Raw genomic sequence first — 115,343 nt, forward strand, 5'->3', positions numbered from 1 at the left:
TAAAAAACAATTGTAGCTATAGTGTACCATGTGTTTCTTGTCTTTTCATTACCTTGAAACGAGTGCTAGTAAACAGTATAGGATAAAAGTGGAAAAAGCAAAAAGGGTTATGGATTTAATTGACAATAAACGTTTTTTATTTTAACATTTAGATAAATATCTAAATGTCTAATTAGTGAAAGGAAGAAAGACATTGAACCAAGCATTTAAAGCATTAGCAGATCCAACAAGGCGAAAAATATTAGATTTATTAAAAGAAGGCGATTTAACGGCTGGAGAAATCGCCGAACACTTCAATATGACAAAGCCAAGTATTTCACATCATTTAAGTGCACTTAAAAACGCGGAACTTATACAAGATGAAAAAAGAGGACAATTTGTTGTGTATTCCTTAAATACTACTGTTTTTCAAGATTTATTAACTTGGGTGTTTACGTTTACGAATAAAGGGGGAGAGGGGAAATGAAAAAGCATCTTTTGGCAATCATACTAATTCTTATAACATGTGTAGCATGGGCAATTTCTTGGCCATACTTGCCAGATACAATCGCAACCCATTGGAGCGGCGGGACCGCTGATGGATTTTCTTCGAAATTAACTGGAATGATGTCTATGGTTGGTATCATGATTGGTTGTTATGTATTTCTAAATGTTTTACAAAAGATTGATCCAAAGAAAGAAAACTATGAAAAATTTTCTAAAGCTTTAATGATGATAAATAATAGCCTGCTAGTTGTCTTATTTATCGGAAACATAGATATCATTACAAATGGCTTAGGGTATAAATTATTTATTAATCGGATCCCCGAATTACTTGTTGGAATTTTATTTTTAATTATTGGTAATTATTTACCGCAGTGTAAACCGAATTTCTTTGTGGGTATGCGTAACCCATGGACATTGAGTAATGAAGAAGTATGGCGCAAAACACACCGTTTTAGTGGGAAGGTATTTGTAATTTTAGGACTTATGATGATCGTAAGTATTGTTGTGCCAGCTAGTTGGAGGTCTTATATGATGCTTACAATGATACTAGTAGCTGTGGTGTTGACGAATGGATATTCTTATATTTTATATAAAAAGGAACAACTATAAATAGTAGATACGATTCTGTAAGGACGTTTGCAAGTAATGATATGTGGTGAGGATGAAGTCTTATTGCGTATCATTTTAATTATATAGGTCTGAATATTCAGTTTTGTTATATGTGAGTCTAAATCGTTTGGGGGAGAGAGTATGTTAGAAATCATAAATTTTAGCAAAACCTACAAAGGTGGCAAAAAAGCAGTAGATGATTTGAGTTTAACTGTTCAAGCGGGAGATATTTTTGGGTTTATTGGACATAATGGCGCTGGGAAAAGTACGACGATTAAGTCGCTAGTAGGTGTTATAGACTTTGAGGAGGGCGAAATTTTTGTTGATGGGCATTCAGTAAAAAAGGACCCGATTACGTGTAAGAAGGTCATGGCATACATTCCTGATAATCCAGATTTATATGAACAACTAACAGGGATTCAATATTTGAACTTTGTGGCGGATGTTTTTGGGGTGTCTGTAAAGGACAGAGAAGAACGGATACAAACATATGGAGATGCTTTTGAGATTACACCATATTTGGGGGATTTAATATCCTCCTACTCACACGGTATGAAACAAAAAGTAGCGATTATATCAGCAGTTGTGCATCATCCAAAATTATTAGTTTTAGATGAGCCTTTTGTTGGTCTCGATCCAAAGGCGGCTCTTGTACTTAAGGGGATGATGAAGGAACTTTGTGAATCAGGCAGTGCGATTTTCTTTTCTACTCATGTATTAGATGTAGCAGAGAAGTTATGCAATAAGATAGCGATGATTCACAAAGGGAAACTAGCAATCTCGGGGGAAGTAAAGTCTTTAATCAAGGGAAATTCATTAGAAGAGCTCTTTATGAAGGTGCTTGCCGATGAGAAGTAATATGCTGGCCCTTTTAAAAATTCGTTTCATCACGCAGCTCGGCCTCAATACGTTTAAATATGAAAAAGATAAGAAAAAGAAGCAGAATAAAATTTTAATTTCAGCAACCATTGCATTGGTTTTTGTCATGTTGATGCTATATTGTGGAAGCGGGGCATATGGATTAATCAAACTTGGGATAGGAGAAGTCATTCCGGTCTATGCATTTGTTATTAGCAGTATATTAGTTTTGTTTTTCACTATGTTTAAGGCGAATGGTGAAATTTTTGCCTTTAAGGATTATGATTTTGTTATGTCTTTACCGATTCGTGTAGATACGATTATTGCTAGTAGATTTTTGTATTTGTACGTATTAAATACTGTCTTTTCAATGGTCATCATGCTACCGATGGGGATTATTTATTGTATATATGAGAATCCGTCAATATCTTTCTATGTAATGTGGATCATAACTCTGTTTACAGTATCTTTAATTCCAACAACAATTGCGGCTGTTTTTGGTGCATGCATTACGGCGATAGCATCTAAGTTTAGACATGCGAATCGAGTCACTACCGTTTTAAGTTTTATGGCAATTATTATATTTGGCTACTTTATGTTCAAGCAGGGAAATACGAAATATAGCCTGACTGATTTGGAAGGGATTGGAGCAGTCCTTTCGGAACAATTGACTAAAGTGTATCCGCTAGCTAACATTTTTCAAAAAGCAATTGTCGATGCGAATATAGGAGCTTTTATTCTTTTTGTCAGCATATCAGTTATTTGGTATTATCTTTTTGTAAAAATACTCTCGCTTAAATATAAGCAAATCAATACAGGAGTTTCTACGTACCATACGCGTTCCGATTACAAGATTGATCATATGAAGAAAGAAAAAGTGTTGATTGCATTATATAAAAAAGAACGGAAGCGTTTCTTTTCTTCTACAGTATATGTGATTAATATCGGTATGGGAGTTGTCATGGCAGTCATATTCTCACTTGCAGTCATTATAGTAGGGCCAAGTCAATTCATTGGATATCCTGGAATCGAAACGCTTTTACAAAAGGTTGCTCCATTTGTTATTTCAGCAATGATTGCAATGACGTGTACAACGTGTGTGTCATTGTCGCTCGAGGGGAAAAACGTATGGATTATCAAGTCATTGCCTCTTACACCGAAAATGATTTATGACAGTAAGATTCTCATGAATCTTTCACTCAGCATACCTACATCAATTATTAGCGCTATCCTTATGATTATAGGTTTAAATCCAGGTATTTGGACTTCAATTTTAATCGTAATAACTCCAATCATATATTCATTTTTTTCAGCAGTATGGGGGATTTTTATTAATAACCGATTTGCTTATTATGATTGGGTGTCAGAAACGCAAGTAGTGAAACAGAGTATGGGAGCTTTTCTTGGTATGTTTGGCGGCATGATTCTGGCAGTCATTCCTGCCTTTCTTATAGGTACTGCTGTGATATCGAGCTATAGGATATTTACTTTTGTAGTTATTGCAATACTTTCTAGTATTACCGTGCTACTGTATAACAATGAATCTAGAGGAAGTATAAAATGAGTGGTTTTGGTTAAGGGATTTATAAGAGGTGCTACCCCATACCCATCAAGCTAATATTTTGAAGTTTTGTTTTTTGCGAAAATTCCTATTGATATAACGAGTGTATATTGATAGAATTCAATTCATAAAATATAGACAATTTCATAAATTTCAAATCGGATGAAAATTAAATCTGATTTCTCTTATCAAGAGAGGTGGAGGGACTGTGCCCTGTGAAACCCAGCAACCATCAACTTTTACGTTGAAATGGTGCTAATTCCTGCAAAGCAAATGCTTTGAGAGATGAGAGGAAGGGATAATGTTGATATATGCATATAAACCTTTCTGCTCATTCTAAAAGCAGAAGGGTTTTTTGTTGTTCGAATGAGAGTGAAGGATATTCTGTGAGAAAACAGAGCGATTTATACAGTCGATGGTAATATTTATCCTATAATACATTCGATATTTTGAATGTTTAGTTATTTTATCGATTCCGTTTACGAAGATTCTCCGTGGGGTAAGTGCAGAACTGCCAGCTTTAATTATTGGAGCTTTAAAAGCAATAGGAGCAAAACGAGCACGATTATTGGGAAGGTATTAATTCTAGAATCCTTACTAGCACCAGTAGTTGGTATTACCATAACGACTATACAGCAATGGCTGGTGTTATCAGTGCTGGTAGAAAAGGGAAACTTGATTATTTAGAAGGATTTCAGTGCAGGAATAACGATGTGACAATCATTGCAACAATTTGTGTAGTACTCGTTGTTTTCCTAATTCAATGGATTAGTGATTTTGTTACAACGTGAATTGATAAAAAATAAATACATAAAAAAGAAGAAGGGTGTTTACAACATGAAAAAACTATTACTATCAGCACTTATTACAACGGCAATTTTTGGTTTAGCTGCTTGTGGAGGAAAAAGTGAAAATAAGCTTGTTGTTGGTGCTTCTAATGTACCGCATGCAGTTATTTTAGAAAAAGCAAAACCGTTACTTGAGAAAAAAGGTGTAAAACTAGAAATTGAAAAATTCCAAGACTACGTATTACCAAATAAATCATTAGCGAATAAAGAAATAGATGCGAACTATTTCCAAGGCCTTCCATACTTAGAGAAAGAAATGAAAGATAAAAAATATGATTTTGAAGTAGCTGGGAAAATACACATAGAACCAATCGGTATATATTCTCAAAAATATAAAAACCTAAAAGAGCTTCCAGATGGAGCAACAATTATTATGAGTAATGCAATTACTGATCATGGACGTGGTTTAGCGATTTTACAAAAAGAAGGTATTTTGAAAATTAAAGATGGTATAGAACCTGTAAAAGCAACCGTAAAAGATATTGCAGAAAACCCGAAAAATTTGAAATTCAAAACAGACATTGAGCCTGGTTTATTAGCACAAATGTATAACAATAAAGAAGGCGATGCTATTTTAATTAACGCTAACTATGCAATTGATGCAAAATTAAATCCAAGGAAAGATGCAATCGCGATTGAAGGTAATGATTCTCCATATGTAAACGTAGTCGCCGTTCGCAAAGGCGATAAAGATAAAAAAGAAATTAAAGCACTTGTAGAAGTATTGCATTCGAAAGAAATTGAAGACTTTATTAATAAGGAATATAAAGGTGCAGTTATTCCTGTAAAAGAATAACTTTGGAAAGAATGGAGAATTTCGAGAGCGAGCTCTTCAAGATCAAGCACAGGAGTTAGTTGCTTTATGTGTATAGCTTAAGTACATCACTCATATTACTCTTTCATAAGGAATCCGGTGCTGAATCATCAGTACCGGATTTTTTAACCTTACAGAAATGTAATGTTCGTGTAAGGAGAATGAATAGATGGTATGTTAGCCGGGTGCTATAGTAACAAAGTAGTTATTTCATAAAGTTAAATGTGTGTTTTTCTACTAGTATATATATTCATTTTGATTTACCAACATATAAAACGCGGTTATGCATACACAAGCGAATCCCCACTCACTTTCTACCTTCGTTTTCACGTGGCATGGGGCTGAAAAAGGCACTAATCGCTTCTACGCATGGCCGAATGCTCTTTCCCACTTAAAGATTAGGTGTTATGTGGTTTTTCAATCTGTAGTTATATAAGCGCCCTTACATAACTGTCATGTTTGTGTAAGAAACATCGATAGTGGCAAGAGTAGGAGTTAGATATAGTGAAAATAGAGAATAGAAGAAGTGAGGGATATAGAGATGAAAACAGTGTTAGAAGCGAAAAATATTAAAAAAGTATATGATACAGGTGGAAATAAATTTGAAGCGTTAAAAGGTATTAACTTACAAGTGCAAGAAGGTGAATTCGTTGGAATTATGGGACCTTCTGGATCTGGTAAAACGACTCTTTTAAATGTTCTTTCTACAATTGATAATGCAACGAGCGGTGAGATTTTAATTGATGGGAAAGACATTGTGAAAATGAATGATGATAAATTAGCATTGTTCCGCCGTGATCATTTAGGATTCATTTTCCAAGATTATAACTTATTAGATACGCTAACGGTGAAAGAGAACATTGCATTACCACTTGCGTTATCAAAAGTGAAAGCAAATGAAATTGATCGCCGCGTTCTTGAAATTGCGAAGAAGTTTGGTATTGACCATATTTTAAGTCAATTCCCATACCAAGTATCGGGTGGACAGAAGCAGCGCTGCGCAGCATCACGTGCAATCGTTACAAATCCAAGTATGATTTTTGGGGACGAGCCAACAGGAGCTCTTGATTCAAAATCAGCAACAGACTTATTAGAAAGTATGAAGTCATTAAATGAATATGATAATTCAACAATTTTAATGGTAACGCATGATGCGTTTGCGGCAAGTTATTGTAAACGAGTTATCTTCATTAAGGATGGAGAGTTATATAAAGAATTGCACCGCGGGGAATTAACTCGTAAACAATTCTTCCAACAAGTAGTAGACGTAATGTCCGCAATTTCCGGAGGTGCAATGGATGACGTTATCTAGCATTGCCCTCCGCAATATACAGCGGAACTTTAAAGATTACTTTTTATATTTTGCATCGATGATCTTTAGCATCGTCATTTATTTTACATTTAAGGCACTTCAGTATAATTCACAAATGGAAAAGGCAGCGGAAGGTTCTAAGAAAATTAGTGGAGCATTCCAAGTTTCCAGTGTGATGCTAATTATTTTCGTAGCGGTATTTATTATATACTCTAACGGATTCTTTACACGGAAACGTAAAAAAGAAGTTGGACTCTATTCACTACTAGGAATTCGAAAAAGACAAATTGGTAAAATGTTATTTTATGAAAATATGCTGATGGGTTTGATGTCATTAGTAATCGGGATTGCAATTGGTAGTGTACTTTCGAAGTTATTCCTTGAGTTATTAGTAAGTATGATGGGACTAAACTTAAATGTTCACTTTGAAGTACCAATGGGAGCAATTATTGATACAGCAATTATCTTTTTTGTGATTATCCTTTATACATCACTGCAAGGATATCGTTTAATCTATCGCTTTAAATTAATTGAGCTTTTCCGTGCGGAGCGTGAAGGGGAAGCGATGCCAAAAGGATCAATGATTATGGCATTGATTTCAGTTTGTTTAATTGGTTCAGGTTATTTCTTATCACTGATGTATATTAAAGCTATTAAATATGCAGACTTTATGACAGTTGCGCTTTACATTCTACTTGCAACAGTACTTGGTACGTACTTACTATTTATGTTCTTTACAGTGTTTGTATTAAAACGAGCAAGACATAAGAAATCATCTTTCTATAACGGTATGAACATGGTAACGACGTCACAGTTACTGTACCGCATTAAAGGAAATGCAAAATCTCTAGCAACTATTGCAATATTAAGTGCGGTAACATTAACTGCAGTTGGTACGTCTGTTACGATGTATTACAACACGTTTAAACAAACGAAAGGTTATGCGCCGCACAGTTATTCTTACGAGAAAAAGGATGCGGCACTTGACAATAAAGTAAATGCGATTTTGGGTGAAGAGAAACAGAAGCATCCTGTAACGAACCAATTCGAAATAGAAATGGTTCCTGTTAAAGGGAAGTTTAAAGGCGAAAAAGCAGATATGGGTATGAATACAAATTATTTAGTTACCGAGAAATATCAGCTTGTATCGCAATCAGCATTTAATAACATAGCAAAGAATATGGATGTAGAGGCTGTAAGTTTGGCGGCTAACGAGGCATTCGTATTTGATGGTATGTATATTGAAGGGCAGGAGTTCAGCACTGTATATAAAGGGAATAAAGCGGTATTCCCGATTGGTAATGAAGCGAAAACATTAACGATTAAAGGTGCTGAAGGACGTAATATAACGAACTTAGGAGAACTATTCGTTGTTGTACCAGATGAAGTATATAAGAGTGCGAAGGCAGTAGCTGACACACGTATCGTTAAAAATATCGATGTAAAAGATGAGAAGAATAGTAAAGTGCTAACAGAGAAATTAAAGAAAGTGATGCCAGCTGGAGAATCAGAAGTTGCGCGACCTTTCAATGATTTCTACACTGGTTTCCATGGTATGCTGGAAGCAACAGGATTAATGATGTTTATCGGTCTATTCTTAGGACTTGTCTTCTTACTAGCAACAGGCTCTATCATTTACTTCAAACAGCTAACAGAAGCAAGTGCAGACCGCGATCGTTACGTTGTACTACGTAAAGTCGGGGTTACAAAACAAGAAATGAAAAAAGCAATTGCAAAACAAGTAAGCTTTATCTTTACAATTCCATTAGTAGTAGGGATTTGCCACAGTTTATTTGCATTAAAAGGCTTATCAAACTTGCTACCATTTGAAATATTAATCCCACTACTAATTAGTATCGGAGTATATAGTGTAATTTACATTGGATATTACTTCTTAACAGTTCGTTCTTACTATAAAATTGTGAGCGCGAAGTAATGAAGGAAGCAGCTATCGCTATAGGCGGTAGCTGTTTTTTATTTCTTCATAAAATCTTAAGAAATTTCCATGTTATTTTTTAAAAAATGATAGTTATACTTGGAGCTATATTAGACGATATTGAATGAACGGGAGAGGTTAGAGATGCAACTTATTACATTCTTAACCGAATTTGTGAAACATCCAAAGAATACTGGAGCAATTGCACCTAGTTCTAACATATTAGCCAAAAAGATGGTAGGCGCGATTAATTTCGAAGAAGCAAAGTATATTCTAGAATTGGGACCTGGAACAGGATCATTCACGAGAGAGATTATAAAGAGAAAAAAAGAACATACAATATTTATCTTGATTGAAATTAATGAAGTTTTTTTCAAAAAGTTACAGAAGCAGTTTAAGGACGATCCAAACGTTTTGGTTATACATGGATCAGCGGAGAACATAAAGAAATATATAAAGGAGTTACAAATAGAGAAGGTTGATTATGTATTATCAGGGTTACCTTTTACATCCTTACCAACGGAAGTATCATCTCGTATTTTATCCAGTGTAATGGAGTCATTAAGTGAGGACGGCGAGTTTATTACGTTTCAATATTCGCTTGCAAGGAAAGCATTTATCCAAACCTTTTTTCAGGAAATTTCACTAAAAAAGGTTTGGTTGAATCTTCCTCCAGCACATGTTCTTAGTTGTAGAAAAAGGCTAGGAGGTCATACGCCTAATGGAATTACATGAATTGTTATCCTATATTGAGCAGTATGGCTATGCGGCTTTATTCTTTTGTTTATGGTTTGGGATTGTAGGTATGCCAATTCCAGATGAAATGATTGTGATGAGTGGTGGGTTTGTATCGTCAGTAGGCATACTAAGTGTAATTCCAGCATTTTTATTAACCTATTTAGGTGTCGTATCCGGCCTCTCTTTAGGATATATACTTGGAAAGGTTTTTGGTGATAAAGTACTTGATAAATTGATGAAAAAGAAAAAGGCGAAGTATCTTTTACAATCACAAGAAATGATTGGTAAATATGGACATTATGCATTAGTAACAAGTTATTTTATACCTGTCGTTAGACATATTGTTCCTTATTTGGTTGGTATGAGTCGTATGTCATTTAAAATATATGCTTTGTATTCATACACGACGGGATTTATGTGGACGTTGCTTTATTTTATGCTTGGTTCTATGTTTGGTAAACACATCGAGGCGATTGTAGAACTTGCGACGAAGTATGGCCTCTATTTTGGTGGCACAATTGTCGTCATAGCAAGTGTTTTATATTTATATATACAAAAGAAAAATCAGGTAATAGGATAGATTACTTGTCTAAATATTCGTAGACAGTAAGGAAAAAAGCAGCTATTTTAAGTAATAGCTGCTTTTTTCAATCATTTATTTCAAATTCATAATTAGGAAGTAAACTTGCACTGTAGATAAGGAGAAAGAGGATCTTCTCTTTATTGGATTTCATAATTGAGGAATGTAGGGGAGATGGAACCTAATCTTTACAATTTTTGTAGTAGTCGTGTCCCGCTATTCATATCACCTTTACATAAAGGACATTTTGGTTCTTCTTCTAAAGAAAAGTTTTTACGCATCCATCCTAAACAATCTTCTGTTTGGCATTCCCATACAGCGATTTCTTCTGGATCTTCTACAGGCTTATTATTTCTTTTCCAATACATACAATCACTCCTCTAAAGTGAAAAATTTTTCTAAAAAAATAAAAAGGTTGTTAACGTTTTTTGTTAACAACCTTTTATATTTTTAATTATAATGTTTATTTTATAAAAATGCGAACTTTATAAATTACCAAAGTATAACAAGGACTCTATTATACTAATTCTGGGTTATAAATCATCGTAAAATGTCCTGGCAATAATTCAATTTGGCACGGTGTATGAAGAGAGAGCTCTCCTACCTAAAAAGAAAGGCTTTATGTTGGTTTTTCAATTTGTATTTATATAGTAGTGGATGATATGAATAAACTTCCATCAAAAATTGATGGAAGTTGTATGTGGTTTTATTTTTCTGTTACTACTGAAGCGATAAATGGTAAGTTACGATATTTTTCTGCACAGTCAATGCCATAGCCGACGATAAATTCATCTGGAATTTGGAAACCTACATACTCGGCTGTCAAATCAACTTTACGACGCTCTGGTTTATCAAGTAATGTACAGAACTTTAATGCTTTTGGTTTATGCATAAAGAAGTGGTCTTTTAAGAAGTGAAGTGTTAAGCCAGAATCGATAATGTCTTCTACAACAATTACATTTTTGCCTGTAATGTTGACATCGATATCTTTTAACAATTTAACTTTTCCTGTTGTTTCCGTTTGGTTGCCGTAACTAGATGCAGAGATAAAGTCGATTGTTACTTCATTTTTAATGTGACGAATTAAATCAGCAGCAAAGACGAAAGAACCTTTTAGTACTGCGATCACAACGATTTCTTCTCCTTCAAAATCGCGTTCAATTTGCAGTGCTAGTTCTTTTACCTTTGTTTGTAATGCTTCTTCAGAGATTAAAGTATCTTTTATTTCAATTTTCATTAGAATCCTCCTGCGTTGTAAAACTTGTGAACATTTTGACTGTAAAGGATTGAAGGGGAAAAGTCAAAAAAGAGAAATACATATTGGCTAAAGGTTTATATTAGGAAGGCCAGAATAAAATAAAATGAAAGTTCGATTTGAGGTTTTTATGATCCGTTCATGCTAGAGCCAAGAATTATTATAATCCCAGTTATGTTTTATATGATTCTTTTATATTGTATGACGAAAGTAGTGAACGGATATAAACATAATAGAATAGAGTAAGCAGAAGATTTATATAGAGTATTATTTTTCGTCCAACGTGGTTAGAGAGTAGAGGTGAGGAAATAAAAAAGAATTTGATTTATCTTAGAGGAATTCCTTTATTTTTATAATAGCATTCTTTTTACAAAAATCCCCACAAAATAGTCTGATGATATGATATACTGATCACATTAAGAAAACGCTTCCATTAAGGGGATAATCATGAAAAAGAAACAGTACACAAGTGTTACATTTATAAAAGCATTACTTTTAACAATCGTTCTTGGTATGTTGGCTTACTTAATTGATGTTCCTGCTATTCGCATTTCACTCATTGGGATGACTTTAGTTCTTGGAGCAATTTCTCATGGAATGATGTTGCAACTGTATGAAGCTGGATTAGATGATATGAAAAAATATATAGATGAAAAATGATTAAAAACCCTCCATTCGTTTAGATGAAGGGTTTTTTTCATTTCTTACAAAAATGTAAGGTGATTTGTAAGAAAAATCGATAGTTGAGTAGTCGTCTTTTGGATAAACTTATAGATGTAAGGTAAAAGGCAAGCACATTTTAGGTAAAATAAGCTTTAGGCACTATATGTGAAAAGGAGTAGGAGGGAATGGAGAAACGTTGGACGACCCTTGCTTTGTTATCAACTAGTAATACGATGGTACTAGATGAAGAGATGGGCCTTTTGCACTTGTTTGATCGAGAAAACGATCATTCTTCTTCACAGTTTACAATGAAATGGTGTAAATGGAGCGAGAGTTGTAATCTTAAAGAAGAGACCCCTAATGAAGAGCAAAGGATCATTCTCACAAACCCTATAGGGGCATGGGCCTTCCAACGTCGTAAGTGTAACGTCAAAAATCACTTAAAGAAAACTGAGCCGAGACAATTAGTTATCACTCCAGCCCCTTTTACTCTAAATTCACGCGAAAGTAACAATTAGACACTGAGACACAGAAAAAGCATTGTAGAGGGAATCTACAATGCTTTTTATCCCGCATGAATTTCCATTCATGCGGGATAAAAAGGAATTTAGTGAAAGCGAAACATCTATACTAATTGTAAGGATGTAACGGTAAAATGTTACTATTAAAATATAAAAGTAACAAAAATGATAAAAATATTACATTTATATTACAAAAGTGTTGTTTACACCTATAATTCGTAATATAATTTACTTGTAGGGTATAGAAACTAAAAAATAATTTATTATTTGGGAGACTGGGAAAAATGAAAAAAATTATTTTGCTAGTTTTAATGTCTGTAATGTTTTTAGTACCTGCCGTTTCTCATGCAGAAACAAGTGGAAATGTGAATCAGGCTGTCCCGAAAGAAGAACAAGCTATACAAAAAATGGAATGGGTAAAAGCTGGAGATTCATGGTATTACTTTGATAAAGATGGAAAAGCTCATGAAGGATGGTTAAGTTATAACGGAAATTGGTATTACTTTATAGATGGAATCATGGTGCAAAAAGATTATGTTAGGGAAAATGGAAGAGATTATTATTTAGGTAATGATGGTGTTATGCAGACTGGTTGGATACATGATGGTGAAGATCGTTGGGTATATGCAAATCCAGATGGATCACTGAAAACAGGTTGGGTAAAAGAAGGGAATAAGTGGTATTATATTCATCGTGGATTAATGGAAACTGGATGGGTAAGAACTAATGCAGGTTGGTATTATATGAATCCGAATGGTACGATGAAAACAGGTTGGTTGCAAGAATCTGGGAACTGGTATTATTTAAAATCTGACGGTGCAATGGCAATAGGCAAACACTTAATTAATGGTACTTGGTATTCATTTAAAGATAACGGTGTTATGCTCTAGATATTTAAAAAAAGAGGCTGCCGAAAGTAGTTGAATTAGCTACTTTCGGCAGCCTCTTTTTATTCCGTAAATAGAGAGGTGTGCAGAGGGAATTTTGATTTCTTGAAGGTAATTGAATCTTTAAGAAAAATCCATTTCATCTGCATCTCATATTTACATACCAGATATATTCTATGAATACATCCGATGCGATGTGAAAAAAGTATACTAAGGAGAGATATAAATGAAAAAGAAACTTGTACCAATCTGTGCGATGGCACTTTTATCAGTAGGATATTCTTCGGTAGCAAGTGCGTCTACTGGGACAATGACAAAGGAAGAAGTGGCACAAGTACAGCAAGATACAACGAAAAAAGAAGCAGCAATGCAGGAACAACAAAAACAAGATAAGATGAAAAAAGAAGCGGCAGTACAAGAGCAACAAAAACAAGATAAGATGAAAAAAGAAGGAATTCAAGAACAACAAAAACAAGATCAAATGAAAAAAGAAGCGGCAGTGCAAGCTACAAAAGGTGAGAAACTACCAAATACAGCATCAAATAGCATAATAATGATGACGTTAAGCGCGTGCCTTGTAGCATTAGGATCATTGTTTGGATTTACGCGCCGTAAAATTAAAGCGTAAAACAAAATATAAATTAGTCTATAAAGAATGGGATAATTTCATATATTAAAAATGGTAGGATATCCCTACCATTTTTTGCATGGAGGGATTAAAGTGAGACTTATAAATCGTATTGGACTTGCTTTCATGATAGTCGGTATTCTTATGGGGACGTATTATTTTTTTGAATGGTACAAAGGAAAAAGTTCCGCACAAGATTTAACGACAGAAGAGATAAAGAATTTTGAAAAAATAGAATTAAAAGGGCATTCCACTGAAACACCTGTGAATTCTCAAGTACCTTCTTCTCAAATGCCATATAAAGAAGGAGAGAAAGTCGCGATGTTAAATATCCCCAAAATAAAGAAGAAGTTCTCTATATATTGGGGAGCAAATGATAGCACATTGAAAAAAGGAGTTGGTATGTTTGTTAGTGATATGACAACAGCTCCATCTGAAGGAGGACACACTGTACTGAGTGGACATCGCGATACTGTATTTACAGAACTAGGAGAGCTTAAAGAAAAAGATAACCTCATTATGGAATACGATAATAAGATTTATAGTTATGAGATTCAAAAAATGTGGATTACACATGCGGATGATCGCACAGTCATAGTAAAGAAAGAAGAATCAACATTAACGCTGACGACGTGCTATCCATTTGATTATATAGGTGATGCACCAGATCGATATATTATTGAAGCGAAATTGATTGCTACTGATTCAAAATGAGAGTATAGTACTCTGTCTTTAGCTATTTAGAATGAGAGAAGGGGGAAGGGAATATGACAAAAACAATTTTAATTGTTGAGGATGAAGATATTTTACGCGAAATATTGAAAGATTATTTTCTAAATGAGCAATATAAAGTACTTGAGGCAAGAGATGGGAAAGAAGCTTTATCCTTGTTTGAAGAAGAAGAGGTTCATTTAGTTATTCTTGATATCATGTTACCGGAATTGGATGGTTGGTCTGTTTGCCGAAGAATCCGTAAAACGTCTCAAGTGCCGATTATTATGCTCACGGCACGTGTGGATGAAGATGATACGTTACTTGGATTTGAGTTAGGAGCGGATGATTATGTAACGAAGCCATATAGTCCGCCTATTTTACTAGCGAGGGCAAAGCGATTACTTGAAAGTCGAATACTTACAAGTAAATCTCCAAGTAATGAAAATGATACGCTATCTATTCATGGAATTTGTGTTCATTTCCCATCACGTATCGTTACGATAGAGGGAGTGGACATTAATTTAACACATACAGAGTTTGAGATATTGACCTATTTTATGCGGAATCAAGGAATTGTTTTGACAAGAGAGCAATTGATTTCAAGAATTTGGGGATATGAATTTGCTGGTGATGACCGGACAGTGAATAGTCATATCCGTAATTTACGAAATAAATTAGGAGATAAAGCAAAGTACATTACGACTGTTGTTCGGATGGGGTATAAATTTGAGGGGAATGTATGAGCAAAGGGATTGTACTCAAATTATTTATTCTTACAACAGCACTATGCATGTTGATTTTAGCGACGATTTTTATTGGACAAACGATATTTTTTAAACAATATTATGCCAACAGAAAAGTTAGTGATATTCAAACAAATATAAGCTCTTTTGAGAGAGAGTATTTGAATAGTGATGGTAACACAGAAGCAATTCAGAAACTGGAACAAGATTTTTATAGAGAAAATAATACATGGATTACAGCATTAGATAGTGATGGGAATTTAAAACATGCGACTGATTTTTATTTCGAAGTAAAGCTGGATCGGCTATCGCAGAAGGAACTTGGAAAAACAAACCTTACAATCCCTCTCTATTATCTTATGGGGATAGAAGAGGTTGAAAATGAAAAAATGCCGCATTTTTCAGGGTTGCAAATTTCAGTTTATGGAATGGTTAGAGATTCTACATTTGTTCCTGCTGTATTAAATTTAAGTAAGGGTATAAATTGGTCCAACAAGCCATTAGATAAGAAAATAAATGAAATAGCTCCTAAGGTGAAAGAGGAAAAGAAAAGTGCTGCTCAAGTTCCTAGTACTGGTTTTGGGGGAACTATTACAAAAGTGCAACTACCTGATAGTAAAGGGATAGTGAATCCACTTTATAAAAACACTTTGTTCTTGGAGAGTATAAAAGAATTTCAAGCGGACTTACTGTTAAATGAAAATAAAGATAACAATGATGCCTTAAGAATAAATGACTATGAAAAAAATGATATAAAATATAAATTATTAATTAAACCGATAAAGGAAAAGGATGGCTCTTTAACATATATATTCGCGATGGCGTCCTTGCAGCCCGTAGATGAAGCAGTACAAATGGTAAAGGATTATTATGTATATATTATTGCATTTGTGCTAGTACTTACCTTGTTGGCATCTTTTTATTACTCAAAACAAATTGCAAAACCGCTATTACGAATTAATGATACAACGAAAAAAATTGCACATTTAGATTTTTCGGAAAGAATCCCAATTACTTCAAAAGATGAGATTGGCGATTTATCTAACAACATTAATATATTATCAAATACATTGCACACACATATTGAACAATTAGAACAAGATATTGAAAAAGAAAGAAAGCTAGAAAATACGAGAAAAGAATTTATTTCAGGTGTCTCACATGAATTGAAAACACCGCTAAGTATTATGAAAAGCTGTATTTCGATTCTAAAAGATGGGGTAGCCGAACATAAGAAAGAATATTATTTTCAGGCAATGGAAAAAGAAGTGGATAAGATGGATATGTTAATTTTGGACATGCTGGAGTTAGCTAAATTTGAATCTGGCACGTATAAAATGCAGATGGATACTTTTCATATTGATGAGGTCATTGAGCATATATGTGGACAACTATCATTAGAAATAGAGAAGAAACAACTTCATATTCACAAACACATATCTCCAGCTCAAGTTGTTGCAAATCAACATCGCATTGAGCAAGTAATTGTCAATTTCATTACGAATGCAATCCGTTATACACCTGAAAAAGAGGATATTATTATTTCTACAATAGATGAGCTAAATCAAATAAAGATTTGTATAGAAAATAAAGGCACTCATATTGAAGAAGAACAATTAGATAAAATATGGGACCGTTTTTACCGTATAGATACAGCTCGTCAACGTTCAAACGGTGGAACGGGACTCGGACTTGCTATTTCCAAAAATATTTTGGAACTTCATGGCGTAGAGTATGGTGTAAATAATACAGCAGATGGTGTGTTGTTTTACTTCTATTTAAATAAAAAAGTGTAGTAGGGTTTGTCTAAATACACAGAATGAAAAAGGTCTTTCTCAGTAGAGAAAGGCCTTTTGGTTTTTATTAATAGTACATCTAATGGTCTCAAATCTCTATTTATCCCGTATTAACGGGCAGGAAGACCCCCATCCGGGGTCTTCTCGGTTAAAATAATAAAAAATAAGACTGCCATTTAGGCACTCTTATTTTTTAAATTCATATTATGTGCACCGATACTTTTAAATAAGCGTGGTGAAGTTGAAAACAGGAGTAGTAGTAATACTGTGCATAATGCAAATGAACCAAGCATTGTACTACCATTCACGATCAATGAATAAAGAACAGCTGACTGTCCTGGTGGTGCGTACTTCCCAAAGAAGATAACACCAGCAATAAAGTGACAGAAATAACGGGCAAAGCTACCAACAAATGTAGCAAGGATAATATAAAAAAGCGCCTTTTTCCCTTGACCGCTTTTTGATGAAGGTTTATCTTTGCGGCTACCAATGTCGGATTGTACGTTAGATGTATGTTGGTTGTTCGCAAGTGCCTTTTGAATTGGACGATAGAATAAACCAGCAAAACCGATAAAAGCAAATGCAACGAAGTACTCAATAAACGCTTGAACTGGCGTTAAAATGTAAGCATCGCCAACTACGATTTGTAGTAGACCCCAAATGAGTCCTCCTAAGAAAGCAGTTTTAAAGCCCCAGCGGTAAGCGATAATAAAAATAGGAATCATTGCAAATGAAACAGAACCGCCTGTTGGAAGTTTAATTGATAGTGGTAAAATGTCGATGATCAAGGCGAAGGCTGCAAGGATTGCAGATTCAATCATCGCTTGTAAATTGGTGTTACGCATGTTGTTAATCCCCCTAAATCCAAGTTGCACAAAAAAGAATACTTATCATAGGGAGATATGAAATACGTAAGTGGAAAAAGAATGAGGTATTTCAAGTTCAACGTTTGCACAATTCCTACGTTAGCATTAACTAACAGGTTCTAAGGGTCGGAACGAAGTGTTCCCTCTCAGCAGCAAAGCTCCCCCTGTGATAACGAGATTCTTTATTTGTTAGGTTTATTGTAATTGAAATGGATGAGAATGGCAAATGAATCTATTAGGAACAATCATTTAAATATGTAAATACAAATTGAAATAAAACCTTCCCTTTTAGATGGGAGAGAGGATCCGGCCATGGATAGAAGCGGTCAGACCCTCTTCCTGCCCCGTGCCAAGTGAAAATAAAGGGAGAAAACGAGTGCAGCTCACCTTTTGTTATCCATAGCAGTAACTTATATGTTGAAAAATTTAAATATATTTAAATAAAACCTTTCTTTTTAGGTGGGAGAGAGGATCCGGCCATGGATAGAAGCGGTCAGACCCTCTTCCTGCCCCGTGCCAAGTGAAAACAAAAGGAGAAAACGAGTGGAGATCTCCTTTTGTTTTTATAGCAGCGACTTATATGCCAGCAAATCAACATGGATATATATAATTCTCCCGAAATGTTAATAAATAGGAAGAAAAAATATATAGTACTTGATTCATAGAATGTGATATAATTTTCTTGAAAATAATTATCATTCTCTTTTGAGGGGGAAGATTATGAGCTTAGTTGACATTAAAATAGGTGAAAAAGTATTAGTTAAAAATTTACAAACGTTAGATAAATTATTAAAGCGGAGATTAGCTGCTTTTGGTCTTTCAGAAGGAAGTGAACTTCGTATGAAACAAAGAGCGATGTTTAAAGGGCCGTGTACATTAGAGTGCCGTGGACAATTAATTAGTATTCGTCATTGTGACGCGAAAATGATAAAGGTGGAATTAGCGTGAATAAGGTTGCGTTACTAGGGAACCCGAATACAGGGAAAACATCATTATTTAATGCGCTGACTGGTTCTTATGAATATGTAGGAAACTGGAGCGGAGTAACAGTAGAAAAGAAGGTTGGTAAGTTAAAGGGGAAGCAAGGGACATTAATTGATTTACCAGGTATATATGATTTAAATCCTGTTTCTCGTGATGAAGGTGTTGTTACAAAGTTTCTACTAACAGAAGAATTTCATCATATGCTAAATATTGTTGACTCTTCTCAATTTGAACGCAATATGCATTTAACATTGCAACTACTAGAGTTTGGTAAACCAGTTTCTATCGGTTTAAATATGATTGATGTTGCGAAGCAACGCGGAATTGTTATTAATGCGAACAGATTGTCAGAAATATTAGGAGTAACGGTCGTTCCTGTTGTTGCGAGAAGTGGTAAAGGTTGTGAAGAATTACTGGCTACTCTTCATGAGAACGAGAAGAAAGAGAAAAAGCCTTTCACTCTTTCTTATGGTAAAGAAGTAGATGCAGGTATTGAAGAAATCATGGATCTTTTAACTCAAGCAAATTATGAGCATCCTAGATGGCTTACACTTCAATTTTTAAGTAATAACGAAGTAGTAGAACAAGAAGTTAAAAGATTGCCTGTTTATGAAAAGCTTGTAGCAATTCGTTCTAAATTAGAAGCGAAACTTGATAGTACGCTAGAACAGCATATTTACCGGACACGTGCAGCGTATATTGAAAAGTTAAAAACAAATGTCATTCAGCATGAAAAGGAAGGAAAGATTCCCTTTTCAGAAAAAATTGATAAGTTAATTACACATAAAATTTTAGGACTTCCAATCTTTTTAGCAGTTATGTTTTTTATTTTTCAGGTTACGTTTACGTGGATTGGTACGCCTTTATCAGATATGCTTGATGAATTTCTTGGTGGGCAGTTTACGGATTGGGTAACGGCAGGTTTAACAAACATTGGTGCCTCTGAGTTTATTCAAGCGCTCGTTACAGAGGGAATTATTGCCGGCGTTGGTGCGGTATTAGTATTCGTTCCACAAATTTTTGCATTGTTCTTCTTTATTTCGTTATTAGAAGACTCAGGGTATATGGCCCGCATTGCAGTTGTAATGGACCGTATTATGGAATTCTTTGGTTTAAACGGAAAAGCATTTATTCCTATGATTATCGGTTTTGGTTGTAACGTTCCCGGGATTATGGCAGCGAGAACGATTGAGCAGGAAAAAGAAAGATTACTTACCGTTTTAGTAACACCATTTATGTCTTGTTCAGCGCGTTTACCTGTATATGCATTATTTGCGGGAGTCTTTTTCCCGAATAGTCAAGCGACTGTTGTGTTCTCTTTATACATTGCAGGTATTGTACTTGCTTTACTCGTTACAAAAGTAATGTCTCTTACTGTTTTAAAAGAAGAAAAATCTATTTTCGTTATTGAGCTTCCGCCTTATCGTGTACCACAAGCAAAAACATTGTGGCTTAGTACGTGGGAAAAAGGAAAAGGTTTCGTACGTAAAGCTGGTACATTTATCTTTGGTGGATCTGTTGTTATCTGGTTACTCAACTATGCTGGTCCATCTGGATTTGGCGTCGATATGGGAGAAAGTTACTTAGCGATTATTGGTGGCTTTATTGCACCAATCTTAGCACCGCTCGGTTTTGGAACATGGCAAGCAGCGGCATCATTATTAACAGGATTTTTAGCAAAAGAAGTTGTTGTTTCAACAATGGCCATTATTTATGCGGTGAAAGAGGATGTATTAGGAAATGTAATGGGAGCGCACTATACTGCATTATCAGCATATGCGTTTATGTTCTTCATTTTGTTATATGTTCCATGTTTGGCGACAGTAGCTGTTATTCGTCGTGAAACAGGATCTGTCAAGTGGACAATTTTCTCTGTTGTTTATCCACTTATAGTTGCTTATGTTTTAACGCTCGTTATATACCAAGTCGGATCCTTACTCGGATTCTAGAAGGAGATGTATCATAATGATGGTCAATATTGTAATTGGAGCTATCATTTTTGGTTATGCAGGATATACATTATTCAATTTTGTGAAGAGAAGTAAAAAAGGGAAATGCGCAGCATGTTCCTTAAATAAATCATGTCAGTCAAATAGTTGTAGTCCTGATATGGAGCGAGTCGTTAATAAGTAGAAAAAAGCTTTGCGGATTTCGCAAAGCTTTTTTTATGACTTGCTATTTTTATAGTGGTTTGAATGATTGATTTTGAGGATATCAAAGGATTTGATATGAGGTCAATGTTGAGAAGGGAATGTCATATTATAGTTTACATATTCAAGAAATAACATGTAAGGACATCTTAGTTTTGATATAATGTACACATAGGCTTTAAAAATGAATATTCTTACTGTAGAGGAAGAATTTTTAGTTTTCCAGGTATTGAATTTGAAATATGAAGCAGTTTATAGGAGGAGTTTAAATGTCTGTTTTTAAACGATTAAGAGATTTAACAATGTCAAATGTGTATGCATTAATTGAAAAGGCAGAAGATCCAGTTAAGATGACGGATCAATATTTACGCGATATGCAAGAGGATGTACAAGAAGCTGAGAAGAGTGTAGCAGCTCAAATTGCGCTTGAGAAAAAGTTTAAATTATTGTTTGAAGAACAAGAAGCACTTGTAAAGAAACGTGAAGAACAAGCACATATGGCTGTTCAAGCAAATAATATTGATCTTGCACGACGTGCTTTAGAAGAAAAACAAAATGTAGAGCAAAAGATGAATGAATATAAAGCGAGTTATGAGCAAAATAAAGCAGCTGCTGATAATCTTCGTGCGAAATTGGAAGAAATGCGTAAACAATTAACTGAACTGAGAAATAAACGTGAAACACTTGTGGCGCGTGTGAACGCAGCGAAAGCACAAAAGAATATTAATCAAGCAATGTCTGGATTTGATGCAAATACAGCAAAAGCTGGTTTAAGCCGTATGGAAGAAAAAGCTCTTCAATTAGAGGCTGAAGCAGAAGCAAGCGGTGAAATTTATAAAAAAGAAAAGTCGTTAGATGATGAATTTGCGGCTTTAAATAAAAACTCAGCTGTGGATGATGAACTAGCACGTATTATGAAGCAGTATGAGAAATAATATATAAATGAAAAGCTAAAACCCTTTCTTTTTAGGTTGGAGAGAGCGTCCGCCCATGTATAGGAGCGGTCAGTACCTTTTTTGGTCGCATTCCGCGTGAAAACAAAAGGAGGAAATGAGTGGAGGCCTGTTTTTGTTTTCATGACCGCAGTTTATATGTTGAAAAATCAAAGGGGATCTATAAAACGAAGAAACGATAAACCCCTTTCTTTTTAGGTTGGAGAGAGCATCCGATCATGCATAGGAGCGGTCAGAGCCTTTTTTTGCCCCATGCCGCGTGAAAACAAAAAGAGGAGACCTGTTTTTGTTTTCATAGCCGCGGTTTATGTGTTGGAAAATCAAAATGGATATATAGAAGATAAAGGAACCGACATGTCATGAAAATCAATCATGTCGGTTTTCTATTATTCTCTAGAGGAGGTTTCACCATGACATGGATGAATGTGTTAGCCATGCTTGTATGGACAGGAGCAAGCGCTGTTCTTTTATTTGTACTTATGTGGGTTGATTCTATCTTTACAAAATATAACGATTTGGTAGAAATTAAAAAAGGGAATATTGCTGTGACAACGCGCTTTATTATGAAGTTATTTGCGCAAGGATATATTTTGTCACAGTCGATTACGAAAGCAAATGATTTATGGCAAGCGCTGCTTGCATCGGCAGTTTCATTCGTTATTTTGTTAGTTGTAGAAATGTTTATCGAACTCATTTTGAAAAAAGTGGCTGGTTTAGATTTAGAAGGGGGAACGAAACAAGGGAATGTTGCACACGCTTTATTGGCTGGTTCGTTACATGTTGTCGGGGCCCTCATTTTAGCAGCTTGTCTATAACGAGAAAAGGAGGGGATAGATTATGAGTTTATTCAAACGAATTAAAAATATAATGAAAAGTCCAGAACCCGCTAAGCCAGAAAAAAGCCTATTAACGTTAACGCCTGGTGATATGATCGAAGTTTCATTAGTGATGTACGAAATGATTGGAAAAACAAGTATGCATTCTCGGAATGAAATTATTTTAACATTGCAGGACGGAAAGACCATTCGCTATTTAAAAATTGAAAATCGTGAAAGCACCTATTATAAACTATATACACCAATTGATGGTCGTTTAGATTCTATAAATGAGATTCCAACGACGATCGAAATGGATGATATCGAGTATCATATGGAAGAGCAATATAACGGACGTGCTGTTGTGATGGGGAAAACGCCATTTGCAATATCTGATGAACAACACGTATGGGAGTTCCAATCTGACAACCGGAAGCTACTTCGCATTGAGTGGCAAGATGGCCGTACAATGATGTATGAGGGAGAATCGATTCTTTCTGCTGATGTACAAATTATAAGGGCAACGTAAGGGGGCGGTAATCATGTCAAACCGATTGTTTACCATGATTAAATCATTCATAATCCCTATCTTTGCCATTGTTACGTTACTTGTAATTGCTGGTTTTGCTTTATCGGGGTGTCAAAATGAAAAATCGATTCAAGATCGTTACCCATTAGAATCAGTTGCAAAAGACGGCAAGCAAGAATCATATGTGTATAGGGCCGCCAATCAATCAGTTCCAGAGGTGGCAAAGGAGCTGATTGATGAAAGGGAACCAAAACAAGCGTCTAAAGAAGATGAAAATCAGATGTTCCTTGTGTATTCTGATAAAATATACAACATTCAGAAAGACAAAGAGAAACCATCGGATACATTAGTTGAGATAAGTAACAAAGAGTTTGTCCGTCAAAATTATCAGCCATCTTTCTTACAAGGTTATATTTTAGCAAGTATATTAGACGATATATTTGATTCGCGTAAATCGTATCATGGCGATTACCGTGGATATACAGATCGGAAAAATCATAAACCGGTTATTCCAGAAAGACCGCCTACAAAAGAAGAGAAGAAGACACCACCGCCTATTACAAAGCAAGGTAAGGGTTCTATTATTAAGAGAAGTGATAAAGTAGATCCAAAGACATCCGTAGGCGATAAAGGAAGCATTACAGAAAAAGAGACGAAAACTGTACCACCGTCTACTGAGAATAAAGGAAAGATTATTAAATCACCGGGCGGTTCTAGTGGTTCAGATGTGAAGCCGAAATCTTCGATTAAAAGCCCGCCGAAGAATACGTCTCCCCCTAAAACACGGGTTGGTGGATCTGGGAAGGTTACGAAGAGAAGATAAACATAAAAAAGCTCAAGAAGTGAAGGGAATGCTTCTTGGGCTTTTTTTACTACCACTTGCTTTCTTATCGTTTCCATGTTTTTAGGTGATGCAAAAGGCTTTGCCTCGAAAAGTTGTTTTATTACTTTTGCTTTGAGGATAGGTGTGAACCGATTAATAATAGATATAAGCACTGTAGGAATGACAATGGTCGAAACGGGTATAATCCATCGTTTTTTCTTATAAAAATTTTTTTGGCTCACTTTAACCAGCCTTTCTTAAGATTTATCGTAGTTCTGTATTTTATCATTCCTTGATGTTTCATTGTTATTATGTACCCTGCTATTTATGATTCCTACTCCTACTTTAACAATTCAGCGAAAGTAAAGAAATTAGTTGGGGAATCAAGGCCCCCACAATGATTAAAGTTTTACTTTATACCATTATCCCCTTATATCTTGTATATTCCTTTTCAATTTCAAGATCGAGTATCCATGTTTCATGAGTATGTGGAATGGATAAAGCATGGTGGAAAGTGGGGAAGACCATAAAAGGTTATGTTAGTAATAAGCCACTATCTTAAATGAAGAAGATAGTGGCTTATTGTTTTGAATCATAATTTAGTGAGATTTCCGTACTTTTACAATTTTTTTACCGATAAAAAGAATTTGTCCTCCTATAGCAAAAAGTAATATACCGGCTATTATATAAGGTAAAGTAACAGGTGCTATTCCTTTTTCTAAAAGTATTCCGTTTGTCATTGTCCCAATGGAACCAGAAAAATAATTAATAGAGCTAAGTAAAGCAATTGAAATGGTAGCATGATCTGGACTAATTTCTAAGAGTGTTTTTTGTTGGGTGACTAGTGCCGCCCACCCTGTACTTCCCCAAAGAATTAAACAGATGGCTAACAATAACGCAGTTTCATGGAAAACTCCCATGCATATAAATGAGAAAAACATGATTCCCATTAAGTACAGTAATATGATCTTTGGCTTTTTATAAAAATCCATTATAAACCCGATTATAAAACTTCCGGCAATTCCGCCGATTCCCCACATCCAAATAAATAGGATAGATTTTTGGAATCCATATGCAGTAATGATGGAATCTAAGTATGTGTACAAGCCCAAACTACAAAAGCTTAATATCATTGTAATAAGCATGACAAGAGAGATTTTTTTGTTTTTGAACATACTTAGCCGTGCTTTTAATGTTGGCAAAGGACTAGATTCTATCATAGGGAATTTAGCGAAGAGAGCAAATATCCCGATTGCCCCAATTGTGACGATAAACCACATCGCCATGCGCCATTCATAAATGGAAGCGATATATATACCAAATGGAACGCCAATTACGGTTCCAGCACTCATTCCGAGTAAAACAGTGCTTAAAGCTCTCCCCCTTCTTTTTTCAGAAACTAATGTAACAGCAGCAGATGATGCCAATGGTGAGTATAGACCAGCACCTATGCCAGCCAAGCCTCTAGAAATTAATAGAATAATAAAATGATGAGTCACAGCAGTCAGGAAGTTAGAGACTGTGAAAAGGAATAATGCTGCTAATAATGTATGTTTTGGATTCGTCTTTCTCATGCATGTAGCAAACAAAGGAGCTGCAATCGCATAGCAGATTGTGAAGATACTTACGGTTTGCCCAGCAGTCCCAATCGAAACATGAAAATCATCAGCGATTTGAGGTAATATTCCTGCCATTATATAAGCATCTACTCCTAATGCGAACATCCCGAGTGTTAATAAAAATATTTTATTCAATGTGAATCCTCCCTTGGATGAATTGTTCTATTTTTATCGTAACGGGTATAATGAAATTAATGAAATTCATATTTTAAATGAGAGGTATGAGTAAAATTCATGACGATAGCTAGATATGAAATTTTTCAAAAGGTAGTAGAGTTAGGTAATTTTACTAGAGCGGCAGAACAATTGAACATGACACAATCAGCCGTGAGTCATGCGATTGCTAGTTTAGAAAAAGAATTTGGTCATTCTTTGTTACATAGAAATAAGCAAGCTGAAATTAGAAGAACCGAGTTTGCAAATCGTATTTTTCCACATATTCAAAATGTGTTAAAGAGTGAAGCAGCGATTAAACAAGAAGTATCTATGCAAAATAAGAGATTGGAAGGTACGCTCAAAATCGGGGCATTTACGAGTGCAGCGGCACAAATACTACCGTCTATGTTGTTGCAGCTTAAAAAGAGTTACTCAGGTGTTAAAGTTTTATTATTTGAAGGTACATATGGAGAAGTAATGGAATGGATTGATAATGGTACAGTGGATATAGGGTTTGTATTGGAATCAAATGTAAATAAACAAATGAAATCAATACTCGTTAGTAAAGATGAGATTGTATTAGGACTACCAAAAAATCATCTGTTAGTGAATCAAAAAATAATTGATATTCAACAAATTGATGGGATGGACTTTATTATGCCGAAGGGACCGTATCAGCCATTAGTGATAAAAAATTTATCCGATTACCAAGTATGCCCAAATATCATATTAGAAGTGTTGAATTGTGAAACGATTGTTAATATGGTTTCACAAAATATTGGGATTACGATGGGGCCAGAGTTATTTTTTAAATCACATAAGAATATTGAAATGAAAAAATTAAAGCAGAAACAATATCGGCACATTCATTTAGCATGTAAAGAAAAGTCACCTATAATAGATGCTTTTTTTACATGTAATCAACTGTCGATTCATTCCTAGGATTGTATAAGAAGATAAAAAATGCGCAGAAGAAGAATATATGGAAAAAAACAGTAATAAAGAAATGCATCAGCAAAAATTTACATGTAATCATTTATAACAAGAATTACCAATGTGCCATGGAAGTGGTGCACCTTTTTACTATTATTCTATTCCTGAAAGAGAAAGGCAAAAATGTTTTGAATTAAATGCTGATCTTTGCATTATGGACGGGGAGCATTACTTTATTTGATGCTGTATTGAAATATCAGTGTTAAATAGTAATGAAACATTCATGTGGGATGTTTGGGTGTCTTTAAGTAAAGCAAATTTTGATAGAACAATGGAACTATGGGAAACTGAAGGGAGAGAGGGAGAAGAGCCTTATTTCGGTTGGCTTTCTACGTCGATTCCTGGTTATCCAGAAACATTAAATTTGAGGACCAATGTTCATACAAGAGCTATAGGTGTAAGACCTCTTATCGAATTAGAACCGACGAATCATCCTTTGGCATTTGAACAGAGGGAAGGAATTACAGTAGAACGAGTTAAGGAAATTAAAGAGATGATGATTCAGCATGACTAGAAGATAAGTGCAAATCAAAAAAGCCATCCACCTAGGCCACTGAAAAAGTCCACTTCATAAGAAAAAGGAGTTCATCACCTACTATATACAGGTAATGGACTCTTTTTTCTTTTCAACATATTGATAAAATTCGTGTTATTTTTTCAAAGCAAACACTTTTTCAGTGCCTTCTTTCGTAAGGATGGCTTTTCTTTGTAAATTAATTAATTAAAAAGCTTAGGGCAGATAATAAGACAGCGAACCCTAAAATAACACCTACAACCTTAATATGACGCTTACGCCCCATAACAACAATCGCAATATATTCTCGAATCATCGCATTTGGCCAATAGTAGAAAGCAGTTTTTGAACCAATTCCTTGGCTATTGAGTCCTGCTTGTCTTGCATATAAGCCAGCACGGAATAGGTGGAAGTTGTTCGTTGTAAAGATGCTTTTATGTTTATCTGGCTTTAATGAATCCATAATTTGTTTTGAAAAGAGCATGTTTTGATACGTATTTACGGAATGATTTTCTTGTATTGTATGCTCGATAGGAATACCTTTTTGAACAGCGTACTTTTGCATTGCTTCTGCTTCAGGAAGATTTTCATCGGGTCCTTGTCCACCTGAAAAAATAATTGTGGGCGGAGAAGCGACAGCTGCTTGTTTCCAGTAAAAATCAATTGCCTTATTAATTCTGCTTGCTAAAAGCGGTGGTACTTTATCATTAATTAATCCGCTACCAAGAACGATAATGAAATCTTGATTACGTCTTGGTCTGTTGAATTGATAAAGGAAATAGGCGGTTAAGAAATTTGATAAGTGTATAAAGAAATAGAAAATAATAAGAGAGATTGCACCGAAAATAGGATGGAAATGCGGAGAGAAAAAGCTAGCCGGATTAATGATAGGTATTATTAAAAATAGTAAAATAAATATACCTAAAATTAAAGTTAAGCAATTAGAAAAGCGTCGTCCTTCTTTTCTCATTAGTGTTTTTGCATTGAGAAACAGCCCGACAATTAAGGCGATTATACCAAAGGGAAGCATAAAGAGAAGTACTAATAATGGTATCGCAACAAATGGTTGGATATTCGGGTTATTTGCTTTGACAAGTAAATAAAGGCAAAAAACTAGAAGTGAGCAGAAAAACATATTAAATAAAAATCCGTTTATTATTCTTCTAGGATCTTTTATATAAAAGAATAGAAAAATAATGAGTAGAGTAAGCGTAATAAATCCAAAAAACATGACTTTTGTATACACCTCAGTTTTTATATGATTGTTATAAAGTTCCACTTATATATTACATTATCTAAAAGAATATAGTTAGAAAAATAAATGTTTAGAAATTTCTCAATAAACAATATAGATAAATATGATAAAATATATTCAAAGCGATATATTAAGTAAAGTGGTTTAAATTAGGGAAGGGCACTCTTTGGAGTGTCTTTTTTCTTTTTATCCTGCTATTCGCGGGCAGTAAGACCCCCACCCAAAAGTTCAGCGAAAGTAAAGGAGTTAGGTAGGGGATAAACTGTACGTACAAGTCTGATGGTAAGGGCAAATAATCAGTGAGGGATGAAGAAAACATCCACTGATGGAAGTTTCACTTTATGCTGTAGATCATATGTAATTATGCATATTGGTTTTATTTCAGGTGAAAAAAGGAAAGGAATCAATTACACTGTGATTTGTGGGTACATTCTATAAAGCAGAATTTTTCATATAATGGTTCATCTCGATTCTTTTGCATCTAACAATCTTGTAACAATCATGGATTCTGTTTTATAGGGTATGTTTACGTATGATGGGAATAGGGTTTCAACATATAAAGGCAATATAAACAAGTAGGAGCGCCTCTTTGGGAGGCGTTTTTTTTTTTTGTGGAAAGGTACTTTTTTACTATCATTATAGGGAAAAATATCTATACTAAACATTAGCAATCTTTCGTATAAATATTATCAATTTACGACACACTCGATTCATGTAAAATGAATTGTGAAAGGGTTTTCTTTTTCAAAACATTACCCCTAATAAATGTTTGAAGAAGTTAAATATCTCTTCATACTAGTCATTCATGCTTACAAAAAAACACTCATTACGGGTGTTTTTTTGTTTTGAATTGAAGGAGAGCTTTTTCTTTTTTTTTTAAACATGCTATTTTTTTAGGCTCTTTTCATAAACTGAAAATAACACAATGAAGGTGAGTGATACGATGCCTGCTGTTATTGATGGTGTAGTTATTGAAAACTGTAATGGTTCAATTAATTTGGGGGATAAATATAATGTACATCCAATCGAACAAACGAAAGCATATAACGGTTCTGGATCGTCTAATGTAGGATTTAGTGTGAGAGCTTTTAATGGAATTAGTGCTACAGATGTGTATGATAAAGATGTGAATGATCAAGGGATACAATTTACGCTATAAGCTTTAAATGAAAAAAGACGCTCCTAAGAGAGCGCCTTTTTTCATTCTAGTGATATCCTTTTGCAGAGTCTTTATGAATTTTTTCTTTGAAAATCGTGTAGCTCCATAATTGATATCCGATAACGATTGGTACCATTACCATTGCGACGAAGAACATGATTTTTAAGTTTAGTTCACTGCCTGCTGCTTGGTATAACGTTGTACTATATGCATCGTTAATACGTGATGGCAACATTCTTGGGAACATACCTGCAAAGCCAGTTGTCATAAACATAGCAATTGTTAAGCATACAAATGTGAATGCAAAACCAATTTTATGTTTATAAACCATAATGATCGCTAAGACACTCATTAACATTGCTAGTAGCGGAAGAATGAACAGTACAGGATATTCCGTAAAGTTTTGGAATAAGTTTGTACGGTTTGCAGTTGCTACATAGAAGATGGCTAAAATGATCGCAGCTGCCATTGAAAATGGTTTTGCAATTTTATAAGCGCGATCTGATACTTCACCAGATGTTTTAATCATGACCCAAAGTGCACCGGATACAACAAAGATTGCAGTGAAGAAGAGACCGCCTAAAATACCGTAATGGTTTAATAAGCTGAATAATGTTCCTTCATAGCCGTCTTTTCCAATTTGCAGACCGTAATAAAGGTTTGCAAATGTAACACCGAATAAGAAGGCAATCAGGAAACTACCAATTGCAAACGCCCACTTACAAGTACTTTGCCAAATTGGTGAATCATCCTTATGCATAAATTCAAGCCCAGCTGCACGAGCGAAAAGAGCAAGTAATACTAAAAATAAAGGTGTATATAAGTAGCTAAACATATTTGCATATGTGATTGGGAAGGCAGCGAATGTTGCACCGCCTGCTGTAATTAACCATACTTCGTTACCGCCCCAGAACGGTCCAATTGCTTCTTGCATTTGATTTCGTTCTTGCCGGTCTTTGGTAACGAACGGGAAAATCATTCCGTTACCAAGTGCATAACCGTCGAGAATAAAGTAAACCGTCCAAATCACGCCCCATAAACCAAACCAAATGACTGCAAGCATATCATGAGACATGAGCTGCACCTCCTTTAGTAGGTTCTTCTAATGCTGCTGGTCCTTTCTTAGCAAATTTCAGCATGAGATATACATCGGCAATTAAAAGTAATGTATAGAACAATACTAAACTAAGTAATGAGAACCAAATTTGCGGTACAGAAATTGGTGAAACTGATTCTGCTGTTCGCATCAGTTTGTATACTGTCCATGGCTGACGTCCCGCTTCTGCAACAATCCAACCCGCATTAATTGCTACATATGGAAGTAATACAGACCACATTGTAATTTTTAAGAAACGTTTTGAGTTTTCTAGTTTTCCTTTGCGGCTTAAATAGAAACCAAACCATGTAAGTGCCATAAAGAATGTGCCAAGTGCAACCATTAAACGGAAGCTGTAGTAAACTAGATTTACGTTTGGGCGTTCGTCCTTTGGAATATCTTTTAAACCGACGATTTTTCCATCAAATGAATTTGTATAGAAGAAGCTGCCGAGTTTTGGAATTGTTAATGCTTCGAAGTTCTTCTCATTTTTCACATCGGGAATTTGGATGATTGAGAAGCCTTGACCTTTACCAGTTTCCCAAACTGCTTCCATTGCAGCCCCTTTTGCAGGTTGCATTTTCGCTGCGAAAGCACCGGATTCGTGACCGATGAAAGGTGTTGCAGTTGCGGCGAATATTCCTAATACTAACCCAAACTTAAATGATTTCTTAAAGAACTCCACGTCGTTTTTACGTAATAAATGATACGCACTAATTGCCATAACGAAGAAAGAACCCACGATATAACAACCAACAACTGTGTGGAAGAACATATGCCATGCATATGGGTTTGTAACAAGTGCCCAGAAGTTATCTAATTCAGCACGGCCATTACGCACCACGTAGCCAACAGGGTTTTGCATAAAGCCGTTCGCTGTAATAATCCAAAGTGCGGAAATATTTGTTCCAAGCGCAACCATCCACATACAAAAAGCACGGAACTTTGGTGAGATTTTATCTTTACCGAATAACCAAATTCCCATGAAGGTAGATTCTAAGAAGAAAGCAACAAGTGCTTCGATTGCAAGTGGTGATCCGAAGATGTCCCCCATATATTTCGAGTACTCAGACCAGTTTGTTCCGAATTGGAACTCCATCGTAATACCGGTTATGATTCCCATTACGAAGTTGATCGTAAATAGCTTACCCCAGAAATTCGCCATTTTTCGATACGTTGGATTTAATGTACGTGCATATTGTGTTTCCATACACGCTACTAAAATAACAAGTCCGATTGTGAGTGGTACAAACAAAAAGTGATAAAAAATAGTAATTGCAAATTGAAAACGACTCAGTAACAGAACGTCGGACATAATAAAGTTTCACTCCTTTTTAACATTATCTACATTTAGTTTATAGTGGAAACGTGAGTAAAGTATGGGAGAGTTGTTACAGAGCTGTGTGTATATTATGAAAGAATTATGTCGGTTGTCTGAAAAATTATATATTTGCAATAAAGTAATATCCTTTTGGGATTTTTTAGATTTTGGTACACTTAATAAATAGTTTATATAAAGGAAAAGGGGGTCTTTTTACTATGAAGTCATTAGAAGAGATTTTGCAGTATAATGAAAAATTCGTTGAAGAGAAAAAATATAAAGAGTATGAGGCAGGAAAATTCCCGAATAAAAAAATGGTAATCATTTCTTGTATGGATACACGTCTTGTTGAATTATTGCCAAAAGCAATGAATATGCGTAATGGTGATGTGAAAATTATTAAAGTAGCGGGCGCTGTTATTTCCCATCCATTTGGAAGTATTGTGCGTAGTGTATTAGTTGCTGTGTATGAACTTGGGGCAGATGAAGTATGCGTTGTTGGTCATCATGACTGCGGTATGGCAAAAATTCAGGCGAGCAGTACAATTGAAAAAATGAGAGAGCGTGGGGTAACGGAAGAAAAATTAGATACACTTCGCTATTCTGGAATTGATTTACAAAGATTTTTACAGGGGTTCTCTAGCGCCAAAGAAAGTGTAGAGCACAGCGTTTCAGTACTTCGTAACCATCCGTTACTTCCAGCAGAAGTACCTGTTCATGGTCTTGTGATTCATCCTGACACAGGAAAATTAGATTTAGTTGTAAATGGCTACGAAGTTTAAGAATTTACTTTGTCATCCTTTTTATCTGGGACAGGATCAAATCCTCCTGGATGAAAAGGATGACATTTTAATAGGCGCTTTAGTGTGAGCCAAAAGCCTTTGAAAGCACCATGTTTTTGAAATGCCTCTAATCCATAATGAGAACATGTTGGATAAAAGCGACATGTAGGTGGTGTCATCGGGGAAATAAACTTTTGATAAAAGCGTATGATGCCAATAAAAATCTGTTTCATAACGGTCTCCTTTTCAGCATATTCTTTTAGTATTATAGCACGGCTATACATAATACTTTACTAATCTAGATATCCGTTATATCATATTGGATATAACGGAATTAAAATTAAAGTGGGAGAGATGTTTTATGCCATCAGTAGAGAGCTTTGAATTAGATCATACGATTGTAAAGGCACCTTATGTAAGACATTGTGGTGTTCATAAAGTAGGTAGTGACGGTATTGTTAATAAATTCGATATTCGTTTTTGCCAACCAAATAAACAAGCGATGAAACCAGATGTCATTCATACGTTAGAACATTTATTAGCATTTAATTTACGTAAATATATTGATCGTTATCCGCATTTTGATATTATCGATATTTCACCAATGGGTTGTCAAACAGGATATTATCTTGTAGTAAGTGGTACACCAACAGTGCGTGAAGTAATTGACTTATTAGAACTCACATTAAAAGATGCGGTTCAAATTACAGAAATTCCAGCTGCAAACGAAACGCAGTGCGGTCAAGCGAAACTTCATGATTTAGAAGGAGCAAAACGCTTAATGAATTTCTGGTTAAGCCAAGATAAAGATGAGCTTGAGAAAGTATTTGGTTAATAGATGAAAAAGCTGCCTGTGAAAAGGCAGCTTTTTTAGTTTTTGTATATGGCATATGTTGTCGAAGCGCCGATATATGAGAAGGAAAAAGTTATTTTTTAAAGAACATCGGAGGCGAGCTCACAAATAAAAACTTAGCAGGTTTCTCCGTATGATTAAACCAATTATGAGAGCTTGAATCATCATATTTAACTTTTACTGTCAAATCAAATTAAGAAAATATACTTTGTTTTCACTTTAATCGAATAAAAATAAGCCTCTTTATTCACTCCAGCATCATTAATAAAATTAGCTAATGGATTAGCAGTTAAATGATCGTTTTTCTGAAAAACAGAGGGCATGGTTTTTAGTTAGATTTTCTTTCTTGGTCTCCTATGTATATTTTTCAGTCTAGTTTAAAATATAAAGTAAAAAGGTGTAGTGTTTTTTACTAAAATATATAATGGTATGATACTATTTTTTACTAAAAATATTTTGACTTTTTAGAATTTTTTTAGTAAAAAGATAATAGGTCTTTGTTTTTTAGTAGAATGAATTCGGAGTTAGGATGGAAAACCTTTTTAGTTCGTATTACATGAGGGGGCTTTTAGATGATATATAACCAGTTAATGGAGAGTTTTAAGAAAATATTTCATCAAGAGGAGTATCGTACTTTCTTTGCGCCTGGTCGGATTAATTTGATTGGAGAACATACTGATTATAACGGAGGAAATGTGTTTCCATGTGCCATTACTTTCGGTACTTATGCGTTAGCAAGTAAACGAGATGATGCGTTAATATGTGCCTATTCATTGAATTTCGCCGAAAAGGGTGTTATTTCATTTTCTTTACATGATTTAGATTATAAGCAAGAACATGATTGGGCGAATTATCCAAAAGGTATGATTCGTTATCTCATAGAAGCTGGATATAGCATTGATTCAGGAATTAACATTATGTTTTATGGAAATATTCCCAATGGTGCGGGATTGTCATCATCTGCCTCTATTGAGCTTGTAACAGGGGTAACGATGGAAGGATTATTTCAATTCGAATTAAATCGTATAGAACTAGTTAAAATTGGTAAAAAGGTGGAGAATTATTTTATCGGTGTAAATAGTGGCATTATGGATCAATTTGCTATTGGGATGGGAAAAGCAAGATATGGGATGTTATTGAATTGTCAAACACTGAATTTCACGTATGCGCCACTGCAGTTGGATAACTACAAGATCATTATTATGAATACGAACAAGCGTCGAGAACTTACGGCTTCTAAATATAATGAGAGAAGAAAGGAATGTGAGCAGGCACTTGCAAATTTGCAAGTGATAATTGATATAAATTCCTTAGGAGAAATAACTGAAAAAATGTTTGAACAATATAAGCATGTAATTAAAGAAGATAGCTTAAGAAGAAGGGCTAAACATGTTGTGTATGAAAACTGCCGAACATTGCAATCTGTAAAAGAATTAAAAGAAAATAATATAAAAGAATTTGGAAGACTGATGAATGAATCTCACTGTTCTTTACGTGATGATTATGAAGTGACAGGACGAGAACTAGATGCATTGGTTGAATCAGCTTGGGAACAAGAAGGGGTTATAGGAGCACGTATGACAGGTGCAGGGTTTGGTGGTTGTGCGATTGCAATCGTTGGGGAAAAATATACCGATCAATTTATTTGCAACGTTGGACAAAAGTATAAAGAAATTATCGGTTACGAAGCGACATTTTATGTTGCTGATATTGGAGATGGGGCACGAGAGTTGCAGAGAGAAGAAATGCAATGAATGGCAGGTTTCGTGCTTGTATAGCAACTCGTAGAGCAAAGTTCAATGTAGTAGTTACAGCTAATGTGTAACTATTTTATTTTTTTTATAGTTTAGGATGGGTATGAAAATAATCCAAATGGATATAACGATTCAGCGGAGGGAAAGTATCATGAATGTTTATCAAGTCATTGAGCAACTTATAAAACGGGCATGTTCACTTCGGTTTATCGAAAGAGAAGATGGAATTTATATAAGAAATCAAATTCTTCACCTTCTTCATTTAGAGCGTTTTGAAAAGCAAGAAAGTAAAGCGGAAGAAAAAGAAATAACAGATTTACTAGAAGATTTAGTTCAATATGCGAGTGAACAAGGAATTATCGATGATTATTCTTATAATAGAAACATATTAGCGAGTCAAATTATGAACTGCTTCATGTCAAAACCATCGACTATTAATCAATGTTTCTATCAATATTATGAGTGCCATCCAGAACATGCGACAGATTATTTTTATGAATTAAGTCGAATAAGCAACTATATTCAAACGAAGCATGTTCAGAAAAATATTAGTTATAAAGCCAATACAGAGTATGGAGAATTGGACGTTACGATTAATGTATCTAAGCCAGAAAAAGATCCAAAAGAAATTGTAAAAGAAAATGTAATACAGAATACGGATTATCCGAAATGCTTGCTTTGCATTGAAAATGAAGGATATGTGGGTAGAATTGATCATCCGGCACGTTCTAACCATAGGATGATTCGAATGGAATTATTAGGAGAGAGATGGTACTTACAATATTCCCCTTATGTATACTATAACGAACATTGTATTGTGTTAGCAGAAACACATCGGAATATGGAAATAAATCGTCAAGCTTTTGAAAGATTACTTTCTTTTGTGAAACAGTTCCCTCATTATTTTATTGGCTCTAATGCGGATTTACCTATTGTAGGTGGATCCATTTTATCACATGATCATTATCAAGGTGGGAAATACGAATTTGCAATGGCAAAAGCAGAAGATGATTATGTATTTCAATTAGATAGATTTTCGGGGGTTCAATGTTCAGTAGTGAAATGGCCTATGTCTGTTATTCGCTTAAAAGGTAAGGATTCTAATTTATTAGTAAATGTGGCAGAGTCCATTTTGGACAAATGGAAGCAATATAGCGATTCATCTGTTCATATTTACGCAAGTACAGACGGGGTGCCACATAATACGATTACACCTATTGCTCGCAAGCGAAATAAACAGTATGAGTTAGATCTTGTACTACGCAATAATCGCACAAGTGAGAAGTATCCTTTTGGTATTTTTCATCCGCATCAAGATGTACAACACATTAAGAAGGAAAACGTCGGTTTAATTGAAGTGATGGGATTAGCTGTACTTCCAGCAAGGTTGAAATTAGAGTTACAAGAGGTAGAACGATATGTATTGTATCAAGACAATAGTGTAGCGGAATATCACAAACGATGGGCAGAACAACTGAGAGAGCGGTATAAAAAGGAAGCGAATGAAGGGGATATTCACGATATTGTTCAAAAAGAGTTAGCCGCTAAATTTTTAAGGGCATTAGAAGATGCTGGGGTTTTCAAACGAAACGATGAAGGAATAGCTGCATTTAAACGTTTTATACAAAGTTTAGAGGAGCCGAAGATAGGGATATGAAAGTCTTTCAAAATGTATTTGGTAAAGTAAATGGAGAAGATGTGTACGCTTATACATTAAAAAATGACAAGGGTATAGAAGTTACGTGTTTAAATTACGGTTGTGTAATTACGAAAATCATTACTCCTGATAGGAAAGGAAATTATGAAAATATCGTTTTAGGTTTTGAAGAATTGGAAAACTACGAGAGATATTCCACGTACTTTGGAGCGGTTGTAGGAAGAGTGGCTGGCAGAATCAAAGGTGCTCAATTTGAGTTGGATGGTAACACATATACGCTAGTGAAAAACGAGCAAGAAAATCATCTTCATGGTGGTTTTAAAGGATTTAGTTATATTGTTTGGAATGCTAAAATAATAAAAAATGAGAAGGAAACCGGGATTGAATTTACTTATACTAGCCTTGACGGAGAAGAAGGATATCCAGGAACTGTACATGTAAAAGTGATCTATACGTTAAATAACGCGAATGAATTTTTGATTCGTTATGAAGCGCAGTCAGATAAAACGACCATATTAAACGTAACGAATCATACGTATTTTAACTTAAGTGGCAATTTAAAACGGGATGTCTTACAGCATACTTTAAAAATGAATAGTGATCAGTTTCTAGAATTAAACGAGCAATTATTACCAACGGGTGAAATATTGGATGTAATAGGTACGCCCTTCGATCTCCGAGCAGGAAGACAAATAAAAGAGGGAGTATATTCTCGCTATTATCAAAATGAATTAGTAGGAAAAGGATATGATCATCCTTTTCTTTTGAATAGCAACTACGACCAGGAAATCATATTATGGGATGAAGAAAGTGGTCGTAAATTAGTTGTGGAAACAGATGAGGTTGGGGTAGTTTTGTATACAGGAAACCAATTACCAAGTGATTTTGAAATATGTGGGGTACAATCCAAAAAGTATTTAGGGCTTTGTTTAGAAACGCAAGGATTGCCTGATGCCATTCATCATCCGAATTTCCCTTCTTACATTTTAAATAAAAATCAATTATTCTCCTCCTCAACGAAATATACGTTTAGGATTGAATAATTGAGAAGAGTAGGTGAATCAGGTATGGCAACGATTAAAGATATAGCAGAGAAGGCAGGCGTATCCATTGCTACTGTTTCTCGGGTGTTAAATAATGATCCATTACTTTCTGTCAGTGATGAAACGAAGAAGAGGATATTTGAGGCAGCAGAGGAGCTTTCTTATAAGAAGCGTACAAATCGTAAAAAAGAATTACCGAAAATTGCTTTGGTTCATTGGTATACAGAAGAAGAAGAGCTTAACGATTTATATTATATGTCCATTCGTTTAGGAATAGAAAAAAGATGTGAACAGCAAGGTTTGAAAATTGTAAAACTTTTTCATAGCCAAATGGAAGAGTTGATGAAGGAAAACATTCAAGGCATGGTTGCAATAGGGAAGTTTAGTGACCGAGAAATAGGTTTATTTGAAACGATAACAAAAAACATTGTATTTGTAGATTATTCTTCAAATGAAGATATTTTTGATGCCGTTGTGGTAGATTTTGAAAAGGTAACAATGAAGGTGATCGATCATTTAATAGAAAAGGAACATCAAAAGATTGGATACATAGGAGGACGGGAAACATTTAAAGATCAGACTTCCGAAATTGAAGATCCAAGGGAACGTGCCTTTATAAAATATATGAAGGAAAAAGAATTATTTTATGAGAATTATATATACACGGGTCAGTTTTCAGTAAACGATGGTTATTTATTAATGAAGCAGGCGATAGAAGAGCAGCAGGATCAGTTACCGACGGCTTTTTTTGTTGGAAATGATGCGATGGCAATCGGATGTTTGCGGGCATTACATGAATGTGAGATTCCTGTTCCAGAAAGAGTAAATATAATTGGTGTAAATGATATCAGTATTTCTCAGTATCTTTCTCCAGCGCTCAGTACAGTGAAAGTATATACGGGGCTTATGGGAGAAACGGCAGTGGATTTATTAATGGAAAGATTTTCAGGACGGAATGTAGCTAAAAAGGTAATCTTGTCAACGAAATTAAACATTAGGAAAAGTAGTTTTTAGTAAATGAATAAATGAAAAAAGAAATTCCTGCTTATTGAAACAGGAGTTTCTTTTTATAGGGAGAATAGTATTGACTTCACCGAACCGAAAAGTGCTTTTCGTATATTTTGCATTGTTGGGATTATGGGGACGATTGCGGGGCTTAAGCTGGTGAGTTGAACGAATCGTGCTTTTACTGTCCTAAAATAGCGGGATAAGTCTTTTTTTGGGGGATATTAATTGGTTATTGTGTGGTGTAATATGGTTTTAAAAGGATTATATTCAATATTATAGGGGATGATTGAGTGGACGATGCAAAAATTCAAATCAAAAAGACAAAGAGGAAAGTAGCATTGGTATTATTTGCTGCGCTAGTAATAATCATTGGCTTCGGATATTGGAAATTTTTTAGTTTGCAAGGCGTTCCGAAAGGAGAAGTGATTCGAACTGTGAAATCCCCAGATGGAAAACATGTTATAAAAACTTATTTTCATAATGGCGGGTCATTAAGTGCAGATGCTGTTAGAGGAGAGCTGGTTAATCTTAGTTCCGCTTCCACCAAGAATATATATTGGAACTATCCAGATACAGATCCATACATTGAATGGATAGATAAAGATAGAGTTAGAATCGGAGATCAAACGTTAGATATTTCAAAGAAAGAAACCTATGATTGGCGTGACGATGATAAGCATATAAAAGAATATCCAAAACAGTTTGTTCAATAAATGGGATAGAACGATTTTGATCAAATAAAGGACAAGAGTAATGAAAAGAGCTATCTTTTCTACATTAAGTGGGAAGGTGGCTTTTATCTTTTTAGTGTAAAAGTATTGAGATTACAATAAAGAAGATAAAACCAGAAACCAAAAAAGAAGCAACCCCTAATGTTTTTCTACTCGCTTTCATTTCAGAAATGCCCATGATAATGAACATACATGCGAGTGAGAGTTGCATGTAAGGAAGTACATCAGTTTTTGTAAAATAGTAATACCCTAAAAGAACGAGTGTCAGTAGTCCGAAAAAAACACGTAATTCAGTTAGCATTGTGTCCCTCCTTCAAAAGCTAATATTAGCGGAGAAATTCTGATATAGCGATGAATAAAACGGCAGCTCCAACTAGAAAACAGATCGTTCCACTTACTTTCTTTTGTTCACGTAATTCCTCAATACTCATAATGAAAGACATTAAGCCTAAAGCAATGAACATATAAAGCATAATGCCTCTGTTATCTGTGATAAAACTATAGATAGACAAAGCTAATGCAATGAGTGCAAATGTAATTCGAGCGATTTTTAGCATATTAATCCCTCCGTAAGAAAATAGTCGTTACATAATATACTTTACTGCGAGAACAGCCCACACGAAAATTCCTGCCACCATACAGGTCAAACTTGTGCTTGGGTCTTTCTTTTGTATTTGTTCAATCGCGATTATAAATATTAAGGCTCCTAAGAAAAATTGTGAAAGAGTAAGAAATGAATCATTATGTGTAAATAGACTGTACAAGGATACGATAATGACAATGAAAGCAGTTAAGAGGCGGAGTATACGAAGCATATTATTGATCCTCCTTTTTATTTGCCAGATAAGGATTGTCCTCTGGTTTATCAACCGAATGTTTATATGAATAGCCCTTATTAATCGTTAATACAGAGAGTACCAATACGAGAATGACAATAATGACGCCGATGATTAATATTTTTAACATCCAGTTCCTCTCCTTTTCTTAATTTTACCATTAAACGAAACTTTACTTTACATAATTTTGTAATTGTTGAAAATAATAGAAAGAAAAAGGGTGAAAGAAGGGCGTTATATGGATAATAAGAAAACTTACTATATATCAGTAGGAAATGGTCAGATCTCGCAGGTGAAAACGGCAGATACATATAGCTTTGAAATCCAGGCAAATGATGAGGAAATTACCCAGCTTCGGGAATACTTCGATCAAGCGTATCATGAAGATCTTGGCTCTTTTGTACGTTCGCACGTTCCGTATGTTGAGTATCATCATGATTCGAATAATGACCGGTATGATGAACAACTGCAGAAAGCCTATAAGATGATTTATGATTTAGGGAATCATGAAACGAAAGAATTAGTCGCGCAAATGGGAATAATCAATGGATTGTAGTTGGATAACATTATGCATATGAATGAGAATTGTGCTACAATTTGTGGTAGGAAAAACTTGTAACCATCTATAGGGGAGTAATGGCATGTACAAATTTAAAGATTATTACCACAACACTGTACAATTATCGTTTGAACGTTATCCATTTTCTCCTGAGCCAAAGCATGTTTGGGTTGTATGCCGGTACGGGGATCAATGGTTATTAACGCATCATTTGCGCCGCGGTCTTGAATTTCCAGGTGGCAAGGTAGAGCTGGGGGAAACACCGGAAGAAGCAGCAGTTCGAGAGGTTCATGAAGAAACCGGTGGTATTGTTTCTGATTTAACTTACTTAGGACAATACAAAGTATCTGGAAAAGACAAAATAATCATTAAAAACATTTATTTCGCAACAATTAGTGCAGTAGAAGAACATACGCACTACGAAGAGACAAAAGGGTCTGTTCTATTAAAAGAAATCCCGGATAACATTAAAACTGATAGGAAATTTAGCTTTATTATGCGTGATGATGTATTAGCGCGTACGATGAAACATATAGAAGAACTCGGCTGTTTTACGAAGTAAAGGGGCCGGGTTCTTTTTGTTATTAAAATTATATTTGTTCCTTCGGTATATATTCCGGCGGAGTATGTGTAATGTAGTGCTACCAATATATATTCATGGAAAAACTTATATGGAGTGTTAAAAAAGATAGAAACAAATTCACGATATGTATCATAGAGTGACTTTATATAAAATGAAGACAAAATAGTTATTTAATAAAAGTAAATTAATTTTTTTCCTGACCCCCTTAAAATGGTGTACTCATTCGAATTCTATAATAGAAAAATGATTTAAGGGACCTTAACATAAAAAGAAGGTTTGTGCGTATAAGTATATGCCTTACATATATGCATTAAAAATACAAAGAGTTATAACTAATACTATTACATGCAATCAAAAACTCACTGGATTAACCGAATAATATATTGTCTTAATATTATTCAGTTAACAAAAAACTTAAAAAGGAAAAATTATCTTTTTAATTGCATTTAGAATGTTGGTATTATAACATTAGAATTAAATTGAATTATGAAAATTAGTGTATGGTAACACCTAATCCTAGTGGATTTTGAGAACTTGACTTATGGCAATCTCCAAACTAAAAGGCCCTATGTAGTCATATCGCGCTACATAGGGCCTTTTAGTTTTGGGGCTGCTTTTTTTGATTTCATATGTTTATAGAAATCAAATGTTGAGTTTTTAATTATCTTGCTAGAATTAGATCTTTATATTTTTAAATCAAGTGGATAAGGAAAGGTGAACTACACATGTTGAAGAAAACTGTAGTAGCTGTTTTAACATTAGGCTATGTGCTTAGCCCAATGCAAGCTTTGGCTGAAACAGAGAATGAACAGCTACCTTTGGAACAAAAAATTAGTACTGAGAAACAAGAACAATCTAAACAGGGCAATCAATTACTACCCGAGCAAAAGAAGCAAGAACAAGAAATTAGTACTGAGAAACAAGAACAATCTAAACAGGGCAATCAATTACTACCTGAGCAAAAGAAGCAAGAACAAGAAATTAGTACTGAGAAACAAGAACAATCTAAACAGCAAGATCAGCTATTACCTGAGCAAAAACAGCAAGAACAAAAGACAATACAGCAAGATATAACCAAGCAGCCTGGGACAGCAGGGGTAAAAAGTGAGCAACCACTAGGTACTAGTGAAATAGAAACGAATCAAACTACTGTTAAAACAGTACAGGCAGCACCTAAAACACAAGGAGGTTGGGTGAATAGAGATAATAAGTGGTATTATATTCAGCCAGATGGAAAACAGAAAACGGGTTGGCTGCAAGAAGGGACTACTTGGTACTATTTGCAACAAGATGGAGCAATGAAAACGGGCTGGTTACAGGAAGGGACAACCTGGTATTACTTGCAAAGCAATGGAGCAATGAAAACGGGCTGGTTGCAGGAAGGGACAACCTGGTATTACCTGCAAAGTAGTGGAGCAATGAAAACGGGCTGGTTACAGGAAGGAACAACCTGGTATTACCTGCAAAGTAGTGGAGCAATGAAAACGGGCTGGTTACAGGAAGGAACAGCCTGGTATTACCTGCAAAGTAGCGGAGCAATGAAAACGGGTTGGTTACAGGAAGGAACAACTTGGTACTATTTAGAAAGCAATGGAGCAATGAAAATAGGCTGGTTGCAGCTTGAAGATAAAAAATATTACTTCGAAAGTAATGGAGTAATGAAGACAGGCTGGCTACAGCTTGGGGATAAAAAATATTATTTAGAAAGCAGCGGAGCAGCGAAAACAGGTTGGCTGCAGCTTGGGGATAAAAAATATTACTTCGAAAGCAATGGAGCAATGAAAACAGGTTGGCTGCAGCTTGGGGATAAAAAATATTACTTCGAAAGTAATGGAGTAATGAAGACAGGCTGGCTACAGCTTGGGGATAAAAAATATTATTTAGAAAGCGATGGAGCAGCGAAAACGGGCTGGCTACAAGAAGGAACAACTTGGTACTACTTCCAAAATACTGGTGAGATGAAAACGGGCTGGTTGCAGGAAGGAACAACTTGGTACTATCTGCAAAGCAACGGAGCGATGCAAACAGGTTGGCTACAGGAAGGAACAACTTGGTACTACCTGCAAGGCAACGGAGCGATGCAAACAGGTTGGCTACAGGAAGGAACAACTTGGTATTACCTGCAAGGCAATGGGGCAATGCAAACAGGTTGGCTACAGGAAGGAACAACTTGGTACTACCTGCAAGGCAATGGGGCAATGAAAATCGGATGGTTAGAAGAGAATGGTAAAGTATACTATTTTGATACAAATGGTGTTTGGATTGAAAATCCAATCATATTCGGTAAAACAATTATAGTTGATCCAGGACATGGTGGATATGATTCAGGGACATTATATGAAAATATATACGAAAAAACGATTGCCCTGCAAGTAGGTTTGAAGTTAAAGAGTTTATTAGCTCAGAGTGGTTCAAATGTTGTGATGACACGAGCAACAGATATCTTTATTCCATTAGGAGATCGTGTTCATATTTCAAATGAAAACAAAGCAGATATTTTTGTTAGTGTGCATGTAAATTCAGCCGATGCGACTGCAGCAGAAGGAATTGAAACGTTATATAATTCTGAACACCCAAAAAGTAAAGAAGCACTTACTTTAGCAAATGCTGTACAGAATGCTTTAATTAAAAATACAGGTGCTAAAAATAGATTTGTAAAAGATCGACCAGAACTTCGTGTGTTAAAGGCGGATAATAGTGCACCACCTATATTGGTAGAAACAGGGTTTTTATCAAATCCTAATGAAAGAGTAAAATTGACTTCTGACAAATATCAAAAGGTGCTGGCACAATCTGTGTTTGAAGGAGTTCTAAAATATTTTTCTAATTAGAGGTAGCGTAACATCGCTAGTAAGCTAGGAAAAAGAAATACACTCTTAAAATGAAAAAACGCCATTCTTTCTCTAGAATTATAGGAAAGGATGGCGTTTTTGTCTCTGATGAATTACAACCTTAGCTTGATAGCGATGGGGCAGCACCCCACATCCATCAACTTAAGCATTTAGGCTATTCTTAAAGTTAAAAGCACGTTACTATTATCTGTGTTCTTCTTCATATATTTGCACCAGAACCCTTTGTCTTTTGTCTTATTATTATTCAAGTAAGATTTTAGACTATTTCTTGTATGCAAAAAAACGTTTAGGTATATTATATAGCTTTTTCATAATTGTATGTATTGAAAGCGTTTTCATTTATGGGAATTATTATAATCTACATTTTTCACAAAACATTTCTTAGCATATTTAACTTTAAGCATTGGTAACAAACCCCTTATTGTTTATAGTTTTTAACTATGATTTTTTCTTATTTTTAATATATAGATTCCTAAAATAACAAATCCTAGTCCTACAAACGGGTCAGTTGGAAACTTCGTTCCTGTTGATGGCAGGTGATGCTTTTCCTTACTTGCAGGATCATTTTCTATTGTGTGCTCTTTACTTTGTATATCATAAGATTGTTTAGCACTTCCATATGTAGCATGCACTTTTTTAATTTCCAGGCCACTTGTTATTTTTTGATTCTTTATTTCTATTTCTGCTATCTCGCCAGTTTTTACTTCCATTTTTTTTATTGTAGGATCAAGTACATAACCCTCTGGAGCCTGAATTTCTTTTACAACATACGTACCAATAGGAAGTTTATTTAATGTAGCAATCCCATTCTCAGTTGTAGTGATTTCTTGTCTAAAATCGCCATTTTCACTTACAACCTCAAACACTGCCCCTTTTAAAGCTTCTCTATTTTCTCCTACCTTCATAATTTTTAACGACCCTAAAAATTCCCATCTTACTACTATATCTGTACTGCTTTTTTCACTCATTCTTGGTAATAGAGCAGTTGTATTTTGAATTCTTTGTTGGCCATCAAAGGTAACTGCTTGTAAGCTCTGCAATTTTGCATTTACTCTTATCTTGAAATTTCCACTTGTTGCGTTTTTGGGAATCATAACTTTAAATTTTTCCTCTATAGAGAATTCATTCTTTTTTTCACCTTGTTCATTTATAATTTTAACTCCTTCTGGTGCGCCCTCCATTTGAACTGAGTATACTCCAGATACTGCATTTGATTGAACTCTATATAAATTTGTTTCAAAAAATTCCCCATTTTGCTCTACAGTTTGTTTTCCAGTAGGTATTACGTTCAAATATGTTTCCTGAACTTCAGTACCTTTAGAAGCTTCTTCTAACAAATGTTTTACAAGGTTATATACCTGTTGGTTTTCTGGCTTTGAATCGGCAATTTCAATTTTTTCAGATGCAATCCAGATAGCTAGTTGAGTTGCATAGTAGGCTTCCTCTTTTGTAGAAACTCCTAATTCAGCCGGCGTTTTTTGAGGGTATCCATAAAGTAAGACACGATATACAAAATCATTCTCTTTTCCAATTTCAGAAAGATCATCTCCATTAGGTGAATTCAGATCAGGTGATAAACAATATGCAACATCTTTTGATGACGTTCTTAGTAAGTCTGCCTTTATCTTTACTTTAGTATCTTTGAATTTAATATAATTCCAGTTCATTTGAAACTTTTCTTGATGTATTATCTCGGCTGCTGCTTGTGGAATAGAAACCCCTAGCAACATAATGATTAAACTTATAATTCCAAACCATTTTGTTAACATCCTGCGTTTCATTTCATTCCCACCATTCATCAAATTTTCAGGAAAAACCTTACATGCTAATTGTATTTGCTGTAAAAGAATATTGGTTTGATTATTCAGAAAATTATAGGTATAAATAATGATTGTGTTATAATTTCATATTTTCTTATAATCCTTATCGCTTAATCTGATTTGCAATATTTGTTAAAGGTACTACTTACTTAACTAAATGTACGGGAGTAAATATTATTCTATACTATTAAAAACTAATTCAAAAAATCAATTTTTAGAATTTAAATCTATGTATTTAAAAATAAATACACTTAACAATCCACCTATTAAATAAATGTTTTTTCTATTCAATTTACCTTCACAAAACTCCTGTCTGTATTTTCGGAAAATTTAGCTATATTTTACATTTATTATATTAAGAGAATACATGGCTTGCAATTCTTTTTTTTATGCAATATTGCATAAAAATTATTGTTGTTTTATGTTATAATATTTCATTTATATATATTTGTGAGAGAATATACTTCTCAAAAGTAAAATAATTTTAATCCTTTATCACTCTTTTAGCTGTTTATATACATTAATAAAAAAGCTATAATTTCTTAAAAATAATGGTATAAAAAAGAAAGAACTGACCCAAGTATTTTGTTTGGAGTCAGCTTCTTTTTTTCTTACCTATTAATAGTTTCTCGAATCCTTCAACAAACACATACATAAGAGTAGCAAGTGCACATGTCAGTAATACACTCAGCAGTACAAGCGTAAAGTTAAATACTTGGAATCCGTAGCTAATTAAATAACCGAGTCCTTGTTTGGAAACAAGAAGTTCACCGAAAATAACACCAACCCATGATAATCCAACGTTTACTTTTAAAGTTGAAATGATAGCTGGAAAGGAAGACGGTAAAATAACTTGTTTATAGCATTGCCATTTATTTGCGCCGAATGTATCCATTACTTTTATATAATTAGAATCAACTTCTTGAAATGCACTGTAAATAACAAGAATGGTGATAATGATGGAAATGATAACTCCCATTGCGACCGAAGAGGAGATGTTTGGGCCGAAAATAACGATAATAATCGGGCCAAGTGCTACTTTTGGCATTGCATTTAACACAACAAGGTATGGGTCTAATACGCGAGCTATAAGCGGTATCCACCAAAGAACGGTTGCGATAATTGTTCCGAGAACTGTACCGAGAATAAAACCAATACCTGTCTCAAGCAGTGTCGTCCACATGTGAATCCAAAGTGATCCGTCTCCCCATTTACTTACAAATAACTCCCAAATACTTGAAGGTGAGCTAAAGAGTAAAGGATCGATCCACTCCTGTTTACTGGAGATTTCCCATAATGTAAAGAAGAGAATGAGAAGTAAAAATTGTAAAGAGGCAGCTGTCCAAGTACGCTGACGCTCTTTTTTTCGAAACTGTTTGTGTAATTGTTTTATATTATCCAAGGCGCTCCAGCTCCTTCCATATGTCTTGAAAGAGGGCTGGAAAATCAGGGTGGTACCTTGCTTGTAACGGTGGTAGGGAGCGAATGCTTTTTGGCACTGAAAATATTTTTGCGATTTTCCCAGGGTTTGCTTGAAGCAAGTAAATACGATCACTCATTGCGATTGCTTCTTCAATGTCATGTGTGACGAGAAGAGATGTTTTCTTATACTTGTGTAATAAAGAAAATACGAGCTCCTCTAATTTTAATTTCGTTTGATAATCAAGAGCTGAAAATGGTTCATCAAGCAACAGGATTTTTGGATTTGTTGCAAGTGTACGAACGAGTGCTGCCCGTTGGCGCATACCACCGGATAGTTCCCGAGGGGATTGCTTTTCTACGCCTTGCAAGCCGACTTGCTTTAAAAGTTGTAAGGTATGTTCTTTCGTTTCCTCTCCATATGTTTTTGTAATGTGCAGCCCAAGCATTATATTTTCTTCAATTGTTTTCCAGGGAAACAAGTAATCTTGTTGGAGCATATATCCCATTGAAGAAGTTGATTTTGTCACTGGCTCATCTTCTACAAAGACAATACCTTCAATTGGTTTTAATAGTCCTGCAATAATAGAAAGAAGCGTTGTTTTTCCACAGCCGCTTGGGCCAAGAAAGGAAATAAATTCCCCTTCTTCTACGTGTAAGTTAATATCTTCGAGGACGAGCCGGGCATTTTCTTTTGCAAAAAAGCAGTGGGAAACATTAGATATTTGTAAGAAACTCATCGTATTCGCCTCTATTTCTTAATAATGCTTTCGGCAATTTTTGTATCGACGAGCGCCTCATGCGGAACTTCTTTTTGTAATTCTCCAGCTTCTTTCATAATTTTTTGTAGTTGTTTCCATTCTTCCGCGTCTAATAATGGATTCGTCGCATACGAATGTTGCTTTTTGTAGCGCTCGATTACTTTTACTGTAATATCTTTTGAAGTATCTTTAAAAAGTGGTGTAACAGCCTCGGCAATTTCTTCTGGACTATGCGTATCAACCCATTGTTGTGCTTTATATAATGCACGTGTGAATTTCTCCGCTGCTGCTTTGTCTTTCTTTAAAAAGCTTTCTTTTGCCATAAATGTTGTGTATGGAACAGTTCCAGATTCAGTACCAAAAGAAGCAACGATATAGCCCTTTCCTTCTTTTTCAAAAATACTCGCTGTTGGTTCAAATAACTGGACAAATTCGCTTGTACCAGACGCGAAGGCATTAGCGATATTAGCAAACTCAACATTTTGAATTAAATTTGTATCTTTGTGTGGATCAATGCCATTTTTCTTCAAAACGTATTCCCCAACCATTTGCGGCATACCACCTTTACGTTGACCAAGGAAAGTAACGCCCTTCACATCGTTCCAATTAAAAGAGTCTAATTTTTTGCGAGAAACTAAAAATGTACCATCAGTTTGCGTGAGCTGAGCAAAGTTAATGACCGGGTCTTTTGCTCCTTGCTGGTGAACATAAATGGATGTTTCAGAGCCGACAAGTGCAATGTCAATTCCACCAGATAACAGCGCAGTCATGGTTTTATCGCCACCAGCTGTCGTTTGTAGGTCGATATCTAATCCTTCGTCTTTAAAGAATCCTTTTTCAATCCCAACATATAACGGTGCGTAGAAGAGGGAATGTGTAACTTCACCAATGCGAATTTTTTGCACTTGTTGCTTCGCATCGTCTTTTTTACTACAAGCCACAAACGTAAAAACAGTAAGTACAAGTATACAAAAAACAGCTATAAATTTTTTCAAAATGTGACACCTCCTAGAAATGAATCTACTGCCATAGTATGTAGGTAAGTGCCTAGATGTGAGTGGATATAGAAGGAATTTTTTGGATGATAAAGAAGTACAAATATAAGGGGTGATAAAATGAAATATGAATATGATGATAGCATGCATTTACATCTTGATTATTTTGGAGATGAATTTGATGTGGAATCGATTGCTTATAAAAGAAAACATGAAGATGTGTGGGATGTATTTTTTAACTTTGCTTTTTATGGGATTCCGCTAGTACAGGTACAGGAAGATGAATTTATGGATGACTATTCCGGGTATCGCGTTTTTTCTGTACATGCCAATGACTTAAGCTGGGAATTTGGAAGTGCTAAGTTTGAAGAATGGCTTTTGGAACATCGTATATTAGAGAAATCAGTGCAGAAATAGAGTGATTGACCTTCTCGTTTTGTTACTGATAGTTGTAGCAGGATTTATGATATTACAGCTTCCGTTCATAGGTTCTATGATTACTACTTCACTAGCAAATAAATATGTAGAAGGGCTTTATTCATTGGAAGGAAAGAGTAAGCCATTACAGTTGTATGTGAATCGTGGTATTGGTACTACTAGAATGCCGGTACGGTTTTTAAGTAAGCCGGAACTTTCTGTTTTTTCATTAAAGAGAACAAGCACAGTCGGTACAAACAAGTGGAGACAAACCAACAAGATCACAAATCTCAGTTGGTTCTCATGTAGAGATTGTATTGGATAGTGATCGTAGTAAACGTGTTAGCGGTGTTGTAAAAGATATTTTAACAAACACGGAGACGCATACATACGGTATTAAAGTACGATTACAAGATGGGAAAATTGGTAGAGTTCAGAGTGTCGGTTAATAAGAAAGGAGGTTATCCTAGAAAGAGAATTTTTAGGATAACCTCCTTTTTTACATGAAAGTTCATAAATGAGACTATTTCATGTTAATACATAACATGGTAAAATTTTAGTTACTGTGCATGCAATCATAAAAATCGAGTGTGTTTGTTAATAGGTTTTGTAATATTTTGATTCGGTTCATATTTTTTAGAGATAATACATATTGATAGAGTTTTATATTGTAAATATTCACGTAATTTTAGAGAAATACGGGGGTGACTGGCGGATGCCCGAACCATTAAAGAAAAGTAGTCGCTATATGGTTGGATTGGACAGTCTAAGGGGTCTAGCTATACTAGGCGTCATTTTATATCATATTAATTTTAATTGGATGCCTGGAGGATTCCTAGGTGTTACTGTATTTTTTGTACTTTCGGGTTATTTAATTACAGATATTCTAGCTATAGAATGGAAAAGAAATAAGAGGATTGACTTGAAGAAATTCTGGCTCAGTAGGGCAAGGAGATTACTTCCTGGAATGCTTGTCATGCTTGTAATTGTTTTAGCATGGATTACAATTTTTCATAGTTCTTTGCTAGGAAAAATGCGTGGGGATTCGCTAGCAGCTTTATTATATTTCAGTAACTGGTGGTATATTTATCATAAATTATCGTACTTTGATAGTTTTAGCCAACTTTCTCCACTGAATCATTTTTGGTCGTTAGCTGTTGAAGAACAGTTCTATGTAATTTGGCCATTTATTATTAGCTTGGCGTTTCGTTACATAAAAAAGAAATCACATATCATTTTATTCATTGTTTTAGGGGCAGCTGCTTCTGCACTAGCAATGGCAATTCTGTATGAACCAGGAATTGACCCAAGCAGAATTTATTACGGCACTGATACGAGAGCTTTTTCCTTATTGATTGGAGCGGCACTTGCCTTAATTTGGCCGAGCAGTAGGCTTGCAAATAAAATTATTCCACAAGCACGTCTTATTCTTGACGTAGTTGGAGGAATTGCTCTTATTATTATCCTCGTTATGTTTTGGAAGACGAATCAATATGATCCGTTTCTATATCGCGGAGGAATGGTCATTTTATCAATTGCTACTGCCTTATTAGTGGCGAACCTTGCTCACCCAGCTAGCCGAATTGCTCAATTTTTAAGGTTTAGACCACTGCGTTGGATGGGAGTACGATCGTATGGGATATATCTTTGGCATTATCCGATTATCACGTTAACGACTCCGAAGGTAAATGCTGGAGAGTTTTCGCTTACAAGAGCAATTCTTCAATTTTTACTTATTATAGTAGCTGCACAAATTTCATGGAAGTTTATTGAAAATCCAATCCGACAAGGGGCATTGAAGAATATTCGCTCTAGGAATTGGGGAATAAAAAACTTAGCATTAAGTGGTAAGCTAGCCTTAGTATGCGCACTATTCGTTTCTACGACCGCTGTTTTTGGATTATCAACAGCTAGTAAAGCGAAGGATAATCCTCAAAAAGATAAGGTGGAAGCAGTACAAACGGAACAAAAAGAAAAACCGAAACATCCAGTGGCAGTTAGGGAAAAACCAGCTGATGAGCCACCTCAAAAAAAAGAACAACAAGAAGCTGCTGCGAAGCCTAAAGATCCTCAAACCGTTACAGCTGTAGGTGATTCCATTATGATTGACGTCGCCCCGTATTTGAAAAATTCATTTCCTAATATTAGGATTGATGCAAAAATTGGTCGACAACTATCTAAAGCAATTCCTGCGGTGGAACAGCTAAAGAATGAGGGGAATTTAGGGAATCATGTCATTATTGGATTAGGTACAAATGGTGCCTTTACAAAGGATCAACTCGTATCATTAATAAAAGTGATTGGGAATGAACGTAAAATTATATTAATCAATACGAGGGTACCACGTCCGTGGGAATCATTAGTGAATGAGAAGTTAAAAGAAGTAGCATCGGCTTACAAAAATATAACACTAGTCGATTGGTATTCAGCAAGTGCTGATAATAAGGCATACTTTGAGCCAGATGGTGTGCATTTAACGAAAACAGGTGCAGAAGCATATGCTGCGCTTGTAGCAAAAGCGGTGAATCAATAATTTGATTTGCATCACACTTTGACATAACTTCAAAGTGTGATGCAATAGATTGATTGAAATCAAAAAAGAACTTGTAGATACGCTACAAGTTCTTTTTGACTTATATTTAATAACGGGGTAGCCAGACAAAATAGTTCAAACACAAAGAACGGGGAGTTCTCTTTACAGTTAACCTGACAAGTTCAGTATATAACACATAATATCGTTTTTTAGTACATATTATTGAAAATTATGTGACTTATCAAATTGATAAGTCGGGGTAAACTTTTTCTACATTATTTGATATTATTTTGGTCAAACACTATTGTCGTTTATTATAATAATGTGTGTTAGTAATCATATAGAGAAAGTATATAGCTTTTGAGGAAGTGTGAAAGTGAAAAGAAACTTTATCTCATTTCAAGAAGAAAAGAAAAATGCCCGCCTCTTTTTATGGGTATTGAATATTGTATGGGTTATATATGAAATAGTTTATTCTATTATGCTAGGAGATTCTGTATCACTTATAAGATTAGATGTTCAAGTTCCAAAGTTTTTGTATGGAGCTTGCTTAATCGCAGGCAGTATGTATCTGATAAAAAGAGAACAGGCATATCGTGTTAAGTACATATGTTTAATAGCTTATATGTTTTCGGAAGGCTTTAATTTGTATTGGTATGCAATTCACAATAAGGTAGCATTTGATGATAGGAATATACTTGAATTTGTGTTTATTTTATTTGTGCCTATTTTTATGAGTAAAAGGTATTTACTGTGGCTATTTTTGATTGTTATGGGAAAGTATAGTGCATTTTTGGCCCTGGGGGAAAAAGAGGCATTTATGCGGTTAGTTATGTATAGTCTTTTATTATTTGTAACGTATCTCCTATTGAATCGATTTCTACAGTATCTTTCTACTGTAAATAATGTGATGATAGAAAAAAGAGAGTCTGAAAAGCTTGTAGTTATTGGAAAAATGGCAGCATCTGTTGGACATGAAATTAAAAATCCACTTTCATCATTAAGGGGATTTACACAATTGCAGAAAGAGAAATATGTAGATGATAAAGTGTATGAACATATGATTGATGAAATTGAGCATATAAACAATATGATAAGTGAGCTTATGGTAATGGCAACTTATAAACCCTCTACCTACAGTAGTTATTTAATAGAAGAAATTGTATCAAATGCGTTGAAAGAAATGAGTGCAGAAATCAATAGGAAACAGCTGTATCTCATTTATGATGTTGCACCTGATCAAATAAAAATAGATTGTGATCATCGTAAATTAAAAGGAGTATTTCTATACATAATAAAGAACGCAATTGAAGCGATGGAACATGGCGGAACACTTCAAATACATATAAACAAAAGAAATGAAGATGGTGCAATAGTAAGTATTGTAGATAATGGGTGCGGTGTGCAGGAAGAGAATTTGCAGCGTATAACAGAAGCTTTTTATACGACAAAGAAAAATGGCATCGGTTTAGGGCTTACTGTTGCTTGCAAGATTATTGAAGAACATGATGGGAAAATACACATTACGAGTAAAAGAAACGTAGGAACGAAAGTAGACATTATTTTACCTATATAAGAAAATTGAAAAACCGACATAAAACCTTTCTTTTTAGGTGGGAGAGAGCATCCGGCCATGGATAGAAGCGGTCAGATCCTTTTCCAGCCCCGTGCCAAGTGAAAACAAAGAGAGAAAACGAATGCAGGTCACCTTTTGTTTTTCATAGCAGCTTATATGTGAAAAATCAAAAAGGAGTTATCCCGCAAAAGCTCGACGGGTGATGGAAGTTTCACTTTATATAAATACAAATTGAAAAATCGACAGAAAACATAATTTATGTTAAAAAATCAAAATGGATTTATATAGAAGGCAAGATTCGTGAAGTATGTGTATTGTGAATAGAGGAGTTACTACATGGACAGTGTTTATAAATTAACAAGGGAAGAGATTCGAACGTTAAAGCTGTTTTTAAGTTTGTTCTTTACAACTTTTTTTATTTATGATGTTGCATATTATTATATTATGCCTAAGCTAGAAGGGGGAGGAGATGGGGGGCAAATTCTAGAAAGGGGTTTAGGGATATGGTTGTATATTCTCATGGTTATATTGGTGTTTGTGGGAATATATGTGGCGAAGCGACAGAACCCATATGCTGTGAAATATATTATTTTCATAGGATATAATATATTAGATTTCATTCATAATTTTATCATTTACTATGGAACAGATTTAGAGTTTGATGCAGGGAATATAGTGGAAGGGTTTTTCTTTCTTTTCGCACCATTATTTGTAAATAAACGCTATTTTTGGTTAGTAACGGGAGGGACAATAGTAAAGTATGTTTTAATGGGATTCATTGTGAATTCTTTTATTGTTCTCATTCCTATTGTTCTTTGTAGCTTGTTTTCCATTATAGGATGGATTATTTTATTGAGATTCCAATCTTATATACACACAATTGAAATGACACATAAGGAATTGCAACAATCGGAGAAGATGGCTGTAATTGGAAGGGTGGCAACAGTTATCGGTTTTAAAATGCGTAATCCATTGATGCTGTTGAACGGTTTTGTTAGAGGACAAAAAGAAAAGTATCCTGAGGATAAAGCCTATTGTGATATTATGGAGCAAGAAATCGAAAGAATCGATACAATTGCCACCGAACTGGTGGAGCTTGGAAATTCTAAGCCAATGGAATGCGGGAATCATAATATAAAAGACATTCTTTCATACGTGGTAAGAATTATGGGACAGTCTGCTTCGGAACGAGGAATTAAAATACATACCATTTATAAAGGTGAGTTACCAAGTATAACATGTAATGAAAAACGTTTAAAACAAGTGTTTTTAAATTTAATAAAAAATGCGATTGAATCTATGCAAGATGGTGGAATAATTATCATTGAAGTTACATTAAAAGATGCAATGATAATTCGAATCAAGGATGAGGGATGTGGCATACCGAAAGACAAAATGCCTAAACTAAGCGAAGCTTTTTATACAACGAAAGATGATGGAACTGGTTTAGGATTAATGGTTACCTATAAGATAATTGAAGAACATCAAGGAAAGATACAATTTGAGAGTGAAGTTGGAGTAGGGACTACAGTTGAGATTGTGTTACCAATTCACTGATGAATGAGAAAGAGAGGGAAGTAAATCCTCTCTTTTTATTTAAAATGATCGTTACATATACCTTATTAGATTAATTATCTATTCCTGATAATTAAAGGATCCGCAGTATTAGCCAATCTTTTTTAATCTCGTAGACCAAATCCAATTACTTTCTTTGTTTTCATATCAACAAATGCATCTACATTTCCAAGTTTGTAAGAACGATCAGATGGGAACGAAATACGAAAAACCTCTTTTCCTATATAAGAGGAATCTTTGACCGAAGATATTCCGGCTTGCAATGTTTCAGTTGTAATTGTAGCATGCTTCCAGCCATCACTTAGTTCTTCTTTCGTATGTTCAGATAATTGATCCCACACTGTTTTTCTTAATTCGTCTTCAGGGTTATTTTTACATGCACCTAATAAAAAACAGGTAAGAATGAGAAATATGAAAAAAATTTTTCGAATGCGCATTTAATACCACCATTTCTTTTGCGGAAGTAAAACAACATCCACATCAAAGTTTTCTATAAACCAATTACGCATCAATGTTTCCTTCACTAAGTATTCAGAAGCAGAATGTGACACACCGATAAGCGACATATTCGTTTCTTTCACATAGTCCATAATTAGTGAATACTTATGTTTGCCGTATTCGTTATCAATATGGCAATGAATTTCACCTGTAATATACGCCTCAGCGCCCTTTTCTTCTGCTTCTTTAAGAAGATCTATTTTATCACCGCATCCAGCGATAATTGCAATTTTTGTGATAAATTCATGTCGTTTGCCTTCAAAGTCTATATACGGAATGTGAAAGAGTTCTTTTAGTTGTTTTTCGAGTTTTCTTGTTGTTGTTTCAGGAATTTTGCAAATGAGTCCACATGGTATATCTTTACCATCATAAGCAAAACCATCTACTATATCGGCCTCTAGAGCTTTTGCAATCGCAATGCTTGTTCCATATGTTTGATGATGATCCATTGGAACATGGCATGTATAAATAGAAAGGTCTTTATCTTTGATTTCTTGTAAAGCTGGCATAATTCATCCTCCTTTATCACATACATTTTATATTAGTCTTAATTTTCTGTATACAATAAATGGATAGAATTTATAAAAAGAATGGTACAATATAAGAATTATGTACTGAGGTAGGAGGGACAATATATGTACGTTACTGTAACGGATGCAGCATATAAAAAGATTATGGATACGATTCCAAGTGAAGCGAAGTTTATAAAATTATTTTATGATAATGAAGGATGCGGCTGTGTGATGAGTGGAATTATTGATTTGGTGGCTGTATCAGAGAAAGATGAACGTGATGTAGATATTGATTCAAATAAACTACAGTTTATTGCGGATCGCACAAAGCTTGTTTTTATGGATGATAAATTGACTGTTGATTTACATGAATCAGGTGGACATTTTCAATTGAAGAGTCCGAATCAGTTTTATAATCCGAATATGAAACTTCATATTCGAGTATAACTTATGAAAAAAGGAGCAAACTGTACGCTCCTTTTTCTTATGAAATTCTTCAGTTTATAAAATGTACATTTAATTAAATTTTCTGTATAATCATCTGTGCGGAGGGGATTACGCATGAGAAGATGGGGGATTGAATTATTACTTTTAAATGTTGTTATCATTTGGGGGATAAATTATACGATCGGGAAATACGGACTTGAGGAGTTTTCAGCAGTTGAGTTTACTGCGCTCCGTATGATTGCAGCAGCACCGTTATTATTACTACTTACATTTTATATTGAAAAGTCATTGTATATGGAGAGAAGGGACATACTAAGGCTCATTGTTGTGAGTATTGTCGGTATCGTATTGTATCAAACGTTATTTATGGAAACTATTAAATATACATCCGCTACGAACGCTTCTTTACTCATTTCTATTTCACCTATTTTTACAACGATGTTTGCCATTTTGCTTAAGCAAGAGAAATTTTCTTCGCGAAAATTAGTTGGTTCTACCATAGCCTGTGGGGGAGCCGCTCTCGTTTTATTAGCTGGACATTCGCTTGTTGGGTCTTTTTACGGAAATGGAATTGGACTGATTACATCAATGTGCTGGGGGCTATATCCAGTGTTAGCAGGACCACTTATTAAAAAATATTCAGCGCTTCGTGTGACTGCATGGTCAGCAGTTGTTGGAGCGATTCCTCTTGTTATACTAAGCGGATGGCATATTTTTTCGATGCCGTTTCAAATTGAACAAGGAATGACATGGTTTGCACTATTATATTCTATTTTCTTTGTAACGGTATTCGGTTTAGTTATGTGGTATATTGGTGTTCAAAAAATTGGAGCTTCTCATACGATGGTATATATGTATATTACACCGCTTGTTGCGGTTGTATTTGCAGCGGTATGGGCGAAAGAACAGATTTCATTACAACAAATAATTGGTGGGTGTGTTATTTTTTTCGGTTTATGGTTTGTGAAATCCGAAAAACTTAGGACGCAGCCTGTCGTGTCAGAACATATATCAAAATAGGAAAACAGATCAGTCATGATCTGCTTTCCTATTTTTTTATTTTGGGTAGAAATATGAGGAACAAAATGGCAGTAATAAGTGGGATTAAGTTAAGAAAAGGTGTGCGGAACAGTGCAATGAGAATAATTCCGGAGAGAAGAACACCGAGGACAGCATAGAAGATACTATGTTTTTTTGTGTACCAATATAATGAGAGTCCTATAAGTGCAGGGATAATGAGGTGAATGAGAGCCATTAAAAAATAAATCATTATACGCCCCCTTTTTTGTGTACTTACTACATGCATGTAAATTGAAAAACTGACGTAAAACCTTTCTTTTTAGGTGGGAGAGAGGACCCGGCTATGCGTAGCAGCGGTCAGAGTCCTTTCCTACCCCATGTCAAGTTAGAACAGAGAGAGGAAAAGAGTGCAGGTGAATTTTGGTGCTTCGTGGCAGCGATTTTATATGTTGGAAAATTAAAGCGGATATATATACATCATATCCATAATCTTATAGATTGATATCACTTTTTTATAAATCTATGAAAAAATGTTTGCAAAAACGTCACAAAATGATCCTGCTTTCAAACTAGAAATCTTGTATAATGTTATTTCCGAAAAATATTTTAACAACATAAGCGTAGTGATTATGTTGTTTTTCTTTGAATGTAACAGATGAAGTCTGATGATATGTAAATAAGATGATAATGATAAAGGAGAATTGCATGATTAGTATGTCACTAAGGTCATTTAAAATCCAAATGTATTATTTGCTAGGCGCGATGCTATTAGGCTGGGCGATGACACCTTTTTCTGCTCACTTTTTAGGTGTGGGGATTGGTTTACTCGTTAGTATGTATTGTGTTTGGATTTTAGGAAGACGTATTGAAAAGCTTGGAGATAGTATTGTAAAAAAGAGTAAGGCACCAACACTTGGTATGATTAATCGCTTTGCAGCAGCGATACTCGGTGCGATTATTATGTATGAGATTGAACATCATATGGTCATGTGGGCATTTGCTGTTGGGATTATGGGTGGTTATTTTTTAATCGTTATTAATTTAGGATACTATAGCATGAAAGATGCGAGGAAATAGATAAATACAAATTGAAAAAACGGTATAAAACCTTTTCTTTTGGGGTGGAAGAGAGCGTCCGTCCATGGATAGAAGCGGTCAGTGCCTTTTTTTGCCCCATGCCGTGTGAAAACAAAAAGAGCAAGTGAGAGGGGAATCCACTTTTATTTCCGAAGCCGCGATTTATACGTTGGAAAATCAAAATATATATAGAAAGAAGCTTACGTTTTTATCGTAAGCTTCTTTTTTATTGTAAGTATGTGTAACCTATTAAGCCGCATGGGTTTTGTCGGTGAGTACGCGCACTTTTTAGGCTACAACATACTTATTCATATGAGTAAAGGGGTATTCAAACAGTAAAGGTTAAATTAAGCGATTGGACCGCCTAATTTGATCATGTTTTCAGAAACGTTCTCGAACTTCTTGAAGTTTTCTGTGAATTCACCTGCAAGTTCGATTGCTTTTGCTTTGTAAGCAGATTTATCAGCCCATGTTTGTTCAGGCATTAATACTTCATCAGGTACACCTGGTACATGAAGTGGTACTTCAAGACCGAAGATGTCATGTTTCACTGTTTCAGCGTTATCAAGCTCGCCGTTTAATGCGGCTTGCACCATTGCGCGAGTGTAACCTAAGTTCATACGTTTTCCAACGCCGTATTCGCCACCAGTCCAGCCAGTGTTTACTAGGAATACTTTTGCATCATGTTTCTCGATCTTCTCACCAAGCATTTCAGCATAGCGAGATGCATCAAGTGGTAAGAATGGAGAACCGAAGCAAGTTGAGAATGTCGCTTGTGGAGATGTTACGCCGCGCTCTGTTCCAGCTAGTTTGCTAGTGTAACCGCTTAAGAAATGGTACATAGCTTGCTCTTTATTTAATTTACTGATTGGAGGTAATACCCCAGATGCATCAGCAGTTAAGAAAATAATTGTATTTGGATGTCCAGCAACACTTGGTACGACGATATTATCAATCGCATCAATTGGGTATGCAGCACGTGTATTTTCTGTTAATGTAGTATCATTGTAATCTGCAACGCGTGTTTGATCATCAATTACAACGTTCTCAAGTACAGATCCGAATGTAATGGCATCAAAAATTTGCGGCTCTTTTTCATGAGAAAGGTTAATACATTTTGCGTAGCAACCGCCTTCAATATTGAATACACCGTTATCAGACCAACCGTGCTCATCATCACCAATTAATTTACGGTGTGGGTCAGCAGATAATGTTGTTTTACCTGTTCCAGATAAACCGAAGAATAAAGCGACATCGCCTTCTTCACCTACGTTTGCAGAGCAGTGCATAGATAAAATATCTTGTTCTGGAAGTAAGAAGTTCATAATAGAGAAGATTGATTTTTTCATTTCTCCAGCGTATTCCGTACCACCGATTAATACGATGCGTTTTTCAAATGAAACCATGATGAATGCTTCAGAGTTTGTACCGTCGATCTCTGGATCTGCTTTAAAGCTTGGTGCAGAAACAATTGTGAACTCAGCTTCATGATTTGTTAATTCTTCTTCAGTTGGACGAATAAATAATTGATGTACAAATAAATTGTGCCATGCATATTCGTTAACAACTTGTAATGGAAGACGATAGTTACGATCAGCACCAGCGAATCCTTTAAATACGAATAATTCTTCTTTTTCCTTTAAGTATTCTAATACTTTTGTATATAATTTATTAAAATGTTCTTCAGAAATCGGTTGATTTACAGATCCCCAAGCAATCTTATCGGCAACCGACGCTTCTTTCACAATGAATTTATCTTTAGGAGAACGTCCTGTATATTTTCCTGTAGAAGCAGAGACGGCACCAGTAGAAGTTAATTTTCCTTCATTTCTCATTAGTACTTTTTCCACTAATTGTGGAACGCTTAATTGAACCTGTGCATTGCTTCCGTTCAGTAATTCGTGTAATCCAATTTGGACATTCACAGTACTCATATTTATATACCATCCTTTTCATTTTAATGAAATATTTCTCGTAATCCCCATCAAGAGTATAACACAATCATATAAATAATGTATACTATTTATTTATTTTTGTTTGTGCGAATGTATTATTTTCCTATTTATATTTTGTCCGACAAATAATGCGAAAAACTTGTAGGAATATGTGAATATTAATTGACAAATGAATATCATTTCTTTAGTATAGGTTGGGACGGATACTCTCTTATCCCGAGCTGGCGGAGGGACAGGCCCGATGAAGCCCAGCAACCTCACTTGTAACGGTAATAAACAAGTGAATAGGTGCTAAAACCTGTGCGAGGCGAACGGTCTCGAACGATAAGAGCGAAGGGCAAAAAGCAGTATGCAAGTAGCAAATCAAACCTTTCCTCTATATAGGAAAGGTTTTTCTTTATACTTGTGTGGGAGAATAAATGAATGTCGCAGTTTGTGGCAAATTAAGGATGAGTTCCGTACAATATATACGATTACTGTAGGGAGGTTTACCACATGACAAAACAACGTCATCTGTTCACATCTGAGTCTGTAACTGAAGGACATCCAGATAAAATTTGTGACCAAATTTCTGATTCAATTTTAGACGCGATCTTAGCAAAAGACGCAAATGCACGTGTAGCTTGTGAAACAACAGTAACAACTGGTTTAGTATTGGTAGCGGGGGAAATTACGACTTCTACTTATGTAGATATTCCAAAAATCGTTCGTGAAACAATTCAAGGTATCGGTTACACTCGTGCAAAATATGGATTCGATGCAGAAACTTGTGCAGTTTTAACATCTATCGATGAGCAATCTGCTGACATCGCTATGGGTGTTGACCAAGCATTAGAAGCACGTGAAGGTCAAATGACTGACGCTGAGATTGAGGCAATTGGTGCAGGGGACCAAGGTTTAATGTTTGGTTTCGCATGTAATGAAACAAAAGAATTAATGCCACTTCCAATCTCACTTGCTCACAAATTAGCTCGCCGTTTAACGGAAGTTCGTAAAGATGAAACATTAGAATATTTACGTCCAGACGGTAAAACGCAAGTTACAGTTGAGTATGATGAAAATGGTAAACCAGTACGCATCGATACAATTGTAATTTCTACACAGCATCATCCAGAAGCTACATGGGAACAAATCGATCGCGACTTAAAAGAGCACGTAATCAAAGCTGTAGTACCAGCAGAATTAATGGATGAGGAAACGAAATTCTTCATTAACCCAACAGGCCGCTTCGTAATCGGTGGACCACAAGGGGATGCTGGTTTAACAGGACGTAAAATTATCGTTGATACTTACGGCGGATACGCTCGTCACGGCGGCGGTGCATTCTCTGGTAAAGATGCAACAAAAGTTGACCGTTCTGCAGCATACGCAGCTCGTTATGTTGCGAAAAACATCGTAGCAGCTGGTCTTGCTGAAAAAACAGAAGTACAACTTGCATACGCAATCGGCGTGGCACAACCAGTATCAATTTCAGTTGATACATTCGGCACTGGTAAAGTATCTGAAGAAGTACTAGTAGAACTAGTTCGTAACAACTTCGATCTTCGCCCAGCTGGTATCATCAAAATGTTAGACTTACGTCGCCCGATTTACAAACAAACAGCAGCTTACGGCCACTTCGGACGTACTGATGTAGACCTTTCATGGGAACGTACAGACAAAGCAGCAACTTTAAAAGAGCAAGCTGGTCTATAATATAAGAAGAAAAAAGCTTTGCGCGAAGGCGCAAAGCTTTTTTTTAGGCATGTTAACACATATTTGGGTAAAGTTAATCTTGAACTTTATTCAAATATATATTGGCTAATTTGATTGCACATAATTATGAAATCAAATTTAGGAAGCTAACTACTGTGAATAATTAGATGGGTGTTAATGGTTTAAAATATCCCCAAAAATATTCATCACGTGTTACATGGATAAAATAATATGAGATTATTGGAGATAATATATTGCCTATTATAAGAGTGGTTGTAGTATTCAAGCATTTACAACAAAAAGCAAGTAGTGAAGTTACAAGCAACATAATTTAATAACACTGTTAAGGCTTCTTTCCCGTATCCTTGTCCCCAGCAATTCTTTTTACCGATATCAATAATACATTCCGCATTTCGATTGTGTGGATCGATGTTAATTAAAGAAGTGAGGCCAATGGGAAGATGACTATCTTTTTGTTCAATGATATAACTTTTAGAAGTGGGAGAGTGGATGATTTGTTTGCAAAACGCTTCTGTTTCTTGAACGGAATGGACATCAAGACTAAGGATAGTGGTATTCATAACTTCTATATCGTTTCGCCAAAGGTGATAGATGGGAATATCGTCTTTTGAAAACTTTCGTAAGCGAATTCGATTTGATTCGAACAATTCGGTATATCTCCTATTTCACCTCATTATTTTGTTTCGTGAATACTCCAACACACGAACCACAATATACTTCTCCATCAAGCTCAATATATTTTTTCATATTTGTCATCCCGCTTGGAGGGAACGGCATATGAACCCATGCTTTTTCATATGTTTGAATCTCTTTTCCGCATGATCTGCAAATTGTAGGTTTTTTGCGAAATAATGGTCATCAGCCTTTCTTTTGACGCGCTTTTCCAGCACAAAATGCACTGCATAGTAAAAAGAGTGTCGCAAATCCCCAGCCGCCAATTGCTGAATATGGAACAGCATCCTTTAATGCCATCCCAGCACTGATGGAAGCGACAAATAGAAGGATAAATACCGTTGTGAGTTTTCGATAAAGTTCCATGAATGAACCTCCTAAGTATGAAAATTTATTTAGTATGTATCTGGTTATTTCGTGCGATTCCTAATCCATTGAAATAAAATAAAGCAAGAGGAACCACGGTTCTCGATAATAGCCAATAGAGTCGTCTAGCATGAATAGGTATCATTTTAGAAAATTGATATCTAATCTATAGGTAATGAATTGGAAGGGAATTAGGATTATAAGAAAAGGAATTCATGGGACAGGTTGTTTAGGATTATAAAATAGAGGTATAGATAAACTCCCTTTTTATGGTTATATATACTTATATTGTATCATGATGTTTCGGTCATGTAATAGATAATTGTGGATATGTGATGTATTTCATATGTAATAAAATTTCTATACGATATGATAAAATTATGAGTAGTTCATAAGAAGGGGCGAATAAAAATGAGCGTAATAGAACATAAAAAACAAGCACCCACAGAGGTTCGTTGTAAAATTATTACGATCTCTGATACACGTACAGAAGAGACGGATAAGAGTGGTAAATTGTTAAAAGAATTATTATTAGAAGCGGGCCATATAGTAACCGCTTATGAAATTGTAAAAGATAATAAAGAAAGTATTAGGCAAGCTGTATTAAGTGGATATCATCAAGAAGATGTTGATGTTGTCTTAACAAATGGAGGGACTGGTATTACAAAGCGTGATGTTACGATTGAGGCAGTTTCGGCATTATTAGATAAAGAAATTGTTGGATTTGGTGAATTGTTTCGGATGATTAGTTATTTAGAAGATATCGGCAGCGCTGCAATGCTAAGTAGAGCAATTGGCGGAACAATTGGAAGGAAAGTTGTCTTTTCGATGCCAGGTTCTAGCGGGGCAGTTCGCCTTGCGATGAATAAATTAATTTTACCAGAGTTAGGACACATTACATTTGAGCTGCATCGTCAATGAAAAAGCTCGCTGGGATTGTATTAGCTGGTGGTATGTCGAGACGATTTGGTGAGCCGAAAGCATTGGCAAGCTGGCAAGGACATACTTTTATCGAACAGATTGTTCAAATGATGCGGGATACTATACAAGATGTAGTTGTGATTAGTCATCCTGATATAAAAGAAAGAATTGTTACCTTAGTAGACGTTCCTGTTATAGAAGATATTTCTCTCTATAAAGGAGATGGACCGCTTGCTGGAATTGTATCGGGGATGGAGCATATAGAGACGGAGTGGTATATCGTTTCGCCTTGTGATGCACCGAACCTTTCAAATGAGTGGATTACAGCATTAGTAGGACAAATAAGTGGTGAATATGAGGCAATTGTTCCGGTTATTGATGGAAGAAAGCAGCCGTTATTAGCAGCGTATCATTATCGTGTAAAAGAAAAAATATACGCATTACTAAATGAAGAAAAACGAAGTATGGAACAACTTTTATCACAGTGCAACGTAAAATATGTGATGGAAGAGGAATGGAATGTAGCGAGAGAATTATTTGTGAATGTAAATACAAAAGAGGAATATACGCGGTTACTGAATGAGAAAAAGAGCAAAAAGGTATGACGTTATAGAGTCATACCTTTTTGCTCTTTATGAATACGATGGATGAGTTCATTGCTATATGTTTTGAGGTCAATTTTTTTATTACGCAAGTAGTTCGGTATTGTTTTGGTGAAGCACCTCTTCATATTGCATGTATAAACCATGAAAAATTTCATCCCAGCTTTGTGTAGTGGCGTAGAATCTAGCGGCTATGCCCATTTGTTTACGCATTTCTTCGTTATTTAACAACTGATAAATAGATGATAAAAATGAGTTCGAGTTTTTGGGTTCGCAAAGAAAACCTGTTTTTCCATCTGTAATAATATTTTTTACTCCGCCAGAATTCGCACTAACGACTGGTGTACCACATGCGAGCGATTCAAGAACGACATTGCCAAACGTTTCTGTGGCCGATGGAAATACCATGAGATCGGAGCATGCATAAGCTTCTGCTAAATTTTCTTCTTGTAAATATCCTGTAAACGTAACGTTTGCTGGTAAAGTTTTACGTAATTCTTCAGCAAGGGGACCATCTCCTGCAATGAGCCAATGAATATTATCTTTTCGTTCTTTTATTGGTGTGTGAATCAGTGTACGCAATGTTTCGATATCTTTTTCAGGGGCAATGCGTCCGACATAGGAAAGAATGTATGGAGCAGTAATATTATATTTTTTTCGGAATAGGTCTTTATTGTAAGCCTGATGGAAGAGTGAACAATCTACGCCGCGCCATTTACTTGCGGTGTAAATGTATCAGTAAATATGGCGACTCTCATCCAATCTCTCCTTTACATGAAAAATGGAATGAATTGATAAAAAGAGATGATGCCAGAACATGTGCCAAGGCACATACCTACAAATACATCTGATGGATAATGAAGCCCGAGATAGATGCGGGAAATTCCTACAATAATTGCTAATAGAAGTAAAACGACTAATAAGTTTGGATCATAACAAATAAATGGAACAACTACCGAAAAAATAGCTGTTGTATGACCTGACGGAAAAGAATGATCTTTTAATGGATGCGATGGATATTTTGCATCTTGAATTGTTAAATAAGGCCGTTTGCGTGGATACCACCTTTTTAATATTTGCACAGGAATATGACTAATTGTTAATGAAAGAGCTGCTGCAATTGCTGCATCGTGTAGAGGACCCTGTGAAAATATAAGAAAGCATAACGTAAGCGAGATGGAAAAGAGTGCACCACCGATATGTGTAATGGTACGGAAAAAGATATTTAATGTTTTTTGATCAAAGTAACGGTTAATTCCTTTAAAAATGTAACATTCTATTTTATATAAGGAGCTGACGGATTTAGCTTTCATGAAATCTCTCCCCCGCATTTACATATATATTGAGATTATATCTTCTATTTTAATAAGGTTTTATTGAGGGAATAATAAGATTTTGTAAAGAAAACGTTAGAGTTTTAACGAAAAAAGCTGCCATCATGGTGGCAGCAAGTAGAGACTATTTTTGCAGTGACTTATAGTACTGTCCTTTTTCAACATATTGTTTGCGAATGCGTTCCATATCTTTGCGATCTTCATCTGTTAATTCGCGAATGACTTTTGCCGGACGACCGAAGGCCAGTGTATTAGGTGGAATTTTCTTTCCTTGTGAAACTAAACTACCAGCACCGATGAATGCACCTTCACCAATTTCAGCACCGTCTAAAATAATAGATCCCATCCCGATTAAAGAGTCTTTTTTTAAGGTACAGCTATGTAAAATAACTTGATGTCCAACTGTTACATCATCTTCTAAAAGAAGAGGGTACTGTGGACTTTGATGAAGTGTACATTGATCTTGTACATTTACGCGGTCTCCAATTATTACTTTAGACACATCACCACGAATGACTGTATTAAACCAAATGCTTGATTCTTCACCAATTGTGACGTCGCCTGTAATCGTAACATAGTCAGCGATAAAAGCACTACTCGCAATTTTCGGATTTTTATCTTTATAAGGATATATCATGTAAAGCCTTCCTTTCCTAGAAACTAGTTTTAGTGTATCAAATTAAGGGAAAGAGTGAAATGGAGGAGTTTCGTATGTGGAATTATGAAGCGGAAGCAGCCAAAGCGGTAATCGTGATTGTGCACGGTGCGATGGAATATCACGGACGTTATGAGGCGCTAGCAGAAATGTGGAATCATTTCGGGTATCATGTTGTCATGGGAGACCTTCCAGCTCATGGAACAACTTCAAGAAATAGAGGACATATTGACTCATTTGATGAATACATAGAAGAAATAAAATTATGGGTGAAAGAAGCAAGAAAGTATCGGCTACCTATTTTTTTATTTGGACATAGTATGGGCGGTCTTATTGTCATTCGAATGATGGAAGAAACGAAGAGAGACGATATAGATGGAATTATATTAAGCTCGCCATGCTTAGGTGTATTAGCTGTACCTGCTGCTCCGCTTCGAGCTGTCTCAAAGGTGTTAAATATTATCACGCCAAAACTTCAATTTCCCACCAAACTTACAGTAAACATGTCAACGAGAAATAAAGAAGTTCGCGATGCGATGGAAAATGATTCATTGTTCTTGCGCAAGGTATCGGTTCGTTGGTATAGTGAATTGATAAAATCTATTGAGATTGCTCATGACAAAATAGATGAGTTTCCAGACGTTCCGCTCTTGCTAATGCAGGCATGTGAGGATAAACTTGTAGATAAAACACGTGTCCGTAAATGGTTTGATAACTTAAAGATTAGTGATAAGGCATATAAAGAATGGCCAAATTGTTACCATGAGCTATTAAATGAGTATGAGCGAGATGAGATTTTGAACTATATCAAGTCATTTACTGAAATACATGTAAATAACATAATAGAAACAAATAAATAATTATTTGTACATTTAATAGAGGAGATGAAGGAAGAAGTGAACGTACCGAGTAATCCCATAACGCTCATGGCGAAAGTATACCGTGATGTGTTTCCGGTTGTACACCATGAGCTAGCGATGTGGAAAGAGCGTGCCTACCATATTCCAAATGACGAACTTCATAGTCAAGCGATTGCAAGTATTGAGCATAAAACATTTCATTGTGAAGGCGGTGGTATTTTAGCGCTGCTCGCAAATGAACAACGCGAGGAATGTATTCGTTTTATTGTGGCGTATCAGACGATTAGTGATTACTTAGATAATTTATGTGATCGTAGTACATCGCTTGATCCGAATGATTTTGCTGCACTGCATGAATCAATGCTGACTGCATTAACACCAGAGAGTGAAGGAAGCAATTACTATCGTTATCGAGATGATCAAGATGATGGTGGTTATTTAGATGAGCTTGTTGCAACATGCCAAGATGTTTTAAAGAAAACGAAGCACTATGATAAAATCGCTCCGATTCTTCACGAACTTGCTTGTTATTATTGTGATTTACAAATTCATAAGCATGTGAAACTAGAAGAAAGAGAACCGCGCTTACAAACATGGTTTGAGGCTCATAAGGAAAATGTACCCCCAATGAGCTGGTTTGAATTTTCGGCATGTGCAGGATCAACACTTGGAATCTTTTGTCTCGTGGCGTATGCGTTTCATGATGAATTACTTGATGAAGATATTGCAAAGATTAAGCAAGGTTATTTCCCGTACGTACAAGGGCTTCATATTTTGCTTGATTACTTTATTGATCAAGAAGAAGACCGACTTGGCGGGGACTTAAATTTCTGTAGTTATTATGAAAATGAACAAGTCGTATTAGAGCGAATGAAGCATTTTGTGGAAGAAGCAGAAAGAAATATTGGTGACTTACCACATGCGAAGTTTCATCGCCTTATTAGCCGCGGTCTCCTTGGGATTTATTTATCTGATCAAAAGGTATCAGAGCAAAAAAATATGCAGCAAATGGCACGGCGCATCGTGAAATATGGTGGATTCACTTCACGATTCTTCTATTGGAACGGGAAGATGTACCGAAAGAAAAGGGCGCAGTGATAGAAATAGAAAAAGATGTGCATTTGGTGCATGTCTTTTTCTATGTTGATTTTTGGCGAACGGTCGATATTCTATGTCGAATCGTCGATATGTTATTGTAGCTATTTTTTTTTGACTTTATATTTTAATCTTCGGATAATTAAAGTATAACAGTTTAAAAAGGCGGGGATTAAAGTGGAGAATATATTAAATCAAGCCAAAGAGATGCTACATGATGATGAAAACATTGTATTGTATATTCAATGTTCTTTGGAAATTTTTATATATCGGAGCGTTCCACGACCAGGCATACTCGTTTTGACTAATAAAAGACTCTTTTTCTGTGGACCCGATATTGCTGGAAATACATTATTTGAAGAATTTTTATTTGACAAAATATCCGCTATAAAGGTGAAAAAAGGTTTGTTTGGAATTAAAATTTCAATTCAACATGGTACGGAATGGATAAAAGTAAAATATATTCAAAATGCAGACCCTGGTGTATTTGTTCGAAAGTTAGAAGAGATAATGGTGGTTTGAAGGGGGAATCACAATGAAACAGTTCTTAAAAAAACTATATGAACATATAGAAATTATCTTGTTAGTATGTCTTTCGGTTTCATTCTTGCTTGGAGTGTATACGATGATAAACAGAACTGGTGATCCAACTACGATGGATTATGTAGCGCAGGCTATTATAGGGACTATTATTATTGGTGATGTTCTTTTTTTAATTCGTGAGAGAAAGAAAAAAATTGAGTCAGAAATAAAAAGCATTTGTACAAGATGAATTGTACAAATGCTTTTTTCTATACTTTTTTTACCCATATTTTAGAGAATAGATATAGTAAAAACTCAATTACAAAAATGATAAGAACAGATAAACCGAATAAAGGCATGACAATTCCTAATAAAATCATAATAAGTATAAAGGCAAATATGCTTTTTTTATCTTTTTGTTTTGATGGTGCTCCTACCTTACCTTGTGGCTTTCTTGCTAGCCACATTTTAACACCGAAATAAATGAGGAATAGTAAGGACAAGGTTGTAAGTAAGCATAGTATTTTGTTTGGCCATCCAAATAAATGTCCTTCATGAAGGGGGATACCATAAGAAAACCACTGTGCAAATAAGCCATAATCACGATAGTCAATTTTTGAAATGAGAGTGCCGCTATATTGATCAAAATAAGCAGTAATTTCTTCATTTGGTGATACGTGCATTCCTGTAATACCAGAACCGCTAGATTTTGAAATAGTGAATACTCCTTTTGGCTCATTTGGTAATGAAATGACATATGGTTTTTCAATTTGAATCGATTTCTCTAACTCATCAATTGAAAGAGCTGTCTGTTCGTTTGAATCTGATTGTGGCGGTGTTTCTTGTCTAGTCGCCCACGGTAACTCTTTAAACTTAGACTCTGGAGGAGCCATATATAATTTCGGATATCCTAGTGATTCATTGGAAGTTGCTATGTTATAAATTTGTTTTCCCATAAAAGCAGACCAAGGTAATCCTGTTAATACTAGGAGAATGAGTGGAATTGTGAATACAATACCAATTATGCTATGAAGTCGTTTGGACCTCTCTCTAGCGTTTGATACCAGGGGTTTCTTGAAGCGTTTTATACTCATATATAAACCAGTAACAATTAAAAAAATCGTCCAGCAAGCGGCTAGTTCGACTAAGTAGTTTACAACGGTACCGCCTACTAGAAGAGAGCTATGTAGTTCTCGCATAATATTTGCAAACGTTGCATCAGCATTTTGATCCCCAATAATTTGGTTATGTTTATCTAAGTAAACATACTTCTGATCACCCGTATATTCATTTGCCATTGTGAGTCTTGTATTATGATCATCTTTGAAATAGCTAATTTTCGTCACGTTATAGTGAGGATATTTCTTTTCTGTTGTTGAAATGGATTCAGACATAGAAAGAGATTCTGTTTGCCTACTATTTCCAAAATATAAATCTTTATAGATGAAATTCTCAACTTCCTCTCGAAACAAATAACCAATGCCACTGAGTGATAAAGTAATGAGTAGCGGTGCTATGAAGAGACCGGCGTAAAAATGCCATCTCCAGAAAATATAATGAAGCGATCGATTTTTTTTCATATTTTAAATCCCCCGTCCAACCTTTTATAAAATGAATGCTCATTTAATATATCGGGATAAAGTGTGATTATTTTGAAAGAATTGTGAAAAATGTTAAAAGTTTTAGGGGGCATATAAAAAAGACGTGCAGCATGCGCACGTCTTTTTAGCGATTTCTGTCGAGGGGTTGATATATTTATAGGTACGAAGAACAATGTTGGATACATAGTTTTGTCGAGCGAATCAGTTCTTCATTTCCTTTTTCTAATCGAATTTGCAGTGCTTTTTGAAAGTAAGAGAAAGCTGCTTTTAGATCCCCTTCATCTAATTTGCTTTTTCCGTAATGTTGATAGAGAAAATCCTCGTAATGCGCTAAATCATTTTGCTGTAACATGTGAAAGAGTTCAGTGAAAATCTCATTTGCTTTTTCAAAATCTTTTTCCCAGTGATATACATGTGCAAGGCGGAGTTTGTTAATAAAAATTCCTTGTATATGTTGTAAGGTTTCATATTGCTCTATAGCTTGTTGTAAGTAGTATTTACTTTCGGCAAGGTCTCCTACTATTCGTTCGTAAACGCCGATTAAACCGCATTGCTTTGCATATGATAAATCTGAATCAGGCAAGTTTATTTTTAAAAATGTGATTCCTTGCTTCATTTGCGTAAGGGATACTGGTTTTTCACGAAGGTTTTCATCGAATGTATAGTCCATTTCGAAAGGGCTGTTTTCTATTTTCATGGAATCCTCCTAACTTTTTTGAGAGGATAAATATTTATTTACAACAGCTTGCGCAAGACAAGTAGATGAATCAACCAAGTAAAAGTTATATGGCACTGTTTTCGATACGACATTTAAATCTGTGCACGCCACGATAACAGCATCTACTGCTTCAGATAATTCTATACAAAGTGTATACCATAATTCGTTTGCTTTATTTAGGTTCCCTGTTTTTATGTTAGAGATAATTTGAGTGATAGCGGTTTGCCAGCTATTTTTATGTATATAGTCCATACCACGTTTTGCAATCCCATCTTGATATATACCGGATTGAACAGTCGCATCGGTTGCTAAGAGAGCTACTTTCCTTACGTGATCGGGTATTTCTTTTATCGTCTCATCCACCATATTTAAAATGGGAACTGAAATTGAATTTTGTAGTTCATAAAAATATAAGTGCGCTGTATTACAAGGCATGGCAATAAAATCGACACCTGTGTTTTCAAGTTTTTGTGCGCCATTTATAATAGCATTTTCCATAGCTTTATGATCAATAGGTTTATCCATATAAAAAGGTGTTGGACAGGAATAAATCATCATATGTGGAAAGTCCATATCATGTTTCGCACCGTATATTTTTTGGCATTGCTCGACTACTGTATCAACGAATGGGCCTGTTGACTTTGGTCCCATTCCTGCTAATATTCCGATCATTGTTAGTTCTCCTTATGTTGGTAAATTTTAATATATGAATTTAAAACTTCTCGATTTTCATCGTATATTCCTTCTTTAAAATCGTTTTTTTTGAACGAGAAAAAGGAATAGAGTAATTAATAAGAGCGAGTATATAAGTGCCCATGCAGTAAGCCAAAGCACGTGAACAAGCAAATGATGTTCATATTGTCCAAGCATCAGAAAACTATTGATAGGCGGAAAAACCCATAATAGTTCCGGCATTTCTTTTTTGAGACGAATGGAAGCAATTGTGATAAGTAGTACAAAAGAAAGACTAAGCCAAGCTGTACTTGCTTTTTTAATGATATTTCGTGTAAATAATGTTGCGATTGAAATAACGAGTATGGATAAAGAAAAATGTGCAAGGAGACCAGTGATAAATGAATGTCTTTTAGTATCAGTTGTTTGCCATAGGCCTTTTGTATTTCCTTTAGTTCTAATAACAAAATGATTGCCTCCTTCTTTATAGATTTCGCACATCCATTATATGGCATATTTTATTCTCGGAACAATAAAAAACGTGCAGCACATGCACGTTTTTTATAACGATTCTTGTTGAATCGCCGATATATTTAGCGTTTCTCAATCGCCACAATAAATGGCGGGTTATTTTGTTGGTTGATGAAGCCGTAACGAAGTACGTGAGCTTGTTTTTGATCCAGCTCTTCGGCGAATTGCAGGACAGCATCGCGCTCTACTTGTCCTTCTGGATGTCCATGATAAATGACAAGAACGATAATTCCTTCTGGTGCCATGACTTCTAATAATTGTTCGATGGCAGCTATCGTTGAGTTTGGTTTGGTAACGATATGCTTGTCACCGCCAGGAAGGTAACCTAAGTTGAAAATGGCTCCGGTTACTTTGCCTTTTGCTTCTTCTGGTAATACAGATAACAAAGTATCGTGGCTATCATGAACGAGAACAGTTCGTTCTTCAAGTCCTCTTTCTTTTAGGTGAGTAGCCGAACTTTCAATTGCTTCACGCTGAATATCAAATCCAAATACTTTCCCGTGTTCTCCAACAATCTCCGCTAAAAAACAAGTATCGTGACCGTTGCCAAGTGTTGCGTCTACGGCATAATCACCTTCTTTGACAGCTGTTTGCAAAAGCGTGCGTGCAAACGGTAATACACGTTCTAATTTCATACGGGTTTCACCTCGTTTGCATATTTTCCTTGCCAACTTCCGCGGCGTACAAATTCCGCATCGATGGAATTTAATACTTCCCATTTATTCAAGCTCCACATTGGACCAATCATTAAGTCAGGCGGACCGTCACCTGTGATGCGGTGCACAATGACATCTGCTGGAATGATTTCAAGTTGGTCGACAACGAGACTTACGTAATCCTCAAGAGAAAGGAATTCAAGTTGTCCTTTTTCATACTGCTTCACCATTGGCGTTCCTTTTAATAAATGAAGCAAATGAATTTTAATCCCTTGCACATCAAGTGTTGCGACTTCACGAGCCGTTTCCATCATCATGTCATAATCTTCAAGAGGAAGACCGTTAATAATATGTGAACATACTTTAATACCGTGCTTACGAAGCTTGTTTACACCTTCGACATATGATGGATAGTCATGGGCACGGTTGATGAGGTTCGCTGTACGTTCATGGACAGTTTGTAACCCAAGTTCTACCCAAAGATATGTCCGTTTATTTAAATCAGCTAAATATTCAACAACATCGTCAGGTAAGCAGTCAGGACGAGTTGCGATGGAAAGACCAACAACGTCTTTTTCAGCTAAAAGTGGTTCGAATTTTTCTTTTAATACTTCAACAGGAGCGTGGGTATTCGTGTACGCTTGGAAATAAGCAATACACTTTCCATCTTTCCATTTCGAGTGCATTTTTTCTTTCATTTCATGATATTGCGTTATAACATCATCGCGGCGGTCACCAGCAAAGTCACCAGAACCAGCAGCGCTACAAAATGTACATCCGCCGTATGCGACTGTGCCATCGCGGTTGGGGCAATCAAATCCAGCATCTAATGAAACTTTAAAGATTTTTTCGCCGAACTCTTTTCGTAAGTGATAATTCCACGTATGGTAACGTTTATTGTCATTTGTATATGGAAAAGGGTTTTGAACCTTCATTACATATCCCTCCTAAAGCCTAAAATGAAACAAAATCCATTATAACATACTCATAAGGTCGATATGGAAGGGACACACTAAAGGAGAACTAAAGGCAAGGAGGCTACATCATGGCAGAGCGTCAATCACTTGAAGAATACATTACGCAAGCAGAGCAAGCAATAGAGTATGCAAAAGAGCAATTAGATATCGGAAGTAGACAAGAGCATTACAATACAATGGAGTATTCTGATGCGCAATTACAATTAGAGCAAGCCTATAATGATTTACAAATCATGCAGCAACATGCGAATGATGAACAGCGTGAGCAGCTAAACCGTGCTCGTATGGCAGTTCGTCAATTGCAGCATCAAATGATTATTACACCGCACTAATAAGGAGTGATAGGCATGGCAAAGCGTTCAGATCAAAACAACCCAGAGCAAAAAACACAAAATGGGCATAACGCAGAGTTTTCAAATGAACTCGATCCAGTGGTACAAGCAAAACAACGTAATCGTAAAAAAGGACAACCACAAAAATCGAAGCAATCAGAGTAAACCAGGTCGCAGTATGACCTGGTTTTATTTTGTCATCTTACAAAAATGTAAGGTAAATGTAATGTAAAACAATGGCAGATAACCCTGGAAAGGCGCAAAATGGGAAAAGAGAAAACAAACGTAGGAGGATATGTATGAACAGACCAGTTGTAGACGTCCAAAACGTCCAAAAAGTATACGGTAAAAAAGGTGAGAGCCAATCACACGCCTTAAAAGGTGTATCATTCTCTATTCAAGAGGGTGAATTTGTTGGAATCATGGGACCATCTGGTTCAGGGAAAACAACGTTATTAAATGTAATTTCAACACTGGATAAAGCAACGGGCGGCGTTGTTGAAATTGCAGGTACGGATATTACAAAAATGAAGCAAGGAGAACTATCTGATTTCCGCTCACAAAAGTTAGGATTCATCTTCCAAGACTTTAACTTATTAGAAAACTTATCAATCTATGAAAATATTGCTCTGCCACTTTCTCTACAAGGTGTTCCATCACGTAAAATCGGAACAAAAGTAGAAAAGGTAGCTAAAATGTTAGGGATTTCAGAAATTCTTCAAAAGTACCCATCTGAAGTATCTGGTGGACAAAAACAGCGTTCAGCAGCAGCGCGCGCACTTGTACATGAACCAGCGATCATTTTAGGAGATGAACCAACAGGAGCGCTTGATTCTAAAAATGCAGCGAGTCTTTTAGATGCGATGACAAACTTAAATGAAGAACAAGGTGTTTCTATTATGATGGTTACACATGATCCATATAGCGCAAGTTACTGTCAGCGTATTTTATTCATTCAAGACGGCGAGTTATATAAAGAGATTCACCGCGGTGGTACGCGTGAAGCGTTCTATAAAGAAATTTTAGATGTGCTTGCAGACTTAGGCACACAAAAAGCATAAGAAAGGAGGTTCAGACATGTTATTTAAGCTTTCTATGTCAGGACTGAAAAGTAAGCTGAAAGATTACATTGTCTTACTTGTTGGTCTTGTAATGTCAATTTCGATCTTTTACATGTTCCAAACGTTAGCATTGAATAAAGCATTTATTGAAGCGAATTCTGTAATCAGTAGTATTCAATTCGTCTTCCATGCTGGTGCGGTACTATTAGCCATCATTACATTCTTCTATATTTTATATGCTAATTCTTTCTTGCTATCACTTCGTCAAAAAGAATTTGGTATGTATATGATGTTAGGAGCCAAAAAGCATAAGGTGACACTGCTTATGTTTATTGAAACAATTGTATTAGGAGCAGCATCTCTTGTAGTTGGTATTGCAGTCGGTGTAGGGCTCGCGCAAGGAATTGGTAAACTACTTATGCAGCAGCTTGAATTTACTGCAGGTGGCTATCATGCATTTTATGTTCCATCTATGCTTGTTACATGTATTTTCTTCTTAATACTATTTGTTTTATCGGCAATTATGAATAGTATCAAATTATCACGTATTACGGTTCTACAACTGGTTCATGCAGATTCTAAAACGGATCGTGTTTCTAAAGCAGGAGTAAAGACTGTTATAGCTGCATTCGTTGGAATTATTCTATTAGCAATCGGCTATGCTTCTATGGTTTACATGGGTAAGTTGGCGCAAATGGGGATTATTATTGCATTAATCACTGTAACGTCCGGAACTTACATGTTATTTGGAACATTCCTTCCGCTTATTATTAAAAAGCTAAAGAGTAATAAAAAGCGTACTGAAAAAGGACTTAATGCTTTTACATTTGCCCAGTTAAATTTCCGCATCAATAGCTTAACAAAAGTACTAGCTACAGTAGCGATGTTAGTGGCGCTTGGAGCAGGTGCGATTTCAGGCGGTATGGCGTTCAAAAATAACGTTATGCTTACTGTCGATGGTTTGGCAATTTATGATGTTACGATTCATAATCCAACAGCCGAAGAGAAGAAAATTTTAGATGGTATTACATTTAAAGAGAAAAGTGAGTATCGTTACAAAACAGACGATAAATATGTCTATTATTTAAAAGAAGATTTAGAGAAAAATCGTCCTTTAGTACAAGATTTAAAAGATTTTAAAGGAATGAAAGATATTGGTAAAGTGAAACGAGCTTCTGAAGAATTGCCAGTAGGTGCGATTTTGAGTTCCGGTCAAGAAAAATCTGATAATGTGATTCCAAAAGAGTGGGATCAGGCATTAAGCACGATTCATCCAATTTATGTATCCCCTAATCAAACAATTAAAATTGTAGACCAAAAAATGTATGATGGTTTGCAAGGTAAAGAGGGCGTTGCATTACTTGGAAAAGTAGATGATTTCTTAACATATAAAAAAGAGTGGAAAAAAATTGACGAGTTGCAGCTAGTTAAATATAAAAATGTAAAAGAAAATTCCTTGCAAAGTAAGAACCAATTTTATACTGGATTTTACGGCATCGCTAGTGGAACAGTATTTATGGGGTTCTTCCTAGGAATTGCTTTCTTAGCAATGATGGCAAGTTGTTTAATGTTTAAAATTCTATCGGGTGCATCAAGCGATATTACGCGTTATCAAATGCTTCGTAAAATCGGTGTTCGCCGTGAATTATTAACGAAGTCTATCTATAAAGAATTATTCTTAGTATTCTTATTCCCAGCGATTGTGGGTATCGCTCACGTATTAGTTGGTATGAATATTTTCGGATTTATCTTAATTGACCCGTACTTCCGTATTTGGCTTCCAATTGTTATTTTCATAGTCATTTACGCGATTTATTACTTCATTACAGTTCAATTGTATAAAGGAATTGTTCTTCCGAAAGAAGACTAAGATAGGAAAATACCGAGCAGAGGGTGCTCGGTATTTTTTTGATTAAAACGTTTCATAAATCTCATAACCTATCAAAGTAAATATGTAAAGTTACCTTATAAAAAAGTCGCCTTGAACGTTTCGGGCGATTTTTTTTATAAGTATACGGACCTAATTTCAAAAAATCTATTAATAAGAAAAAACATAAAGGTGAAGAAAGGAGAGATGAACAAGTATTGTTTAGTAAAACATAAATAAGGGATAAGAATTATGAAACAACGTATTACGAAACCTATTTTTAGAAGATAGGAGGAAACAATTTTGAATACACAAAATGAATCGTTATTTCGTCTAGTTGGTACCATGCTGAAATCAAAAGATGTTATAGTGTTTTCATTCTTATCTCTTGTGATTTTTGTTATTTCAACCAATTTTTATAATGTTAAATTCCCCAATCATAAATACCCTGAGTTTTTACGGATATTAAAATCTATTGCCCCAGTTGTGTAGTGCATAAATAACTTTAGTGAAAATAGGCAACATACACGATTCGTGTTGCGGAAGCGATTGGAGCTCTTCTTTTAGGATTAGTTTTTTCTGAAACAGAACATAGTGATCGAATTGAACATCTTGTTGTTCCTTTCCGGGATTTCTTTGGAGCCATCTTCTTTTTCAGTTTCGGTTTAAGTATTGACCCTTTTTCACTTGGTGGGGCTGTATGGTTAACACTAGGAGCGGTTCTATTAACAATCTGCGGAAACTTTGTAGCTGGAATGATTGCTGGACGTAAAGCAGGGTTATCCCATAAGGCTTCTGTGAATATTGGATTAACAATTGTATCAAGAGGAGAATTTTCTATCATTTTAGCAAACATTGGGATGGCAGGTGGCTTAATGGCTACAATTAAACCATTTTCAGCTTTATATGTTTTGATATTAGCATCTGTAGGACCTTTACTAGCGAAGGAATCCAATAGGATATATGCTGTATTAGATAAGATATTTAAATGGAGTTCTAAAAAACGGCCAAAATCAAAAATAGGATGAATCTCTTATGAAAAATTTTAATATAAAGATTATTCACAAAATAACTCTATTGATGTAATTACAAAATAGAATGCAAGTTATAACAGGAAATCATGTGGGACAGGATTTGTTTTTTTAGAGATCGATTCCAATATAGAAAGGAGCTGCCCCCAAAAGACCGCTAAAAGCGGTCTTTTGAGTGTTAGCCCCTTTTTTTATTAACGAGTGATATACATAATTGCAACAAAAAAATTAGTATAGCAACAAATCCGAGATTATCACCGATATCAAAGCTTTTCTTTTTCTTCTTTTAAACTACGGACCTCATCTTTTAATTCATTGATAGATTCTTTCAATTCGTTAATTTCTTGCGCAGAGCTAATACATTGGGATAAGTCGGAATTAAACCATGTAGTCGATCTCTTGCTTTTCCTAAATCATTGTTTGTAATGTCGTTTTTTTCGATTTATATATATCCATTTTAATTTTTTAACATATAAGTCGTTGCTATGCAGAATACAACATGACTTGCACTTGCTGCCTCCTTTTGCTTTAAACCTTGTATGTGGTGGGAAAAGGCCCTGGCCGTTTCTATGCGCGGCCAGATGCTCTCGTCTCCCTAAAAAGAAAGGAGGTTTTTATGTTGGTTTTTTAACTTATATATAGATTTATACTTCTTAACAAAATCTCTTAGAGAACAAGGAATTAAAATTGGTTTCAATACACGGTTATAATAAGGATGAACCATTACAAGAAAATATTTTTTATTTTTTTGTCACAAATAGCAAGTTTGTGGTTTCTTTATAGTGAGAGTGGCTAATAAGGAGGAAGAAATTAGTGGAGGTGAAAGCTTCATTGTTAAATATATATGAACAAGATTCAGTTTCTAATATACAGTTTCAAGATGTATTTAAACAATATTATGCTCACGTTGTGAGACAAATTATGCGAATTGTGCGAGATCAAGCAATTGCTGAAGATTTAGCGCAGGAAGTATTTTTGCAATTATATCATACAGAATGGAAACAGATTGAAAGTGTATCGGCATGGCTAGCAAAAGCATCCATTTATGCAGCATATAACTATTTGCGATCTGAAAAAAGGCATCAAGCAAGAATTGAAAAAGAAGCAAATTATAAACAATCAATTAGCAGTCCGTCATCGGAAGAAAAATGTATTCAAAAAGAAGAAATTACTCGTGTACAAAGTACATTAAAAGAAATGGATGAGCGTGAACGTACCCTCTTATTAATGAAGTTTTCGGGATTTCAATATAAAGAAATCGCGGAGGCTACTCATATGGAAGTTTCCTCGGTTGGAACATTGCTAGCACGAGCGAAAGCGAAATTTCGGAAGATGTATAGAGGGATGAAGGAGGAGTGACAAATGAAATGCCAAGATATTGGATTTATACAGGCGTATTTAGATGGAGAATTAAACCGCGATGAAAGAAAGCAATATATTCAACATCTTGACCAATGTAAAGCATGTCAAAAGGCGTTAGAAGAAGTAAGTAAGCTTAATCAATGGGTAGAAGTTGTAGTGGATGATGAATTCACAAACGTTAGTGAAGAGATTGATATCGATGTTGACCAAGCTTGGAAAACCTTTGAACAAAATATACAAAATCATAAAACGGAAGAAACAAACAGTGAAGAAAGTAAAAAGAAGGGAAGATGGCATAATATGAAGAAATCATCTAAACGTTGGATTACTGCAGCAGCAGCAGCGGCAGTTGTGTGTGTGTCTTTAACAGTTCCAGAAGTACGGGCAGGAGCAAGTAACTTGTTATCGATTTTTCGAGTAAAGGATGTGCAGTTAGTTCAACTTACAGATTCTGATTTACGTGAAATTGAAGGATGGATCTCTAACATGGAAGAAGGAGAAAAGTCCATTAAAGGAATTGGGAAAATAGGAATCAAAGATAATGGAAGCAAAAAAGATGCTCATTTTCAGTCGGAACAGCAAGCAAGAGAAGCTGGATATGCTGTTCCAAAAGTGCCAGATGGATATCGTGTAACGAATGTGGATGTGAATCCGTCATTTATTATGCAATTTGAGCTCGATACAGAAAAAGCTAATAAATTATTGAAACAACTACAAAGCAATACGCAGTTTGAAAGTGCTTTGAATGGTAAGCAGTTTTCGATCACAGTTCCGGAATCAGTACGTACTCAAATAGAAGTTGAGGGCAATCGAACATCAAGCGCTTTTTCCTATAATGTAATTGATGCACCAAAAATTTCTGTTCCAGAGGGTGTAAATGTTACGAAATTACAAAAAACAGTTTTAGAGCTTCCGATTATTCCTGCGAATGTGAAAACACAACTTGCAGGTATTCAAGATTGGACACATACATTGCCGATTCCTTATGTAGCAAAAGGTGCAAAAGTATCGGAGACAAAGGTTCAAGGAGTAAGGACCGTTTTATATAGTACTGAATATGAAAACGTGCTTATTTGGGAGAAAGATGGAAAAATGCACATGATCGAGCAACATAAAGAGCAAGAGAAAGATTTGAATGCAAACGATCTTATTAAACTTGCAAATGAATTAAAATAATGATTGAACAAGAGCGGCTCCGCGAAATGGGGCGGCTCTGTTCCTGTATAGAGCGGGGGTAAAACATGAAACAAGACTGGATTATTCAAACGAAGAACTTAACAAAACAATATAACGGAAAAGGCGGTATCCGCAACATTTCATTAGATGTGCCGCGCGGTACTGTATTCGGATTTATAGGTCCTAACGGTGCAGGGAAAAGTACGTTTGTGCGAACGATGCTTGGTTTAATTCATCCGGATTCTGGAATGGCGCAAATGTTAGGACAGCCGATTGGGACAATAGAATCAAAACGGTGTATTGGCTATTTACCTGAGCTGTTTCGCTATCCTGATTGGCTGACCGGATGGCAGTTACTTGAAACGCATGCAAAACTATGCGATCTTCCTTCTCGTGAGCGGAAAGCAAAAATGAGTGAGGTTATTGAAAAAGTTGGCTTAAAGGGTAGGGAAAAAGAAAAAATTCGCGGTTATTCAAAAGGAATGCAGCAGCGTATCGGACTTGCTTGTGCTCTGCTTTCTGATCCGGAATTGATTTTTTTAGATGAGCCAACATCTGCGCTTGATCCAATCGGGCGGAAAGAAGTGCGTCATTTAATGGAAGAGCTTCGGGACCAAGGGAAGACAGTATTTTTAAACAGCCATCTATTAAATGAAATTGAACATGTATGTGATCACGTGGCGATTATTAATAAGGGAGAGTTAATCGTACAAGGAGATTGGCGCTCATTGATGATGATTCAAACGGAAGTTGAAGTAATACTTGGTGAAAAGAGCGAATTATTCTTTAAACAATTGCCTTCGTTTATTAAAAATGTACGGAAGATAGAAGAACAGCAAAATCGTAAGCGTTGGATTATCACGCTACAACAAGAAGATGACATTCCTAGATTGTTAGAAGCATTTGTAGCACTACATATTCCTGTGTATCAGTTAAATCCGGTTCACCCGCATTTGGAAGATGTGTTTATGTACTGGGTAAATAAGAAAGAGGGGACGCAGCATGTGGACAATCGCCAAATTATCATTTAAAGAAATTTTGTTAAAGCGTATTTTCACCATTACGTTATGTATGACTTTTGCCTTTTTAATATTTTATGGAGTGGCCATTCATTACGCCGTCAGTGAAATCCTTCCAGGAGAATCTAGCGGTCTTTCGGCAGCTCAAGATTTTATGAACAAAAGTTTTATTTCTACACAGCTTCTTGGAGTGGGGTTGTACTTTTCTTCGTTTATTACTGCGTTGCTAGCTATTTTAAGTAGTGTTGGCAGTATTGCAAATGAAATTGAAAGTCATCAAATTGATACATGGCTAACGAGACCGATTTCACGCTTTTCCTTTTTAATGGGAAAGTGGATCGGCTTATGTTGCTTACTGATTGCGTACGCAGCCTTCCTGTTTATAAGTATCGTACTCATCCATCAAACAATGGGAGGGAGCACGTTTCATTTAGATTTCACGGCGACGCAGATTATAAAAGCATTGGCTCTCTTCTTGATCCAGCCTGTTATTTTAATTAGCATCGCGATATTACTAAGCACGCGTATGGCAACATTAAATGCTGGCATTGTGTTAATTATTTTGTACGGAACTGGGTTTATTGGCGGATTTGTTGAACAAATCGGTACATTGGCACAAAAAACAGCACTTGTAAACATGGGCATAATTGCAAGCCTTTTATTCCCAATTGATACAATGTATCGTAAAATGACAATCTATTTATTTGATTCAGGAGACAATCCTTTATCAATAGCTTCACAAGGAGTGTTCGGGAGTGTTTCGACACCGAGTAATATGATGATTGTTTATGCTGTTTTATATGTGTTAGCAGCTATTTTTATAGCGATTCGTACATTTAAATCACGTGATTTATAAGGGGATGAAATTTCAGTGTATTCTCCCAATGCTGTAAAGCGTGAACTAAAACCCACCTCTTTATGTAGATGTGGGTTTTATATATATCCATTTTAATTTTTCGACATATAAGTCACTGCCGTGCAGAATACACCATGATCGCTACTTGCATTCTCCTTTTGTTTTAAACCTTGCATGTGGCAGGAAAGACCCTGACCGTTTCTATGCGTGACCAGATGCTCTCGCCTGCCTAAAAAAGAGGGTTTTTATATCGATTTTTTAATTTGTGTTTATATAGTCAATATCTCATTATCTGAATTTCACCAACTATTAATCAGTTGCCTTCCTATTTAAAAACGACTACAATTTTACTGTTATGTATAGAACGAAAAAAACAGAATAGGAGGGGAAACTATGCCAAGGAAAGTATGGCTATTAGTAGCTGGGATGATTATTAATGTCACGGGTGCTTCTTTTTTATGGCCATTTAATACAATTTATTTACATGATCATTTAGGGAAATCGTTATCTGTGGCCGGAATGGTATTAATGATTAACTCGTTAACAGGAGTAATTGGTAACTTACTCGGCGGTGTTTTATTTGATAAATGGGGCGGATACAAGTCGATTTTAGTAGGAATTGTGATTACACTATTAGCGATTTTAGGTCTTGTATTCTTCCATGGTTGGCCATTATATGTTGTGTGGCTTGCGTTAATTGGATTCGGTTCTGGTATGGTCTTTCCATCGATGTATGCGATGGTTGGTACGGTTTGGCCAGAAGGCGGACGGAGAGCATTTAATGCGATGTATGTTGGACAAAACGTTGGAATCGCTGTTGGTACAGCGTGCGGTGGTTTAGTTGCTTCTTATCGTTTTGATTATATTTTCTTAGCGAACTTTATTTTATACTTTATTTTCTTCTTAATTGCTTTTATCGGATTCCGTGGTATGGAGGACAAAAATGAACAAAGTATACAAACAGCGGTCAAAGCGGAAAAAGGTTGGTCTCTTACACCAGGATTCAAGGCACTTCTTATCGTATGTGTAGCATATGCTTTATGCTGGGTTACATATGTACAATGGCAAGGTGCGATTGCGACACATATGCAGGAATTAAATATTAGCCTTCGTCATTACAGCCTGTTATGGACGATAAACGGGGCGATGATTGTTTGTGCGCAGCCATTAGTAAGTATGATTATTCGTGCGATGAAGCGTTCTTTGAAACAACAAATTATGATCGGAATCGGCATTTTTGCAGTGTCATTTATTGTACTTAGTCAAGCGCAGCAATTTACCATGTTCCTTGTCGCGATGGTGACATTAACAATTGGTGAATTATTTGTTTGGCCAGCTGTTCCAACGATTGCGAATATCCTTGCACCAAATGATAAGATCGGTTTTTATCAAGGTGTTGTAAATAGCGCAGCGACTGTTGGGAAAATGTTTGGACCAGTTGTTGGCGGAGCAATTGTTGACTTATACAATATGGAAGTATTGTTTATAGTAATCATGGTAATGCTTGTAGTAGCGCTTATCGCAACGAGTGTTTATGATAAACGAGTGAAAGTGGAAGAAACAGTAGAAGAAAAAATTGCAGTTTAGTTTGACGGAACATGTAACATGTTTTAGAATATATTTAAATTAACTCATACTTGTAATAACAGTGAGAAGGAGTAGTAGTAATAGAAGCTGGTTTAGAGAGTTGACGGTTGGTGCAAGTCAATCCACGTTTCGTTATGAACTCGCCTTTGAGTTGCAGTTGTGAACCAAAGTAGCAATTGCCGTCTATCCACGTTACGGATCTAAGCGAATGTATATATTAGTGCTTGTTCAAAAGGAAGATAAAGAAATGCGACAGCTATCTTTACCGGACGTTTTGAACATCCTTTATTACATTAATTTAGGGTGGTACCGCGGGAATCTATAACCTCTCGTCCCTTTCTAGGGATGAGAGTTTTTTTGTATTTTAGGCGGTGAAAATAAATACAATTTGAATGGAGGATATCTCATGAGTTTTAATCATCAAGAAATTGAGAAGAAGTGGCAAGCGTATTGGGAAGAGAATAAAACATTCCGCACGCCAGATGAGACAGAAAAACCAAAATTTTATGCACTAGATATGTTCCCATATCCATCAGGAGCTGGGCTACACGTAGGACATCCAGAAGGATATACAGCAACGGATATTTTATCTCGTATGAAACGTATGCAAGGATATAACGTTCTTCATCCAATGGGATGGGATGCATTTGGTCTTCCAGCAGAGCAATATGCACTTGATACTGGAAATAGCCCAGCAGAATTTACAGAGAAAAACATTAACACGTTCCGTAACCAAATTAAAGCACTTGGCTTCTCTTATGATTGGGACCGTGAAGTAAATACAACAGATCCAAACTACTACAAATGGACACAATGGATCTTCTTACAGCTATTTGAAAAAGGATTAGCTTACGTAGATGAAATACCTGTAAACTGGTGCCCAGCACTTGGTACAGTACTTGCGAACGAAGAAGTTATCGACGGTAAGAGTGAGCGCGGTGGACATCCTGTTGAGCGTCGTCCGATGAAACAATGGATGTTAAAAATCACTGCATATGCAGATCGTCTACTTGAAGATTTAGATGATCTTGATTGGCCGGAAAGCTTAAAAGATATGCAACGTAACTGGATCGGTCGTTCTGAAGGTGCAGAAGTACACTTTAACATCGATGGTACAGATGAGAAGTTTACAGTCTTCACAACGCGTCCTGATACACTATTTGGTGCAACTTACTGTGTACTTGCTCCAGAGCATGCGCTTGTTACAGAAATTACAACTGCGGATCAAAAAGAAGCAGTAGAAGCGTACATTGATTCTGTAAAAGCGAAAAGTGATTTAGAGCGTACAGAACTTGCGAAAGAAAAAACAGGCGTATTCACTGGTGCTTATGCAATTAACCCAGTAAACGGTGAGAAATTACCAATCTGGATTGCTGACTATGTACTTGCAACTTACGGAACAGGTGCTGTAATGGCAGTTCCAGCTCACGATGAGCGTGATTATGAGTTTGCACAAGTATTTAGCCTTCCAATGAAAGAAGTTGTAAAAGGCGGAGATATCACGAAAGAAGTATATACAGGTGATGGTCCACACGTAAACTCAGCATTTCTTGATGGTCTAAATAAAGAAGAAGCAATTGCTAAAATGATTGAATGGCTTGAAGTAACAAGTGCAGGAAATCAAAAAGTAACATATCGTCTTCGTGATTGGTTATTCAGTCGTCAACGTTACTGGGGTGAGCCGATTCCAGTTATCCATTGGGAAGATGGCACAATGACAGCTGTGAAAGAAGAAGAATTACCATTAGTTCTTCCAAAAACAGAAAACATTCGTCCATCTGGTACAGGTGAATCACCACTTGCAAACATCGAAGAGTGGGTAAATGTTGTCGATCCTGAGACTGGTAAAAAAGGTCGTCGTGAAACAAATACAATGCCGCAATGGGCTGGTAGCTGCTGGTACTACCTACGTTACATCGATCCAAACAACAGCGAAGCACCTGTAGATCCTGAAAAAGTAAAACAATGGCTTCCAGTTGATATTTATATCGGCGGTGCAGAGCACGCTGTACTTCACTTACTATATGCTCGTTTCTGGCATAAAGTATTATATGATATCGGTGTGGTTCCAACGAAAGAGCCATTCCAACAATTATTTAACCAAGGTATGATTCTAGGTGAAAATAACGAGAAAATGAGTAAATCAAAAGGGAATGTTGTAAACCCTGATGATATCGTAGCAAGCCATGGTGCAGATACACTTCGTCTTTACGAAATGTTCATGGGACCATTAGATGCTTCAATTGCTTGGTCTGAAAATGGTCTTGACGGAGCTCGTCGTTTCTTAGATCGTGTATGGCGTCTATTTGTTCAAGATAATGGTGAACTAAGTGAGAAAATCACAGATGCCTCTAATCAAGAACTTGAGAAAGCATACCATCAAACAGTGAAGAAAGTTACAGAAGACTATGCAGAGCTTCGCTTTAACACTGCAATTTCTCAAATGATGATGTTCATTAACGATGCATATAAAACAGAAGTACTTCCGAAAGAATATGTAGAAGGTTTCGTGAAAATGATTGCACCAGTTGCACCGCACGTTGCGGAAGAACTTTGGAGCAAGCTTGGACACAGTGAAACAATCACATATGCAAGCTGGCCAACATTTGATGAGTCTAAACTTGTAGAAGATGAAGTTGAAATCGTTGTTCAAGTTATGGGTAAAGTTCGTGCGAAACTGAAAACGAAAAAAGACGCATCAAAAGAAGAAATGGAACAACTTGCTATCGAAGTAGTGAAAGAACAAATTGAAGGGAAAACAGTTCGTAAAGTAATTGTTGTTCCTGGAAAACTTGTTAATATCGTTGCAAATTAATAGGAAAGAGCAGTCCTTATGAGAGGGCTGCTCTTTTTTTGAGACAACTGAAAAATGAGTGGAATTCCCTTATAGACAAACACCTATTCTTGTATGCGAAATATGATAACAAAGGCAGGTTAAATTGAGAGAAAGAGGTGAAAGAAATGAAAGGGATGGATAATAACGCATCGCACGGCTTTATGATAGGTGAGGATGGCTATGCACAAATGCTAATGGGAGGAGCCGGACAACAAGGATATGGCGGGAACCCAACATGGATGGGCGGATCATCAGAAGGAGTTCCTACATCTGTAGCTGGAGCGCAAACAGGAATGCCAACATTCGTGGGAGGAGCGCAAGGAGGAGTTCCTATAGGAGCGCCAACTACATTTCCGGCATTTGTAGGAGGAGGAGTTCCTGTAGGGGCATCAACTACATTTCCAACATTTGTAGGCGGGGCACAATCTGGCTTCCCTGCACCAGTTGGTCCGCAACCAGGATTTGGTGGTGTTGCTCCTATTCTAGTAGGAGGAGTAGGTCCACAAATGATTCATGGTCATCACGTCCATCACGGTCATCACCAACATCACGGTCATTACCAACATCACGGTCATTACCAACATCACGGTCACCACCAACATCACGGTCACCACCAACATCATGGTCATCATCAGCAACAAGTACATCATCATGGTCACCATCAAATTCATCCACAGGCTGTTTTATATCAAACACAACACCATGGCCAGCATCAACACCATGGTCACCACCAACATCACGGTCACCACCAGCAACACGGTCATCATCAGCAACAAGTACATCATCATGGTCACCATCAAATTCATCCACAGGCTGTTTTATATCAAACACAACACCATGGCCAGCATCAACACCATGGTCAGCATCAACACCATGGTCAACAACATCAACACCATGGCCAGCATCAACACCATGGCCAGCATCAACACCATGGTCAACAACATCAACAACAGCAAATATGGTATGGCGGAGCGGGAAGTGCAGGAAGTACTGCAGGAACAGCGGGCGCGGCAGGGCATGCTGGACACGGACACTAATAGAGTAAATAAAAAACATAAAAAAATTCTCTTGTGCGCAAGGGGATTTTTTATTTTGGGAATAGTAAGGAGGAGAGGAGGTGCATTACATATGGGAAAAGGTAGAAGTAATAATGCTGGTAAAAAGCAACCGAATTTCGATGATTCATCTAATTTCGCTAAACAAAGTCAACCGACAGAAAAGAAGAAAAAATAAAGTGAAACTTTAATCAGTGGGGGTTCTCTTCATCCCCCACTGATTAAAAGCCCTCACCAATCGGGCTTTTACGGGCAGTTTATCTCTCACCTAACTTATTTGCTTTCACCGAATTTTGAGGTGGGGGTATTACTGCCCGTTAATGCGGGATAAACAAAAAGGAGCTCTCTTCATAAAGAGAGCTCCTTTTTCAGATATATCGGCGTTTCGACACGACATATCATTCGCTCGAAAAAATAAGACATAAGTGCGGGGCTTAACTTCCCGCGAATGGTAGCCTATTCAATCTTATTTCCCTGCTTTTGCTAATGCTTCTTGGCGTTGACGCTCAATTTCAGCACGTAACTGTGGTTCTGGTGCTTGCCAGCCTTCTGGTTTTAAAATTTTGCCATCGCCTTCGCGGAAACGTGGTTTTCCGTCAGGGAATAGTTTTGCCATATTTGCATTGTTTACAATTTCAAAGCCTTTATCGGGACGAACTCCCATTTCTGCAAATGTTCCAAATGCGAAATAGATAAGGTCAATTAACGCATCATATTGATCTTCTACAGTATTAGCTTCTAAAAATTCCTCTAACTCTTCTTGCATAAAGCTTGCGCGAATTTTTGCGCGTTCTTCTGTTAATTTTGTTGGTACATCTGTAACAGGGTGTCCAAATACCTCGTGCATTTTTGCAACAAGTTCATATCCTTTATCTAAACCTTTTTCGTTAGCCATGTTGTTTCATCCTTTCACGTTTTGTGCCGAACTTTATTGTAACATAAGGAGATTGTTTAATAAAAAAAACACCTTATAAAATAAGATGTTCTTTCCCTACTCTTCTTTCTTTATTAAAAATGATAAAGCGAGATCAATCCCGAACATCCCAACAAGTAGTGTCGGTACGACAACAAGTAAATAACGTGTAAATGAAACATTTTTTAAGTATGTATGAGCAAATAAAAAGACGCCGAGAAACAGAATACCATTTAAAATAGGTTTTACTAACTTTTTAGACATAAGCTCCCCCGTAAATATCTTTTTTCTTTATGTAAGTATTATCAAAAAACTCCTCTCTCCGTTGTATCATGCCCGGAAGAGGAGTTCAATCATTATCTGACATTTTGAGGAAACTATATTTCATATTATTCGATTACACCGGAGTTTGTAATATCAACTTCATATTTTACTGTGATAGGAACGTCTTTGTACATTTTTTTCCATTCTGCTAATTTAAATGGTCGATAGTGTTGTCTAAATTTAGCTCCTAGCCCAAGAGGATCAACATTTAAAGATTTAAATTTTTTGATGAGTTTTGTGGCTTTAGTATTTAAGCTTTTTTCAACTTCTTGTGATATTTTTTTTGTGTTCTGTTTATTTTCTAGGTTTACTTGTTTCGAAAGTTCTAAGATGCGTGCATCTATTTTTACTTTAATTAAAAAGGAAGGCTTTCCAGCTTTTATATTTACAGTATACGTTGGCTTGGAGCGTATATTATTGATCATTACATATCCATTATTACTTTTAAATTCGTGTGAATCTAACCGATGTTTTTCCAATAACCCCTTAAATACGAACATATCTTGTCGATCAATTTTTCCGACATACTTATCCTTTTTTAAAAGTCCAATGCCAGTGATTTTGATTTTGTCTTTACTCTTTTTTAGGATAGGCATATAAGAGTCTTGGCCTTCACGATAATAACGAAATGCACCTAAATGTAAATTATCAGTTGGTACGGGGCCAGTTTGCATGTTATGCTCTAGCATTTTTTTTATATAGATAGCCACATTAGAAGAAGTTGTATATTTTCCTTTTAACAGCTCAGGTCCATTTCCTTCTAATAATCCAACATACACTGAGTTTCCGATGCTGACATCACGAACCAATGTGTCAAAGGAGGTCGACAATCCTTTTTTTGCAATTCTTGTAGTAAACAAAGCAATGCGCATTTGTCCGCTTGCAAATGGTTGAGAAGATTCCAAAGAAGTATCAGCTTTTACTTGTTTAACGGCATTTCCTACTCCTTCGTAGACCTGTACTTTATTTCCTTTTCGCTGCACCGGACAAACCGATGTCACCTGTACTTTATTGTTTTTTGCTGTATCAAAAACAACCCCTTGAATTAACTGAACATCATCAACAATATTTTTTTGCAAACAGCCTGTTATGGTGAATAAACAAATACATGAAAGAAGAATTAGTTTTTTCTTGATTTTTTCCATTTTCTTTTCACCCACACGATAAGAAATAAGATTGGGATGTAAACATATATAAGCCAAAGACTAACTTTGGAAGTATAACTAATAAAATCGTTGATATCATGCCTGTTTGTTAAAAGTTGTGACACAATAATTGTAATGAACATGAAAGAAAGTAAAATGTATTTTTGCTTTACATGAAAGATTTCATGTGTTCCTCTTGTAGCAGCCCATAATGGAAGAATAAAACTTGTAAGAATTACAAGTGCATAGCCGGAGATGGCAATGTACTCTAGTCGTTCGATAAAGGGTAATTGAATAACTTGTGTCATTGAAAGCTGAGACCAAATTGTTTTTGATAACTGTTTTTCGCTAAAAAAAGCGAATGCCAAAATCGTGCTAAATAAATATAAAATGTTAGAGAATAATACACCATATTGTGCAAATTTATGAGATTTCTCGGGATTCTTCACAAATGGGTATACCATAAGAAAAATTTCAAAGCCTGTCATAGTATAAATTGACAATTGAGATGCTTTTAAAATACGTCCCAAAGAATGCGTAAAAACAGGAAGTAAATTTTCCCAATGTGCGTACTTGAACATAAACAGGCTAAGAAAAATATAACCTAGTATCCCACTAATTGAAACGACACAGATGCCAGTGATGATGCGGAATCCTGATGAGATGACGTAGTAACTTAATAAACATAAAAAGGCGGTGAACATCCAAGTGGACCCGGTAGGAAACATCCATACTTGAACAATCTCGACATACGTTCGAACAACGGATATACTCGCAACCAAAAAATACAGCATGAATACAATATTAACGCCATTACCGAGCCACTTTCCAAAGGTTTGTTGATGAAGATCTATTAGGTTGCCTTCTGTATTTTTTAATAAGTAATACATCATCCAAACGAGAATGTGAATGATGATTCCAGTTATAACAACTCCTATCCAGGCATCATATCCAGCCGCTTTTGCGATAATGCGTGCAAATCCGAGAACTCCAGCGCCGAACTGTGCACTATGAATCAAGAAGAAAACAAAGATAGGAGATATTTGATATTTTGTTTTGACTTTACTCATAAATGCACCTCATTTCTTATTCGTCAAAGTCAGATGTATGTTTTGTTGAAATCCCCTTTGCTGATTTTTTTACGTGTTGCGGCCTTGCTTGAATATCTCTTGTATCAATCATAGATAATGGAAACCGAATCCAAGAGTCTTTTAGTGATTGTCGCCTTGCTGGATAAAAGAGCGCGAATGGTTTCTGTAAAGAAGAAAGCCTGAATAGATGAGTAAATAAAAAGATAAAACCTAGTGAAATTCCGAATAGTCCACCTAATTCTGCAAATAAAAGGAATGGGAATCGTAGTAAGCGAACTGCGTTCCCCATCTTATAAATCGGTGTGATAAAGGAAGCTAACGCGGATAAGGCGACAATGATTAACAAAATATTACTTGTTAGTCCTGCTTGTACAGATGCTTGTCCGATTACGATACCGCCTACAATACCAAGTGTTTGGCCTACTTTCATTGGTAGTCTAGCCCCAGCCTCTCTAAGTAAATCAATAACCAGTTCTAGAAAGAGTGCTTCTATTAAAGGTGGGAAAGGAACTTGTGCTCTTGATAAAATTAATGTTTCGAGTAAATCGCTTGGAATTAATTCGTAATGATAACTTAAAATGGCAACATATAATGGTGCTGCGCAGATGGAAAACAGAACAGCAATGAGTCTTAAAAATCTTGAAAACGTAGCGTAAAGCCAAGATACGTTGTAATCCTCTGGCGAAACAAAAAAATCAAAGTATGAAACAGGAGTGAGTAAGACGCTCGGTGAACCATCTACAAAAATAGCGATTTTTCCATCAATTAATGCGGTCGTTACTCGGTCTGTACGTTCTGTATTAATAAATAGTGGGAAGATTGATTTTTCTCCCATCAATTCTTGAATATAGGAACTGTCGTTGATTTGATCGTATTCAATTGTACGAAGTGACTCTTCTAAATAATCAACACTGTCTTTTTCAGCAAGGTTCTCTAAATACATCATGACAACTTTTGTTTTAGAGAATGTCCCAATGATAACCTCTTTTGTTTGTAGTGCTAACACTGGAAGGCGTTTACGTACTAAGTTAAGATTCGTATCAATATCCTCTACAAATCCCTCTTGTGGACCAATAACTGTAGATTCATTTAATGGAATAGATGGCGCCCGATAATTATCAATTGTGATATTTGCTAAGATACATTTTTGATCTTGTTCATGTAACTGTACGATAGCGTGACCTTTTAAAACCATATCTTCAATTTTTTGAAGATCATTTGTAATTGTAATCCCGCTCATTGGAATATGTTCTTTTAATTCTTCTAATGTAGAACATCTATGCTCTAATAAAGCTGGCATTAAATACTTTTGTAATTTTTCACCATCAAGCGATGGCCGGTAATAAGAAATCCAATACGGCATTGTTTCATCATCTGATGTGTGATAACTTACAAAATCACTAGATGTTTTTAGGTTTTCTAATAAATCTTGAAGAGAGTGAACCTTTTCTTTCTCGGGTTTACTGAAATCATAAATGCTATTGCTACTATTATTTTGCTGCTTGCCTTGTATTTGCTGGTCTTGTTTAGTAGCTTGAGCAGATTGATGTTGTTTGTTTTGTGTTTGCTGGTCTTGTTTAGTAGCTTGTGCAAATTGATGTTGTTTGTTTTGTGTTTGCTGGTCTTGTTTAGTAGCTTGTGCAAATTGATGTTGTTTGTTTTGTGTTTGCTGGTCTTGTTTAGTAGCTTGGGCAGATTGATGTTGTTTGTTTTGTGTTTGCGCGTCTTGTTTAGTAACTTGAACAGATTGATGTTGTTTGTTTTGTGTTTGCGCGTCTTGTTTAGTACCTTGAGCAGATTGATGTTGTTTGTTTTGTGTCTGCGCGTCTTGTTTAGTACCTTGAGCAGATTGATGTTGTTTGTTTTGTGTTTGTTCCTCTTGTTTAGTAGTTTGATTTTGCTCTTTTGAATCTGTTTTACTTGATTTTTTTTTCTTTCGAAACCATTTCCATATCATACGTATTCCCTCTTTAACTCATGTAAGATAATGTTAGTTTATGGCGTATTTTGTATATTATGCACATGTTTATGGGGAATCAAAAATCCTTTTTGTTAAAAGAAGGGTTTCTTTTGGAAACGTAAAAGTGTTTTGGTAAACGGGATAGATTTGTTATGGAGGATTGATATATAATGACGTATTTACAATGGAGTAGAAATTTATGATGTATGTAAAAAAAGAAAGCTTTCATTTAAAAGAGTTTACATTTGAAAATGGCATAAAGATCCCTGTTCAGATTGGATATGAGACGTACGGTAAATTAAACTGGGAAAAATCAAATGCGATTTTAGTCTGTCATTATTTTAGTGCAACAAGCCATGCGGCAGGAAAATATACGGAGCAAGATCTCATTCCTGGTTGGTGGGACGGACTGATTGGACCGGGTAAAGCAATTGATACCGATCGCTATTTTGTGATATGTACCGATAATCTTTGTAATGTACAAGTGAAAAATCCTTACGTGATTACAACGGGACCAAAGTCAGTTAATCCAATAACGGGATCTGAATATGGGATGGGGTTTCCGGTATTTACATTTTTAGATGTAGCACGTGTGCAATATGAATTAGTGAATGCAATGGGAATTACAAGGTTACATGCGGTAATCGGACCATCAGCTGGTGGAATGATTGCGCAGCAATGGGCTGTTCGTTATCCCCATATGGTAGAGCGAATGATTGGTGTAATTACGAATCCGCAAAATCCGGTTGTGACATCGGTTAATGTTCTGCAAAATGCAATTGAAGCTATTCAGTTAGATCCAAAATGGAATGATGGAAATTATGGGGATGAACAGCCGACGAAAGGGCTGCATTTAGCAGGGAAAATGATGTTTATAAATGGGTTTGATGCTCACTATTATGAAACGACATTTCCGCGTAATAGTACGGAAACGCTAGCTTATGAGAATTTCTCAGCACGGACTTCATTTGAACAAAATATAAATGCATTGACACTTCAAAATATTACTTTTGTGGATGCGAATTCATGGATGTATACAGCGAAAGCAACGTTATTACATGATCTTGCACACGGTTTTTCCTCTTTAGAAGAGGCACTTTCTCAAATAGAGGCAGATGTGCTTATGATTCCGTGTAAACAAGATTTACTGCAACCTTCTCGTTATAATTATAAAATGGTAGAGCTGCTCCAGAAACAAGGGAAATACGCAGAAGTTTATGAGATTGAAAGTATGAATGGCCATATGGCTGGTGTATTTGATGTTCATTTATTTGAAAAGAAAGTGGATGAGTTTTTAAAGAGAGCATCTGGCCATGCATAGAAGCGATCAGCCCCTTTTCCTGCTCTGTGCCAAGTGAAAACAAAGAGAGAAAACAAGTAGCGGTCACTTTTGGTTCTTCGGAGCCGCGACTTATACGCTTGAAAAATTGAAATGGATATATAGCAATGTGTGAAAAAAGGTGCGAGCCGTTAAGCGAGCACCTTCTTTTTAGATGATTTTTAAACGGAAGACGTATGTAGCAATGCACAATCCAAGGCAAGCGATACTAAGTAATAAATAAAAGAATGCTCGTTCTTGAGAGGATCGTGTGGTTCTTCTTTTGTTAAATATACCGAGTGAAATGATAGCGAGAATTAAAAAAATGAGACCTATAATGAAAAGAAAAAGTGTCATGTCGATCGACTCCTTTCGTAAAACAAGTATATTGAGGATACAATGTGAGAGGTAGATTTGTAAATGTAATAAATTTACAATTAAGTTGAGGAATAATGCAAATGAGGGAAGTTTCACTTCTTTGCGTTCGTAATTTTCCATGCTAAAATTGGTGATGAATAGATGAGTAGAGAAAAAATTTACTACGTCAACTACCCCTCACTTAAATACGAACGCGTTTTGAAGTGGGGACTTCTTTCGGAAATACGTTAAAGTTTTAATTATATTAAGGAGGAACGACATATGACAGAAGTAAAAACAATTACAACAGAAGAAGTGCAAGAGCGCTTAGAAAACGGGGAAACGTTATTTTTAGTAGATGTACGTGAAGATGAGGAAGTAGCACAAGGGAAAATTCCAGAAGCTGTACATATTAAAATGGGTGATATTCCAAATAAAGTGGAATTCTTTGATAAAGAAAATGAGTATATTTTTATTTGTCGATCAGGAATGCGCAGTGAAAATGTATGTCATTATTTAAATGAACAAGGGTTTAAAACAGTGAATATGGTCGGCGGTATGCTGCAATATGAAGGTGAAATTCAATAATTCATTTTTAAAACTTGAAACGCGTCTGTTTCAAGTTTTTTTCTTTTGCATACAGTGTATACAAGAATTGTTTTTCGCATATGAGTGAGCAACAATTCCTGCGATTATAATCGATTTATATAGAAAGGAGGGAGGATGGTGAGTGCGCGAATTCGTAAAATAAAGATTGTTAATAACACAGGAGCTGTTAATGTAGGTGATTGTTATACTATTGAACCATTTGCTGCTTTGAAAATATATGCTGGTTCTGGTGGATCGAGCATCGCTACTTTTTTGAATGGAAAACGGATGCCGTCAGTTACTCCTAGGACGCCAGAATTCCTTCCACCACTAGAAACAAGTGAATTAACATTAGGTTCATAACAGAAAGGTTGACTGGTCATGCCGGCAAATATTAAAGAGTTTGTGATTGTAAATAACTATGGGAATTTATTTACGGGGGATAACTTGCGGGATACTTCATTTGTTGCATCAAAGACATATAGTGGAGCAACAGGGCCAACTTGTATTGATGTTGTGACTGTAATAGGAACGGCAACAAATCTTTGCTTGAACCCAGGGGATGTAGTGACAACGACGTATACGAAAGGTTCAGCGATTGGAACAAGTATGAGCACGAATACCTCTCCAAGTGCCAACACGTCAGGTACTATGCAAGCTGTTCCGAATGCGGATAGCTTGGATTCTGTACCAGGTTTATAGAAAGAGTCCTCTACTAAAAGTAGGGGATTTTCTTATTTTTTCATTGTTTACGTCTTTTTCGTACATATGGTTGTCAAGGAGAACAAGGAGAGGGAAAAGGTGGGGGCTTGCTGCCTGCAGATAGCGGGATAAATTGGATGTTCAATACCTTTGTTGTAATAGAAACAAGAGGTTCACCTAGTAATAATATAAAATCACTATTTATTTGGGTTAGTGCCAGATACTGCCGTAGTAAAACGATTTATAAAAGGAAACGTATTATTTTAGTAGATAGAGAATATTAGAAGTCTGGGAATTTATATTTTTATAATATGTAAAAAACACAATTCTTTATTAATATCATTCGGTTATCATATAATAATGCTTGATAGATAAATAGATAAAGAGAAGGGGAAAGTGAATCTATGAAAAAGAATATGAAAGTTTTAGCGATGGCAGTTGGTCTAACAATTATGGGATCAACGACAGCTGCTTATGCAAGCCCTGGTGGATTGGACAAAAATGGTGGACATACTTGCCGAACAAACTGTGGGAAATATGGGCTTGAAACAGGAGAATACCATTATCATAACAATTGGAAACAAGATAATGGAAAGTGGTATTTCTATGATCAAAATGGAACGAAAGCGAAAGGTTGGCAACAAGTAGGTACGATATGGTATTACTTTAACGGAAATGGAGCAATGCAAACAGGCTGGCAACAAGTAGGTACGACATGGTATTACTTCAACGGAAGCGGAGCAATGCAAACAGGCTGGCAGTCAATTAACGGTGCTTGGTACTACTTCAACGGAAGCGGAGCAATGCAAACAGGCTGGCAAGCAATTAGCGGCACATGGTACTACTTCAACGGAAGCGGAGCAATGCAAACAGGTTGGCAAGCAATTGATGGAAAATGGTACTACTTCAACGGAAGTGGGGCAATGCAAACAGGTTGGCAACTCATTAAAGGAGTAAAGTACTATTTCGAAAGTAATGGTGCTTGGAATCCGAATAAATAGTAAATTGAATATGGAAGATTAACGGAAAAATAAAATAGCACCTATCTTATTTTTATAAGATAGGTGCTATTTTTTATTGGATTTTTGCTTTTTCAGATTCAATAGGTTGTCTTTTTCGATAAATAACATAGCTACGGCGTAAATATTTCACTGGAACGCTAAAGACATGTACAAGTCTTGTAAATGGCCATGTTGCAAAGAGCCCCATCGCTGCAATGATATGGATTTTAAACCAAATAGGTACTTCTGCCATATATTCTGCTTTCGGCTGGAAAACAAAGAGGCTGCGGAACCATGGGCCAATTGTTGTTCGATAATCAAATCCTTTTGCATCAATATTGAAAAATGTAGAGGATAGACCTGCTAACATTACAATGAACAAGAGGACGAGGGCGACATAATCTCCTTTTGTACTTGTTGCGATAATGCGTTTTACTGTAAAGCGACGATACATTAAAATCACTAAACCAACAATTGAAGCAATTCCTGCAGGAAGACCGAAGCCGATAGCGACCATATGATACATATGCTCAGAAATACCGAAAGAGGTATATACAGATTCTGGTATTAATATTCCCATGATGTGTCCACCGATTACGAACATAATGCCAAAGTGAAAGAGTAAACTTCCGATTCGGAGCATTTTTTTCTCTAATAGTTCGCTAGATTTTGATGTCCAGCCAAATTGATCATAGTTGTATCTGAAAATGTGTCCACCGATAAAGATTGCGAAAATGATATAGGGGAACAGCACCCATAAAAATTGATCCATCATTTTGACGACACTCCTTTCTAATTCGCTTGTACTCCCCAGGCATCGATGGCGAGGAGAATGGTAGCAAGAATTGGTTGGTACATACAATTTGCTTCTTTTAACTGTCCGTGCAATGCTTGTATATCTTTCGTGTATCTACTCATAATTGGTTCGCTATCTTCTTCATTTGCGTTTGCGAGAAACTCAAGTAGAAGCGGTAGATAATCAGGTAGTTCTTTATCGGTTACCGCAAAGCCAGCTTTTTGATAGTGTTGTTTTAGCTCTAATAATTCAATTCCACGCTCTCTTTGTTCACCTGTGTTCATGTAAGTGAGATACATATTTGTTTTCTTTCCAAAGTCGAATGTATATACGTAAGAATCAATGAGTTGATCGTTTGTTTTTTCTTGAGCTTGTTTGATGAAAGCTGTAAGCAACGTGTGAATTTCTTCATGCGTAATCGTATCAATTGTTTCTTGTAGTTCTGGTAAAGCTTCTCTCCATCCTGTTTCAGGATAGGAGAGAAGGAAGGAAGCACAAGAAAAAGCAGTTTGTAAACCTTGTTTCATAGCTATTACCTCCTTAGTTTAAGAGAGTGTCATACAAGAACCTGGGCCGCCTGCGAAGGAAAGGCCGCAGCTTCCTTGTTCACTATATAAATCTGCAACTTGTTCACGGTGAGATGTAGGGATAACGAAACGGTCTTTATATTTTGCAATCGCAAGAAGGCGATACATATCTTCTACATCTTCTTTCGTTAAACCGAGTTCGTTTAATACAGCTTCATCTGGTTCTTTATTAATTTGCAGTGCTCTCATATGAGTTCGCATAACAGCCATTTTTTTCAATGTAAGACGAATATGTGATTCATCTCCTGCAGTAAGTAAGTTAGCTAAATATTGAATTGGAATACGCATATTATCAATAGCAGGGAAAATTTCTTCTGCTTGCCAGTTGCTTCCTTTCCCTTCCACCATATTCATAATCGGGCTAAGCGGTGGAATATACCAAACCATCGGCATTGTCCGGTACTCTGGGTGAAGAGGAAGGGCGATTTTCCAATCAATAATCATTTTATAAATTGGTGATTCTTGAGCCGCTTTAATCCATTCTTCAGGAATACCTTGTTTTTTTGCTTCCGCAGCTACTTCTGGATCATTTGGATCTAAGAAGACAGTAAGCTGAGATTCATATAAATCTTTTTCGTTTGGTGCAGAAGCGGCTTCCTTTACTTTGTCAGCGTCATATAACATTACCCCAATATAACGAATACGTCCTACGCATGTTTCAGAGCAAATCGTTGGCATACCAGCTTCGATACGCGGGAAGCACATTGTACATTTTTCTGCTTTATTTGTTTGCCAGTTAAAATATACTTTTTTATATGGACAAGAAGAAACGCAGAATCGCCAAGCGCGGCATGCATTTTGATCAACAAGGACAATCCCGTCTTCTTCACGTTTATACATCGCTCCAGATGGGCAAGAAGAAACGCAAGATGGATTCATACAATGTTCGCAAATGCGAGGCAGATACATCATAAAGACATTCTCGAAATCTGTTTTAATATCTTCTTCCATTTTCTTGACGTTCGGATCTTGCAAGCCTGTTATATGTCCGCCTGCTAAATCGTCTTCCCAGTTTGGGCCCCATTCAATTTTGTCGATAAACTCTCCAGTAATTGCTGATTTTGGGCGAGCTACCGGTTGATGTTTTCGCTGCGGACTATTTGTTAATGTTTCATAATCATAGTTCCAAGGTTCAAAGTAATCATCGATTGTAGGTTGATCTGGGTTATGAAAAATGTTCATGAGACGTTTCATTTTCGAACCGGATTTTAGCTGGATTTCACCGTTTTTTAATTCCCAGCCGCCTTTATATTTTTCTTGATCTTCCCACTGTTTTGGATAACCAATCCCAGGTTTTGTTTCCACGTTGTTGAAATACATATATTCAGCACCTGGACGATTCGTCCAGGTGTTTTTGCACGTTACGCTACAAGTATGGCAGCCGATGCATTTATCTAGGTTCATTACCATTCCGACTTGCGCTTTAATCTTCAAGCCAATCTACCTCCTTCAGTTTGCGGATCACGACGTTTAAGTCACGCTGGTTACCAGTTGGACCGTAGTAGTTAAATCCATAGCTTAATTGACCGTATCCACCAATCATATGTGTTGGTTTTACATGAATGCGGGTTGGGCTATTATGCGTTCCTCCGCGGTTGCTCGTTAATTTTGTACCAGGCACGTTAATATGACGGTCTTGTGCGTGGTGCATAAAGGCCATTCCTCTTGGTATGCGGTGCGTTACAACGGCACGTGCTACGACAACGCCGTTACGGTTAAAGCATTCGATCCAGTCATTATCACTAACACCAGCTTCGGCGGCGTCATCTTTGTTCATCCAAACAGTTGGACCACCACGGAACAGCGTTAACATCGGTAAGGAATCGAAGTACATACTATGAATCGACCACTTATTATGCGGTGTTAAATAGTTTAGTGTAATTTCTTTTCCTTCTACCTCAGGGCGTGATTTACGGAACGGTTTATGTTGCAAGATTGGCTTGAATGTTGCCATTGTTTCACCGAATTCCTTCATCATATCGTGATCTAAGTAGAACGATTGTCGTCCAGTTATCGTTCTCCAAGGGATAAGGCGCTCAACATTTGTTGTAAATGGTGAGTAACGGCGTCCCCCTTTTTCAGAACCAGTAAAGGCAGGGGAAGTAATCACCGTTTTTGGCTGCGCAGTAATTTGTTCGAATGTAAAGCATTCTTCTTCGCGTTCTTCTGCTAAATCGCGCAGATGTAAATCTGTTTGTTTTTCAAGAGCTTCCCATGCTTTTACAGCCATATGACCGTTCGTTGTAGAAGAAAGGGTTAACACCGCTTCAGCAGCATTGATTGCTTCTGTTATATCAGGGCATCCTTTGGCGATAGAGTCAGTGCGAATAACGCCTAATCGACTCTTTAATTGTTCATATTCTTTTTCTGCAGACCAAGAAATCCCTTTCGTACCAATTGGCTGCTTCCCAGTGTTTGGTCCAAGCGCTGTCATCTTGTCATAAATTGTTTTATAATCTCGTTCTACAACATGAATTTGCGGCATTGTCTTTCCTGGTATTGGTTCACACTCACCTTTGCTCCAATCTTTAATCTTGCCAAGCGGCTGTGCCAATTCTTGCGGTGTATCATGAAGAAGTGGTGTTGCCACAACTTCTTTCATCGGATCAAGATGAAGTTCTGTTGCTAAATCAGAGACTGCTTTAGAAAGGGAACAGAAAATATCCCAGTCAGAGCGTGCTTCCCACGGTGAACCGATTGCCGGATTAAATGGATGTACGAACGGATGCATATCTGTACTACTTAAATCGTGTTTTTCATACCAAGTTGAGGCAGGAAGGACGATATCAGAATAAAGTGCTGTTCCAGCCATACGGAAATCTAAGTTGATCAGTAGATCAAGCTTTCCTTCAGGTGCTTCTTCATGCCACTTTATTTCTTCTGGTCGTAATGAATCGCTATCGTCATTCATTAATCCGTTTGTTGTACCTAATAAATGTTTTAAGAAATACTCGTGCCCTTTACCAGAACTTGAGATTAAGTTTGCGCGCCATACGAATAAATTGCGCGGGAAGTTATTTTTGTTATCTGGGTCTTCAATTGCAAATTTAAGTTCTTTTTCTTTTAGCTTTTGCGCAACATATTTTCCGATTTCTTCTCCCGTTGTTGCGCCACTAGCGACAGCTTCTTTATATAGTTCAATTCCATTCTTCTCGAATGTTGGATAAGAAGGTAACCAACCAAGACGAGCAGCTAACACATTGTAATCACCGTGATGTTGATAGCGTGAGTTGCCGACAACTGGCGATGCTAAATGGCCAACTGGTGTATCTTCATAGCGCCACTGATCTGTTACAAAATAGAAGAAGGATGTACCGTTTTGTAATTTCGGCGGACCTTGCCAGTCTTTTGCCATTGCAATTGTTTGCCAGCCTTCTGCCGGACGTAATTTTTCTTGCCCAACATAATGCGCCCAACCGCCACCGTTTACACCTTGTGCACCAACGAGAAGAACAAGATTTAGAACCGCGCGATAAATCGTATCAGAGTTAAACCAATGGTTAATACCAGCGCCGACAATAATCATCGAGCGTCCATTTGTATCAACAGCATTTTGAGCAAACTCACGAGCGATTTGAATAATCAGTTCTCGTTTTACTCCGGTCACTTTTTCTTGCCATGCTGGTGTAAATGGAACATCAGCATTGAAGTCTTTCGGTTCTTGCCCGCCAAGTCCGCGGTTGACACCGTAGTTTGCTAACGTTAAGTCGTACACAGTTGTAACGAAAATGTCGCCTTTTTTTGTTGCAATTTTTTTCACTGGAATTGTTCGTTCTAATATTTTGTTTCCGTCATCGGAGAAGTATGGAATTTGTACAGTTTCAACTGCATCTTCCATGCCAAGTAAAGAAAGGCGTGGATCAATTTTTTCGCCTGTTTGCTCGTCTTCTAAACGTAAGTTCCATTTCTTTTCGTTATCCCAGCGTGACCCCATTGTGCCATGAGGCGTTGCAAAATTATTGGTGTTTTCGTTCCAAAGAACAGGTTTCCATTCGCCAAGCTTTGTTTCACGACCAATATCATTCGCGTTTAAGAAACGATCTGCAACAAATTGGTCTCCTTGTTGTTTTAATGTGACAAAGAACGGAAAATCAGTATATTGTTTTGCATAATTTGTGAAGTATTCCACTTGGTTGTCTACGTAAAACTCTTGTAAGATGACGTGTCCCATTGCCATCGCAAGCGCACCGTCTGTACCTTGTTTTACGCTAATCCAATCATCAGCAAATTTTGTGGATTCAGCAAAGTCAGGACTTACGGAAACGACTTTCGTTCCTTTATAACGTACCTCCGCTAAGAAATGGGCATCTGGTGTTCTTGTCATTGGTACGTTTGAACCCCATGTCATAATGTAACCAGAGTTGTACCAATCACTACTTTCAGGTACATCTGTTTGATCACCCCAAATTTGCGGAGAAGCTGGTGGTAAGTCAGCGTACCAATCGTAGAAGCTGAGCATAGGTCCACCCATGAGCTGCATAAAGCGGCTACCAGCAGCGTGACTTAACATCGACATAGCTGGAATTGGTGAGAAACCAACATTTCGGTCTGGACCATATTTGATCACTGTGTATAGTAAGGAAGCAGCGACTAGTTGTAATACTTCATCCCAACTAGCACGAATGAATCCGCCTTTACCACGCGCCTCTTTATAAGTACGTGCTTTTTCAGGGTTTTCCACAATGCTTTTCCAAGCGTCTAGCGGTGATTTGTGATTTTGAAGTTCCTCTTGCCACATATTCCAAAGGACACCACGTACATATGGATATTTCACGCGAAGTGGACTATAAATGTACCAAGAAAAACTTGCTCCACGCGGACATCCACGCGGTTCAAAATCTGGCATATCAGGGCCGGTAGAAGGATAGTTCAGTTCTTGACCTTCCCAAGTTACAATTCCATCTTTCACATAAATATTCCAGCTGCAAGAACCAGTGCAGTTAACGCCGTGTGTAGAGCGGATTACTTTATCGTGTTGCCATCGTTTTCTATACACGTTTTCCCATTCACGGTCTTCATATGTTTCTTGTGTATGATTGTCGTTATAGCGATCTATCGGAGAAAAATATTTTAAACGTTTCATTAATGCTGAAGGTTTCTTTTTCATACTGTTCACTCCTTTATTGCGTCTCTCTTGCTTATTTTCACTATAAGAGAGCATGCAAAATAGAGATGTGATATCTATCACAGTTCAACAGATTGTCAAAAATCAGATTGATATTAAAAAAAATTCCGAAAAGTTGTGACATTTTGCACAGTACAGAGAGAGTTTTTTATGTAGAGTAAAGGAGAAAGAAAAAAGAGTAGCATCTCAAATAGAGAGGCTACTCAATGCTACAAATAGAGGTAGGGCAATCTTCACAAGCAATTTCACATTTTAAAAATTGTAAATTATGAATGGTAATCTTTCCTTTATGGATAGAAATAATTCCTTGTTTTTTTAAATCGTTTAACATACGGTTTACACTTTCACGTGAGGTTGCACAGAAATTCGCAAGCTCTTGATTTGTTAAAGGTAGATCGATAAGAATACCATTCTCTTTTAATATGCCATAACTGTTTGTCATGCGAATGAGCGTGGAATAAAGAGCTCCTTTTTTTCCATGTAACACTAAATCACGGAATTTTGTTTGCATTCTTCGTAAATGTTCACTAATCCATTTCATAAATTCAAATGCAAGAGCAGGTTTTTCAAGCAATGCCTTTTCTAAAGCATCTCGTTTAATGACTCCAACTTCAACATCTTCCAGGCATTTCGAATTTAATAAATATTTTGCATTGTCCGTAAATAATGTCAACTCCCCGATAATATCGTGTTTTGAACAAATGCGAAGTGTTAACTCTTGTCCGTCAGCACTAATTTTACTAATCTGTACTTTTCCAGAGCGGACGATATAGAGTTCTTTTGCCTCCACACCTTCTTGGAAAATATAACTTCCTTTATTAATCTGCATTTTATATTCAACAGATGCAAGTAATTCCTTTAAGTCTTCCGATAATGCCGTACGGTTTGTCACAGCAATCACCTTTCTTTTTAAAGCAGTCTATTTCTTATTTTGGATGTAAATATGGTGAAAATGCAAGAAATATCTTTTTATTATAAGTAATAAGTTTATTTTTAGCAGTGAACAAGCGCACTTTTCACAATGAAAAAAAGAGTGTCCTTTGTAGACACTCTTTTCTTTTACATTACTTAATCCATTCAACAACCATATCCATTGTTTGACGAGTTTTATCACGTTTTGGTTCTTCCGCTCGATAACCAAAAGCAACTAAAACAGACACACCAAATGTATCACCTGAAACAATTCCCTCTTCTTTTAAAATCGCTTCTACTTTTTCTTGATGGAACCCTTCAATTGGGCAAGAATCAATGCCGATTTGGGCAGCTGCAGTCATCATATTACCAAGAGCGATGTATGTTTGTTTAGAAGCCCAATCAAACATGGCACGGTCGCTTTCTAATAATTGAAAATCAGTTTCTTGAAACGCCTTATAAAAACCAAGCTTCATCGTTACGACTTCCTCGGGAAGCTGCTGAATATTTTTCATGAAGTTAGAAATATAGGAAGAGTCATAAATCATATCTTCTTTTTTACGAGCTAATATAACGACAAAATGGCTCGCTGTTGGTAATTGTTTTTGAGCTCCCCAAGCCACAGGGAGAAGTTTGTTGCGAATATCTTGATTTTGAATCACAACAAATTTCCAAGGTTCAAAACCAAATGAACTTGGAGAAAGTCGACCAGTTTCTAAAATAAAATGAAAATCTTCATCAGAGACTTTTTTATTTACATCAAATTCTTTACATGCATGTCTAAATTGATAAACTTTTAAAATTTCTTCTTTTGTATGTTCCATTTAAATAACCACCTTTTAATTATTTACTTTTTTATAGTAAGTTGATTACAAAATCGATTCTACAATAGTACAATGAATGATATAAGTACGCACATTTTTAGCATATAGTATCAATTTGTATACTAATGGAGAGTGATAAAATGGAACAGAAAGATATAAATCGTTGTTCAGTGGAAGTAACGTTAGATGTAATCGGTGGAAAATGGAAAGGAGTTATCTTATTTCATTTAATGAATACCAAAGAGATTCGCTTTAATCAATTTTTGCGATTGATGCCTGGCATTACGCAGCGTATGTTAACAAGGCAGTTAAGAGAACTTGAGGCCGCTGGAGTAATCCACCGGGAAGTATATAAAGAAGTTCCGCCAAAAGTGGAGTATTCTTTAACGAAATTCGGAAAATCTCTTACACCAATTATTACACTTATGCGTGAGTGGGGAGAGGAATATCGGACACAAATAAAGTAATTTTAACTGAAATGTGAACAAAATTCGAACGGATTTGTGAAGAATTTTTGAATGGCAGGTACGATGTGAGAAATATCACAACGTATATCCTGCTTCTTTTTTATGATGGAGGCAAATAAAAAACATGGAAAATCAATAAAGAGCTCGAGCAAAAACATCGCAGTTTAAAAATATATTATAATAGAATGAAGACAGATAGAATTTAGCAGAAAAGGAGGGGTGACGATGCGCGAGAAGATTAGAGATTCTTTAGGGCGTCCGCTTCAAGATTTACGCATCTCTGTCATTGATCGTTGTAACTTTCGGTGCACATATTGTATGCCGGCAGAAGTATTCGGGCCTGATTATGCATTTTTACAAGAAGAATTTTTGCTTACATTTGATGAAATTGAAAGATTAGCAAAATTGTTTGTAGGTATGGGTGTAAAAAAAATTAGGCTTACAGGCGGTGAACCATTACTACGTAAAGAGTTGCCAAAGCTTATTAAACGGCTCGCGAAGCTGGATGGCTTAACAGATATTGGACTAACGACAAATGGCATTCACTTAACAAAGCAAGCAAAGGCGTTAAAAGAAGCAGGGTTACACCGAGTGAATGTTAGTTTAGATGCGATAGAGGACGAGGTATTTCGCAAAATTAACGGCCGGAATATTAGTACAAAACCTGTGCTGAAAGGGATTGCCGCAGCAAAAGCAGCTGGACTCGATGTGAAAGTAAATATGGTCGTGAAAAAGGGAATGAACGATAGTCAAATTCTTCCGATGGCCGCTTATTTCAAAGAACAGGGAATCTCGCTCCGCTATATTGAGTTTATGGACGTTGGCAGTACGAATGGATGGAATTTTGAGCAGGTCATTACGAAACAAGAATTGATTGAGAAAATCAGTCTGGTATATCCAATTGAGCCTGTAGATCCTCATTATTTTGGAGAAGTTGCGAAGCGTTATCGTTACGTGGGCAGTGATACGGAAGTTGGATTTATCACTTCAGTTTCTGAATCTTTCTGTTCTTCTTGTACAAGAGCACGGATTTCGGCAGATGGTAAATTTTATACGTGTTTGTTTGCGACGAAAGGAACGGATTTACGGAAGCTCCTTCGAGAAGGTATTTCTGATCCCGATTTATTAAAGGTAGTGCAAGATGTATGGGAATATCGAGAAGACCGGTATTCTGATGAGCGGACTGAAGAAAGCGCAAATAACCGTCCGAAAATTGAAATGTCTTATATCGGAGGGTAAGAAAGGGGGATGCCGCGTGCAAGAGCGTTATTCAAGACAAATGTTATTTTCCGGGGTTAGCGAAGCAGGCCAAAGGAAAATAAGAGAAAAGCATGTACTCATTATAGGTGCCGGTGCACTAGGAGCAGCAAGTGCAGAGGCGATTGTCAGAGCGGGAATTGGAAAACTGACGATTGCTGACCGTGATTATGTCGAGTGGAGTAACTTACAGCGGCAGCAGTTATATACAGAAGAAGATGCAAAGCAGTATAAGCCGAAAGCAGTCGCAGCATTTGAGCGTTTAAGGCAGATTAATTCTGAAGTAGAAATTGTACCAGTTGTAACAGATGTAGCGGTGCAAGAAATGGAAGAGTTAATTAAGAATGTGGATTTAATATTAGATGCGACTGACAATTTTGAAGCGCGTCTTCTTATTAATGACATTTCGCAAAAATACAATATTCCTTGGATATATGGAGGATGCGTTGGAAGCTATGGCGTCACATATACAATTCTTCCGGGAAAAACACCATGTTTTCGCTGTTTGATGGAGCATCCATCTAGTGGTGCAACGTGTGATACGGCAGGAATTATACAGCCAGCTGTACAATTGGTCGTTGCGCATCAAGTGACAGAAGCACTTAAAATATTGGTAGAAGATTTTGGAGCGCTTCGTGAAACGATGCTGTCATTTGATCTTTGGAACAATCAGCACATGGCGTTTAAAGTGAATAGACAGAAAAAAGACAAATGTCCATCTTGCGGAAAACTGCGCACGTACCCAAGTTTAACGTTTGAATCACAGATGAAAACAGAGGTTCTATGTGGGCGAAATACAGTTCAAATCCGTCCAGGGGCGCCGCAACTTCTTAATTTAGAAGAAATTAAAAAGCGCTTACAAAAAAGTGTGGATGTGCAAACAACACCATATTTACTATCGTTTCGTGTTGATGAATATCGCTTCGTGTTATTTACAGATGGCAGGGCATTTATTCATGGGACAAATGATATGAAAGTGGCGAAGCGATTATATGCAAGATATATAGGCTGAACCTAAAGGTTGTCCTTTAGGTTCAGGGGACTAAATTAGGATTGTGAATTTCTAATATAATCTCCACTTTTTCCGCCTGTTTTTTCAAGTAAATATGTTTCGCCGATAATCATACCTTTGTCAACAGCTTTACACATATCATACACGGTAAGAGCGGTCGCAGAAGCTGCTGTTAAGGCTTCCATTTCAACGCCAGTGCTACCTTCTGTTTTTACTTTTACTTCAATTCGTAAACGGTATTTCCCTTTCGCCGTTTCCCAATCGAATGAAACATCTACTCCTTTTAGAAGTAAAGGGTGGCACATCGGAATAATATCAGAAGTGCGTTTGGCAGCCATAATACCGGCGATTTGTGCGACGGCTAATACATCGCCTTTCCCAATTTCATTATGAGAGATTTTATCATAAATTTCTTTCGTAACAAGGATGCTAGAGCAAGCAATTGCTGTTCGCACTGTCACTTTTTTATCGCTAATGTCGACCATTTTGGCACGGCCTTGGTCGTTAAAGTGAGTGAATGAAGACATGGAATTCCTCCTTGAAGTAATTGCTATTATAATTAGCATTGTACAATATAAAGTGTAATCAAGATGTGATATTTTGCAAATATGGGGTGAAAACAATGTTAGAAAAACGAGTACCAATTCCAGTTGCTGAAGCAGTAGCGCGAGTTATGACATATGCACACCAAGGTGAAATAGAAAAAGTTTCTATTACCGAAAGCTACGGAAGAATTCTTGGAGAAGATGTTGCGGCAGATCACGATGTTCCGCATTTTGACCGCTCTCCATATGACGGATTTGCGATTCGGGCAGAAGATACGAAAGAGGCGGGGAACGAGCATCCAATTGAGTTTGAAGTGATAGGAGAAATAGGAGCTGGTTCTGTTTTTACAGACGATGTAAAGGCCTTCGAAGCGGTTCGAATTATGACAGGAGCAGCGATTCCAAAAGATTGTGATGCGGTAGTTATGTTAGAGCTTACGGAGGGATTTGAAAGAAACGGAAGAACGTATATGAAGCTAAAGCGTTCTTTTCAAGTAGGTGATAATGTTTCATTCAAAGGTGAAGATGTAAAACAAAATCAAATACTTGTGAAAAAAGGTACGAAGATTAATCCAGGTGTAGCAGCACTTTTGGCGACATTTGGCTACAGTTCAGTAAACGTTATGAAACAGCCTGTTGTCGGGATTGTAACGACGGGAAGTGAGTTGTTAGAAGTACATGAACCACTTGAACCAGGAAAAATTAGAAATAGTAATTCCTATATGATCGCAGCTCAAATTGTTAAAGCTGGCGGGAAAGTACGATATTATGGACAACTTGCTGACGATTTAGAAGCTTGCTATGAGGCAGTGAAAGCCGCGGTGGATGAAGTAGACATTTTAATCACAACTGGTGGTGTTTCGGTAGGTGATTACGATTATTTGCCTGCTATTTATAAAAAATTAAATGCCAATGTTCTTTTTAATAAAATAGCGATGCGACCAGGTAGTGTCACAACTGTAGCTGAAGTAAACGGGAAGCTGTTGTTTGGGTTATCTGGTAACCCGTCTGCTTGTTATGTCGGATTTGAATTACTCGTTTATCCAGTTATTCAAGCATTCCTTCATACGAAAGAACCACATGCATATCGTACAGATGCTATATTGCAGAAAGATTTTCCAAAGGCAAACCCATTTACACGATTTGTAAGGGGGAAAGCAACGTTTATCAATGGTCAGCTGCAAGTTATACCAGTAGGGCTCGATAAATCAAGTGCGATTTCTTCTCTTGCAGATAGCAATGCTTTGATTGTATTGCCAGGAGGAACAAGAGGATTTGAAGCAGGAATGAAAGTTTCGGTGTTATTACTAGAATCAAGCCAAGGAAGTGAGTGGCCGTGGGCAGAACCGCTCCAATCTTACAAATAGTTGGCTATCAAAATAGCGGAAAAACGACGCTCACGGAGAAAATGATTCAAGCTTTTTCGGATGAAGGTATGAAAGTTGCCACAATTAAGCATCACGGACATGGTGGCTACCCGGAAGTACCTCAAAAGGATAGTGAACGTCATAGGCGAGCAGGCGCTGCCGTAAGTGCTGTAGAAGGAGCAGGATTATTATCACTTTCTTCTCTTCGGGATGAATGGTCTTTACAGGAAATTATTCGACTATATGAATTTTTTGAAGTAGATCTCATTTTGATTGAAGGATATAAAAAAGAAAACTATCCAAAAGTGGTTTTGCTTCGGAGGAATGAAGATATTGCTTTACTAGATAAAATGGAGAATGTAATAGCGGTCATTATATGGAAAGAGGTTACACACAGTTTACCAAAAGCGTATAAAACATTTCATATAACAGAGGAAGACGCATACATGGATTGGTTTACACAAACGATGAGAGGTGCACGATGACAATTTCACATTATGAAGTAGTAGATACACCAATTTCGATTGAAGAGGTTACAAATAAAGTGATTCGCCGTGAATGTGGTGCTGTGACAACTTTCACTGGTACTGTAAGAGAATTTACGAAAGGGCGTCGCACGTTATATTTAGAGTACGCAGCCTATAAGACAATGGCTGGAAAAATGCTTGCGAAAATTGGAGATGAAGTGAAAGAGAAGTGGCCTGGGACACACGTTGCGATTACACATCGCATCGGTACACTTCAAATTTCTGATATTGCCGTTGTTGTTGCTGTATCAACACCACACCGAAAAGCGGCATATGAAGCAAATGAATATATTATGGAGCGCATCAAACAAATTGTTCCGATTTGGAAAAAAGAGTTTTGGGAAGATGGTGACTCATGGATTGGTGATCAATTAGAAAAAATACCGTATCCAGACGGGGAGCCTGGAAAGGAGATGAAAAAATGATTCGGGTGTTATTATTTGCACATTTACAAGAAGATGCGGGGACAAACGAGTTAGAAGTAGATTGTGAAAATATTACTGTTGCAGAATTAAAAAATATTATTACGAAAGAACATCATATCGCAGTTTCAGAGCAGATTATGGTCGCTATCAATGAAGAATATGCGAATGAAGATGACAAAATAAAATCTGGTGATATTGTTGCATTGATTCCCCCAGTGAGCGGTGGTTGATTTTTTCCAGTCTAATCACGGAAGTACGTGATTAGACTGGAGGGAATTAATATACATTGTGAAAAAATGAGCAAAATAGGAGGCGAAAAGGATGAAAAGTCCGAATTTTCAGTTAGGTTTACAAACTTCTAATCTTATTATTGGTTTTATGGTGTGGGTGATTTTATCTTCATTAATGCCATTTATTAAAGTAGACATTGCGTTAACAGCAGGACAAATTTCCCTTGTCACAGCAGTACCTGTTATTTTAGGGTCGGTGCTTCGAATACCAATTGGTTATTGGACCAATCGTTACGGAGCGAGAAAATTATTCTTTATAAGCTTTATTATGCTATTATTCCCTGTCTTTTATATTAGTATTGCGAATTCGATGATGGATTTAATTATCGGCGGTTTATTTGCAGGGATTGGCGGAGCTGTATTCTCTGTAGGTGTAACGTCTCTGCCGAAATATTATCCGAAAGAGCGTCACGGTTTTGTAAATGGTATTTACGGTGTAGGTAATGCAGGAACAGCAGTTACATCTTTCTTAGCACCTGTCATTGCGACTTCATTTGGATGGAGAGCAACTGTGCAATCCTTTTTAATCTTACTTGCTATTTTTGCACTTCTGAACTTTTTATTAGGTGATCGGAGTGAGCGAAAAGTAAATACACCATTAATGGAACAGTTAAAAGGTGTATACAAAAATGAAAAACTTTGGTTCTTATGTATTTTCTATTTCTTAACTTTTGGGTCATTTGTTGCATTTACAGTATACTTACCAAACTTCTTAGTATCTCACTTTGGATTAGAGAAAGTAGATGCAGGTATGCGGACAGCTGGATTCATCGTATTGGCAACAGCCATGCGCCCAATTGGTGGTTGGCTCGGTGATAAGTTTAACCCATTTAAAATTTTAATCTTTGTATTCATCGGTTTAACACTATCTGGTATTATTTTATCGTTTATGCCAAGTATGAACGTATATACATTTGGTTGCTTGCTCGTCGCATTTTGCGCAGGAATTGGAAATGGAACAATTTTCAAACTTGTACCAATGTACTTTTCTGCGCAAGCAGGGGTTGTAAACGGACTTGTTGCAGCTTTAGGCGGCTTAGGGGGCTTTTTCCCACCGTTAATTTTAACGTTACTATTCCAACTAACTGGTCATTATGCAATTGGATTTATGGCACTTTCAGAAGTAGCGCTTGCTTGTTTAATTATTACAGTGTGGATGTATAGTCAAGAAAAGTTGTTAGTGATGTTAAATAACAAATAGAGGGAACAATTACACTGTTTCTTAAAAAAATCGAAAAATAAAGCAGCATGATTCTAGTTCTTGTACTGGAGTCATGCTGCTATTTGTATTGGTTTGAAGGGAAGAGTACAAGGTGACCGTTACTTGTTTTCTCCTTTTGTTTTTATTTGGCATGGGGCAGGAAGAGGGTCTGACCGCTTCTATGCATGGCCCCGGATGCTTTCTCTCACCAAAAAAGAAAGGTTGTATATCAGTTTTTCAATTTGAATATATATTTTTAGATTAATGACTGATGGTATCTTGTAGGATATAAGTTGCTTGATTTTCTGAAACATTTTGCACAAGTGCAACTTCACTAATTAAAATTCTGCGCGCGTTGTCTAGCATCTGTTTTTCACTCGCATTTAATGCTCTTTCTTTATTGCGGCGAATTAAATCGCGAACAACTTCAGCACCGTCTAGAAGCTTCCCGTTTTTCATTTTCTCCATGTTCATGGTATATCTTTGTTTCCATGAGAGTGAGTGGTCAGCTTCACCATTATGAATGTCAACTAATACATCGTTTAATGTATTTTTGTCAACAACATAACGTATGCCTGAATTTTCTACTTTATCCATAGGAATCATCACTTGCATATCGCTAATAACCATGTGTATTACACAATACTGACGTATTTTTCCTAACACTTCTTTATCCTCAATCGCTTCGATTATTCCTGCTCCGTGCATAGGGTAAACAATTTTATCACCAATTTGAAACAAATCATCCACCTCCATATGTGGTAACTATATGTAATGATAACACATATGGATAAAAATATCAAATTTATTATATTACCATATGTTATCTATCCGTGTCAATGGTTTTAGTTCGTTTTTTAAATCTTGTTTTTAGATAAAAAATCACAACATTTTTTTTGAAAGAACTGCAAGTGAAAAGGAATGATATTCTGAGGAACTCTCACAGAAAAATACAAGGCATATCCACTCTTTTTTAATCATAAAATACAAAATCGTTAATACAATATACCTAAATCCGTTCTTTTTAAAGGAGGGAGAGATGGTGGGGCGCACAATTAAAATTGATATTACGAATAAGGTAGTA

At 36.2% G+C, this 115,343-nt stretch carries 115 protein-coding genes, 11 pseudogenes, 3 riboswitches and 1 other annotated feature (1 of these 130 cut by a window edge); of the genes and pseudogenes, 81 read left to right on the top strand and 45 right to left on the bottom strand.

The window, feature by feature from the left end; all coding sequences use genetic code 11:
- Positions 1-193 precede the first annotated feature (193 nt).
- From MHH45_RS19660 to MHH45_RS19705, 10 genes and pseudogenes are all read left to right on the top strand, one after another.
- Entirely contained in the window at positions 194-466 is a 273-nt protein-coding gene (locus tag MHH45_RS19660) for an autorepressor SdpR family transcription factor (RefSeq protein ID WP_016116817.1), read from the top strand.
- Complete coding sequence (locus MHH45_RS19665; RefSeq protein WP_016116816.1) at positions 463-1,095, top strand: SdpI family protein; 633 nt, start codon at positions 463-465, stop codon at positions 1,093-1,095. Before MHH45_RS19660 ends, MHH45_RS19665 begins: the two co-directional genes overlap by 4 nt.
- A 141-nt stretch (positions 1,096-1,236) precedes the next feature.
- Positions 1,237-1,953: an ABC transporter ATP-binding protein gene (locus tag MHH45_RS19670; RefSeq protein ID WP_016116815.1), complete on the top strand. Its 717-nt coding sequence runs from the start codon at positions 1,237-1,239 to the stop codon at positions 1,951-1,953.
- Positions 1,943-3,517 (top strand): putative ABC transporter permease subunit, encoded by a 1,575-nt coding sequence (locus MHH45_RS19675; RefSeq protein ID WP_088094365.1) that lies wholly within the window; start codon positions 1,943-1,945, stop codon positions 3,515-3,517. Before MHH45_RS19670 ends, MHH45_RS19675 begins: the two co-directional genes overlap by 11 nt.
- A 179-nt stretch (positions 3,518-3,696) precedes the next feature.
- Positions 3,697-3,806, top strand: a riboswitch (SAM riboswitch).
- Between the two features lie 98 nt (positions 3,807-3,904).
- Positions 3,905-4,305: pseudogene (locus MHH45_RS19680) on the top strand (ABC transporter permease); the annotation flags it as partial.
- 46 nt (positions 4,306-4,351) lie between these two features.
- The gene (metQ, locus tag MHH45_RS19685) at positions 4,352-5,158 is read left to right on the top strand and encodes a methionine ABC transporter substrate-binding lipoprotein MetQ (protein WP_088094366.1); all 807 of its coding nucleotides are present in this window, start codon (positions 4,352-4,354) and stop codon (positions 5,156-5,158) included.
- A 559-nt stretch (positions 5,159-5,717) separates the two neighbouring features.
- Entirely contained in the window at positions 5,718-6,488 is a 771-nt protein-coding gene (locus MHH45_RS19690; RefSeq protein ID WP_003201420.1) for an ABC transporter ATP-binding protein, read from the top strand.
- The gene (locus tag MHH45_RS19695) at positions 6,475-8,424 is read left to right on the top strand and encodes an ABC transporter permease (RefSeq protein WP_016116812.1); all 1,950 of its coding nucleotides are present in this window, start codon (positions 6,475-6,477) and stop codon (positions 8,422-8,424) included. Before MHH45_RS19690 ends, MHH45_RS19695 begins: the two co-directional genes overlap by 14 nt.
- Before the next feature lie 144 nt (positions 8,425-8,568).
- Positions 8,569-9,159 (top strand): class I SAM-dependent methyltransferase, encoded by a 591-nt coding sequence (locus tag MHH45_RS19700; RefSeq protein ID WP_006096328.1) that lies wholly within the window; start codon positions 8,569-8,571, stop codon positions 9,157-9,159.
- On the top strand, positions 9,146-9,742 hold the full coding sequence (locus MHH45_RS19705; protein ID WP_016116811.1) for a DedA family protein: 597 nt from the start codon (positions 9,146-9,148) through the stop codon (positions 9,740-9,742). The genes MHH45_RS19700 and MHH45_RS19705 overlap by 14 nt, the downstream gene beginning before the upstream one ends.
- A 188-nt stretch (positions 9,743-9,930) precedes the next feature.
- Here the strand turns inward: MHH45_RS19705 and MHH45_RS19710 are convergent, their stop codons facing one another.
- Both MHH45_RS19710 and hpt read right to left on the bottom strand, forming a co-directional pair.
- Entirely contained in the window at positions 9,931-10,110 is a 180-nt protein-coding gene (locus MHH45_RS19710) for a cold-inducible protein YdjO-related protein (RefSeq protein ID WP_006096330.1), read from the bottom strand.
- 338 nt (positions 10,111-10,448) lie between these two features.
- The gene (gene hpt / locus MHH45_RS19715; RefSeq protein ID WP_003201413.1) at positions 10,449-10,979 is read right to left on the bottom strand and encodes a hypoxanthine phosphoribosyltransferase; all 531 of its coding nucleotides are present in this window, start codon (positions 10,977-10,979) and stop codon (positions 10,449-10,451) included.
- 462 nt (positions 10,980-11,441) lie between these two features.
- Here hpt and MHH45_RS19720 point away from each other — a divergent pair, with 462 nt between their 5' ends.
- The 7 genes from MHH45_RS19720 to MHH45_RS19750 all read left to right on the top strand — a co-directional run bounded on the left by MHH45_RS19720 (position 11,442) and on the right by MHH45_RS19750 (position 16,949).
- The gene (locus MHH45_RS19720) at positions 11,442-11,657 is read left to right on the top strand and encodes a hypothetical protein (protein WP_139350076.1); all 216 of its coding nucleotides are present in this window, start codon (positions 11,442-11,444) and stop codon (positions 11,655-11,657) included.
- A gap of 188 nt (positions 11,658-11,845) precedes the next feature.
- Positions 11,846-12,178 carry a hypothetical protein gene (locus MHH45_RS19725; RefSeq protein WP_088094367.1) on the top strand — a complete coding sequence of 111 codons (333 nt, stop codon included), beginning with the start codon at positions 11,846-11,848 and terminating at the stop codon, positions 12,176-12,178.
- Positions 12,179-12,465: 287 nt separating this feature from the next.
- The gene (locus tag MHH45_RS19730; protein ID WP_016116807.1) at positions 12,466-13,071 is read left to right on the top strand and encodes an N-acetylmuramoyl-L-alanine amidase family protein; all 606 of its coding nucleotides are present in this window, start codon (positions 12,466-12,468) and stop codon (positions 13,069-13,071) included.
- Between the two features lie 223 nt (positions 13,072-13,294).
- Positions 13,295-13,696, top strand: coding sequence for an LPXTG cell wall anchor domain-containing protein (locus MHH45_RS19735; protein ID WP_016116806.1), 402 nt, complete (start codon positions 13,295-13,297; stop codon positions 13,694-13,696).
- Between the two features lie 93 nt (positions 13,697-13,789).
- Complete coding sequence (locus MHH45_RS19740) at positions 13,790-14,410, top strand: class D sortase (RefSeq protein WP_016116805.1); 621 nt, start codon at positions 13,790-13,792, stop codon at positions 14,408-14,410.
- A 53-nt stretch (positions 14,411-14,463) separates the two neighbouring features.
- Positions 14,464-15,153: a response regulator transcription factor gene (locus tag MHH45_RS19745; RefSeq protein WP_016116804.1), complete on the top strand. Its 690-nt coding sequence runs from the start codon at positions 14,464-14,466 to the stop codon at positions 15,151-15,153.
- Positions 15,150-16,949 (top strand): sensor histidine kinase, encoded by a 1,800-nt coding sequence (locus MHH45_RS19750; protein WP_077295548.1) that lies wholly within the window; start codon positions 15,150-15,152, stop codon positions 16,947-16,949. The genes MHH45_RS19745 and MHH45_RS19750 overlap by 4 nt, the downstream gene beginning before the upstream one ends.
- A gap of 176 nt (positions 16,950-17,125) precedes the next feature.
- Here MHH45_RS19750 and thiT read toward each other — a convergent pair whose 3' ends face one another.
- Positions 17,126-17,794, bottom strand: coding sequence for an energy-coupled thiamine transporter ThiT (thiT, locus tag MHH45_RS19755; protein ID WP_016116802.1), 669 nt, complete (start codon positions 17,792-17,794; stop codon positions 17,126-17,128).
- Positions 17,795-17,888: 94 nt separating this feature from the next.
- Positions 17,889-17,990: riboswitch (TPP riboswitch) on the bottom strand.
- Between the two features lie 545 nt (positions 17,991-18,535).
- On the opposite strand from thiT, the gene MHH45_RS19760 reads away from it, so the two are divergent.
- From MHH45_RS19760 to MHH45_RS19790, 7 genes are all read left to right on the top strand, one after another.
- Entirely contained in the window at positions 18,536-18,763 is a 228-nt protein-coding gene (locus MHH45_RS19760; protein ID WP_016116801.1) for a FeoA family protein, read from the top strand.
- Entirely contained in the window at positions 18,760-20,748 is a 1,989-nt protein-coding gene (gene feoB, locus MHH45_RS19765) for a ferrous iron transport protein B (protein WP_016116800.1), read from the top strand. The genes MHH45_RS19760 and feoB overlap by 4 nt, the downstream gene beginning before the upstream one ends.
- Before the next feature lie 16 nt (positions 20,749-20,764).
- Positions 20,765-20,932, top strand: coding sequence for a FeoB-associated Cys-rich membrane protein (locus MHH45_RS19770; RefSeq protein ID WP_016116799.1), 168 nt, complete (start codon positions 20,765-20,767; stop codon positions 20,930-20,932).
- A 286-nt stretch (positions 20,933-21,218) separates the two neighbouring features.
- Entirely contained in the window at positions 21,219-21,884 is a 666-nt protein-coding gene (locus MHH45_RS19775) for a PspA/IM30 family protein (RefSeq protein ID WP_016116798.1), read from the top strand.
- 428 nt (positions 21,885-22,312) lie between these two features.
- Entirely contained in the window at positions 22,313-22,717 is a 405-nt protein-coding gene (locus tag MHH45_RS19780) for a DUF350 domain-containing protein (RefSeq protein ID WP_033671598.1), read from the top strand.
- A 22-nt stretch (positions 22,718-22,739) separates the two neighbouring features.
- Complete coding sequence (locus MHH45_RS19785; RefSeq protein WP_016116796.1) at positions 22,740-23,246, top strand: DUF4178 domain-containing protein; 507 nt, start codon at positions 22,740-22,742, stop codon at positions 23,244-23,246.
- A gap of 13 nt (positions 23,247-23,259) precedes the next feature.
- Positions 23,260-24,069: a DUF4247 domain-containing protein gene (locus MHH45_RS19790; RefSeq protein ID WP_016116795.1), complete on the top strand. Its 810-nt coding sequence runs from the start codon at positions 23,260-23,262 to the stop codon at positions 24,067-24,069.
- A gap of 599 nt (positions 24,070-24,668) precedes the next feature.
- Here the strand turns inward: MHH45_RS19790 and MHH45_RS19795 are convergent.
- A complete protein-coding gene (locus MHH45_RS19795) occupies positions 24,669-25,823 on the bottom strand; it encodes an MFS transporter (protein ID WP_016116794.1) in 1,155 nt (384 codons plus the stop codon).
- A gap of 99 nt (positions 25,824-25,922) precedes the next feature.
- Here MHH45_RS19795 and MHH45_RS19800 point away from each other — a divergent pair, with 99 nt between their 5' ends.
- Together MHH45_RS19800 and MHH45_RS19805 are read left to right on the top strand one after the other, a co-directional pair.
- Positions 25,923-26,786 (top strand): LysR family transcriptional regulator, encoded by an 864-nt coding sequence (locus tag MHH45_RS19800; RefSeq protein ID WP_016116793.1) that lies wholly within the window; start codon positions 25,923-25,925, stop codon positions 26,784-26,786.
- Positions 26,787-26,898: 112 nt separating this feature from the next.
- Positions 26,899-27,351, top strand: a pseudogene (locus tag MHH45_RS19805) (DUF2199 domain-containing protein).
- 199 nt (positions 27,352-27,550) lie between these two features.
- On the opposite strand, the gene MHH45_RS19810 reads toward MHH45_RS19805, so the two are convergent.
- The gene (locus MHH45_RS19810; protein ID WP_016116791.1) at positions 27,551-28,582 is read right to left on the bottom strand and encodes a YdcF family protein; all 1,032 of its coding nucleotides are present in this window, start codon (positions 28,580-28,582) and stop codon (positions 27,551-27,553) included.
- A gap of 949 nt (positions 28,583-29,531) precedes the next feature.
- Here MHH45_RS19810 and MHH45_RS19815 point away from each other — a divergent pair.
- Positions 29,532-29,765 carry a spore germination protein gene (locus tag MHH45_RS19815; RefSeq protein WP_088094368.1) on the top strand — a complete coding sequence of 78 codons (234 nt, stop codon included), beginning with the start codon at positions 29,532-29,534 and terminating at the stop codon, positions 29,763-29,765.
- A gap of 46 nt (positions 29,766-29,811) precedes the next feature.
- On the opposite strand, the gene cydB is transcribed toward MHH45_RS19815, so the two are convergent.
- Positions 29,812-30,840 (bottom strand): cytochrome d ubiquinol oxidase subunit II, encoded by a 1,029-nt coding sequence (gene cydB / locus MHH45_RS19820; protein ID WP_016116789.1) that lies wholly within the window; start codon positions 30,838-30,840, stop codon positions 29,812-29,814.
- Positions 30,830-32,176 carry a cytochrome ubiquinol oxidase subunit I gene (locus MHH45_RS19825; protein ID WP_016116788.1) on the bottom strand — a complete coding sequence of 449 codons (1,347 nt, stop codon included), beginning with the start codon at positions 32,174-32,176 and terminating at the stop codon, positions 30,830-30,832. The genes cydB and MHH45_RS19825 overlap by 11 nt, the downstream gene beginning before the upstream one ends.
- Before the next feature lie 224 nt (positions 32,177-32,400).
- Here MHH45_RS19825 and MHH45_RS19830 point away from each other — a divergent pair, with 224 nt between their 5' ends.
- The gene (locus tag MHH45_RS19830) at positions 32,401-32,964 is read left to right on the top strand and encodes a beta-class carbonic anhydrase (protein WP_016116787.1); all 564 of its coding nucleotides are present in this window, start codon (positions 32,401-32,403) and stop codon (positions 32,962-32,964) included.
- Here the strand turns inward: MHH45_RS19830 and yidD are convergent.
- A complete protein-coding gene (yidD, locus tag MHH45_RS19835; protein WP_016116786.1) occupies positions 32,961-33,197 on the bottom strand; it encodes a membrane protein insertion efficiency factor YidD in 237 nt (78 codons plus the stop codon). The two genes, MHH45_RS19830 and yidD, sit on opposite strands and share 4 nt — an antisense overlap.
- Before the next feature lie 128 nt (positions 33,198-33,325).
- On the opposite strand from yidD, the gene luxS reads away from it, so the two are divergent.
- The 7 genes and pseudogenes from luxS to MHH45_RS19870 all read left to right on the top strand — a co-directional run bounded on the left by luxS (position 33,326) and on the right by MHH45_RS19870 (position 39,992).
- On the top strand, positions 33,326-33,799 hold the full coding sequence (gene luxS, locus MHH45_RS19840; protein WP_016116785.1) for an S-ribosylhomocysteine lyase LuxS: 474 nt from the start codon (positions 33,326-33,328) through the stop codon (positions 33,797-33,799).
- A gap of 590 nt (positions 33,800-34,389) precedes the next feature.
- Complete coding sequence (locus MHH45_RS19845; protein ID WP_088094369.1) at positions 34,390-35,571, top strand: galactokinase; 1,182 nt, start codon at positions 34,390-34,392, stop codon at positions 35,569-35,571.
- A 151-nt stretch (positions 35,572-35,722) separates the two neighbouring features.
- Positions 35,723-37,228, top strand: a complete 1,506-nt coding sequence (gene galT / locus MHH45_RS19850; RefSeq protein ID WP_016116783.1) for a UDP-glucose--hexose-1-phosphate uridylyltransferase — start codon at positions 35,723-35,725, stop codon at positions 37,226-37,228.
- A complete protein-coding gene (locus MHH45_RS19855; RefSeq protein WP_016116782.1) occupies positions 37,225-38,271 on the top strand; it encodes an aldose epimerase family protein in 1,047 nt (348 codons plus the stop codon). The genes galT and MHH45_RS19855 overlap by 4 nt, the downstream gene beginning before the upstream one ends.
- Positions 38,272-38,295: 24 nt before the next feature.
- A complete protein-coding gene (locus MHH45_RS19860) occupies positions 38,296-39,285 on the top strand; it encodes a LacI family DNA-binding transcriptional regulator (protein WP_016116781.1) in 990 nt (329 codons plus the stop codon).
- A 75-nt stretch (positions 39,286-39,360) separates the two neighbouring features.
- Positions 39,361-39,444, top strand: a pseudogene (locus MHH45_RS19865) (QacE family quaternary ammonium compound efflux SMR transporter); the annotation flags it as partial.
- 125 nt (positions 39,445-39,569) lie between these two features.
- Complete coding sequence (locus tag MHH45_RS19870) at positions 39,570-39,992, top strand: DUF5412 domain-containing protein (RefSeq protein WP_016116780.1); 423 nt, start codon at positions 39,570-39,572, stop codon at positions 39,990-39,992.
- Between the two features lie 91 nt (positions 39,993-40,083).
- Here the strand turns inward: MHH45_RS19870 and MHH45_RS19875 are convergent, their stop codons facing one another.
- The 4 genes from MHH45_RS19875 to ytzI are packed head-to-tail and all read right to left on the bottom strand — an operon-like array spanning position 40,084 to position 40,976.
- Positions 40,084-40,311, bottom strand: coding sequence for a DUF3953 domain-containing protein (locus MHH45_RS19875; protein ID WP_016116779.1), 228 nt, complete (start codon positions 40,309-40,311; stop codon positions 40,084-40,086).
- 25 nt (positions 40,312-40,336) lie between these two features.
- Entirely contained in the window at positions 40,337-40,567 is a 231-nt protein-coding gene (locus tag MHH45_RS19880; protein ID WP_016116778.1) for a DUF3953 domain-containing protein, read from the bottom strand.
- A gap of 27 nt (positions 40,568-40,594) precedes the next feature.
- Positions 40,595-40,825 carry a DUF3953 domain-containing protein gene (locus MHH45_RS19885; RefSeq protein ID WP_016116777.1) on the bottom strand — a complete coding sequence of 77 codons (231 nt, stop codon included), beginning with the start codon at positions 40,823-40,825 and terminating at the stop codon, positions 40,595-40,597.
- Position 40,826: 1 nt separating this feature from the next.
- Positions 40,827-40,976 carry a YtzI protein gene (gene ytzI / locus MHH45_RS19890; protein WP_016116776.1) on the bottom strand — a complete coding sequence of 50 codons (150 nt, stop codon included), beginning with the start codon at positions 40,974-40,976 and terminating at the stop codon, positions 40,827-40,829.
- A gap of 108 nt (positions 40,977-41,084) precedes the next feature.
- On the opposite strand from ytzI, the gene MHH45_RS19895 reads away from it, so the two are divergent.
- From MHH45_RS19895 to MHH45_RS19905, 3 genes are all read left to right on the top strand, one after another.
- A complete protein-coding gene (locus MHH45_RS19895) occupies positions 41,085-41,402 on the top strand; it encodes a hypothetical protein (RefSeq protein WP_016116775.1) in 318 nt (105 codons plus the stop codon).
- Between the two features lie 85 nt (positions 41,403-41,487).
- Positions 41,488-41,967, top strand: a complete 480-nt coding sequence (gene mutTA, locus MHH45_RS19900) for an antimutator 8-oxo-(dGTP/GTP)ase (protein ID WP_003202680.1) — start codon at positions 41,488-41,490, stop codon at positions 41,965-41,967.
- Positions 41,968-42,713: 746 nt separating this feature from the next.
- On the top strand, positions 42,714-44,819 hold the full coding sequence (locus MHH45_RS19905; RefSeq protein WP_077295718.1) for an N-acetylmuramoyl-L-alanine amidase: 2,106 nt from the start codon (positions 42,714-42,716) through the stop codon (positions 44,817-44,819).
- A 455-nt stretch (positions 44,820-45,274) separates the two neighbouring features.
- On the opposite strand, the gene MHH45_RS19910 is transcribed toward MHH45_RS19905, so the two are convergent.
- From MHH45_RS19910 to MHH45_RS19925, 4 genes are all read right to left on the bottom strand, one after another.
- On the bottom strand, positions 45,275-46,621 hold the full coding sequence (locus MHH45_RS19910) for a SpaA isopeptide-forming pilin-related protein (protein ID WP_088093788.1): 1,347 nt from the start codon (positions 46,619-46,621) through the stop codon (positions 45,275-45,277).
- Positions 46,622-47,255: 634 nt separating this feature from the next.
- Positions 47,256-48,062, bottom strand: a complete 807-nt coding sequence (locus tag MHH45_RS19915) for an ABC transporter permease (RefSeq protein WP_016116768.1) — start codon at positions 48,060-48,062, stop codon at positions 47,256-47,258.
- Positions 48,055-48,819, bottom strand: a complete 765-nt coding sequence (locus MHH45_RS19920) for an ABC transporter ATP-binding protein (RefSeq protein ID WP_006096294.1) — start codon at positions 48,817-48,819, stop codon at positions 48,055-48,057. The genes MHH45_RS19915 and MHH45_RS19920 overlap by 8 nt, the downstream gene beginning before the upstream one ends.
- An 11-nt stretch (positions 48,820-48,830) precedes the next feature.
- Positions 48,831-49,835, bottom strand: coding sequence for an ABC transporter substrate-binding protein (locus tag MHH45_RS19925; RefSeq protein WP_088093789.1), 1,005 nt, complete (start codon positions 49,833-49,835; stop codon positions 48,831-48,833).
- Between the two features lie 120 nt (positions 49,836-49,955).
- Between MHH45_RS19925 and MHH45_RS19930 the strand changes: the two genes are divergently transcribed.
- From MHH45_RS19930 to MHH45_RS19955, 6 genes and pseudogenes are all read left to right on the top strand, one after another.
- Positions 49,956-50,252: a DUF3986 family protein gene (locus tag MHH45_RS19930; protein ID WP_006096292.1), complete on the top strand. Its 297-nt coding sequence runs from the start codon at positions 49,956-49,958 to the stop codon at positions 50,250-50,252.
- Positions 50,253-50,304: 52 nt separating this feature from the next.
- Positions 50,305-50,496, top strand: a pseudogene (locus MHH45_RS19935) (metallophosphoesterase); the annotation flags it as partial.
- 19 nt (positions 50,497-50,515) lie between these two features.
- Positions 50,516-50,701 (top strand): annotated as a pseudogene (locus tag MHH45_RS19940) (YwbE family protein); the annotation flags it as partial.
- Between the two features lie 266 nt (positions 50,702-50,967).
- Positions 50,968-52,785: an acyltransferase family protein gene (locus MHH45_RS19945; protein ID WP_016116766.1), complete on the top strand. Its 1,818-nt coding sequence runs from the start codon at positions 50,968-50,970 to the stop codon at positions 52,783-52,785.
- A gap of 376 nt (positions 52,786-53,161) precedes the next feature.
- Positions 53,162-54,361, top strand: a complete 1,200-nt coding sequence (locus MHH45_RS19950; RefSeq protein WP_016116765.1) for an ATP-binding protein — start codon at positions 53,162-53,164, stop codon at positions 54,359-54,361.
- A 336-nt stretch (positions 54,362-54,697) separates the two neighbouring features.
- On the top strand, positions 54,698-55,918 hold the full coding sequence (locus MHH45_RS19955; RefSeq protein WP_016132134.1) for an ATP-binding protein: 1,221 nt from the start codon (positions 54,698-54,700) through the stop codon (positions 55,916-55,918).
- A 122-nt stretch (positions 55,919-56,040) separates the two neighbouring features.
- Here the strand turns inward: MHH45_RS19955 and MHH45_RS19960 are convergent, their stop codons facing one another.
- A complete protein-coding gene (locus MHH45_RS19960) occupies positions 56,041-56,373 on the bottom strand; it encodes a hypothetical protein (protein WP_016116763.1) in 333 nt (110 codons plus the stop codon).
- Positions 56,374-56,934, bottom strand: a pseudogene (locus tag MHH45_RS19965) (Nif3-like dinuclear metal center hexameric protein); the annotation flags it as partial.
- Positions 56,935-57,069: 135 nt separating this feature from the next.
- On the opposite strand from MHH45_RS19965, the gene MHH45_RS19970 reads away from it, so the two are divergent.
- Positions 57,070-57,393 carry an iron-sulfur cluster biosynthesis family protein gene (locus MHH45_RS19970; protein ID WP_016116761.1) on the top strand — a complete coding sequence of 108 codons (324 nt, stop codon included), beginning with the start codon at positions 57,070-57,072 and terminating at the stop codon, positions 57,391-57,393.
- 114 nt (positions 57,394-57,507) lie between these two features.
- Positions 57,508-58,413: a DMT family transporter gene (locus MHH45_RS19975; protein WP_016116760.1), complete on the top strand. Its 906-nt coding sequence runs from the start codon at positions 57,508-57,510 to the stop codon at positions 58,411-58,413.
- A 28-nt stretch (positions 58,414-58,441) separates the two neighbouring features.
- Here the strand turns inward: MHH45_RS19975 and MHH45_RS19980 are convergent, their stop codons facing one another.
- Complete coding sequence (locus MHH45_RS19980; protein WP_016116759.1) at positions 58,442-58,663, bottom strand: hypothetical protein; 222 nt, start codon at positions 58,661-58,663, stop codon at positions 58,442-58,444.
- Between the two features lie 455 nt (positions 58,664-59,118).
- Between MHH45_RS19980 and MHH45_RS19985 the strand changes: the two genes are divergently transcribed.
- Complete coding sequence (locus MHH45_RS19985; protein ID WP_016116757.1) at positions 59,119-59,490, top strand: ATP synthase subunit I; 372 nt, start codon at positions 59,119-59,121, stop codon at positions 59,488-59,490.
- 347 nt (positions 59,491-59,837) lie between these two features.
- Here the strand turns inward: MHH45_RS19985 and pckA are convergent, their stop codons facing one another.
- The gene (pckA, locus tag MHH45_RS19990) at positions 59,838-61,424 is read right to left on the bottom strand and encodes a phosphoenolpyruvate carboxykinase (ATP) (protein WP_016116756.1); all 1,587 of its coding nucleotides are present in this window, start codon (positions 61,422-61,424) and stop codon (positions 59,838-59,840) included.
- A gap of 229 nt (positions 61,425-61,653) precedes the next feature.
- Positions 61,654-61,776, top strand: a riboswitch (SAM riboswitch).
- Positions 61,777-61,940: 164 nt separating this feature from the next.
- Here pckA and metK point away from each other — a divergent pair.
- The gene (gene metK, locus MHH45_RS19995; RefSeq protein ID WP_016116755.1) at positions 61,941-63,140 is read left to right on the top strand and encodes a methionine adenosyltransferase; all 1,200 of its coding nucleotides are present in this window, start codon (positions 61,941-61,943) and stop codon (positions 63,138-63,140) included.
- A gap of 326 nt (positions 63,141-63,466) precedes the next feature.
- Here metK and MHH45_RS20000 read toward each other — a convergent pair.
- A pseudogene (locus MHH45_RS20000) lies at positions 63,467-63,808 on the bottom strand (GNAT family N-acetyltransferase); the annotation flags it as partial.
- Positions 63,809-64,019: 211 nt separating this feature from the next.
- Complete coding sequence (locus tag MHH45_RS20005; RefSeq protein ID WP_016116753.1) at positions 64,020-64,199, bottom strand: hypothetical protein; 180 nt, start codon at positions 64,197-64,199, stop codon at positions 64,020-64,022.
- 411 nt (positions 64,200-64,610) lie between these two features.
- On the opposite strand from MHH45_RS20005, the gene MHH45_RS20010 reads away from it, so the two are divergent.
- Positions 64,611-65,120 (top strand): MogA/MoaB family molybdenum cofactor biosynthesis protein, encoded by a 510-nt coding sequence (locus MHH45_RS20010; protein WP_016116752.1) that lies wholly within the window; start codon positions 64,611-64,613, stop codon positions 65,118-65,120.
- A complete protein-coding gene (locus MHH45_RS20015; RefSeq protein ID WP_016116751.1) occupies positions 65,117-65,725 on the top strand; it encodes a molybdenum cofactor guanylyltransferase in 609 nt (202 codons plus the stop codon). Before MHH45_RS20010 ends, MHH45_RS20015 begins: the two co-directional genes overlap by 4 nt.
- Before the next feature lie 81 nt (positions 65,726-65,806).
- Here MHH45_RS20015 and MHH45_RS20020 read toward each other — a convergent pair.
- The 3 genes and pseudogenes from MHH45_RS20020 to MHH45_RS20030 form a co-directional block, all read right to left on the bottom strand.
- Positions 65,807-66,433 (bottom strand): annotated as a pseudogene (locus MHH45_RS20020) (glycosyltransferase); the annotation flags it as partial.
- 59 nt (positions 66,434-66,492) lie between these two features.
- Positions 66,493-67,035, bottom strand: a complete 543-nt coding sequence (locus MHH45_RS20025; RefSeq protein ID WP_088093790.1) for a phosphatase PAP2 family protein — start codon at positions 67,033-67,035, stop codon at positions 66,493-66,495.
- Between the two features lie 145 nt (positions 67,036-67,180).
- Complete coding sequence (locus MHH45_RS20030; RefSeq protein ID WP_016116748.1) at positions 67,181-67,693, bottom strand: gamma carbonic anhydrase; 513 nt, start codon at positions 67,691-67,693, stop codon at positions 67,181-67,183.
- A 74-nt stretch (positions 67,694-67,767) separates the two neighbouring features.
- Between MHH45_RS20030 and MHH45_RS20035 the strand changes: the two genes are divergently transcribed.
- The 4 genes from MHH45_RS20035 to MHH45_RS20050 all read left to right on the top strand — a co-directional run bounded on the left by MHH45_RS20035 (position 67,768) and on the right by MHH45_RS20050 (position 70,438).
- Positions 67,768-68,571, top strand: a complete 804-nt coding sequence (locus tag MHH45_RS20035; RefSeq protein WP_088093791.1) for an alpha/beta hydrolase — start codon at positions 67,768-67,770, stop codon at positions 68,569-68,571.
- Between the two features lie 36 nt (positions 68,572-68,607).
- Positions 68,608-69,669, top strand: a complete 1,062-nt coding sequence (locus tag MHH45_RS20040; RefSeq protein WP_016116746.1) for a tetraprenyl-beta-curcumene synthase family protein — start codon at positions 68,608-68,610, stop codon at positions 69,667-69,669.
- 204 nt (positions 69,670-69,873) lie between these two features.
- Positions 69,874-70,188 (top strand): PH domain-containing protein, encoded by a 315-nt coding sequence (locus tag MHH45_RS20045; protein ID WP_033671570.1) that lies wholly within the window; start codon positions 69,874-69,876, stop codon positions 70,186-70,188.
- 13 nt (positions 70,189-70,201) lie between these two features.
- Positions 70,202-70,438, top strand: coding sequence for a hypothetical protein (locus tag MHH45_RS20050; protein WP_016116744.1), 237 nt, complete (start codon positions 70,202-70,204; stop codon positions 70,436-70,438).
- A 19-nt stretch (positions 70,439-70,457) separates the two neighbouring features.
- Here MHH45_RS20050 and MHH45_RS20055 read toward each other — a convergent pair whose 3' ends face one another.
- From MHH45_RS20055 to MHH45_RS20080, 6 genes and pseudogenes are all read right to left on the bottom strand, one after another.
- Positions 70,458-71,768 carry a PepSY-associated TM helix domain-containing protein gene (locus tag MHH45_RS20055; protein ID WP_016116743.1) on the bottom strand — a complete coding sequence of 437 codons (1,311 nt, stop codon included), beginning with the start codon at positions 71,766-71,768 and terminating at the stop codon, positions 70,458-70,460.
- A gap of 175 nt (positions 71,769-71,943) precedes the next feature.
- Positions 71,944-72,486 (bottom strand): tetratricopeptide repeat protein, encoded by a 543-nt coding sequence (locus MHH45_RS20060; protein ID WP_016132133.1) that lies wholly within the window; start codon positions 72,484-72,486, stop codon positions 71,944-71,946.
- Positions 72,487-72,495: 9 nt separating this feature from the next.
- Positions 72,496-73,179 carry an aspartate/glutamate racemase family protein gene (locus MHH45_RS20065; protein WP_016116741.1) on the bottom strand — a complete coding sequence of 228 codons (684 nt, stop codon included), beginning with the start codon at positions 73,177-73,179 and terminating at the stop codon, positions 72,496-72,498.
- Between the two features lie 75 nt (positions 73,180-73,254).
- Positions 73,255-73,581 (bottom strand): annotated as a pseudogene (locus tag MHH45_RS20070) (hypothetical protein); the annotation flags it as partial.
- Between the two features lie 191 nt (positions 73,582-73,772).
- Entirely contained in the window at positions 73,773-74,345 is a 573-nt protein-coding gene (locus MHH45_RS20075; protein WP_016116739.1) for a class I SAM-dependent methyltransferase, read from the bottom strand.
- Positions 74,342-75,301 carry a TIGR01212 family radical SAM protein gene (locus MHH45_RS20080; RefSeq protein ID WP_016116738.1) on the bottom strand — a complete coding sequence of 320 codons (960 nt, stop codon included), beginning with the start codon at positions 75,299-75,301 and terminating at the stop codon, positions 74,342-74,344. Before MHH45_RS20080 ends, MHH45_RS20075 begins: the two co-directional genes overlap by 4 nt.
- A 110-nt stretch (positions 75,302-75,411) precedes the next feature.
- On the opposite strand from MHH45_RS20080, the gene MHH45_RS20085 reads away from it, so the two are divergent.
- The 6 genes and pseudogenes from MHH45_RS20085 to MHH45_RS20110 all read left to right on the top strand — a co-directional run.
- Complete coding sequence (locus tag MHH45_RS20085; RefSeq protein WP_003208776.1) at positions 75,412-75,675, top strand: YtzC family protein; 264 nt, start codon at positions 75,412-75,414, stop codon at positions 75,673-75,675.
- Positions 75,676-75,690: 15 nt separating this feature from the next.
- A complete protein-coding gene (locus tag MHH45_RS20090) occupies positions 75,691-75,840 on the top strand; it encodes a hypothetical protein (protein WP_003208774.1) in 150 nt (49 codons plus the stop codon).
- Between the two features lie 134 nt (positions 75,841-75,974).
- Positions 75,975-76,736: an ABC transporter ATP-binding protein gene (locus tag MHH45_RS20095; RefSeq protein ID WP_016116737.1), complete on the top strand. Its 762-nt coding sequence runs from the start codon at positions 75,975-75,977 to the stop codon at positions 76,734-76,736.
- A gap of 16 nt (positions 76,737-76,752) precedes the next feature.
- On the top strand, positions 76,753-78,606 hold the full coding sequence (locus MHH45_RS20100; RefSeq protein ID WP_016116736.1) for an FtsX-like permease family protein: 1,854 nt from the start codon (positions 76,753-76,755) through the stop codon (positions 78,604-78,606).
- Between the two features lie 300 nt (positions 78,607-78,906).
- A complete protein-coding gene (locus tag MHH45_RS20105; RefSeq protein ID WP_016116735.1) occupies positions 78,907-79,095 on the top strand; it encodes a hypothetical protein in 189 nt (62 codons plus the stop codon).
- 35 nt (positions 79,096-79,130) lie between these two features.
- Positions 79,131-79,631: pseudogene (locus MHH45_RS20110) on the top strand (cation:proton antiporter); the annotation flags it as partial.
- Positions 79,632-79,971: 340 nt separating this feature from the next.
- Here MHH45_RS20110 and MHH45_RS20115 read toward each other — a convergent pair.
- Positions 79,972-80,076 (bottom strand): annotated as a pseudogene (locus tag MHH45_RS20115) (DUF6584 family protein); the annotation flags it as partial.
- Positions 80,077-80,465: 389 nt separating this feature from the next.
- On the opposite strand from MHH45_RS20115, the gene MHH45_RS20120 reads away from it, so the two are divergent.
- The 7 genes from MHH45_RS20120 (at position 80,466) to MHH45_RS20150 (ending at position 89,507) form a co-directional block, all read left to right on the top strand.
- Positions 80,466-80,993, top strand: a complete 528-nt coding sequence (locus MHH45_RS20120; protein WP_033671567.1) for an RNA polymerase sigma factor SigX — start codon at positions 80,466-80,468, stop codon at positions 80,991-80,993.
- A 3-nt stretch (positions 80,994-80,996) separates the two neighbouring features.
- Positions 80,997-82,172 (top strand): anti-sigma factor family protein, encoded by a 1,176-nt coding sequence (locus tag MHH45_RS20125; protein ID WP_016116732.1) that lies wholly within the window; start codon positions 80,997-80,999, stop codon positions 82,170-82,172.
- 65 nt (positions 82,173-82,237) lie between these two features.
- Positions 82,238-83,203, top strand: coding sequence for an ABC transporter ATP-binding protein (locus tag MHH45_RS20130; protein ID WP_016116731.1), 966 nt, complete (start codon positions 82,238-82,240; stop codon positions 83,201-83,203).
- The gene (locus tag MHH45_RS20135; protein ID WP_016116730.1) at positions 83,175-84,047 is read left to right on the top strand and encodes an ABC transporter permease; all 873 of its coding nucleotides are present in this window, start codon (positions 83,175-83,177) and stop codon (positions 84,045-84,047) included. The genes MHH45_RS20130 and MHH45_RS20135 overlap by 29 nt, the downstream gene beginning before the upstream one ends.
- Positions 84,048-84,440: 393 nt before the next feature.
- On the top strand, positions 84,441-85,634 hold the full coding sequence (locus MHH45_RS20140) for an MDR family MFS transporter (protein ID WP_016116729.1): 1,194 nt from the start codon (positions 84,441-84,443) through the stop codon (positions 85,632-85,634).
- A 52-nt stretch (positions 85,635-85,686) separates the two neighbouring features.
- Positions 85,687-85,974, top strand: a binding site (T-box leader).
- Positions 85,975-86,040: 66 nt separating this feature from the next.
- Positions 86,041-88,449, top strand: coding sequence for a leucine--tRNA ligase (gene leuS / locus MHH45_RS20145; protein WP_016116728.1), 2,409 nt, complete (start codon positions 86,041-86,043; stop codon positions 88,447-88,449).
- Positions 88,450-88,595: 146 nt separating this feature from the next.
- Complete coding sequence (locus MHH45_RS20150) at positions 88,596-89,507, top strand: hypothetical protein (RefSeq protein ID WP_340862880.1); 912 nt, start codon at positions 88,596-88,598, stop codon at positions 89,505-89,507.
- A gap of 484 nt (positions 89,508-89,991) precedes the next feature.
- Here the strand turns inward: MHH45_RS20150 and MHH45_RS20155 are convergent, their stop codons facing one another.
- The 5 genes from MHH45_RS20155 to MHH45_RS20175 all read right to left on the bottom strand — a co-directional run bounded on the left by MHH45_RS20155 (position 89,992) and on the right by MHH45_RS20175 (position 94,955).
- Positions 89,992-90,420, bottom strand: a complete 429-nt coding sequence (locus MHH45_RS20155; RefSeq protein ID WP_003201351.1) for a haloacid dehalogenase — start codon at positions 90,418-90,420, stop codon at positions 89,992-89,994.
- A 96-nt stretch (positions 90,421-90,516) separates the two neighbouring features.
- Positions 90,517-90,702, bottom strand: coding sequence for a hypothetical protein (locus MHH45_RS20160; protein ID WP_003201353.1), 186 nt, complete (start codon positions 90,700-90,702; stop codon positions 90,517-90,519).
- Between the two features lie 125 nt (positions 90,703-90,827).
- Complete coding sequence (locus MHH45_RS20165; RefSeq protein ID WP_016116724.1) at positions 90,828-91,907, bottom strand: Ger(x)C family spore germination protein; 1,080 nt, start codon at positions 91,905-91,907, stop codon at positions 90,828-90,830.
- Positions 91,883-92,977, bottom strand: a complete 1,095-nt coding sequence (locus tag MHH45_RS20170; RefSeq protein ID WP_016116723.1) for a spore germination protein — start codon at positions 92,975-92,977, stop codon at positions 91,883-91,885. The genes MHH45_RS20165 and MHH45_RS20170 overlap by 25 nt, the downstream gene beginning before the upstream one ends.
- Before the next feature lie 16 nt (positions 92,978-92,993).
- A complete protein-coding gene (locus MHH45_RS20175) occupies positions 92,994-94,955 on the bottom strand; it encodes a spore germination protein (RefSeq protein WP_340862881.1) in 1,962 nt (653 codons plus the stop codon).
- A gap of 202 nt (positions 94,956-95,157) precedes the next feature.
- Between MHH45_RS20175 and MHH45_RS20180 the strand changes: the two genes are divergently transcribed.
- The 5 genes from MHH45_RS20180 to MHH45_RS20205 all read left to right on the top strand — a co-directional run bounded on the left by MHH45_RS20180 (position 95,158) and on the right by MHH45_RS20205 (position 98,924).
- Positions 95,158-96,279 carry an alpha/beta fold hydrolase gene (locus MHH45_RS20180; protein WP_088093794.1) on the top strand — a complete coding sequence of 374 codons (1,122 nt, stop codon included), beginning with the start codon at positions 95,158-95,160 and terminating at the stop codon, positions 96,277-96,279.
- A 636-nt stretch (positions 96,280-96,915) separates the two neighbouring features.
- Positions 96,916-97,221 (top strand): rhodanese-like domain-containing protein, encoded by a 306-nt coding sequence (locus MHH45_RS20190; RefSeq protein WP_003201171.1) that lies wholly within the window; start codon positions 96,916-96,918, stop codon positions 97,219-97,221.
- A gap of 135 nt (positions 97,222-97,356) precedes the next feature.
- Positions 97,357-97,584 (top strand): spore germination protein, encoded by a 228-nt coding sequence (locus tag MHH45_RS20195; RefSeq protein ID WP_003201173.1) that lies wholly within the window; start codon positions 97,357-97,359, stop codon positions 97,582-97,584.
- An 18-nt stretch (positions 97,585-97,602) separates the two neighbouring features.
- Complete coding sequence (locus tag MHH45_RS20200) at positions 97,603-97,923, top strand: hypothetical protein (RefSeq protein WP_016116719.1); 321 nt, start codon at positions 97,603-97,605, stop codon at positions 97,921-97,923.
- 404 nt (positions 97,924-98,327) lie between these two features.
- Positions 98,328-98,924, top strand: coding sequence for a YHYH domain-containing protein (locus MHH45_RS20205; RefSeq protein ID WP_006096260.1), 597 nt, complete (start codon positions 98,328-98,330; stop codon positions 98,922-98,924).
- 73 nt (positions 98,925-98,997) lie between these two features.
- On the opposite strand, the gene narI is transcribed toward MHH45_RS20205, so the two are convergent.
- The 6 genes from narI to MHH45_RS20235 form a co-directional block, all read right to left on the bottom strand.
- A complete protein-coding gene (gene narI, locus MHH45_RS20210; RefSeq protein ID WP_006096259.1) occupies positions 98,998-99,699 on the bottom strand; it encodes a respiratory nitrate reductase subunit gamma in 702 nt (233 codons plus the stop codon).
- A gap of 17 nt (positions 99,700-99,716) precedes the next feature.
- Positions 99,717-100,247, bottom strand: coding sequence for a nitrate reductase molybdenum cofactor assembly chaperone (gene narJ / locus MHH45_RS20215; protein ID WP_016116716.1), 531 nt, complete (start codon positions 100,245-100,247; stop codon positions 99,717-99,719).
- An 18-nt stretch (positions 100,248-100,265) separates the two neighbouring features.
- Complete coding sequence (gene narH / locus MHH45_RS20220; protein WP_016116715.1) at positions 100,266-101,741, bottom strand: nitrate reductase subunit beta; 1,476 nt, start codon at positions 101,739-101,741, stop codon at positions 100,266-100,268.
- Complete coding sequence (locus tag MHH45_RS20225) at positions 101,731-105,414, bottom strand: nitrate reductase subunit alpha (protein ID WP_016116714.1); 3,684 nt, start codon at positions 105,412-105,414, stop codon at positions 101,731-101,733. Before MHH45_RS20225 ends, narH begins: the two co-directional genes overlap by 11 nt.
- Before the next feature lie 217 nt (positions 105,415-105,631).
- Complete coding sequence (locus MHH45_RS20230; protein WP_016116713.1) at positions 105,632-106,324, bottom strand: Crp/Fnr family transcriptional regulator; 693 nt, start codon at positions 106,322-106,324, stop codon at positions 105,632-105,634.
- A 172-nt stretch (positions 106,325-106,496) separates the two neighbouring features.
- Positions 106,497-107,168, bottom strand: a complete 672-nt coding sequence (locus tag MHH45_RS20235) for an NAD(P)H-dependent oxidoreductase (protein WP_088093795.1) — start codon at positions 107,166-107,168, stop codon at positions 106,497-106,499.
- Positions 107,169-107,308: 140 nt separating this feature from the next.
- On the opposite strand from MHH45_RS20235, the gene MHH45_RS20240 reads away from it, so the two are divergent.
- From MHH45_RS20240 to MHH45_RS20250, 3 genes are all read left to right on the top strand, one after another.
- On the top strand, positions 107,309-107,635 hold the full coding sequence (locus tag MHH45_RS20240; protein ID WP_018764554.1) for a winged helix-turn-helix transcriptional regulator: 327 nt from the start codon (positions 107,309-107,311) through the stop codon (positions 107,633-107,635).
- 225 nt (positions 107,636-107,860) lie between these two features.
- On the top strand, positions 107,861-108,874 hold the full coding sequence (gene moaA / locus MHH45_RS20245; RefSeq protein ID WP_088093796.1) for a GTP 3',8-cyclase MoaA: 1,014 nt from the start codon (positions 107,861-107,863) through the stop codon (positions 108,872-108,874).
- A 16-nt stretch (positions 108,875-108,890) separates the two neighbouring features.
- Positions 108,891-109,904 (top strand): molybdopterin-synthase adenylyltransferase MoeB, encoded by a 1,014-nt coding sequence (locus tag MHH45_RS20250; RefSeq protein ID WP_016116709.1) that lies wholly within the window; start codon positions 108,891-108,893, stop codon positions 109,902-109,904.
- A 35-nt stretch (positions 109,905-109,939) separates the two neighbouring features.
- On the opposite strand, the gene moaC is transcribed toward MHH45_RS20250, so the two are convergent.
- Positions 109,940-110,431 carry a cyclic pyranopterin monophosphate synthase MoaC gene (moaC, locus tag MHH45_RS20255; protein WP_016132130.1) on the bottom strand — a complete coding sequence of 164 codons (492 nt, stop codon included), beginning with the start codon at positions 110,429-110,431 and terminating at the stop codon, positions 109,940-109,942.
- Positions 110,432-110,526: 95 nt separating this feature from the next.
- Between moaC and MHH45_RS20260 the strand changes: the two genes are divergently transcribed.
- The 5 genes from MHH45_RS20260 to MHH45_RS20280 all read left to right on the top strand — a co-directional run bounded on the left by MHH45_RS20260 (position 110,527) and on the right by MHH45_RS20280 (position 114,259).
- A complete protein-coding gene (locus MHH45_RS20260) occupies positions 110,527-111,816 on the top strand; it encodes a molybdopterin molybdotransferase MoeA (protein WP_016116707.1) in 1,290 nt (429 codons plus the stop codon).
- Positions 111,780-112,301: a molybdopterin-guanine dinucleotide biosynthesis protein B gene (gene mobB / locus MHH45_RS20265; protein ID WP_088093797.1), complete on the top strand. Its 522-nt coding sequence runs from the start codon at positions 111,780-111,782 to the stop codon at positions 112,299-112,301. The genes MHH45_RS20260 and mobB overlap by 37 nt, the downstream gene beginning before the upstream one ends.
- On the top strand, positions 112,298-112,768 hold the full coding sequence (locus MHH45_RS20270) for a molybdenum cofactor biosynthesis protein MoaE (RefSeq protein ID WP_016116705.1): 471 nt from the start codon (positions 112,298-112,300) through the stop codon (positions 112,766-112,768). Before mobB ends, MHH45_RS20270 begins: the two co-directional genes overlap by 4 nt.
- Complete coding sequence (gene moaD, locus MHH45_RS20275; protein WP_016116704.1) at positions 112,765-112,998, top strand: molybdopterin converting factor subunit 1; 234 nt, start codon at positions 112,765-112,767, stop codon at positions 112,996-112,998. Before MHH45_RS20270 ends, moaD begins: the two co-directional genes overlap by 4 nt.
- A 91-nt stretch (positions 112,999-113,089) precedes the next feature.
- Positions 113,090-114,259, top strand: coding sequence for a nitrate/nitrite transporter (locus tag MHH45_RS20280; RefSeq protein ID WP_016116703.1), 1,170 nt, complete (start codon positions 113,090-113,092; stop codon positions 114,257-114,259).
- Positions 114,260-114,520: 261 nt separating this feature from the next.
- Here the strand turns inward: MHH45_RS20280 and MHH45_RS20285 are convergent, their stop codons facing one another.
- Positions 114,521-115,015 carry a CarD family transcriptional regulator gene (locus tag MHH45_RS20285; protein ID WP_077295330.1) on the bottom strand — a complete coding sequence of 165 codons (495 nt, stop codon included), beginning with the start codon at positions 115,013-115,015 and terminating at the stop codon, positions 114,521-114,523.
- Positions 115,016-115,301: 286 nt separating this feature from the next.
- On the opposite strand from MHH45_RS20285, the gene MHH45_RS20290 reads away from it, so the two are divergent.
- A protein-coding gene (locus MHH45_RS20290; RefSeq protein ID WP_033671564.1) for a DUF2553 family protein crosses the window boundary here: on the top strand, positions 115,302-115,343 show its start. Its footprint extends 195 nt past the window's final position; the window shows 42 of its 237 coding nt (coding positions 1-42); it begins with the start codon at positions 115,302-115,304; its stop codon lies beyond the right edge, outside the window.

It is taken from the genome of Bacillus sp. FSL K6-0042, from assembly GCF_038006685.1.
In the GTDB taxonomy this organism is placed as follows: Bacteria; Bacillota; Bacilli; order Bacillales; family Bacillaceae_G; genus Bacillus_A; species Bacillus_A pseudomycoides.

Coding starts and splice junctions, on each gene's coding strand:
- MHH45_RS20190 (WP_003201171.1), top strand. CDS start 96,916: ATGACAGAAGTAAAAACAATTACAACAGAAGAAGTGCAAGAGCGCTTA.
- MHH45_RS20085 (WP_003208776.1), top strand. CDS start 75,412: ATGGCAGAGCGTCAATCACTTGAAGAATACATTACGCAAGCAGAGCAA.
- MHH45_RS20260 (WP_016116707.1), top strand. CDS start 110,527: ATGTTAGAAAAACGAGTACCAATTCCAGTTGCTGAAGCAGTAGCGCGA.
- MHH45_RS19775 (WP_016116798.1), top strand. CDS start 21,219: ATGTCTGTTTTTAAACGATTAAGAGATTTAACAATGTCAAATGTGTAT.
- MHH45_RS20125 (WP_016116732.1), top strand. CDS start 80,997: ATGAAATGCCAAGATATTGGATTTATACAGGCGTATTTAGATGGAGAA.
- MHH45_RS20055 (WP_016116743.1), bottom strand. CDS start 71,768: ATGAAAAAAAATCGATCGCTTCATTATATTTTCTGGAGATGGCATTTT.
- metQ (WP_088094366.1), top strand. CDS start 4,352: ATGAAAAAACTATTACTATCAGCACTTATTACAACGGCAATTTTTGGT.
- MHH45_RS20025 (WP_088093790.1), bottom strand. CDS start 67,035: ATGAAAGCTAAATCCGTCAGCTCCTTATATAAAATAGAATGTTACATT.
- MHH45_RS19750 (WP_077295548.1), top strand. CDS start 15,150: ATGAGCAAAGGGATTGTACTCAAATTATTTATTCTTACAACAGCACTA.
- mutTA (WP_003202680.1), top strand. CDS start 41,488: ATGTACAAATTTAAAGATTATTACCACAACACTGTACAATTATCGTTT.
- thiT (WP_016116802.1), bottom strand. CDS start 17,794: ATGCGTAACACCAATTTACAAGCGATGATTGAATCTGCAATCCTTGCA.
- MHH45_RS19945 (WP_016116766.1), top strand. CDS start 50,968: ATGCCCGAACCATTAAAGAAAAGTAGTCGCTATATGGTTGGATTGGAC.
- MHH45_RS19970 (WP_016116761.1), top strand. CDS start 57,070: ATGTACGTTACTGTAACGGATGCAGCATATAAAAAGATTATGGATACG.
- MHH45_RS19885 (WP_016116777.1), bottom strand. CDS start 40,825: ATGCTTCGTATACTCCGCCTCTTAACTGCTTTCATTGTCATTATCGTA.
- MHH45_RS19710 (WP_006096330.1), bottom strand. CDS start 10,110: ATGTATTGGAAAAGAAATAATAAGCCTGTAGAAGATCCAGAAGAAATC.
- MHH45_RS20130 (WP_016116731.1), top strand. CDS start 82,238: ATGAAACAAGACTGGATTATTCAAACGAAGAACTTAACAAAACAATAT.
- MHH45_RS19905 (WP_077295718.1), top strand. CDS start 42,714: ATGTTGAAGAAAACTGTAGTAGCTGTTTTAACATTAGGCTATGTGCTT.
- MHH45_RS20135 (WP_016116730.1), top strand. CDS start 83,175: ATGTGGACAATCGCCAAATTATCATTTAAAGAAATTTTGTTAAAGCGT.
- MHH45_RS19875 (WP_016116779.1), bottom strand. CDS start 40,311: ATGCTAACTGAATTACGTGTTTTTTTCGGACTACTGACACTCGTTCTT.
- MHH45_RS20205 (WP_006096260.1), top strand. CDS start 98,328: ATGAAAAAGAATATGAAAGTTTTAGCGATGGCAGTTGGTCTAACAATT.
- MHH45_RS20075 (WP_016116739.1), bottom strand. CDS start 74,345: ATGAAATTAGAACGTGTATTACCGTTTGCACGCACGCTTTTGCAAACA.
- MHH45_RS20060 (WP_016132133.1), bottom strand. CDS start 72,486: ATGAAAATAGAAAACAGCCCTTTCGAAATGGACTATACATTCGATGAA.
- MHH45_RS19910 (WP_088093788.1), bottom strand. CDS start 46,621: ATGAAACGCAGGATGTTAACAAAATGGTTTGGAATTATAAGTTTAATC.
- MHH45_RS20270 (WP_016116705.1), top strand. CDS start 112,298: ATGACAATTTCACATTATGAAGTAGTAGATACACCAATTTCGATTGAA.
- MHH45_RS19830 (WP_016116787.1), top strand. CDS start 32,401: ATGAAGTCATTAGAAGAGATTTTGCAGTATAATGAAAAATTCGTTGAA.
- MHH45_RS20165 (WP_016116724.1), bottom strand. CDS start 91,907: ATGGAAAAAATCAAGAAAAAACTAATTCTTCTTTCATGTATTTGTTTA.
- MHH45_RS20280 (WP_016116703.1), top strand. CDS start 113,090: ATGAAAAGTCCGAATTTTCAGTTAGGTTTACAAACTTCTAATCTTATT.
- ytzI (WP_016116776.1), bottom strand. CDS start 40,976: ATGTTAAAAATATTAATCATCGGCGTCATTATTGTCATTCTCGTATTG.
- MHH45_RS20095 (WP_016116737.1), top strand. CDS start 75,975: ATGAACAGACCAGTTGTAGACGTCCAAAACGTCCAAAAAGTATACGGT.
- MHH45_RS20240 (WP_018764554.1), top strand. CDS start 107,309: ATGGAACAGAAAGATATAAATCGTTGTTCAGTGGAAGTAACGTTAGAT.
- MHH45_RS19855 (WP_016116782.1), top strand. CDS start 37,225: ATGAAAGTCTTTCAAAATGTATTTGGTAAAGTAAATGGAGAAGATGTG.
- MHH45_RS19780 (WP_033671598.1), top strand. CDS start 22,313: ATGACATGGATGAATGTGTTAGCCATGCTTGTATGGACAGGAGCAAGC.
- MHH45_RS19705 (WP_016116811.1), top strand. CDS start 9,146: ATGGAATTACATGAATTGTTATCCTATATTGAGCAGTATGGCTATGCG.
- moaD (WP_016116704.1), top strand. CDS start 112,765: ATGATTCGGGTGTTATTATTTGCACATTTACAAGAAGATGCGGGGACA.
- cydB (WP_016116789.1), bottom strand. CDS start 30,840: ATGTCTCATGATATGCTTGCAGTCATTTGGTTTGGTTTATGGGGCGTG.
- MHH45_RS19800 (WP_016116793.1), top strand. CDS start 25,923: ATGACGATAGCTAGATATGAAATTTTTCAAAAGGTAGTAGAGTTAGGT.
- galT (WP_016116783.1), top strand. CDS start 35,723: ATGAATGTTTATCAAGTCATTGAGCAACTTATAAAACGGGCATGTTCA.
- MHH45_RS19960 (WP_016116763.1), bottom strand. CDS start 56,373: ATGCGCATTCGAAAAATTTTTTTCATATTTCTCATTCTTACCTGTTTT.
- MHH45_RS19845 (WP_088094369.1), top strand. CDS start 34,390: ATGATATATAACCAGTTAATGGAGAGTTTTAAGAAAATATTTCATCAA.
- MHH45_RS19930 (WP_006096292.1), top strand. CDS start 49,956: ATGAAATATGAATATGATGATAGCATGCATTTACATCTTGATTATTTT.
- pckA (WP_016116756.1), bottom strand. CDS start 61,424: ATGAGTACTGTGAATGTCCAAATTGGATTACACGAATTACTGAACGGA.
- yidD (WP_016116786.1), bottom strand. CDS start 33,197: ATGAAACAGATTTTTATTGGCATCATACGCTTTTATCAAAAGTTTATT.
- MHH45_RS19670 (WP_016116815.1), top strand. CDS start 1,237: ATGTTAGAAATCATAAATTTTAGCAAAACCTACAAAGGTGGCAAAAAA.
- MHH45_RS20155 (WP_003201351.1), bottom strand. CDS start 90,420: ATGGCTAACGAAAAAGGTTTAGATAAAGGATATGAACTTGTTGCAAAA.
- MHH45_RS20080 (WP_016116738.1), bottom strand. CDS start 75,301: ATGAAGGTTCAAAACCCTTTTCCATATACAAATGACAATAAACGTTAC.
- MHH45_RS20170 (WP_016116723.1), bottom strand. CDS start 92,977: ATGAGTAAAGTCAAAACAAAATATCAAATATCTCCTATCTTTGTTTTC.
- MHH45_RS19920 (WP_006096294.1), bottom strand. CDS start 48,819: ATGAGTTTCTTACAAATATCTAATGTTTCCCACTGCTTTTTTGCAAAA.
- MHH45_RS19695 (WP_016116812.1), top strand. CDS start 6,475: ATGACGTTATCTAGCATTGCCCTCCGCAATATACAGCGGAACTTTAAA.
- MHH45_RS19665 (WP_016116816.1), top strand. CDS start 463: ATGAAAAAGCATCTTTTGGCAATCATACTAATTCTTATAACATGTGTA.
- MHH45_RS20235 (WP_088093795.1), bottom strand. CDS start 107,168: ATGGAACATACAAAAGAAGAAATTTTAAAAGTTTATCAATTTAGACAT.
- MHH45_RS19810 (WP_016116791.1), bottom strand. CDS start 28,582: ATGTTTTTTGGATTTATTACGCTTACTCTACTCATTATTTTTCTATTC.
- MHH45_RS20005 (WP_016116753.1), bottom strand. CDS start 64,199: ATGGAACTTTATCGAAAACTCACAACGGTATTTATCCTTCTATTTGTC.
- MHH45_RS20195 (WP_003201173.1), top strand. CDS start 97,357: ATGGTGAGTGCGCGAATTCGTAAAATAAAGATTGTTAATAACACAGGA.
- MHH45_RS19860 (WP_016116781.1), top strand. CDS start 38,296: ATGGCAACGATTAAAGATATAGCAGAGAAGGCAGGCGTATCCATTGCT.
- MHH45_RS19690 (WP_003201420.1), top strand. CDS start 5,718: ATGAAAACAGTGTTAGAAGCGAAAAATATTAAAAAAGTATATGATACA.
- MHH45_RS20200 (WP_016116719.1), top strand. CDS start 97,603: ATGCCGGCAAATATTAAAGAGTTTGTGATTGTAAATAACTATGGGAAT.
- MHH45_RS19815 (WP_088094368.1), top strand. CDS start 29,532: ATGAAGGTGAGTGATACGATGCCTGCTGTTATTGATGGTGTAGTTATT.
- MHH45_RS19955 (WP_016132134.1), top strand. CDS start 54,698: ATGGACAGTGTTTATAAATTAACAAGGGAAGAGATTCGAACGTTAAAG.
- MHH45_RS20150 (WP_340862880.1), top strand. CDS start 88,596: ATGAAAGGGATGGATAATAACGCATCGCACGGCTTTATGATAGGTGAG.
- moaC (WP_016132130.1), bottom strand. CDS start 110,431: ATGTCTTCATTCACTCACTTTAACGACCAAGGCCGTGCCAAAATGGTC.
- MHH45_RS19770 (WP_016116799.1), top strand. CDS start 20,765: ATGATGGTCAATATTGTAATTGGAGCTATCATTTTTGGTTATGCAGGA.
- MHH45_RS19790 (WP_016116795.1), top strand. CDS start 23,260: ATGTCAAACCGATTGTTTACCATGATTAAATCATTCATAATCCCTATC.
- MHH45_RS19730 (WP_016116807.1), top strand. CDS start 12,466: ATGAAAAAAATTATTTTGCTAGTTTTAATGTCTGTAATGTTTTTAGTA.
- MHH45_RS20225 (WP_016116714.1), bottom strand. CDS start 105,414: ATGAAAAAGAAACCTTCAGCATTAATGAAACGTTTAAAATATTTTTCT.
- MHH45_RS19735 (WP_016116806.1), top strand. CDS start 13,295: ATGAAAAAGAAACTTGTACCAATCTGTGCGATGGCACTTTTATCAGTA.
- MHH45_RS19745 (WP_016116804.1), top strand. CDS start 14,464: ATGACAAAAACAATTTTAATTGTTGAGGATGAAGATATTTTACGCGAA.
- MHH45_RS20160 (WP_003201353.1), bottom strand. CDS start 90,702: ATGTCTAAAAAGTTAGTAAAACCTATTTTAAATGGTATTCTGTTTCTC.
- MHH45_RS20015 (WP_016116751.1), top strand. CDS start 65,117: ATGAAAAAGCTCGCTGGGATTGTATTAGCTGGTGGTATGTCGAGACGA.
- MHH45_RS20045 (WP_033671570.1), top strand. CDS start 69,874: ATGCTACATGATGATGAAAACATTGTATTGTATATTCAATGTTCTTTG.
- MHH45_RS20065 (WP_016116741.1), bottom strand. CDS start 73,179: ATGATCGGAATATTAGCAGGAATGGGACCAAAGTCAACAGGCCCATTC.
- MHH45_RS20010 (WP_016116752.1), top strand. CDS start 64,611: ATGAGCGTAATAGAACATAAAAAACAAGCACCCACAGAGGTTCGTTGT.
- MHH45_RS19675 (WP_088094365.1), top strand. CDS start 1,943: ATGAGAAGTAATATGCTGGCCCTTTTAAAAATTCGTTTCATCACGCAG.
- luxS (WP_016116785.1), top strand. CDS start 33,326: ATGCCATCAGTAGAGAGCTTTGAATTAGATCATACGATTGTAAAGGCA.
- MHH45_RS19700 (WP_006096328.1), top strand. CDS start 8,569: ATGCAACTTATTACATTCTTAACCGAATTTGTGAAACATCCAAAGAAT.
- MHH45_RS20030 (WP_016116748.1), bottom strand. CDS start 67,693: ATGATATATCCTTATAAAGATAAAAATCCGAAAATTGCGAGTAGTGCT.
- MHH45_RS20090 (WP_003208774.1), top strand. CDS start 75,691: ATGGCAAAGCGTTCAGATCAAAACAACCCAGAGCAAAAAACACAAAAT.
- MHH45_RS20035 (WP_088093791.1), top strand. CDS start 67,768: ATGTGGAATTATGAAGCGGAAGCAGCCAAAGCGGTAATCGTGATTGTG.
- moaA (WP_088093796.1), top strand. CDS start 107,861: ATGCGCGAGAAGATTAGAGATTCTTTAGGGCGTCCGCTTCAAGATTTA.
- MHH45_RS19880 (WP_016116778.1), bottom strand. CDS start 40,567: ATGCTAAAAATCGCTCGAATTACATTTGCACTCATTGCATTAGCTTTG.
- MHH45_RS20100 (WP_016116736.1), top strand. CDS start 76,753: ATGTTATTTAAGCTTTCTATGTCAGGACTGAAAAGTAAGCTGAAAGAT.
- MHH45_RS19980 (WP_016116759.1), bottom strand. CDS start 58,663: ATGATTTATTTTTTAATGGCTCTCATTCACCTCATTATCCCTGCACTT.
- hpt (WP_003201413.1), bottom strand. CDS start 10,979: ATGAAAATTGAAATAAAAGATACTTTAATCTCTGAAGAAGCATTACAA.
- MHH45_RS20285 (WP_077295330.1), bottom strand. CDS start 115,015: ATGGAGGTGGATGATTTGTTTCAAATTGGTGATAAAATTGTTTACCCT.
- narJ (WP_016116716.1), bottom strand. CDS start 100,247: ATGAAACAAGGTTTACAAACTGCTTTTTCTTGTGCTTCCTTCCTTCTC.
- MHH45_RS20140 (WP_016116729.1), top strand. CDS start 84,441: ATGCCAAGGAAAGTATGGCTATTAGTAGCTGGGATGATTATTAATGTC.
- MHH45_RS19895 (WP_016116775.1), top strand. CDS start 41,085: ATGGATAATAAGAAAACTTACTATATATCAGTAGGAAATGGTCAGATC.
- MHH45_RS19975 (WP_016116760.1), top strand. CDS start 57,508: ATGAGAAGATGGGGGATTGAATTATTACTTTTAAATGTTGTTATCATT.
- MHH45_RS20180 (WP_088093794.1), top strand. CDS start 95,158: ATGATGTATGTAAAAAAAGAAAGCTTTCATTTAAAAGAGTTTACATTT.
- MHH45_RS19825 (WP_016116788.1), bottom strand. CDS start 32,176: ATGTCCGACGTTCTGTTACTGAGTCGTTTTCAATTTGCAATTACTATT.
- MHH45_RS20050 (WP_016116744.1), top strand. CDS start 70,202: ATGAAACAGTTCTTAAAAAAACTATATGAACATATAGAAATTATCTTG.
- MHH45_RS19725 (WP_088094367.1), top strand. CDS start 11,846: ATGGAGAAACGTTGGACGACCCTTGCTTTGTTATCAACTAGTAATACG.
- metK (WP_016116755.1), top strand. CDS start 61,941: ATGACAAAACAACGTCATCTGTTCACATCTGAGTCTGTAACTGAAGGA.
- narI (WP_006096259.1), bottom strand. CDS start 99,699: ATGATGGATCAATTTTTATGGGTGCTGTTCCCCTATATCATTTTCGCA.
- MHH45_RS20175 (WP_340862881.1), bottom strand. CDS start 94,955: ATGATATGGAAATGGTTTCGAAAGAAAAAAAAATCAAGTAAAACAGAT.
- MHH45_RS19760 (WP_016116801.1), top strand. CDS start 18,536: ATGAGCTTAGTTGACATTAAAATAGGTGAAAAAGTATTAGTTAAAAAT.
- MHH45_RS19985 (WP_016116757.1), top strand. CDS start 59,119: ATGATTAGTATGTCACTAAGGTCATTTAAAATCCAAATGTATTATTTG.
- leuS (WP_016116728.1), top strand. CDS start 86,041: ATGAGTTTTAATCATCAAGAAATTGAGAAGAAGTGGCAAGCGTATTGG.
- MHH45_RS19785 (WP_016116796.1), top strand. CDS start 22,740: ATGAGTTTATTCAAACGAATTAAAAATATAATGAAAAGTCCAGAACCC.